Here is a 108,312-nt window from a genome sequence, read left to right as displayed (position 1 = left end):
TCCAGCTCCGAGGTTCGGGGCTCGTAGAGCAGGCTGAGCCGATCCAGCAGGTGCGGGAGCGTCGAGAGGTGTTCGGGCGTCGGCTCGACGTACGTCGCTAGGTGCCAGTCGGGCAGCCGGTGCTGGATCGCGTCGTGGGCGACCGTCATGTACGTCCCGAGGCGCTCGGCCGGCTCGGCGTCGTACAGCGCGCCGGCGTCCAGCCCGAGCGTGTCGAGCAGGCTCGCCTCGGCGAGCTCCGTCCCGTAGGGCCCGGCGTTTCGCACCAGGCAGTCGAGAAAGAACACCTGCCGGAGCAGCCGCGTCACCTCGCGTTCGAGGTCGGGCAGCCCCGACAGCTCCCACTCGGCGTCGAGCGACGGCAACCGGAGGACCGGCCGCGGGCGATCGGCGACGTCGACCGACGCCTGCAGGTAGTACGCGAGCGGCGCGAGCACGTACAGCGAGGCCAGATCGTCGGGCGCGACGATCTCGATCCCCGTCGACTGCGTCGCGGCGACGACGGCGTCGGGCACGTCGATCGCTTCGCCGGCCTCGAGGCGGGGCGGATGGCCCCGGAGCGAGGGGTACGAGCGGTCGACGCCGGTCGTCCGATGCGAGGCGTGGAGATGCGAGAGCGCCGTCGCGACGCCCTCCGGCGTCGGCGGGACGGTCATCGAGTGGGTCGGCGCCTCGCTGCGGCTCCGAAACCCGACGGCGACGTCCGTGCGCTCGGGGAACGAGACGACCGTTCGATCGTACGTCTCCGATCTGCGGATCGAGCACTCGCCGTCGACCCTGAGGTAGGTCTTGATCTCGGCGTCGACGTCGATCACGTACTCGTCGTCGGGGAGCGCGATCGGGTCGGTCTTTGGACCGAGCTCGCGGGTCCGTCCGCCGGAAAGCGGCGTCGCGTACACGACCGCCGAGGGGAAGGTGAACTCCGAGGTCGAACAGACCAGCGTCGCGTCGACCGGTCGGGGGAGGTCGGCCTCGCTCCGTGCGAGATCGAGGCCCGGGCTCTCGACGCCCATCTCGGCGCTGTCGGCGTCGAGGACACGGAGCCCGTCCTCCGTCACCTCCCACTCGATCATTCGAGTCGAACGAAAACGCTAGTGGCAGTTATCTTTATCGACTGGGACGACTTCGCCCGTCGTTCCGCCCGATTCCGCCCGTTCGAGCGTTCGGCGTCGGTCGGTCGGCGTGTTTGTTTCTGCACGATCGTCGTCGGTGCCGCCCGCTGCGCCCGATCGAACGGTCGAACGATGCTACAGGATCACACCCGAAAATCGGCGAAAGGGTACAATTATACGCGACCGCCCCCCGACGTACGAACATGAAGTACGACACCGTCAGGGAGGTCGATCCCGAGATCGCCGACGCCCTGAGCGGCGAGGTAGAGCGCCAGCGAAGCACTCTCCAGATGATCGCCAGCGAGAACCACGCGAGCGATGCGGTTCTCGAAGCCCAGAGCTCGGCGCTCACGAACGTGTACGCCGAGGGCTACCCCGGCGCCCGCTACTACGCGGGCTGCGAGTACGCCGACGAGGTCGAGAACCTGGCCATCGAGCGCGCGAAGGAACTCTGGGGCGGCGACCACGTCAACGTACAGCCCCACTCGGGCACGCAGGCCAACATGGGCGTCTACCTGGCGGTGCTCGACCCCGGCGACAAGATCCTCTCGCTGGACCTGACCCACGGCGGCCACCTCTCCCACGGCCACCCCGCGAACTTCACGGGCCAACTGTTCGAGGTCGAGCAGTACGAGGTCGACCCGGAGACGGGCTACATCGACTACGAAGAGGTCAAGGCCCAGGCCGAAGAGTTCGATCCCGACATCGTCGTCTCGGGCTACTCGGCGTACCCCCGCACGGTCGAGTGGGAGAAGATCCAGGAGGCCGCCGACGCCGCCGACGCGTACCACCTCGCGGACATGGCCCACATCACGGGTCTGGTCGCGGCGGGCGTCCACCCCTCGCCGGTCGGCGTCGCCGACTTCGTCACCGGCTCGACCCACAAGACGATCCGCGCGGGCCGCGGCGGCATCATCATCTGCGACGAGGAGTACGCCGACGACGTCGACGCGGCCGTGTTCCCCGGCGCGCAGGGCGGCCCCCTCATGCACAACATCGCCGGCAAGGCGGTCGGCTTCGAGGAGGCGCTCGATCCCGAGTTCGAGGAGTACGCCCAGCAGACGATCGACAACGCGAAGGCGCTCGGCGAGACGCTCGCCGACCACGGCTTCAGCCTCGTCTCCGAGGGTACCGACAACCACCTCGTGCTCGTCGACCTCCGCGAGTCCCACCCGGACGTCACCGGTAACGACGCCGAGGAGGCCCTCGAAGAAGTCGGCATCGTCCTGAACGCCAACACGGTGCCCGGCGAGACTCGCAGCTCGTTCAACCCGAGCGGCATCCGCGCCGGCACGCCGCCGCTGACGACGCGCGGCTTCGACGAGGAGGCCACGCGCACCGTCGGCGACCTCATCGCGCGGGTCGTCGACGCCGTCGCCGAGGACAACTTCGAGGAAGTTCGGGACGACGTCGAAGCCGAGATCGACCGGCTCGCGGCCGAGCACCCGCTGTACGAGTAAGCACCGGTCGCTCGCGGAACCGCGATCCGAAAGCGGAACCCGGATCGCAACCTTTAGTGTCGCTTGTTCTACAGCATCGCTCGATGAGCGTCGACGGAATCTACGTCCTCGCTTCGCTTCTCGTGCTCCCGGTCGGCATACTGCTGTTTCTCCTGTCCGGGGCCGCCGGACTGCTGCTCGGTGGAGTGTTACTCGTCGTGCTCGGCGTGTTCTGGAACGCCGTACAGAAGGCAGAGCGCCGGATCCAGGATCTGGAGCGGCGCGTGGAAACGCTCGAAGCCGACCGCGAAGACAGTATCGTCGACGACGGGAAATGAAGACCCGCGTTCGACGCCGCAGCGACTCGCCGCGATCGCTCAGGGCCGAAAGTCGAACCGCGGCGCGTCCTCCAGCGACGGCCCGTCGTCGCGCTCGCGACCGTTCTCGTAGGCGATATAGTTGAGATAGAACGTCCGGCCGCAGCCGTCCGTTTCGTCGTCCGGATCGCCGATGCAGACGAACTGGATGCCGTCGGCGTCCTCGCGGTCGTCGTCCGTCGTCGACGCGTACTCGTACCCCTCCAGGGGTTCGCGCGTCACGGACTTGTCTGCAAGGTAGGCGTCCCGCTCGATCTCGACGACAGCGTCGCAGTAGGGGCAGGTGTAGCTCACCGAGACCATCGCGCGAACGTTCGGGATCCGGGCGCATGACGGTTCCGGCGGCGGCATCACCGCGGGGGCGAGTGGCGATCCCACTCGCCAGCTACGCGACGCCGTTCCCCGACAGCGTTGCCCTCCCCGCAAGGACTTTGCCCGGCTGCCGCGATTGTGGTGACATGATCAACGAGGCTGTCGAGGAGATCGAGGAGATGCAGACCTCCAGTTCCTCGTCGGTGGCGATCAAGGCGACCCGGGCGCTGGAATCGCTGCTCGACAGGGAGTTCGCCACGGTCGACGAGTTCGAGCGCGACCTCGAGCGGAACGTCAGCGCGCTCCGCCGGGCCAACCCCTCTCACGCGTCGCTACAGAACGCGATGCTGGAGGTGAAAGACGCGGTGACGACCCGGGAGTTCGACGACATCGAGGACGCCAAGCGCGGGACTCAGGAGGTGATCGACGGCGTCGTCGAGGGGATCGAGAAGGGCAAGCGCCGGGCCGCCGCGAACGCCGTCGAGCTGTTCGAAGACGGGATGACGATCATGACCCACGACTACTCGACGACGGTGCTCGAAGCGATCGAGCAGGCGATCGCGGAGGGGATGTACCTCGACGTGTACGTCACCGAAGGGCGGCCGCGCTACCTGGGTCGGCGCACCGCGCGGACGCTCGCGGGCTACGACCCGATCGACGTGACGCTGATCACCGAGGGCGCCTGCGGGCACTACCTCGACGAGTGCGACCGGGTGGTGACGGGGATGACCTGCATCGTCGACGACGTGCTGTACAACCGCGTCGGCACGTTCCCGATCGCCGCGACCGCCGACAACGTCGGGACGCCGATGACCGTCGTCGGCTCCGGAACGAAGATCGTCGAGGAGGGGTTCGTGTTCGAGAACGACTTCCGACCGGCCAGCGAGGTGATGCTCGAACCGGCAGAGGGGTTCGAGGTCGGCAATCCGGCGTACGACGCGACGCCGGTCGAACTCGTCGACTCGGTCGTCACCGACGAGAAGAACCGGGAGTTCTGAGGCGGCCGTATCGGACGAATGTCAAACGGACGTTTGACCCTCCGTCGTGCTTTTGCTCGTCGTCGTCCGATGTCCCGTATGGCTACGCGCGACGCTCGGAACGAACTCCCGACCTGGGCTGCCGGACTGATCCTCGCTCTCCTCGCAGTGATCGCAGCGTACGTGATCGTCTTCGGCGGCCATCTCGCCGCGCCGATAGCGGCGCTGTTCTGGGTGATCGGCGTCGTGCTATCGCTCTTTACGTTGTACCTGCTCTATCGGTTCGTCGTCGCGGTCGAAACGATCGCCGAGAAGCTCTGATCGACCGGACAATCGCGAACAAACCGCCGACCGGCGGCGTCGAGACGCGCTTACGCGTTTTCTACGTCGACCCACTCGCCTCGACAAACCCCCGACCGGTGCCGTCGAGACGCGCTTACGCGTTTTCTACGTCGACCCACTCGCCTCGACAAACCCCCGACCGGTGCCGTCGAGACGCGCTCACGCGCGCTCGACGTCGACCCACTCGCCGGTTTGGTCGCTCCGCTCGACGGCGTCGAGCACCCGCTGTGCGGCCAGCCCGTCCTCGAAGTTCGGCGACGCCTCGCCGCTCTCCGCAACCGCAGTCAGGAACTCGTAGTTCTCGTGGACGAACGTGTGCTCCCAGCCGATGACGTGGCCCGGCGGCCACCAGTGCTCGATGTAGGGATCGGATTCGTCGGTGACGAGCACGGTCTCGTAGCCCCGGTTGTGCTCGCGGAGCACCTCCAGCTCGTTCAGGCGTTCGAGCGAGAACTTCAGGCTGCCTTTCGAGCCCTGAATCTCGATCGTGTGGTCGTTCTTGTGGCCGTTGGCGAACCGCGAGGCCTCGAAGGTCGCCATCGCGCCGCCCTCGAACTCCGCCTGCGCGGAGTAGGCGTCGTCGACGGTCACAGGTTGAGTCTCGTCTTCGCCCTCGACGGGCCGCTCGTCGACGAACGTCTGGAGGTGGCCCGAGAGCCGGTCGATCTCGCCTTGCTGGTCGCCCACCAGGAAGCGCGCGAGGTCCACGGTGTGGGAGCCGAGGTCGCCCAGCGCGCCCGAGCCGGCCATCTCCTCGTCGTTGCGCCACGACCACGGCGCCTCGGGGTCGACCAGCCAGTCCTGGAGGTACCGGCCCCGGACGTGGTGGATCTCGCCGAGCTCGCCGTCGTCGATCAGGTTCTTCGCGTACCGGATCGCCGGAACGAAGCGGTAGTTGAACGCCGCGCCAGCCGGCACGTCGGCGTCGCGCGCCGCGGCGGCCATCTCCTCGGCGCCCTCCAGCGTGGGCGCGAGCGGCTTCTCGCAGAAAACGGGCGTCCCCGCTTCGAGCGCCGCTATCGACGGTTCGGCGTGGACGTGGTTCGGGCCGAGATTGTAGAAGACGTCGACGTCGTCGATGGCGTCGCGCCAGTCGGTCGCCGTCCGGGAGAAGCCGAGCTGGTCGGCGGCGTCCGCGAGCGCTTCCTCGTCGCGGCCGATCAGAACGTCCCGCTCGACGTCGGGCGCGTCCGGGAAGAACATCGGCAAGCGAGCCAGCGCGTTCGCGTGGGCCTGTCCCATGAACCGGTAGCCGAGTACGCCGACCTGTAGGGTCATGGACGGTGATTCGTGAGAGTTGAAGTTAGTTGTTCCCGTCTGAGCCGACCGCCGGAGCCGAGCGGCTCAGAACACGTCGACGTTGACCCCGCCGTCGTCGTCCTCGCCGCCCTGAACTGAGCCGGCGATCGCCGACGTGAACGCGTCGAGCCCGCGCGTCTGGTACCACACCGTCCCGGGACCCGAAAAGTCCATCACGAGCCCCTCGCCGCTGAGCAGCGTCGATTTGAGGCCGCCGACGCGCCGGGCGTCGAAGTCGACCGACTCCTCCCAGGCGACGACGTGCTCGTTGTCGACGGTGTAGGTCTCGCCGCTCCCGAGTTCGACCGACTCCAGGCCGCCGAAGGCCTCGATGAACACGTTTCCGGTCCCTTTCAGCGCCAGGGGCGTGATGCTCGCGCCCGCGAGCATCGACTGCAGCCCGCCGAACTCGGAGTCGATGTCGATCTCCGGGTCGGACGCCAGGTACGCGCCGTCGACGGCGTACAGCGTCTCGCCGCGGAGTTCGTGGTGGTGGACGTCGCCGGGCTTGGGCGGCGCGAGCGTCACCGTGCCGCGCCCGCCCTCGGCGGTGAACTCGTTTGCGACCAGCGACTCGCCGCCGAGCATCGACTTCGCCGAGCTGAGCAGGCCGTCGCGGCTCGACGTCGTCTCGATCCCGATGCTCTCGGAGTGGCCGACCAAAGCGCCGGGCTCGGCGAGGATCGACTCGCCCTGTTCGAGGTCGACGTTCAGGTGCGCGTACGCGGGGCGGTGAGTGATATCGATCTCCATCGTGGGATAAAATTGTCGGCCGGGAGCTTAAAAATATACGCGTCGCTCAGACCCAGTGGGTGTCGCCGGGCTGGGTGTCGAAGACTGCGCGATCCAGCATATCGACGGCCTTCTCCAGCCCTTCGAGCGAGGAGGTCAGCGAGTCCTCGTGTTCGATCGACAGCGCGCCCTCGTAGCCGACCATCCGGAGCGTCGAGACGACGTCCTTCCAGTGGGACTCGCCGTGGCCGTAGCCGATCGAGCGGAAGATCCACGACCGGTCGGCCTCCTCCGTGTAGGCGGTCGTGTCCAGCACGCCCTTCTCGCGGGCCTGTTCCTCGTACACTTTGGTGTCCTTGGCGTGGAAGTGGTGGATGGCGTCTTCCTCGCCGAGCAGGCGAATCGCGTCGGTGATCTCGATACCCTGCCAGTACAGGTGCGAGGGGTCGAAGTTCGCGCCGATGCGCTCGCCGGTCGCCTCGCGCAGGCGGAGCATCCCGTGGGGCTCGTAGACGAGCATGTTGGGGTGCATCTCGATGGCGACGTCGACGCCGCGCTCGTCGGCGACCTCGGCGATCTCCGACCAGTAGGGGATCGCCACGTCCTCCCACTGGTACTCGTGGGCGTCGGCGTGGTCCTGGGGCCACGGCGCGGTGATCCAGTTCGGCGTCTCGTCGTTCGGTCCGCCCGCCGGTAACCCCGAAAAACAGGTGACCGTGTTCACGTCGAGCTGGTCTGCGAGCTCGATCGCCTCCCGAAGTTCGGTGTCGGCCGTCTCGGCCTGGTCGTCGTCGGGATGGAGCGGGTTGTTGTGGGTCGCCAGCGCGGAGATGCGCATGTCGTGCTCGTCGAGCGCGTCCTGCAGCTCGGCCTGGGCGTCCTCGTCGTCGAGGTACTCCGATCGGGAGAGGTGCTCGTCGCCGGGGTAGCCGCCGACGCCGGGCTCGACGGCGTCGACGCCCATCTCCGAGAGAGTCGAGAGCGCTTCTTCGAACGACCGGTCGTAGAGCGGCGGTGTGTGTACGCCGATGTCCATACTGCTCGCAACGACCGACTGGAGAATAAAACTTCGGAGAGATCGGGGCGGTGTCCGGCGCGGACGCCGAGACGGCTCAGTCGTTCGCGACCGGCGCGTCGGGCTCGGTTTCGGCTTCATCGTCGAGGCGAACGGCGCGACCGGTCTCGCCGGACTCGTAGATGGCCTCGATGACGCGCTGGACCGTGAGCGCCTCGTCGACGGTGTTGCGGTCGGGGGCCTGCCCGGACGCGACGGCGTCGAGGAACGCGACCTGCTCCTGTCGGTGCGGGTCGTGGGAGCGCGTCTCGACGTCGGTCGTCGCGAGGTGGTGGGCGCCGCCCTGACCGGCCTCGTAGAGTTCGAGGTCGCCGCTGGACTTGTCGAAGCGCGCGCCGGCCTCGGTGCCGCGGACGAAGAACTCTTGGGTCGGCGGGCGGTTGGTCGCCCACGCGACCTCAAGCGAGATGGTCTGCCCGCCGGCACAGCGGATCAGCGCCGTCGCGGAGTCGTCGACGTCGAAGTGCTCGGCGCCCTGGTCGTCGCCCCACATGTCGACGTAGGCGTAATCGTCGTTCGTCCCGAACTCCGAACGCGCGGTGCCCGAGACCTCGACGACCTCGGGGTAGTCGAGGAAGTGCAGCGCGAGGTCGATCGCGTGGACGCCGATGTCGATCAGCGAGCCGCCGCCGGCGACGTTCTCCGCGGTGAACCACGAGCCCCGGCCGGGGATGCCGCGGCGTCGCACGTAGTTGGCCTCGACGTGCGTGACGTCGCCGAACCGGCCGGTGGTCTGCTGGTCCTTGATGATCTCGGCCTGGTGGTGGTACCGGCTGTGGAACCCGACCATGCAGAAGCTGTCGGCCTCGCGAGCCGCCTCGACGATCCGCTCGGCGCTCTCGACGGTGTCGGCCAGCGGCTTTTCGAGTAGCACGTCGATGCCGGCGTCGAGCGCGTCGACGGCGTACTGCTCGTGGAACTTGTTCGGCGTCGTGACGACGACGGCGTCGACCTGCCCGAACAGCTCCCCGTGGTCCTCGTACGTCGGCACGTCGAACTTCTCGGAGAAGTCGTTTCGCGCGTCAGGGTCGATGTCCATCCCGCCCACGAGATTGGCGCCGAGCTCGGTCAGTCGGTCCGCGTGGTAGTGCCCGATGTTACCGAGTCCGACGACCCCCAGTTTCACGTCGTTTCTAGTCATACCCGTACTCTGGGTATTGTGGGGTTTAACTCTTTCAGATCCGCGGCCCGAACACTCGCTTCTTGCTACCCTTTTCGGCGTGAGAGGAACGGATCGAGAGCCTGTGAAGCGGCGACCCTTAGATCCGTTTAGTTACGTGCGCGGCGAAGCGGCGAGTAAGCCCGGCGTACTCGATTCGTCGAGCCCGTCGCGGGCCGAACGAGCCGCGGTCGCTCGCCCGCTCGGGATATAGTTTTAACATTCGCGGCGCGAATAGGCGGGTATGGAGCAGTTCGACAAGTTCGTCTCCTCGACGACGCTGCGCGAGGAGAACGACTCGATCAAGCTGTATCAAAACACCGTCGCGCTCGCCTGTCCGGCCTGCGAGGAACCGTTCGACGACATGGTCGTCTGCAAGGACGAGTACACCAGTCTGAACCAGACGATGCCGCTGGATCTGTGCACGACGGTCCACGACGGCAAGCCCGTGCTGTTCACGCACAAACCCTGAGGTTCCTTTTCGCGGAACCGTTTAGTCGTCCGCGCCGGCCCAGCGATCCCAGAACGACTCGAACTCGTCGTCGTCCTCGGTGAGCCGGTCCCACGCGGCGAGGCCGCGCTCCTCGCGGCTGCCGGGGATCGTGTTGTCGAGCACCAGCGCCGACAGCCCGCCGACGGCCATCCCCGTGGAACCGATCACGTAGATCGTGTCGGCGATCAGCCGCTCGCTGAGGATCGAGCCGACGACGGGGACGCCGGAGACGCCCGCCCGAAACGCCGCTATGCCTCCAACGTTGCCCATGTACGCCGGGATCGCCAGGCCAGCGAACAGCGCGAAGCCGACGATGAACGTGTTGCGCGAGGAGTCGAGATCGACGTGCCTGAGATTCGAGACGCCGACCGCGACGATCTGTGCGAACATCGCGACGAACAGGCCGCCGACGATCGGGTCGGGGATCGTCGCGATGGCCTGCCCGAAGTAGCCGACGAAGCCGACGACGATCATCACCGCGGCGCCGATCTGGACGACGTAGCGCGAGGCCACGCCCGTGAGCCCGATGGCGCCGATGTTCTCGGAGTACGACGTCGAGCCGCCTGTGCCCATGATGCCGGAGAACAGGTTCATCAGCCCCTCCATGCCGATACCCTGGTTGATCCGCTTCTCGCTGGGCGCGCCCGAGCCGGTGATGTTCGCGACGGCGTAGTAGTCGCCGATGCTCTCGACGACCGACGCCAGCACGCCCGCGGTCATCCCGGCGATGAAGGCGCCGGTGAACTGCGGCGTTCCCCACTGGAACGGGTAGATCGGCAGGACGGGCGAGGTGTCGGTGATGTCGCTCAGCGCGACGTAGCCCGGCTGGCCGCTCTCGATGATGCCGCCGACAGACAGCCCGGCGGCGAGGAGCCAGGCGATCGCGAGACCGAGAACCACCGGATAGAGACGGAACGCCCGGTGACGAACGTCGAGATACTGCGAGAACAGCACGATCAGCCCGAGGGTCAACCCGAGCAGCCACCAGTTCTGTCCGGCCGCCGTAATCTGTCCCGCCCCGAACAGCGACAGCCCGATCAGCGCGATCGTCGGCGCGATCACGACCGGCGAGAGATAGCGCCGCAGTTTGCCGATCAGCCCGAAGTAGCCGATCGCCACCTCGACGAGCGAGGCCACGATGATCGCACCCTGCAACTGCAACAGCGCCGCCCCCCAGTCGCCGGCGCCGACGCCGGTCGTCGTGACGACCGTGACGACCGCCAGCGCCGGCGTCAGCATGGAGAACGGCGCGCCCTGAACGATCGGGTAGCGGTTCCCGAACGTCGTCTGGGCGAGCGTCGCGATTCCCGAGACGACGAAGAACGTGCCGATGAATCGGGCGGTCACGTCTCCCGGCATCCCCATCGTTTGTGCCAGCAGCAGCGGGACGGCGATGTTCGCGCCGATCATCGTCAGATAGTGCTGGACGCCCAGAACGGCCGACTCCGCGACCGGTGGTTTGTCGTCGATGCCGTACTCGAGGTCGTCGGACGCCGATCGATCCGACGCCGCCTTTTCGCGTTCGATGCCGCCGGGCTCCTCGCCCCCGGGCGGTGCCTCCTCGGTACCCGTCATATGTTCGTATCGTCGGACCAACGCCGCGGCGAGAAGATAGTGCTGTTGATCCGATTCGATGATTCGCCGAACTGATCGCGGAATAATCTCCGAAACGGTCGTAGCGGCTAGGTTTTTGGCCGTGGCTGCTAACGTCTAGCGTGGACTATGGAAGCCGCGAGACTCCACGAGTACACAGAGAAGATGGGAGAGGCGCTGTCGATCGACGAGATCGACCGACCCGAGCCGACGCGGTCCGACCACGTCGTCGTCGAGGTCGAAGGGGCGGGCTGGTGCCAGACGGACAACCACATCATCGAGGGGATGTGGACGCCGTACGTCGAACAGGAGCTGCCGATGACGCTTGGCCACGAGAACGCCGGGACGGTCGTCGAGACGGGCGACGAAGTGACGACCGTCGCGGAGGGCGATCAGGTGATCTGCCACCCGGTGATGACCTGCGGGAAGTGTCGCGCCTGCCGGGTCGGCGAGGACATGTACTGCGAGAACCTGGAGTTCCCGGGGCTCAACACCGACGGCGGTTTCGCCGAGTACCTGCTGACCTCCGAGCGCTCGGTGATTCCCCTCGACACGGTCGATCCCGTCGAGATCGCGCCCCACGCCGACGCGGGCATCACGGCGTACCACGCCGCGAAGAAGGCCGTCGACGAGCTGTATCCGGGCAGCTACGCGGTCGCGATCGGCATCGGCGGGCTGGGCCACATCGGCGTCCAGGCGCTCGACGCGATGAGCGCCGCGGAGATCGTCGCGGTCGATCTCAAAGACGAGGCGCTCGACCTCGCCGAAGAGTGCGGCGCGGACTACACCGTCAACTCGGGCGACGAGGACGTCGCCGAAGCCGTCGAGTCGATCACCGAGGGCGACGGCGCGAGGCAGGTGCTGGACTTCGTGGGCGCCGACAGCACGACCGCGCTGGGGCCGGAAATCGTCGCGCCGGGCGGCGACCACCACATCATCGGCTACGGCGGCGACATCCACCAGCCCGCGCAGGATCTGGTCGACGCCGAGATGTCCTACCGCGGGACGCTCGTCGGTCAGTACTCCGAACTGGAGGAACTGGTCGCCCTCGTCGAGCAGGGGATCATGGACCTGCGCACGACCGAGTACGACCTCGGCGAGATCAACGAGGTCGCCGAGAAGCTCGAACATCGCGAGATCGAGGGGCGGGCCGTGATCCGACCCTGAGAGTATCAGGGGACGCCGGTGGGGCGCCGCGTCGCGCCACCGTCACACTTTGGACGGTCCGACGCGACACTACAGCCATGAGCGACGTTTTGCCCGACGAGAGCGCGCGGTTCGTCCGCGTCGCAGGACCGCAACCCGACGAGATCCTCGAAGAGATGGACGAGTACGCCGAGGAGAACGGCTTCCCCCACGTCGGCCCGGAGGTCGGCGGCTGGCTCGCGCTGCTGGCCCGAACGGTCGACGCCCGGCGCGTGTTCGAGTTCGGATCGGGGTACGGCTACTCGGCGTACTGGTTTGCGCGCGAGCTGCCCGCCGACGGCGAGGTGGTGCTGACCGAGCACGATCCGGACGAGCTCGACATGGCCCGCGTGTACATGGACCGCGGCGGCTTTTCCGACCTGGCGACCTACGAGGCGGGCGACGCGCTAGAAGCGATCGAGCGCCACGACGGGCCGTTCGACGTCGTGCTCGTCGACCTCCGGAAGGACCAGTACCCCGACGCGTTCGACGCCGTGCGCGAGAAGGTCGCACCCGGCGGCGTGATCGTCGCCGACAACGCGATGACTGCAGGGCCGATCCAGTTCGAGAAGCTGCTCGAACTGCAGGAGGGCGGCGACCCTGACGACGTCAACGAGCACACCCGCGGCATCGCTGCGTACCTCGACGCCGTGCGCGCCGCGCCGGAGTTCGAGACAGCTGTGATGCCCATCGGCGAGGGCATCTCGGTGAGTCACAAGGAGCGGCGGTAATTTCGGCGTCGAGCGGCGGTACATTCGGGGCTGGAACGCGTGCAACTGACCGATTGCGTGCGGCTTAACCGAGTGGGAACCCAGTTTTCGGTAGATGCCGCCAGCTATCGAGACGGAGGGGCTCGTCAAGGAGTACGGCGAGCTCAGGGCGCTAGACGAGCTGTCGCTGCGCGTCGAGGAGGGCGAGTTCTTCGGCCTGCTCGGCCCGAACGGCGCGGGCAAGACGACGTTCATCAACATCCTCGTCGGCCTGGCGCGCAAGTCCGGCGGCGAGGCCCGGGTGTTCGGTCACGACGTCGTCGACGACTACCAGGAGGCGCGGGACGCCATCGGGCTGGCGCCCCAGGAGTTCAACGTCGACCGATTCTTCCCCATCGTGGAAGTTCTCGAGCACAAGGCGGGCTACCACGGAATTCAGCCGGAAGAAGCCACCAGACGCGCCGAGGAGGCCCTGAAGCGAGTCGGAATTCACCACAAGCGCGACGAGCGCTTCGACTGGCTTTCCGGCGGGATGAAGCGACGATTTCTGCTCGCTCGCGCGCTGGTGACCGATCCCGACCTGCTGATCCTCGACGAACCGACCGCGGGCGTCGACGTCCAGCTCCGCCACGACATCTGGGAGGTGATTCAGGAGCTCAACGACGAGGGGACGACGATTCTGCTGACGACTCACTACATCGAAGAGGCCGAACGGCTCTGCGACCGCGTCGCGATCCTCAACGAGGGGACGAAGCTCGACGTCTCGACGCCGGAAGAGCTGATGGGACGGGGGACCGACACGATCTACGTTCGCGTGCGCGAGGGCGGGGATGCGCAGGCGGCCGAACCCGAGCGCGTCGCCGCCGCGGCGACAGGTGCCGGAAGCGAGTCAGTCGCCGACGCCGAAGGCGAACCGGTCGCGGACGCCGACGCGTCGGCGGCGTCCGTCCCGGCCGGCGACCGGCTGACGGCGATCGACGGCGTCGAGTCGGCGACCGTCCAGGACGGTCGGCTGGCGGTCAAAGCGCGGAACGGCGGGAGTACCGCGCCGGACGTCCTGAACGCGCTCGAAGCCGAGGGGTACGAGATCGCCGACCTGGAGATTTCGCGCACGAGCCTGGAGGAGATCTTCGTGGAGATGACCAACAGAGAACGGAGTGATCGCTGATGAGTTTCGGATTACCGGTCGGCGCGCGAGCGCTGCTGAAGCGGGAGATCCAGCGGTACCTGCGCCGGTACACCAACACGTTCGCGCCGCCGCTGATCACGAACGTGCTGTACTTCTCGGTGTTCGGCGTCATTCTCGGCGGCCGGATCGACCAGATCCAGGGGTTCGACTACATCGTCTTCCTCCTGCCGGGGCTGGTCGTGCTGGGGATGATCTCGAACGCGTTCGAGAACGCCTCGTTCTCGATCTTCCACGGCAGGTGGAACGAGTACATCCACGAGACGCTGACCTCGCCGCTGTCGTACAGCCAGATGGTCGCGGCGTACGTCGTCGCGAGCGCGCTGCGCGGCGTTCTCGTCGGCGTGCTGATCGCCGCGATCGGGGTCGCGTTCACCGTCGTCAACGGGCAGGTGTCGACCGTCACGATCGCCCAGCCGCTGTACCTCGCGGCGTTCGGGCTGATCGTCCCGACGCTGTTCTCGGGGTTCGGCGTGATCGGCGGCCTGCTCGCCGAGGACTTCGATCACCTGACGGTGATGAACCAGTTCATCCTGCGCCCGCTGGTCTTTTTCGGCGCGGTGTTCTACTCGCTGGAGACGCTGCCCGGCGTCTGGCGCGACCTCTCGCTGCTGAACCCGATGGTGTATATGGTCGACGGCGTGCGCTACGGCTTCCTGGGCTACTCCGACGTCGACCCGCGCGTCTCGCTGGTCGTGCTGTCGGCGCTGACGGTCGCCGTGCTGTTCGTCGACGTGCAGCTGTTCAAGCGCGGGTACGGGCTGACGGACTGAACTGGGGGTCGACGCCGCTGTTCGGCCGGTGACTCTTCCGGTTCATCGACCGTAGTAACCGTATACCATCGATAAACGAACTCGTAACTAACTGGGAGGTGCGCGATCGTTCGGCACACAGTGACCGACACAGCTCACGCCGACGACCAGCATCGCCCGCTCGGACGAACCGATCGGACGCCGCGCGGACGCCGATGAGCCGCCAGTTCAGGACCGGGATCGACCTGCTGGACCGCCAGCTCGGCGGCGGCATCCCCGCCGGCAGCGTCGTGGCGCTGACGGCGCCGCCCGCGAGCCAGTCGGAACTGCTGCTGTACGAGCTGGTCGGCCGGCGCCGGACGCTGTACCTGTCGGCCGAGCGCACGGCCGACGACGTTCGATCCGTGCTCGACGAGCAGGCGAGCGACGCCGCCGACCGGGCCAGCGACGCTGACGGACCCGCCGCCGAGTGGCACGTCCGGGAGACGCGGGGCGACGACCAGATCGATCGGGCGACGCGGCTCCTCCGATCGATCGCCGACGGCGCGCTCGTGATCGTCGACCCGGTCGACGCGCTGGAGCGGTCGGATCGACGCCGCTATCGCCGCTTTCTCGCGGAGCTGCGCGACGAGATGGAGTCGACCGGCGGCGTCGCCGTGTTGCACTGTCTGGACGGACGCGAGTCGCCGCCGCTCCGGGACGTCACCGAGTACATGGCCGACGTCGTCCTCGATCTCTCTACGGAAGTCCAGCAGGAGACGGTGCGGACGCGGCTGCGCGTCCCGAAGTTCCGCAACGGCGCCGCGCCGACCGACGTGATCCGGCTGCGGCTGACCGACGAGGTCGCGGTCGATCACAGCCGCGAGATCGCCTGATTCGGGGCTGACGGGGCACGAATCGGCGTCGCTCAGACGTGGGGCTTCGCGGTCAGGTCCTCGAAGCGCTGGTCGTCGAGCCACTCCAGCAACGCGACGAGTTCCTCGGTCGCAGCCTCGAACAGCTGCTCACCCTTCTCCGCCGTGGCGTCGCGCTGATCCCCGAGGACGCCGTTGTCGGTGTTGTCGATCGCGTCGTAGAAGGTTCGGGCGCCGTGACGCCGTAGCTCGTCGTCCGAGACCGTCCGGAGTCCGCCCTCCGCCGCCGCCTCCAGTTTCTCCTCGCGGACGAGGTCGGGCGCGAGGTGCTGGATCATCGCCGTCTCCTTCGGACCGCCGTGGGGACCGTTGTGCTCGAACAGCTCGTCGACGAGCCCGGGGACGCTCTCGTTCCACATCCACTCGATCGCGTAGGCCGTTTCGTCGGATCGGAGCCGTCGCCCGACCTCGCGGAGGTGCTGGACGTTGCCGCCGTGGGCGTTGACGTAGACGATCCGGTCGATTCCGTGGTACGCGAGGTTTCGCGAGAAGCTCTCGACGTAGTCCCGAAACGTCTCGGGGTCGACCCACATCGTCCCGTGGAACTGGCGGTGGTGCTCGGAGACGCCGATCCGCACCGGCGGCGTACAGAGGTAGCCCGTCCGCTCGGCCGCCTCGCGGGCGAACCCTTCGGCGATGATGTGGTCGGTGCCCTCCGGGAGGTGCGGTCCGTGCTGCTCGGTCGATCCGAGCGGGACGATCGCCAGCGACTCCGTCTCGAAGTACGACCCGAGTTCCGGCCACGTTCGATCGGCGAGTTGCATCCGGTTTCAAGGGTGTCGCGGGGCCGGTTAAGCGTTGCTGCCGAAATCGACCGCTGCCCGGCTGGTCCGGCCCCCGTCGCGTTCCCCAGTTTCCGCGATCAATCGAAGTCCAGCGTCATATCGAGTTTATTGGGGGTGATCCTCTCTGACACCCTCGTTATACGAAACCGCCCGTTACCCCTCTGGGGACGTAGCTATCAACACGACAGTTCGAGTTGCGGGGATGACATCGTCGCACACGCCGAGCCACGAAGACGGGGCAGAATCGGCGAAATATCGTCCGCAGCTCGATTCCCGACCGGCAGGAACCGCCCGAGCCGCGACGCTCTCGGCCCGTCGTTCAACCGGCCGCGCGAAAGTGTGGCTTTCTCCACTGATCGCCGCCGGTGATCTGCCGGCGCAGTTTAACATTTTAAGATCTTATATTTATTTTCAGTAGAATACAATAGTATATGAACGATAATGACGTAATTCTAAATCGTCATGCCACAACGGGGGGACGACAGAAGTCGACGGGGAGGCGACGAACGGCGTCGACAGTACGCCCGAACGATCGGCACCGATCGCGGCCCGACGTCGGTGTCGCGGCGGCGGTTCGTCGAGGCGGCCGGCGCGGCGGGGATCGTCGCGGGCCTGGGCGGCTGCATCACGGCGAACGACGGGGGCGACGGCACCCAGGAAGGGGAGATCGACGTCGGGGAAGTCCCCGACGAGGACATCACACTGGAGTGGGCCGCGAGCGAGGAGGAGGCCGGCGCCTCGGACGAGATCGTACAGGCGCTCCACCAGGCCGGGATGCCCGAGAACATCGACATCAACTTCCTCTCGGGCGGCAACGTCACGTCGGACCGGCAGAACCAGTACGAACAGTGGCTGGCCGCCGGGCGAACTCGCCCGGACCTGCTCCGGATGGACAACGGGTGGACGATTCCCTTCATCGTGCGCAATCGGATCCTCAATCTCGAGCGCGTACTCGACGACGAGACGGTCAACCGGGTGAAGGAGAACTACTTCTCGATGACCGCTCAGACGGCGATGCATCCCCAGAACGAGACGCTCCACGCGATCCCGCTGTGGATGGGGCTGCCGACGATCCAGTACCGGAAGGACCTCGTCGAGCAGGCCGGCTACGACCCCGAGGGGAACAACTGGGCGACGGAGTCGATGACCTGGCAGCGGTTCTCCGAGGTCACCGCCGACGTCATGCAGCAGTCCAACGTGAACTACGGCTACACGTTCCAGGCCGACGTGTACGAGGGGCTGTCGTGCTGCAACTTCAACGAGTTCATGAGCGGCTGGGGCGGGGCGTACTTCGGCGGCGTCGACAACCTGTTCGGGCCGGTCGGCGAGCGCCCGATCACCGTCAACGAGCCGCCCGTCCACGACTCGATCCGGATGATCCGGTCGTTCATCCACGGGAACGACGCCCCGGAGACGCTCGACTCGATGACGGGCAACATCTCGCCGACGGCCGTGCTGAACTGGACCGAGCAGTCCTCGATGCGGGTGTTCTCGAACGGGAACGCGGTGATGCACCGCAACTGGCCCCACTCGATCCGCATCCACGGCGCCGAGGACGCGATGGGCCAGAACCTCGGCGTCATGCCGATTCCCTACTCCGTCACCGAGGAGGAAGCCGAGTACGCGGGCGTCGGCGGTCCGGTCGCCGCGCTGGGCGGCTGGCACGTCGCGATCAACCCCAACACCGAGCGCATGGCCTCGGCCGTCGCCGCAATCGAGGCCGCGACGACCGACGAGTTCAACCTCGCGCTGTTCGAGATCCTCGGCCAGATCCCGCCGAAGCCGGAGCTGCTTGAAACCCAGCGCGCTCGCGACATCCCGATCATGGGTCGCTACATGGACCAGCTGCAGGTCGCCGGCGAGAACGCCGTGGCGCGCCCGGTCACCGTCGTCTGGCCCGACGAGTCGACCCAGATCTCCCAGGCGGTCCACTCCGCGTACACGGGAGACAAGAGCCCGCAGCAGGCGATGTCCGACCTCGAAAGCACGCTCGAACAGATCGAACAGAGCGCCTGACGATCCACACATGCACCCAACGCCGGAGCAACCGACCGCGCCCGCGACGTACCGCGCCGAGGGACGCCGAAACCGAACTGAACGACGCCGACGCCGGGCCGCGGGACGCCGACGCGAGGCGTCGAGGTGGCGGCCGGGCGAAAGTGCGGTGGCTGGGGTGTTGGCCCGATGAGCAGTGCGACGAGCAGCATCCTCTCGCGGCCGGCGAGCTGGACCGAGCGCCTCAGCGAGACGCAGTTCGCGTACCTGATGCTGATACCGGTGTTCCTGTTGCTGGGCGTCATCGCCATCTGGCCGCTTCTGAGCACGTTCCGGCTGTCGCTGTTCGCCGACAGCCTCACCGGTGCGACCGTCGGCGAGTTCGTCGGCCTCGAGAACTACGTCGAGCTGATCACCGGGCAGCGCGAAGCGCTGCTCCCACGGCCCTTCATCGACCTGGAGACCCCGTTCCGGAGCGCGCTGCCCGTGACGCTGATCTTCGCGGTCGTCAGCGTGTTCTTCGAGACGATCCTCGGGTTCGGCGCCGCGCTCGTGCTCGACCGGGACTTCCGGGGGCGGCGCTGGTTCCGCGTGGCGCTGATCCTGCCCTGGGCGGTCCCGATCGTGATTCAGGGGATGATCTTCTACCTGATGTTCGCGCCCGGGATCGGCTTCGCGACGGACCCGCTGAGCGCCTGGGGGATCATCGGCAACACGCCGCTGACCAACAGCTTCGACTCGCTGCTGATCATCATCATCGCCGACGTCTGGAAGACCACGGCGTTCATGACGCTGCTGATCCTCGCCGGGCTCCAGAGCATCGACAGGAGCCTCTACAACGTCGGCAAGGTCGCCGGAGCGAGCCGCTGGCAGCAGTTCAAGATGATCACGCTGCCGCTGGTGCTGCCGGCGGTGCTGGTCGCGATGCTGTTCCGGTCGATCAACGCGATGCGCGTGTTCGGACTGATCGAGACGGTCTCGGACTGCGGGACGGTGCCGTCGCTGTCCTGCATGGTCGTCCAGACGTTCAGCTCCGGGCGGTACGGGACCTCGGCGGCCATCGCGTTCCTGACGGCCGCGATCATCGCCGGCGCGGTGATGATCTACATCGTCCAGTTCGCCCGCGGCCAGGCGGAGGTGATCTAGATGGCCGGTGAACCCGAGACGACCGGCGGCGCGGGACCGGGCGGCTCGCCCGGCGAGCAGGACGAGGACGCCGGGCTCTACGAGCGCTGGGTCCAGGAGTCGATCCGGAACCCCCAGCGGGTCTACCGGGGCCTGTTCTACGTCGTCACGCTGTTTTTCCTCGTGACGATGATGTTCCCGTTCTACTGGCTGCTGGTGCTGGCGCTGACGCCGAACGACCAGATCGTCGACATGGGCCTGCTGCCGCGGGGGTTCAACGTCGAGGCGTTTGTCCGGATCTTCGAGCTGCTGCCCTTCGGCAGGTACATGTTCAACAGCATCTTCCTCGCGCTGGTGACGACCGCGATCGTCCTGCTGCTTGCCAGCATCGCGGGGTACGTGTTCGGGCGCCTGGAGTTCCCCGGCCGCCAGCCGCTGATGCTGTTGATCCTCGCGATCTCCTATTTCCCGCCGGCGGCGTTCCTGCTGCCGCTGTTCGACCTCTTTACGGGGAACGTCTCGATCGGGCTCGGGCCGATCGCGATCCAGAGCCCGGTGCTGTTCAACACGCCCGGAGCGATGATCCTGCCCTTCAGCTCGCTGTTCTTGCCGCTGGCGATCTTCATACTGACGACGTTCTACGGGCAGATACCGGACGGACTGGAGGACGCGGCGCGCGTCGAGGGAACGACGCGGATCGGCGCGCTATTCCGGGTGATCATGCCCCTGTCGGCGCCCGGCGTCGCGACGGCGGGCATCCTGACGTTCATCGCCGTCTACAACGAGTTCTTCTTCTCGTTCCTGATGAACGACGGGCAGGCCCAGAACTGGGCGCCGATCGTCTGGGGGATCCTCGGGTTCCAGGGGCAGTACACCCAGTTCTACAACCTCATGGCGGCCGCGAGCATCGTCGGCGTGCTGCCGGTGGTGATTCTGGTCGTCATCGCGCAGGAAAAGATCGTCAGCGGACTGACCGCGGGCGCACTCAAGGAGTAAAATCATGGGAGACGTCATACTAGAACACGTCACGAAACGGTACGCGGACGTAACGGCAGTCGAAGACATGAACTTGGACATTCGGGACGGCGAGTTCGTCACGCTCGTCGGCCCGTCGGGCTGTGGCAAGTCTACCACCCTAGAGACGATCGCCGGCCTGACGATCCCCAGCGAGGGGACGATCACGATCGCCGACCGGGAGGTGACGAAGTTGCCGCCCAAGGATCGGGGGATCGCGATGGTGTTCCAGAACATCGCGCTGTTCCCCCACATGGACGTCTACGACAACATCAGCTTCGGGCTGCGGCTTCGCGACTTCGACAAGGAGGAGATCGACCGGCGCGTCAATCGGGCGACGGAAATTCTTCAGATCCAGGGGATGACCGACCGGATGCCCGACGAGCTCTCCGGCGGCCAGCGCCAGCGCGTGGCGATCGGGCGCGCGATCGTGCGAGAGCCGGAGGTGTTCCTGATGGACGAGCCGCTGGCGAATCTCGACGCCAAGCTCCGGGTCCACATGCGAACCGAACTCCAGCGCCTCCACAAGGAACTGGAGACGACGATCATCTACGTCACCCACGACCAGGCCGAGGCGATGACGATGTCCGATCGCATCGCCGTGCTCAACGAGGGCAAGCTCCAGCAGATCGCGGCGCCGCTGACCTGCTACAACGAGCCGGCCAACCGGTTCGTCGCGGGCTTCATCGGCTCGCCCAGCATGAACTTCCTCGAGGGCGAGTTGACGGCCGACGGCATCGTCACCGACGACTTCGCGGTCGAGTTCGACGTCGCTGCGCTCGACGGGTACGGCCCCGGCGACGCCGTGACGCTCGGCGTCCGGCCTGAGGACGTCCACCTCGAGGAGAACGCCGGCGAACTCGCTCACCCGACCGCCGCGTTCCCCGCCCAGAACGACGTGATCGAGCCGATGGGCGACGAGATCTTCGTCTACCTGATCGTCCACGACCTCGAAGGCGGCGGGCAGGAGGGCGCCGTCACCGAGCGTGATCCCGACGAGCAGGTGCTGATGAGCGTCGATCCCGACACCGACGTCGGGATGGACGAGCGCGTCAGCATCGTGTTCGACAGGAGCCGCCTGCACCTGTTCGACACCGGGACGGGCGACGCGATCACGCACGGGCTCGTTCAGCCCGCCAGAGACGTCGATCGACGAGCGCGGGGCGCCGAGTCGGAGGGCGACGACTGATGGTTTCGACCGTCGGCGCCGTCTACGTCGTCGGCGTCACCGTCCTGTTTTTCTTCTGGGTCTACGGCATCTACGCGTTCGCGCGCGATCTTCGGGGACGGTATCTGCCGGCGGTGCGGGCGTATTTCGAGCAGCGACAGGACGACGCCGAAGCGGCGCGCGCCGAAGAAGAGCGGGAGGAGCGAGAGCAACAGTTGTACTGACGCGCTCCCCGGATCAGTTCACCGCGCTTCGCAACCGCTTTTGCCGCGAGCGCACACGTCCACCCAATGACAGCGCCGCTCGTACTCGACATCGACGGGACGCTGACGAGAGCCGACGGGGAGCCGGGGATCGACCCGCGCGTGTTCGAGCCGCTCCGCGAGTGGCCCGAGCCGGTCGTGATCGCGACGGGGAAGGCGTTCCCGTTCCCGGTCGCGCTCTCGCAGTTCGTGGGGCTGCCCGAGCGCGTGATCGCGGAGAACGGCGGGATCGTCTACGCCGAGGGCGAGGCCAGCGTCGTCGGCGACCGCGCGGCCGCCGAGACCGCCGTGGCGTCGCTCCGCGACCGGGGATACGACCTCGGCTGGGGCCAGCCCGATCTCGTGAATCGCTGGCGCGAAACCGAGATCGCCGCCAACCTCGACGTGCCAGAGCAACCGCTGCGCGAGGTCGCCGCCGAGCACGGCCTGGAGGTCGTCGACACCGGCTACGCCTACCACATCAAGGACCCCGAGATCGCGAAGGGCGACGGGCTCGACGCCGTCGCCGAGCTGCTCGGACTCGATCCGTCGGCGTTCGTCGCGGTCGGCGACTCGGAGAACGACGTCTCGACGTTCGGCGTCGCCGGCGAGAGCTACGCGGTCGCGAACGCCGACGACGCCGCGCTGGCGGCCGCCGACCACGTTACGGAGGGCGTCCACGCCGCGGGGACACTCGAAGTGCTCGATCTGCTGCGATAGCTCAGTTCGTCGCCCTGCCGATACCGTCGGACAGACGCCGGCTGACGCCGACGAGAAGTTCTCGGAGCACCGGCGCGCCGTCGTAGAGCCACAGCAGCGCCGTCAGGCCGATAACGCCGGCCTGGACGAGCACGAGCGTCGGCGGATCCTGCGCGGTGAGCACGTCGACGTACTCGAAGAACAGGTCGATCGTCACGCCGACGACTGGCTGGTCGGCGCTCGGCGGCGCTGTTTCGACGGGCCAGAGAACGACCGCCAGCGGGAGGTAGCCGTGCTGAAGATACGTCGGCACGACGTCGCCGGGCAAGTGCAGCAAGTAGCCGACCGCGAACGCCGCACCGACGCGGGCGCGGCCGTAGGCCCGGGCGAGCAGTCCGGCGGCGACGGCCAGCGGCACCGCGAGGAAGACCGAGTGGCCCAGCGCGTACCCCGACTCGAACACGCCGTACTGCCACGACAGCGGCTTGTCGATCAGGTCGGGCCCCTGCGAGCCGACGAGCGCGGCGAGGGCTTCGAGCGCGCCCGGCGATCGCCGTGCGAGGAGGTGGCTCAGCAGCGAGTAGGCGAGATACCCGACCGCCGCGTGTTCCCAGGGTAGCATGGGCGGTCGGAGAGCCCTCGCGGGATTAGTTATACGGTCGCTGCGAACGACGGCGCGAGGTACTCGCCGCTTACTGGCTGTTTTAGCCCGTCTAACGCCGCCCGCTCACGGCAGCCTGACGCCGTGTTTCGTGAGAAATTCGCCGGCTTCCTTGATCTCGACCGGGCTGCCGATGATCCGGAGCTGTTCTCCCTCGGGGACGATCGTCACGACGAACCGCGACTCGATCTCCTCGCGCAACCCGTCCAGATCCTCCGTCGGCAGCACGATCTGCGTGCTGTCGCGGAGCCGTGACGGGTCGGTCATACACGTTGGCGATACGGTGGGGTCGGCATGAAAATGTCGAAACGTCGCGAGCGGGCCGCTGCGTTGCCGGTCGAGGGGTTGGATCCGCGACGATCGACATCAGCGGGCCGGGTGCGAAAGGAAGGGTTTTCGGGCGTCGTCACCCTAGCGACCGCTAATGGGGCTCGAAGAGGAGATCAGGGAACTCGAAGACGAAATTGCTGAGACGCCCTACAACAAGTCGACCGAGGGGCACATCGGGCGGCTGAAGTCGAAGCTCGCGGAGAAAAAGGAGAAGCTGGAACAGCAGTCCTCGGCCGGCGGAGGCGGGGGCTACCACGTCGAGAAGCACGGCGACGCGACCGTCGCGCTCGTCGGGTTCCCCAGCGTCGGCAAGTCGACGCTGCTCAACGCGATGACCAACGCCGACAGCGAGGTCGGATCCTACGAGTTCACGACCCTCGACGTCAACCCCGGCATGCTGGATCTCAACGGGGCCCACATCCAGATGCTCGACGTCCCCGGGCTGATCGAGGGCGCCGCCAGCGGTCGCGGCGGCGGCCAGGAGGTGCTGTCGGTCGTTCGGGCGGCCGATCTCGTGATATTCATGCTCTCTGCGTTCGAGATCGACCAGTACGAGCGGCTCAACGAGGAGCTGTACAAAAACAAGATCCGCGTCGACAGAGAGCCCCCGCGAGTGTCGGTCCGGCGGAAAGGGAAAGACGGCATTCGAGTGACCTCGAGCGTCGATCTCGACCTCGACGACCACACGATCGGCGAGATCCTCCGCGAGCACGGCTACGTCAACGCCGACGTGACGATCAACGAGCACGTCGACATCGACCGGCTGATCGACGGCATCATGGACAACCGGGTGTACATCCCCTCGATCACGGCGGTCAACAAGACCGACCTGATCGATCCGAGCTACGTCGACACCGTCAAGGAGAACCTCCGCGAGCACGATCTCGACCCCGACGAGGTGACGTTCATCAGCGCCGAGAAGGAGAAAGGGCTCGACGCGCTGAAAGAGCGCATCTGGGAGGAGCTGGGGCTGATGCGGATCTACATGGACAAGCCCGGACGGGGCATCGACTACGAGGAGCCGCTGGTCATCGAGAAAGGCAGCACCGTCGAGGACGCCGCGCACAAGCTCGGCGGCGAGTTCGAGGAGCGGTTCCGGTTCGCACGGGTGTCGGGCGACAGCGTCAAGCACGACGAACAGCAGGTCGGCCTCGACCACGAGCTCGCCGACGAGGACGTCCTGCGGATGATCACCCGCAAGTGAGTCCGACGCCGTGACCGACGCCGACGTCGAAGCGTACGACGACGAAGCGTACGACGGCGCCGACGAGGCGCACGATATCGACACCGGCGACGCCGATCCGCGTCGCCGCCGCCGATTTCTGGCCTTGCTCCTCGCGGGATTGGCTCCCTGGGTAGTCCTGATCGCTCCGAGCGGACGCGACGTCTTCTTCGCGTGGGGCTGGATCAACGTCGAGGGATGGCACGTCTTTCACCTGTACGAGTACCTCTTCGAGTTCACGCGGGGGCCGCGCGCGCTGCCGCGGCGCCTCCAGGCGTGGCCGATCGCGACGGCGCTGTACGCCGGCGCGCTCGTCAGCGCGCTCGGGGGCCTCGTGTTCGGTCGCGAGGACCGGCGCGTCACCGGTGGGTTGGCCGTCTTCGCGATGCTCTCGTTGCTCCAGTTCGCCGCCGGGTTTACGCGTCCCGGCATCGCGCGCCCCGGCGTCACGCCGCTGCCGGTCGGCGTCGTCGCCGTGCTGGTCGTCCTGTGGTGGTTCGACGGCGACCTGCTCGGTCTGTAAGAACTGTTAGTCGCGAAAATCCGGGCGCTGTCGCTCGAAGTACGTGAAAACAAAGTCCAAAAGCCGACCCGGGCCGACGGTGGTTACCGTTCGGACCGACGCCGGGCACCGCGTTTCGGGGTCCCGGCGTCAGTCTCAGGCGAACTGCGCCTGGCCGTCGGCTTCGAGCAGCTCCTTGTAGCGGTTGCGGATGGTGACTTCGGAGATGTCGGTGACCTCCGAGACTTCCGACTGGGTGATCTCCTCGTTGCACAGCAGCGGCGCCGCGTACACCGCGGCGGCCGCCAGCCCGACGGGGCTCTTGCCGCTGTGGATCCCCTTGTCCGTCGCCGTCCGGAGCAGCTGGCGGGCGCGCTGTTCGGACTCGTCGGAGAGATCGAGTTCCGACGCGAAGCGGCCGACGTACTGCTCGGGGTTCGCGGGCTGGATTTCGAGGTTCAGCTCGCGGACGATGTAGCGGTAGGTGCGCTTGAACTCCATCTCGTCGATGCGGCTGACCTGAGCGACCTCGTCGATCGATCGAGGCGTCCCGGTCTGGCGCGCCGCGGCGTACAGCGCGGCGCTGGCGACGCCTTCGATCGAGCGGCCCGGCAGGAGGTCTTCACTGAGCGCGCGGCGATAGATCACGCTGGCAGTTTCGCGGACGTCCTCGGGGAGGCCGAGCGCGGAGGCCATCCGATCGATCTCGCCGAGCGCCTGCTTGAGGTTGCGCTCTTTGGAGTCACGGGTGCGGAAGCGCTCGTTCCAGGTGCGCAGGCGCTGCATCTTCTCACGCTGGCTGGAGCTGAGGGTGTTGCCGTAGGCGTCCTTGTCCTGCCAGCCGATGTTCGTCGAGAGCCCGTCGTCGTGCATCATCTTCGTGGTGGGGGCGCCGACGCGGCTCTTCGAGTCCTTCTCGGCGGCGTCGAACGCGCGCCACTCGGGGCCGCGGTCGATCTCGTCTTCCTCGACGACCAGCCCGCAGTCCGCACAGACGGTCTCGCCGTGCTCGCTGTCGGCCTCCAGCCGGCCGCCGCACTCGGGACACAGTTGCTGGTCTTCGCTCTCCTCGGTCCGCTCTGTCGTTCGTTCCCGCGTCGATACGTCGTCGTTCGTTCGGATGCTCGTTTCTGTCATTGGTAACTCACCGTGGGTGGGAGGGCAAGGGCTGACCGGTCGGGAAAATCCCAAAATACGGCCGGGTACCGCGCTCCTACTACTACATATGAGGGAAAGCCTTATAAGTGTTTCGTAGTGAAGGTTAGTGATATATAAATACTTGTCGGATGGCGAGGTGCCGGCGGACGATCCGCAGGACGGCGCTACCGATCGAGGTAACGCCTCGCTTCGGCGTCGGAAACCTGACCGAAATCGTGGTAGTACTGACCAACCGCACGAAATCCGGCGGGTTCCTCGACGGCGTAGACGTCGTCGGCGAACGACTCCAGTGCGGCCAGCGAGTCCGGCGAGCCGACCGGGACCGCCAGAACGATCCGCTCGGCCCCGCCGTCCCGAACCTGGCGGAGGCACGCCCGGGCCGTCGCGCCCGTGGCGACGCCGTCGTCGACCACGACGACCTTGCGGCCGCGTACACCGGGCGGATCAGTCGTCCCGCGATAGGTCTCCAGCTTCTCGCGGGCGCTCTCGGCCGTCCGCTCGGCCTCGCGCTCGACGTGCGCGTCGTCGACGCCGAGCCGCTCGATCAGATCGTCGTTGCGCCAGACGCTCCCGTCGCTGGCGACGGCGCCGATCGCGAGCTCCTCGTTGTGCGGCGCGCCCATCTTCCGGGCGACGATCACGTCGAGATCGGCGTCCAGGCGGTCCGCGACGGGGCGAGCCACGGGGAGCGCGCCCCGCGGGATCCCGAGCACGACGTCGGCCTCGACGCCACGGTCGGCGAGCAGTTCGGCCAGCCGTTCCCCCGCGTCTTCCCTGTTTTCGAACATGGCGTCTCTCTCGTTTTCGCTACGGCAGCCGCTCACTAACGTCTTGCATCGTCCCGACGCAACGAGTGTTCTCGATCAGTCGTCTGGCTCGGGAGTCGGGCCGTCGTCGTCGGGCGGTTCGGGATCGCTGCCGGCGTACGCGCCGCCGTCGCCGCCCGCAGCACGAGCGACGGCCGCCGCCGCGGCCTCCGGCGAGCGGTCCGGCGACACCGCCGACGCGCCGGCCGAGTCGGCGGCCGCCGGCGCGACCGAAATCCGCGCGGGCGCGGCGGCGGCCGCGGCGGTCAGCGCCTCGTTCGGACCGTCGGACCGCGTTCGTACGAGTGCGGCGACGTCCGCGGTGCGAGCGCGTTCGCGCGCCGCGTCGAGTTCGGCGTCGTCGGGCGGCGACAGCGGCGCCGTCTCCACCATATCGGCGCCGAGGCTTCTCGCCGTCGCCGCCGCGACGTCGCCCTCGGGCAGCGGGCCGATCGAAAGGTCGAAACCGGCGTCGTCGAGGGCGACGAGCGTCTCGGCGGCCGCCTCGCCCGCGCCGGCCACGTGGACGCGCGCTCCCCTGGGCGGCGCGCGATCGGGCAGCGCGGTGACGGAGACGGCTCCGGTCGCGGGATTGCGGTCGACGACCGACCGGACGTCGAACGCCGCGGCGACCGCCGACTCGGTGAGCACGTCCTCTGGCGGGCCGACTGCGAGAAACTCGCCGCCAGCGAGGATCGCCAGCCGATCGCAGTAGCGCGCCGCGAGATCGAGATCGTGAATCGCGGCGACGGCCGCCGTGCCGTCGTCGACGAGCGAGCGGACCATCTCCAGGGTCTCGACCTGGTGGTTCACGTCGAGGCTCGCGGTCGGCTCGTCGAGCAACAGCGCGGGCGTCTCCTGGGCGACCGCGCGGGCGAGCAGCGCGCGCTGGCGCTCGCCGCCGCTGACCTCGTCGATCGACCGGTCGGCGAGCTCGGCGACGCCGGTGCGCTCCAGCGCGGACTCGACGGCTCGCCGGTCCTCGGCCGAGGCGGGACTAAAGCGCGAACGGTGGGGGTGGCGCGCCATCGCGACGATCTCGCGCACGTCGAAGGAAAACGAGACCGCGGTGTCCTGCGGGACGACTGCGACCCGCCGGCTCGCGGCGCCCGAGGAGAGCTCGTGGACCTCGTCGCCGTCGACGAGCACGCGACCCTCGTCCGGCGCGAGGACGCCGCTGATCGCCCGCAACAGCGTCGTCTTGCCGGCGCCGTTCGGCCCGACGACGCCGACGAGCTCGCCCGGCGCGACGTCGAGCGAGACGCCCGAGAGCACCGGGACGTCGCCCAGCGACAGCGAGACGTCCTCGACGCCGATCGTCGGGTCGGCGCTCTCCGCGGCGTCGGTCGCGGGGTCGGCGTCCACCGCGGCGTCGGTCGCGGGGTCGGCGTCGTCCGTCACAGTCCGTGCACCTCCCTCGATTTGAGCAGGAACAGGAAGAACGGCGCCCCGACGGCCGCGGTGACGATGCCGACCGGCATCTCGGCGGCCCCCGAGCGGGCGATCGTGTCGGCGACGACGAGGAACGAGCCGCCCGCGAGGGCGCTCGTCGGGAGCAGGACGCGGTGGTCCGGTCCGACGAGCAGGCGCATCGCGTGGGGGACGATCAGGCCGACGAAGCCGATGACGCCCGTGACGGCGACGCCCGCGGCCGTGACGACGCTGGCGACCGCGAGCAGGAGGAGTTTCGCGCGCTCGACCTCGACGCCGAGGTGGTGGGCCTCCTCCTCGCCGAGCAGCAGGACGTTCAGCTCGCGAGCGTACGCGCTTAGCACCCCCAGCGCGAGCAGCGTCACCGGGAGCACGAACGCCACCTCCTCCCAGGTGCTGTGCTGGAGGTGGCCCATCAGCCAGTAGACGGCCTGCTCCAAGCTTTCGCCGCTCTGCAGCAGGAGGTAGGAGATCACCGCCCCCAGAAACGTCTGGACGGCGACGCCGGCGAGCAGCAGCGTCGCGACCGGCGTCCGGCCGCCCTCCGTCGCGATGGCGTAGACGCCGAAGGCGGTGAGGACGGCGCCGACGAACGCCGCCAGCCGCAGGTCCACCGGAACGAGCGCGGGCATCGCGATCGTCGCGACGGCGCCGACCGCCGCGCCCGACGAGACGCCGACGATGGAGGGGTCGGCCAGCGGGTTGCGGAAAAAGCCCTGCATCACGGTGCCCGCGCCGGCCAGCCCGACGCCGACGGTCGCCGCGAGCGCGATGCGGGGCAGCCGGATGTTGACGACGATCGTCCGCGTCGTCGCGGGGACGGACGCGGAAAACGGCGCGGTCCAGTGCACGTCCGGCAAGACGTACGGGATCCCCACGCCGGGCGCGAGCCGCCAGACGCCGGCGTCGAGGCCGACGCCCGCCGGGATGACGAATGCGTCGTAGGCAGCTTTCGCGACCGCCAGCGGCGTGATATCGACCGGTCCGATCGTGGCGCTAACGAGGATCACGGCGACGAGCAACGCTGACAGCGGCACCGACCAGACGGCCGCCCGCACCGCCGGTCGCGCGTGCGCGGCGGCCGCGAGGCTCCCCAGTTGCGACAGCCGACTCTCCGCGGATTCCGATGCGGTCGTCACGGTACGTCTGCAACCCCGGTTGCAGTAGACAAATATTTATTGGACACGGGCCAGCGTTCGGACGATGACACGAACACGGACAGCGGTACTCGTCGCGTTCGTCGCGTGCGCCGCGCTAATCGCGGGCGCCGCCGCGCCCGCCGCAGCGGCCGCGGGCGGGCCGTCGAACGGTGGTCCCGGACACGGCGCCGGAGCCGCCGACGCGACGACCGCGACGCCGACGATCGCCGACGCCGCACAGAGCGACGAACTGAACTGCTCGTACCCGCGGACGTTCACCGACGCCGGCGGGGCCGACGTGCAGCTCGACGAGGAACCCCAGGCGATCGTGACGCTGAACCCGTCGGCCGCCCAGACGCTCTGGGAGATCGGCGCCAAGGACAAGGTCGTCGGCGTCTCGGCGTACGCGTCCTACCTCGACGGCGCGGACGAGCGGACGAACGTCACGGGAGCGAGCGGCATGACGTCGGCGGAGAAAGTCGTCGACCTCGATCCCGACCTCGTGCTCGCGCCCAACACGATCTCGAACGACACGGTCGACCAGTTGCGGAACAACGACCTGGCAGTCTACCAGTTCGCGTCGGCCGCGTCGATCGACGACGTGTACGACAAGACCGAGCGGATCGGCGAGCTCGCGGGCGCCTGCGAGGGCGCGACCGAGACCGTCGAGTGGATGCAGACCGAAATCGACGCCGTTCAGGAGAACGTCAGCGAGTCCGACCGCCCGAGCGTCTACTTCGAGTTCTTCGGGACGACGCCCGGCGCCGGGACGTTCCAGCACGACGTGATCACCACCGCGGGCGGCGAGAACGTCGCGGCGGAGGCCGGCCTGGAGAGCTGGGCGCAGCTCAGCGACGAGAAGCTGATCGAGCAGAACCCCGACTACCTGCTGCTGCTGGAGGGTTCGGCGGTCCCGGATCGCGAGGCGGTCCAGTCGACCAGCGCGGTGCAGAACGACCGGATCATCCGTGTCGACACGAACTACATGCAACAGCCCGCGCCCCGGGTCGTGTACGCGATCCAGGAGATCAACGAGCAGCTTCAGCAGTACGAGGGCGAGAGTTCCGAGAACGAGAGTAGCGAGAACGGGAGCGGCGCCGACGAGAGCGACGGCGGCGACAGCGTCCCCGGCTTCGGCGTCGCCCCCGCGGTCGCCGCGCTGCTGACCGCCGGCGTGCTGGCGCGCCGTCGGAACTGACCCGTACCGGCAGCCCGGACGCCGACTCGTCGCGGAAACCGACCTTTTTACGTCGCCGACACCGATCGGACGAGTATGGTCGAAAACGTCATCTGGCCCGCGTACTTCGACGCGGACCTCACGCGCTCGAAGGGGCGCCGCGTCCCGGAGGAGCTGGCGGTGCCGAGCCCCGAGGTCGAGGAGATCGCACAGGCCGTCCAGCAGGTGGGCTACGACGCCGTCGTCGAGCGAGACGTCGCCTACCCGCGCGAGCACTACCAGCAGCGCGGGCGCGTGCTCGTCAAGGACGCCGACGACGCCAAGAACGACGTCGTCCAGGCGGTGGCCGCCTACGTCGCGACGATGCGCGAGTGATGCAGCGACTCGGCGAGGCCGACCGGACGGCCCAGGGGCTGGCGATCGTCCGACTCGACGACCCCGACGACCCGCCGCCGATCGGCCGCGAGGTCGTCGACGAGTCGCTCTCGACGGCGGGCCGCATCGTCGACGTGTTCGGGCCGGTCGAGGGCCCCTACGTCGCGATCACGCCGGCGGACGACCGGCGACTGGCGACGCTGCTTGGCGAGAAGCTGTACGTGCAGTGAGAACGCGCCGGCTGCGGATCGGAGATTCGACGACGGCGATCAGTCCGCCTGTCCTTCGGCGATGAGACACTCGCAGCGGTCGGCCTCCGGATCGAAACAGTCCGGACACTCCGACCGGCGGTCGATGATCGTGTCGAGGCGCTCGGCGACCGTGTCGTCGATGACGCTCTCCAGGGCGCGGGCCTCCTCGCGGTAGCTCTCGACCTCCAGGACGTTCGCGAGAAACCGCTCGATGATGCAGTACGTCTGGAGCGCGTCCCGGGCCCGGCCGATCCCGTCGTCGGTGAGTTCGACGCCCTTGTACTTCTCGTGGTCCGCGAGACCCCGATCCTCCAGTTTTCCGATCATCTCGTTGACGCTGGCGGGGCTGACGTCGAGCATATCGGCGAGCTGTCCGGTCGACGCCGGACCGTCCTCCATCATCTGTGCGAGGTATATCGCTTTGAGGTACTGGTCAGCTGTGTTCATTCCCGATCCTCCATGATCGCGGTCACTTCCTCGACGCCCTCTTTTTCCTCCTCGCGGATCGCGTACAGCGTGTCGAGCACCAGCTCCTCGTCGACGGTGTAGTCGGCGTCGCTGGCCTCGATCGCCTCGATGAGGTCGTCGTAGAACTTGTAGGCGGTCTCCTCGTTGCAGAGCTGGTCGTACAGCAGCCCGTCGAAGTCCTCGGGCTGGTTGCTCGCGTAGTGCTCGCGGACCAGCAGCTCGATCTCGTCGTAGCCGACCGTCTCGGCGTCCATTTCGTCGACCAACGATTCGAGGCGGGCGCGGTGCTCGGCGGACTCCTCGGCCGCGTGATCGAGCAGTTCGGCGATCTCCTCGTCTAATTCGGCCCGCTCGTCGGGCGAGAGCGACTCCAGGTGCGAATAGGCACGCGCCTCGACGACCTCCTCCAGCACGACTCCGATCTGGAGGAGCCGGGCGAGCTGGCGGTCCGTCGAGACGCGTTGACCCAGGCTCATAGCTCCCACTCGGAGAGCCGGTCACTTAACGCTCCCTACTTTCGGCGTCCCGACGGGGCGGCGACGGCGCCACGCGTCAGGGGACCGCCGCGATACCGACCTCGTCTGCGCGATCGGCGTCGTACACTGAAGTACCGAGCGTGCGAAAGTATCAGCATGGGAGACCGCGACGAACGCGCCCCGGAGCCCCGCGGGAGGAACGTCGCGGGCGAAACGCCGACGGGCGAACCGGTGGCGACCGACGAGGACGTCACGGTCCACGAGGAGGGGACGGAACTGGAGCGCACGATCGGGCTGGTCGGCGGGCTGGCCATCGGCATCGGGACGATGATCGGCGCCGGCATCTTCGTGTTCCCGGGTATCGCGGCCGGCGAAGCCGGACCCGCGGCGGCGGCCTCGTTCGCGATCGGCGGCGTCGTCGCGCTGCTGGTCGCGCTCCCGTCCGCCGAACTCGCGACGGCCATGCCCCGCAGCGGCGGCGGCTACTACTTCGTCTCCCGCGCGCTGGGCGCCGCGTACGGGACGGTCGTCGGCATCAGCCTCTGGCTCGGGCTGGTGTTCGCCTCGGCGTTCTACCTCGTCGGCTTCGGCCACTACGCGGCGGCCGTGCTCGCCGAGGTCGGCGTCGCCGCGCCGATCGACCCCGTGATCCCGCTTGGCGTGCTGTTCGGCGTCCTCCTGACCGTCCTGAGCGCGACGGGGACCGAGAACGCCGCGAAGCTCCAGAACGCCATCGTCGGCGTGCTGCTCGTGATCCTCACCTCGTTTCTCGCGTACGGCGCGGGGGACGCGCTCGGCGTCTTCGGTACCAGTGCGGTTCCGGAGCAGTTCGCACCGTTCGGCGTCGGGCCCATCTTCTCGACGGCTGCGCTTGTGTTCACCTCCTACCTCGGATTCGCTCAGGTCGCGACGGTCGCCGGCGAGATCAAGAACCCCGACAGGAACCTGCCGCTCGCGATGGTCGGCTCGGTCGTCATCGTCGCCACGTTCTACGTCGTGACGATCTTCGTGGCGACGAGCGCGGTCGGCAGCGAGGCGCTCCGCGGGTTCGGCGAGACCGCGATGGTCGAGGTGAGCCGCGAGTTCTTCGGCGTCGCCGGCGCGGTCGCGATCCTGTTCGCCGGGCTGCTCGCGACGTTTTCGAGCGCCAACGCCTCGATCCTCAGCTCCTCGCGGTCGATCTACGCGCTGAGCAGCGACGCGCTGCTGCCCCGGCGCGCCAGCGAGATCAACCTGCGCTACGGGACGCCACACGTCGCGCTCGCGATGGCCGGGGGGCCGATCGTCGTGCTGACCGCGACCGGACAGGTCGAACTGCTGGCCGAGGTCGCCTCCTTTCTCCACCTGATCATGTACGGGCTGATCTGCGCGGCGCTGATCGCCCTCCGACGGAACCCGCCGGAGTGGTACGACCCGGACTTCCGGATGCCCGGCTCCCCGTACCTGCCGGCGATCGGCGGGCTCGCCAGTTTCGGGCTGATCGCGTTCATGGCACCCGCCTCGATCGTCGTCGGCGTCCTCGTGATGGCCGGCGCGTACGGCTGGCACAGCTATTACGCTCGCGGCGTAACGCTCAAGGGACAGCTATGACCGACCGTCCGTCGATCCTCGTCCCGCTCCGGGTGCTCGAAGGCGAGCCCCTCGAGCCCGGCGTCGTCGATCTGCTCTCGGGCGCCCGCGTCGTGCTGCTGGGCTACTACGAGATCCCTGACCAGACGGCGCCCGGCCAGGCTCGCATGCAGTTCGAGGATCGGGCGCGGAACCGGCTGAACGATCTGGAAGCCCAGTTCGAGGACGCCGACGCGGTCGTCGAGTCGACGCTGGTGTTCACCCGCGACGGCGACGAGACGATCGAGCGCGTCGCCCGCGAGGAAGGCTGCGTCGCGACGCTGCTGCTCAACCCGGCGGCGGCGATGGACGACGTGCTCGTGGCCGTCCGCGGGGACCGGGTCATCGACCGGATCGCCGCGGTCGCCGGCGGCCTGTTCGACGACGGGACGACCTCGGTGACGCTGCTGAACGTCGCGCGCGGCGACGAACGAGTGCCGGAGGGCGAGGCGTTCTTAGAGCGCGTCCGATCGGAACTGGTCGACGCCGGCGTCGACCCGGCGCGGATCGAGGTGCGCGTCGAGACCGCGCGGCGACCGATCCGAAAGATCGTCGAAGTGTCGGCGGCGTTCGACGCGGTGATCCTCGGCGAGTCCGACCCGTCGGTGATGACCGTCCTGTTCGGCGAGAAATCGGAGCAGGTCGCCGAGCGGTTCATCGGGCCGGTGCTGGTGGTCCGCCAGCCGCGGGAGCCAGAGGAGGAAAACAGGCCGGACGGATCGACGCAGTAGAGCGTCGTCACAGACGGATCGGTCGGCGGTCCGGCGTCCGGCCGCGAGAGCGGCTACCGGCGTCGCTCCCCGGGCGTGCGACAGTTGACAAAAAACGACCCGAAATCGGAGTTATTCGCGCAGTCGCTGCGCCACGAGGGTCTCGAGATCCTCGCGGAGTTCGTCGACCGCGACTTCCTCGAGGACGGGGACGAAGAAGCCCTCGACGAGCATGTTCGTCGCGCGCTCCTCGTCGACGCCGCGGCTCGTCATGTAGAACAGCTCCTCCTGGTCGACCTGGCCGACGGTCGCGGAGTGGCTGGCCTCGGTGTCGTGGTTGTTGATGATCAGCTTCGGGGAGGCGTCGGCCTCGCTCTCGTCGCTGAGCATCAGGGTGTTCTCGCGCTGGTAGGAGTTGGTGTCCCACGCGCCCGAGCCGACGTCCTGGACGCCCTCGTACACCGAGCGCGCCACGTCGTCGATGACGCCGCGGGTCACCAGGTCAGCCGTGGTGTGCTCGGCGCGGTGCCAGACGCGGGCGTCGAGATCGAAGTGCTGGTCCTCGTGACCGAAGAACGCGCCGACGATCTGGGTCTCGGAGCCGTCGCCGTTGAGCTCGGTCTCGACGCTGGATTTAGTCAGGCGGGAGCCGACGTTGCCCTCGATCCAGTCGATCGTGGCGTACGTGTCGGCGTCGCCGCGCTTGTGGGTGAAGTTGTACGTCTCCTCGTCGACGTTCTGGAGCGAGCCGTACTGGACGTTCGAGTTCTCGCCGGCGGCGATCTCGACGACGCCGCTGTAGTAGCGCGCGCCGTCGACCTCGGTGTCGCCGGAGCTCTGGCGCTCCAGCAGCGTGACCGACGAGGATTTCTCGGAGACGACGAGCGTGTAGTTGAACAGCGACTGGCTGTTCATCTCGGTCCGGACCTTCACGTCCTCGGCCTCGACGCCCTCGGGGACGTGGACGACCGTGCCGGTCGAGAACAGCGCCGTCGACAGCGCGGTGAGGTAGTTCGACTGCGGGTCGACGACGCTGCCGAAGTGCTCGGAGAGGAGGTCGCCGAACTCGTCGACGGCCTCGCTCCAGGGGAGCACCTCGACGCCCTCGGCGTCGACGAGCTCCTTCTGTTCGGCGGCGTTCAGCGGATCGACCAGCGACTCGTAGTCGAGATCCTCGAGGTTGGTCCACTTGCGGCCCGGCGTCTGGATGACCGACGGCATGTCGAGGTCGTCCAGCGCGTCGAGCGCGTCGAGACGCGTCTCGAGGAGCCACTCGGGCTCCCCGAGCTCCTCGGAGATCTGGCGAACGGTGCTCTCGTCGATCGTGGCGTGTACCTGCGTGCTCATGTTATCCGAGGCTCCCCTCCATCTCGAGCTCGATGAGGCGATTGAGCTCGACCGCGTACTCGATCGGCAGTTCCTCCGTGATCGGCTCGATGAAGCCCGAGACGATCATCTGCTTGGCGTCGTCGTCGTCGAGACCGCGCGACTGGAGGTAGAAGATGTCCTCGTCGCCGATCTTGCCGACGGTGGCCTCGTGGGCGACGTTGACCTTCGACTCCTCGATCTCCATGTACGGCATCGTGTCGCTGGTCGACTCGTTGTCGAACATCAGCGCGTCGCACTCGACGGCCGTCGAGGAGTTCTCGGCGCCGTCGGCGATCTGGACGAGCCCGCGGTAGTTGGTGCGGCCGCCGTCCTTGGCGATCGACTTGGACTCGACGGTGGACTTCGTGTCGGGCGCGTTGTGGTACACCTTTGCGCCGGTGTCGATGTCCTGCCCCTCGCCCGCGAAGGCGATGGTGATGTGGTTGTCCGTCGCGCCGCGACCCTTCAGGATCGTCGAGGGGTACAGCATCGTGGCCTTCGAGCCCATCGAGCCCGAGACCCACTCCATCGTGCCGCCCTTCTCGGCGATGGCGCGCTTGGTGTTGAGGTTGTACGTGTTCTTCGACCAGTTCTGCACGGTCGAGTACTGGACGTGAGCGTCCTCGCCGACGAACACTTCGACGCCGCCGGAGTGGAGGTTGTGGGTGCCGTACTTCGGCGCCGAACAGCCCTCGATGTAGTGGACTTCCGAGCCTTCCTCGGCGATGATCAGCGTGTGCTCGAACTGGCCCATCCCCTCGGAGTTCATCCGGAAGTACGCTTGGACGGGCATCTCGACGGTGACGCCCTCGGGGACGTACACGAACGAGCCGCCCGACCAGACCGCGCCGTGGAGCGCCGCGAACTTGTTGTCGCTCGGGGGGACGCAGTTCGTCATGAAGTGCTCCTTGACGAGCTCGGGATGCTCCCGGACGGCCTCGTCCATGTTGCAGAAGATGACGCCCTTCTCCTCCCACTGCTCCTGCATGTTCTGGTAGACGACCTCGGACTCGTACTGGGCGCCGACGCCCGAGAGCGCCTTGCGCTCGGCCTCGGGGATGCCCAGCTTCTCGAAGGTGTCCTGGATCTCGTCCGGGAGGTCCTCCCAGTTGTCGGCGCCCTCGCGCTTGTCGACGTCGGGGCGGATGTACGGGACGATCTGCTCGACGTCCAGCCCGGAGAGGTCCGGCATGCCGGGCCAGCCGCTCGGCATCGGCATCTCCTTGTACTGTTCGAGCGCGCGGAGGCGCCGCTCGAGCATCCAGTCGGGCTCGTCCTTGTCCTCGCTGATGAGGCGGACGACTTCTTCGGTCAGGCCCTTGTCGGATCGAACGGCCGAGTTCTCCTCTTTCTTGAACTCGAACCGTTCCTCGGTGTCGGTCTCTTGTAGGTGGTCTTGATCTGAACTCATGGTTTAGTGTTGTATGGTAATCGCTGGAGCCGTATCAGGCTGTCTCGTAGACCTGCTCTCGGACCCAGTCGTAGCCCTCGTCCTCGAGCTTCTCGGCCAGCTCCGCGCCGCCGCTCTCGGCGATCTCGCCGTCGAGCATCACGTGGACGTGGTCGGGCTCGACGTAGTCGAGGATCCGCTGGTAGTGGGTGATCTGGAGGATTCCGGTGCCCTGCTCGTCGCGCAGCGCGTTGATGCCGTCGGAGACGTCCTGCAGTCGGTCGATGTCGAGCCCGGAGTCGATCTCGTCGAGCACGGCGATCTCGGGCTCGAGGATCGCGGCCTGGAGCACCTCGTTCTGTTTCTTCTCGCCGCCGGAGAAGCCGGCGTTGAGGTAGCGACGGGCGAACTTCTCGTCCATGTCGAGCTGCTCCATCTTCTCGGAGAGGATCTGCTGGAACTCCGCGACGTCGACCTCGCCCTCGTCGGCGGGGCCCTCCATCGGGGAGTTCTCGTAGCCCGCTTCCTCCTCTTCCTCGTCCTCGTCCGCCTCCTCTTCGTCCTCGAAGAGCTCCTCGCGCTCCTCGATCTTGGCGTTGAGCGCCGTGCGGAGGAAGTTCGACATCGTGACGCCCTCGATCTCGGCGGGGTACTGGAAGCCGAGGAACACGCCGAGCGCGGCGCGCTCGTTGGGCTCGAGCTCGAGCAGGTTCCAGGTCTTCTGGTCCTCGTCGAACTCGACGCCCTCGAACTCGTCGCCCTCGAACTGGAGCAGCACCTCGCCCTCCGTTACTTCGTAGGCGGGGTGGCCGGCGATGACCTTCGCCGTCGTCGACTTGCCGCTGCCGTTCGGTCCCATCAGGGCGTGGATCTCGCCGGGCTCGACCTCGAGATCGACCCCGTTGAGGATCTGTTCGCCGCCCTCTTCTGCGACCTTCGCGTGGAGATTATTGAGTTGTAGCGTAGCCATTGCTGAAAGTCCTCTGTCACTCGAACGGTGGGGTCGCCCGCCCATAATGGTTTCGCATTTCTCGTAATCAGTTGGCGTTCCGCGAAAATACTTTTCCCGTTCCGGAATACCCGTCACGCCGACAGCCGAGCGCGGAGAGTCGTCGAGGACGCTCCGAGCGCCCCCGAAACCGGAGTAGGAACACGGAAACCGATCGCGCGAGATCGATCGGTATGGACGACGCGGGAAAGATCGATCGGGAGTTCTTCGAGAGCCGCATCGAGCCGCGACTGGGCGCCGCGCGGGACGACGTGGCGATCGGCCCGACCTACGGCGTCGACTTCGGCCTCATAGAGATCGACGACAGCGTCCTCGCGGTCGCGACCGACCCGATCTCGATCCTGCCCGACCTGGGCTTCGAGCGGGCGGGCCGCTTCGGCATCCGGATCGTGCTCTCGGACGTCGCCGTCTCCGGGCTGGCGCCGTCCCACGTCGCCGTCTCCTTCGCCCTGCCGCCCGAGACGACCGACGAGGAGTTCGCGCGGTTCTGGGGCGCCGTCGACGAGGAGTGTCGTGACCTCGGCGTCAGCATCGTCACCGGGCACACCGCGCGCTACGACGAGAGCCGCTACCCCTGGGTCGGCAGCGGGACGGCGTTCGCGGTCGGCGACGCCGAGGACGTCGTCCGGCCGGATGGCGCGCGTCCGGGCGACGACCTGCTGGTGACGAAAGGCCCCGGCGTCGAGACCGTTGGTCTATTATCCTCGCTGTTCCCCGAGCGGATCGACCTGCCCGCCGAGACGCTGGCAGTTGCGCAAGAACGACTCGACGACGTCGAGACGGTGCGGGACTGCGCGGCGGCGGTCGACGCGGGTCGCGTGACGGCGATGCACGACGCGACCGAGGGCGGCCTGATCGGCGCGCTCCACGAGGTGGCGGGCAGCGCCGGCGTCCGCATCGACGTCGACGCCGACGCCGTGCCGGTGCTGCCCGGCGTCGAAGCCGTGAGCGAGGCGCTGTCGATGGATCACTGGCGCGCGAGCACGGCGGGAACGCTCCTGATCGCAGTCCACCCGGAAGACACCGACGCCGTCGTCGCGGCGCTCGAAGCCCGCGGGACGCCGGTCGGCGTCGCTGGCAAGGTAACGGACGGATCGGGCGTCGTCGTGGACGGTGAGCGGGTCGCGGCGCCGAGCGGCGACGCCGCCTGGCCGGTCTACGAGCGACTGCTCTCGGAATGAGCGACGGAGAGAAATTTCACATGAAGCTACCGAGCCCGGTCTGCTCCTGGCCGCTCTTGACCTCCTCCCAGGAGATGTCGAGCGCTTCGAGGACGCGCTCGATCGGGCCCTGCAGCGTCTTGTCGAGCATCTTCTCGTAGTCGACCTCGAACGCCTCGGGGAGCTGGTCTTCGTACTCGAAGCATATCACGTCCGGATCGCGCTTGAACTCGCCGTAGAGGGGATCGGTCTGGGGATCGAATCCCTCCTCGTTCTCCATGCGCCGGAAGAACTCGGGGTGGACCTTCTCGAGGTAGAGTCGCTTCGGCTTCGAGCCGCTGGCGAAGTTGGTCCCGAGCAGCATGTTAGCGTACTTCGCGCCCCGGACCTGCGCGGTGTCGGTGTCGTAGTTGTCGAGTTTCTTCCCGATGCCGCCGGGGATGCCGATCTCGTCGAGTGAGACGTCGCCGCGCTGGACGCGCTGGATCACCTCGTGGACGTAGTCTTTGACCGCCTCGATGTCCTCCCCGCGGACGATCCGGGTGATGACCTCCAGCTGGACCTCCTTGGTGATCGGCGCGATGTCCGAGCGCTGGTACTCGAATCCGGTGATGTCGATGTCGTCGACGTCCTTGCCCTCCTTCCAGACGATGTGGCCGGCGTAGCGCTTTTTCGTGCCCGCCTGGAAGAATCGCCGATAGAGCTTCTCGAACTCGATCTGGAAGCGGTGCTCCTCGGCGTTGAGTTCACTGCTGGCGAATTCGTCGTAGGCGTCGTTGATGTGCTCCTCGATCTCGAAGGACTGCTCGATGGCGTCTTCCTTCGAGACGTCGTCGCCGAGCTCCAGCATGACCGAGTCCGTGTCGCCGTAGATGACTTCCTTGCCGAGATCGTTCGCCGCGGTCTCGGTGAACTCGATAACGTCCCGACCTGTCGCGGTCACCGCGGCGCCCATCTCCTTGTCGTAGAGGCGGAACCGATCCCAGCCCAGGACGCCGTACAGCGAGTTCATGATGACCTTCACCGCCGCCTGCTGCCGGTCGAACCGCTCGTAGTCCTGGCTGTCGGGGTCGTTCTCGTTTCGGAGCGACTTCTTCTCCTCGCGCTCGCTGAGGAGTTCGTCGACCATCTCCCGGATGATGCCGTCCGGCTCCTTCCGGAAGTGAGTCCCGTTGGGCGCGCGGTACGTCTCGCCGTCGTACGCTTCGGGGTCGACCTTCGTCTCGGGCGAGGCGTTGGTCGTCACCATGCACATCGGGTACAGCGACTTGAGGTCGAGCACGGTGACGTTCTCGCGGACGCCGGTGATCGGGTCGAACACGGCGCCGCCCTCGTAGTCCTCGCCCTCGTGGCGGCCCTTCGAGGGGAGCGCGAACTCGCCGTGGACCTTGTGGAGCACGTACATGTCGACCGCGTCGCCCGGCGTCGGCGCGTCTTCGAGCTTGCAGCCGACGAACGATCGCACCTCGTCCCAGAACGCGACGATGTCCTGCTTGCGGTCGAGTTCGACGCAGAGCTCGACGTCCCGGAGGTTGTACTCCAGCAGGCGCTCGGGGTCCTGCTCCCAGAGGTCGCCGATGTCGCCGGTGTAGCGCTCCTTGCCGACGCCGAGCTCCTGCTCGCCGACGGCGTCGAGGCGGTAGGACTCGAGTTCGGTGAACTGCGTGCGCTTGTAGGCGTACAGCAGGTCGAACACGACCCGGCCCTTGATGTCCGGGCCGCCCCAGCCGCCAGCCCAGACCTCGTTCACGCGAGAGAGCCGGTCGTAGGAGAGGCCGAGGTTCTCCAATCGGTTCACGAGGTACGGCGCGTCGAAGTCCTCGAAGTTCCAGCCCGTCAGCACGTCCGGATCGGTCTTGTCGACGTAATCCAGAAACGCCCGGAGCATCTCCTCCTCGGAGTCGAACGTCCGGACCTCGTAGTCGGCCTGCTCGGCCATCGGATCGTACCCCTCCAGGGCTTCGGGCGCGTCGACGCCGCCGACCGGCGCGTCGTAGAGCCAGACGACGTACTCGTCGTCGTAGGAGTCGTGGCTCGTCAGGCAGACGATCGGCTGCTCGGCGTCCTCGGGCTCGGGGAACCCGTGGCGGTCGTCGACCTCGATGTCGAACGTGTTCACGCGCGGGCGTGCGGTCGACTCGACGGCCTCGACCTCGTCGTGGACGACGACGAGCGCGCCCTCCTCGTCGCGACGCAGGGGCACCTCGATCCCGCTCTCTATGTCCTTGTCGATGAGAAAGCGGTTGGGAAACAGGATGTCGGCCTCGAAGTGGTCGAACTCGTCCCGGACGTTCCCGACGTCTCGCGGGGTTCGGCCGAAGATCTTGGTCAGCTTCTCGCCCCGGATGCTCTCGAACGGGTCGCCGTCCTCGTCTGTCTCGGACGAGCCCGTCAGGACGTCGTACTCGTCCTCGGGCGGGCGCTCCAGCGAGTCGGTTGGCGCGTAGAAGTACGGCCTGAATCCGATCACCTTCACGTGCTCGGGCTCGTCGTCCGCGTCGCGACCGAACACGTGCATGATCGGACGTTCACTCTGGCCGTTGCCCTCGATCGTGTAATCGACCTGCATCACGGCGAGCGTCTTGGTCTCGGCGGGCTCGCCGTACTGCGCGTCGACGCCCTCGCGGGTCGGGTCGATCGTCTCGATGCCGTCGCCGGTGCCGTCGCCCGCGACGGCGCGCGCCTCCGCGGCCGCGTGGGCCTCCCGGCCGTCCTCGGCGTCGTCGGCCCCCGAGCCGATGTCGCCGAACGTCATCTGCTCCGGGGTCCCCGAATCGGTCATGTCGTTCGAGTTTGCCGCCACCGGGTAAAAACTGTCGTGATTGCGGGGACCGGCGGTGACGCACCGCCCGCGCGGTTCGGTACTCGGTACCGTCACCCGTTTCGGGAATCGTCACCGCGTCTCGTTACGGATTTATTATGGTTGATAGTGTGTCACTGAGTATGACGGGACACGACCCGTACGGTCGCGCGATCCGCGACCACCACGAGGGCGAGCGCGAGGAACCGCTGCTCGACGTCGACGGCGCCGAAACGCGCGAGCATCCGATCGAGTTGTTTTACTTCGACGAGTTCGACCCGGCCGAAGACTCCGACGCCAAGTGGATCGCCGAATGGCTCGACGGCCCGCTACTCGATATCGGCGCCGGCGCGGGCCAACACGCGCTGTACCTCCAGGAGCGGTTCGAGACCGTGGCGATCGACGTCAGCGAGCACCTGGTGGCAGTGATGCGCGACCGCGGCGTCGCGGACGCGCGCGTCGCCGACATGTTCTCGCTACGCGAGTCGTTCGAGCGTGATCGGTTCGGATCGGCGCTCGCGAACGGCACCCAACTCGGACTCGCGGGCTCGATGCGAGGGCTGAGCGAGTTTCTCGGCGACCTCGCGCACGTGACGACCCCGGACGGGACTGCAGTCGTCGACGCCCACGATCCAATCCGGGACGGCGTGACCGATATCCTCGGCTACCGCTCGGATCCGACGCCCGGCCTCGCCCACCGGACGTATCACTTCGAGTACGAGGACGACGTGGGACCGACGCTGCAGTTCCGCCTGTTCAGTCCCGACCGGCTGCGGGAAGCCGCTGTCGGGACGGGCTGGGAGGTCGCCGAGATTCGAAGGGGCGAGGACGACGCCGATGCGTACTACCGCGCGGCGCTCGTGAAGCCCTGACGGGAACGACCCCTCGTACGGGCCCCCAGAAATTATCACGTAGTGTGAACAAGGGACCGACATGGTCCACTGCCCCGAGTGCGAGTCGACCCTCGCCGAGGCGTCGGACGTGGAGTTCGTCGAAACTGAGGCGACGACGGGGATCATCGCCGCATCGAAGCGGTTCTACGCCGTCGAGTGCGCCGAGTGCGGGACGACGCTCGGCAGCGGCGTCGCCGGCGCGAAGGCGGGCGGCAACGCTGCGTGACGACGGCTTGCGACCGAGTGTGAGGGAACAAGAATTATAGTATCGCCGTCAAAACGGCCGAGCATGGTCCACTGCCCAGAGTGCGACGCGACCCTCGAAGAGCCCTCCGACGTCGAGTTCGTCGAGATGGACGCCACGACCGGCTTCTTCGCCGCCTCGAAGCGATTCTACCTGACCGCCTGCGGCCACTGCGGCGCCGCGATCGGTGGCGGCGTCGCCGGCGCCAAAGCCTGATCGGTGCGCTCGATAGCGGTGGGGAACGGCCCCACCAAGCGCTTTTTATGCCTGCGCGCGACCTCGCACCCATGACGGGTCGTTACTTCGAGGAGTTCGAGGTCGGCGAGCGGATCGCCCACGAGAAGCGCCGCACGATCTCCGAGAGCGACAACCAGCGCTTCTGCGACATGACGATGAACCAGCAGCCGCTGCACCTCGATCGGGAGTTCGCCGCCGAGACGCAGTTCGGCGAGCGCGTGGTCAACGGGCTACTCACGATGAGCCTCGCGGTCGGGCTGACGATCCCCGAGACGACCGACGGGACGATCGTCGCGAACCTGTCGTACGACGACGTCGAGCATCCCGCGCCGGTGTTCCACGGCGACACGATCCGCGCGGAGACCGAGGTTCTGGACAAGCGCGAGACCAGCGACGGCGAGCGCGGCGTCGTGACGATGAATGTCGAGGCGTTCAACCAGGACGACGATCTAGTCTGCGAGTTCGAGCGGACGGTGCTGGCGAAGAAGCGCCCGGACTGAGCCTACTCGTCGGCAGCCGGATCGACAGCCGGGTCCGGGGAGCCGTCGGCGGACGCCGAGAACGGGTTTTCGACTGCGTACGTCGCCGCGACGATCGCGGGCATCGCGGCCGCCATGACCGCGAGGCCGTCGGTCGGCGAGAGCGCGCCGGCGAGCGCGCCGCCGACGAACCGGCCGATCACGATGAAGACGCCGTAGACGAGCGACGCCGTGCTGAGCACCGTCGCCCGACCGAGCGAGGGGAGCCGGTCGTTGAGGTACTGCCCGCGCAGGGCGTAGGAAATGCTCTTGCCCGCGCGGGCGACGAAGAATGCCGGGATCGCCGCCGCGGGCGCGACGACCGTCGCGAGCAGCGGGACGGCGACGAGGAGCGGCGCGATCGCGAACCAGCCGCCGATCCCGATCCGGTCGCGTAGCGCGCCGGTGTAGTACGTCGCCGCCGCCGAGACGAGCATGAATCCGGCGTACAGCCAGCCGAGCCGCGCCTCGGGGACGCCCAGATCGACGCTGATCGGCTGGACGAACAGGTCGACCGTCTCGGGGACCGCCAGCAGCACGGCCGTCACGACGATGAAGGATCTGAGCGGCGGCCGGAGAAACTGGGTCCGGACGATCTCGACTGCGTCGCCCGCGGTGAACCGCTCCTCGTCGGCCCCGCCGCTCGTCGTCGGAAACCTCAGCAGAATCAGGACGCCGCTGGCGGTCACCGCCGCGGCGCCGTAGAACGGCGCGACCCGATCGATCGAGTAGACGTAGCCGCCGGCCAGCGACGTGACTGCCGAGGTCAGCAGGAACGCCGCGCTCGCCCGGCCCTTGATCCGGGCGTACGCCTCGGTGGTGTGGCGCTCGTCGAGCGTGTCGTAGAGCCAGGCGTCGCCCGCGCCCGAGCGGAAGGTGACGCCGACGCCCCAGACGACGTACAGCAGGCTGAACTCCGCGACAGTCTCGGCGATCGTAAACCAGAGCATCACCCCCGTGACCGCCGCGCTGGAGACGATCAGGCTGTTCCGGCGGCCGAGCCGGTCGGCGACGTAGCCCGTCGGGATCTCGCCCGCGACCGTCCCCGCGAAAAAGAGCCCGTTGACCAGTCCGACCTCGGCGTAGCTCAGTTCGCGGTGGAGCAGAAACAGCGTGACGATCGGGTAGATGAACCCCTCGGATCGGGAGGCGACGTACAGGTAGTACTTGGCGACGACGCGAGTTACGGACTCCGCGGCGTCCGGATCGTCCGCCACGTCGGGGTCGCCCGCGCGATCGTCATCCGCGGCGTCGGAACTGCCCGCGCGTTCGTCGGCCTCGTCGCCGGCATCCTCGACCACTCGTCAGGGTTGGACGAGCGATCGGGTAACGATTTGGCCATCCGGCAAGCCTGCGCCGGCGGCGCCGAGACGGCCGTGCTGTCGGGACGCCGATGCCGCCGCGGTGCCGAAGCGGGGATCGCGATCCCGAACGTGAGTCAGACACCGGCGCGGTACTCGACCGCCGGCGCGTCGACGTCGACGCCGAGATCGGACAGCGCGGCCGCGACGGCGTCGAGCGGCGGCGGACTCGGCGTCGCGAAGGGATCGGCCTGCCACGCGTGGCGCACCGTCCAGTCGGGCGAGACGACGGCGAACCCGCGGCCCGGGATGTCCCGGTGGCCGTGCCAGTCCTCGAGTCGGACGTCGTAGGAGTCGGCGACGCCGGCGTGGAAGTCGCTGATCACCGGGAAACCCAGGCCCAGATCCTCGGCGGCGCTCGCGTTCGCGAAGATGCTGTCGCCGGTGATCGCCCAGACCAGCAGGTCCTCGCGACCGCCCCACCCGGCGGCGCCGAGCGCCCGCAGATCGTCCTCGCACACCGGCGCGTGGGCCGACGGGACGAACGCGAGCACGGTGGCCTCGACGCCGTCGAGGAACCGGTGGAGGTCGTACATCGCGGGGTCGCGTCCCTCGACGCCCGGCAGCGAGAAGTCCGGCGCCTTCTGTCCGACGGAGAGCATGCGTTCTCGTTCGTTACCGGCCGGAAAGAAGGTGCCGGAGCGTCGCGGTGCTCGGGGTCGGCCGGTCGGTCGTCCGGATCTCGGTGCCACAGACCGGACAGCACGTCGCCGTGCTTACGAGTACCGCGTCCTCTCGCCGGACCGGTCGTCGGTGGTGTCGCAACTCGTGGTCAGAACCGCGCCGACTGGTCTTCGAGCACTTCGCCGACGTCCGCGAACTCGTTCGCGAGCAGGACCAGCAGGTCGTCGAGCGAGACGATGCCCACCAGATCGCCGTCGCCGTCGACGACGGGCAGACGCCGAACGCCCGCGCCGCTGAACGTCTGGACGAGTTCGAACAGGCCGGCGTCGGTCCCGACTGTGATCGGATCCTCGGTCATCAGATCGACTGCGTCGAGGCGCTCGATTCCTCCGTTGGTCCCGACGCTCGTCGCGATCTGGCGGTCGGTGACGATCCCCGCCGGTTCGCCGTCGCGGGTGATCACGACCGCGCCCACGTCGGCCTCGGCCATCCGCTCGGCGACCGCCGTGGCGTCCTCGTTTCTCGGCGCCGTTACCACGTCCTCGCGAGCGATCTGGTCGACGGTCATCCCATCCCCGGGCGGCGCTACCACGGCGACGTCCGTAAATGGCGGGGAGGCGTCAGGCGCTCGCGTTCCCCTGCTCGTCCTCCCAGTCGGCGTGCTGTTGCTCGATCTCGTCGACGCAGCCCTCGTAGTTCGGGTTCGACGCCTGGGTGAGAATCCCGAAGTCCTCGTCGAGCACGAGCACCGTCTCGACGACGACGTCGGTCGTCCGCGCGTCCCCGATCAGTTCGTCTCCCTCGATCGTCGTCGGCGTCGAGATCTCGCTCTCGTCGATCGTGCTGGTGTCGAGGCCGTCCGAGACGTAGTAGCGCAGCCCCGCCTCGTAGGCGTAGGCGTCGCCCTCGACGGTCGCCGTCGAGCAGCCGTCGAACGTCACCGTCGGGCTCTCGTCGATAGATTCGTCGGTCTCGGACGCGTCGCTGTCGCCCGTCTCTCCCTCCGATGCGTCGGCGTCGCTCGTATCCCCATCGGAAGTTCCGCCGTCAGTCTGGAGCGGCTCGGCGTCGGTCGCCTCGTCGTCGGATGTCTCGCCGTTGTCGGATGTCTCGCCGTTGTCGGATGCCTCGCCGTCGTCGGACACCGACGCGGAATCGTCGGCGTCGGTCGTCTCATCGCCGCCCGACTCCATGTCTGCCACCACGGAGTCGTTCGTCGCGTCCGTTCCGTTCGGTGCGGTGACGTTGTACGCGCCGAGGCCGAGCCCCTCGATCGCGTCGCCCTCCAGCGTCCCGGTGACGTTCGCGGTGTACCCGCTCTCTGGGCTCGCGCTCGTCACGACGCCTCCGAGTTCGTAGCGCGGCAGCTCCTCGTCCGTCGCGTTACCGGCGAGCGTCCCGTCGACGACGCAGAGTTCGCCGTTACAGTCGACGGTGCCGTTCGCCGCGTCGTTCGCCGCTTCGACCTCGCCGACGACGACGAGTTCGTACTGCAGTTCCTCCGACTCTAGCTCGTCGTTCGGTTCGAGGCGGACCGACACGTTCACGCGGTCCGTGTCGACCGTCCGGTTCTCCTGGGAGATCGTCGCGTTGTCCGGCGCTCCGTCGGCGTCGCCGTCGTCCTGCAGCAGCGCGCCGCCGGCGAGCACCACGCCCGCTCCGACGACCGCGACGAGCAGTACCAGCGCGATCAGTCCGCGTCGAACTCCGTTGCCTGCCATACACTGTGCTGTCTCGTGAGCGAATAAAGGCGAACGTACCACCCGGCGTCGGGATGGCTGAAGTTGGTTGCGGACGCTCGCGCCGGCGCCACTGGAGGATGCCGACCACAGGTTTACGTCGGAAGCCGGGGCGAGCACGGCCCGATGGAGGCCATGGGCGTTCGGGCGGTCGTCGACCCGCAGCTGACAGCGCTGGCGCTGGCGTGGGTCGCCGGCGGCGCGGCGCTGGGCACCGTCACCGGACTGGTGCCCGGGATTCACGCGAACAACGTCGCGCTCGTGCTGGCGTCGGTCGCACCCGGACTTCCCGGCCTGCCGCTCGGCGTCGGCGTCGGCATCCTGTCGGCCGGCGTCGTCCACACGTTCGTCAACGTCGTCCCGGCGCTGGCGCTCGGCGTGCCCGACGCCGAGACCGCCGCGACGACGCTGCCGGGACACCGGATGGTGCTCGCCGGCCGGGGCGAGGAGGCGATTCGCCTCTCCGCGCTGGGTAGTGGCCTCGCCGTGGTCGCCGCGGTGCCGCTGGCAGTGCCGCTCACGCGAGGGATGACTGCGGCGTACCCGACGCTCTCCGCGAACATCGCGATCGTGCTGGGCGCCGTACTCGCCGGACTGATCGCCGCCGAAAACGGATTCCGATCCCGCGCGGGCGGCGCGCTCGCGCAGGCGTCCAGCGGCGCGCTGGGCGTCGTCGCGCTCGACGCCGATCCCGCCGCGCCGCTGGAGGCCGGCGGGATGCTCGCGCCGCTGTTCGCCGGACTGTTCGGCGCGCCGGTCCTCCTGGAGGCGATCGACGGCGGCGGCGTCCCGCGACAGACCGGCGCCGCCGTCCGATCCTCGCGCCTGCGCGTCGCGCTGACCGCGCTGGCGGGCGCGATCTCTGGCGCGGTCGTCGGCTACCTCCCCGGAATCTCGGCGGCGATCGCCGCGGTCGCGGTGTTGGCTTGCGTCCCCGGCGGCGAGGACGACCGCGCGTACGTCGTCGCGACCAGCGGCGTCGACACCGCGAACGCGATCTTCGCGCTCGTGGCGCTGGTCGCGCTCGGGCGACCGCGGTCGGGCGTGATCGTCGCGTTCGAGCAAACACAGGCGCCGCTGACGCTCGCGGTGTTGGTTCCGTGCGTTCTTCTGGCCGGCGTCGTCGGGTTCCTGGTCACCCTCTACGTCGGCGATCGGTATTTGGGGCTGGTCGGTCGGCTGGATCAGCGACGGCTGTCGATAGGAGTGCTGGGGCTGCTCGGCGTCCTCTCCGTGCTGTTCGCCGGGAGGATCGGCCTCGTCGCGTTCGTCGTCGCCGCGGCGATCGGGCTGGTACCGGCTCGCGCGGGCGCTCGACGCGTCCACCTGATGGGCGTGTTGCTCGTTCCCTTGCTCCTCTCGTCCGCGTGAGCCTCGTTGCGGTGGATCCGACGCCGTGAGATAGATGGGTGTGAACGGGCCTCACGCGTCGTATGCGGAAAGACAACCGTTAAAAGCGGGCGGGCGATAAGCACTCGTATGAGTCAGTCCCAGCAGAAGCGAGCGCAAAAGTGCGTCTCGTGCGGGATCAACATCGCCGGCACGAGCGCCGCCTCGTTCAAGTGTCCCGACTGCGGAACGCAGATCGTCCGGTGTGCGAAGTGTCGCAAGCAGAGCAACCTCTACAAGTGCCCCGACTGCGGGTTCATGGGTCCCTAACGATGGGGAAGGTAGCCGCGTCCGTCAAGGTCATGCCGCAGAGCCCGGACGTCGACCTGGACGATCTCCAGGAGCGTCTCGAACAGTCCCTCCCCGAGGGCGCGAAGATCAACGGCGTCGAGCGCGACGACGTCGCCTTCGGGCTGGTCGCGCTGCTCCCGACCGTGATCGTTCCCGACGACGCCGGCGGCACCGAGGCCGTCGAGGAGTCGTTCGCGAACGTCGACGGCGTCGAGAGCGTCGAAGTCGAGAACGTCGGCCGCATCTAAGGGAGCTCGTTTTTCCCGTTCACCAGTTGTCGTAGCGGCGCCGCCGATCGCTTTTCGACCTGACCGTCGCGACTTTCTCCGGACCGTCTCTGTCCGCGAAAAGAAGCGTCAATATGCGCTGTGATAACAATAACTAAGTTGGTGGTTCTCAAGAGCATATAAATCTGGCGGTGGCTATATACGTAAGGCCTCCTTACCCTGTGTAACCGAGATTACACCATCGGCCACCTCCAGCCATGAGCGACACAGACACGCGAACGAGCGTCCGAGAGACGGAAACCGAGACCGCGACCGAGTCGGCCGGCGAGTGCCCCGAATGCGAGGGCAGCGTCGTTCACGACGAAGAACACGGGGAGACCGCCTGCGAAGACTGCGGGCTGATCGTCGAGGAAGACGAGATCGACCGCGGCCCCGAATGGCGGGCCTACGACGCGCGGGAACGCGCCGAGAAGTCCCGCGTCGGCGCGCCGTCGACGAAACTGATCCACGACGAAGGGCTCTCGACGAACATCGGCTGGCAGGACCGGGACGGGTACGGTCGGACGCTTTCGGCGGATCAGCGTCGACGCGCCCAGCGACTCCGGAAGTGGAACGAACGGTACCGGACGCGGGATTCGAAAGACCGGAACCTCCGGCAGGCACTCGGCGAGATCGACCGCATGGCCAGCGCGCTCGGGTTGCCCAAGGACATCCGCGAGACCGCCAGCGTGATCTACCGCCGCGCGCTCGACGAGAATCTGCTGCCCGGCCGCTCGATCGAGGGCGTCGCGACGGCGTCGCTGTACGCCGCCGCCCGGCAAGCGGGCACGCCCCGAAGTCTCGACGAGCTCGAAGGGGTGAGTCGCGTCGGTCGACGGGAGTTAACCCGAACGTACCGGTACGTCTGCCGCGAACTGGGGTTGGAAGTCGAGCCGACGAAGCCCGAACAGTACCTGCCGCGGTTCACGTCGGCGCTCGAACTCGACGAGGACGTCGAGCGGCGCGCGCGGTCGCTGCTGGAAACCGCTCGTCGGGAAGGACTCCACAGCGGACGCAGCCCCGTCGGGCTGGCGGCCGCCGCGGTGTACGCGTCGTCGCTGCTGACCAACCGCAAGGTGACCCAGGAGGAAGTCGGCGAAGCGGCGTCGGTCAGCGAGGTCACCATCCGGAACCGGTACACGGAACTGCTCGACGTCGTCGAGGAGTGAAACTCGCCGGCAACCTTTTTGCCGTGCGGTTGCGTACCACACGTTCATGGACGAGGCGACTGTGAAGCTGTTGTGTCCCGAGTGCGACAAAAACTGGCAGACGACGGTTAACGACCTCCCCGCCTCTCAGAAGAACTTCCACTGCCCGAACTGTCACGCCACCCGACGGCTCGCGGAGTTCATGCAGACCGACCGTGATCTCGAGACGCTCCAGCAGTTCGAGTAAGCACTGGCAAAAAGGCCCGAGTAATTACTCGCCCACCGGAGAGCGCGCGCCGCAGGCCTCACAGCGAAGCAGTAACGCTCCCTGATCGCGCTCCAGTTGCGTGTCCGGCAGTCCGCACTCCGGGCAGAGCACGTACTCCTCCGCGTAGGCGTCGAGGGCGTCGTCGATGCGGGACTCCCGGAACTCGCCGGTGAGGCGCGCCCGGCCGCTCTCGTCGATGTGGCCGCTGGTGCCGAGCTCGTTCTGGAGGAACTTGACGACCCGTTCCTCGTCGCGGCCGAGCCGGTCGACCGTCGTCTGGAAGTTCTCGTACACCGTGGCGTTGCCCTCCTGTCGAACGTCCGGATCCGGGACCGAGAATCGCTCGCCGCTTCCCTCGATGTCCGGCGTCTCCGAGAGTGCCCGATCGAGTTGCTCCTCGTAGTCCATGTGGGAGGGAAACCGACGCGACAGTAAAAATCTTCAGCTATCCGTCGCCGGACAGATCGCCCGACGTCTCGCTCCCTCTGTTGTCAGGGACCGGACCGTTAGCAACCGTTTGCGCGCCGCGGTAAATTGCCCGTAACGAACCCCACGAAAATGGTTAACACAGCCGTATGGTAACGGGACTCAAGATAATAATATAACCCTGCAGTCGTTAGGTGTTCTTGCCTATGAAGAAGCAGGAGCTCATCCACCTTCACGGTCTGCTCGCAGAGGTATCGAACAATTACGAGGAGTACAACGACACCGAGCTCGACTTCGAGCCCTACGACGATCTCGGCGTACGACCGACATCGATCCACAAGTCCAAGACCGACCACAAGGCGGCCGTTTTCGCGCTCGCGAAATGTATCACGAGCGACGTCGACCACGAGGAGACCGAAACCGTCGCCGCGACCGCCGACTGAATTCGTTCCTGCACGCGCAGACGCTTCTCCGACGCTCCTGGCCCGACTGGGCCGCTGCGAACTTCTCTCTCGAAACGCCCCGACAGTGAGATCCTTCTACGCGCTATTCGAAAGTAGTGAACCGAGAACTGCCGCCGATGTGCCGATACGCTGACGAGCCGCCGCGGTGATTATTCGATCAGGTCCTCGAACTCGGGGAGAACCTCGTCGTCGTCGGCCCGTTCGGCCGCCTCGTCGGACTCGCCTCCCTCGGTATCGGATCGGTCGGCGTCGTTCGACTCCTCGGATTCCTCCTCGTCTTCGACGACCTCGACTTCGAGCACCTCCAGGGGGATGTTCTCGAGACGCTGGCCGATCTCCTTCCGAGCGATCCGGGAGGCGTGTTCCTCGCGCTCGACGTTGAAGACGGTCATCTCCAGTTCGAGCGCGACGAGGCTCTCGTCGGCCGCGATAAAGGCCGGCTCCTGAGACTCCCCGCAGTGGGGACAGGACCGCTCGCCCATGTTGATCTCGACGTAGTTGAGATCCGGGTTGAGCATCTCGCCAGTCTTCGAGATCGCGATCCGAACCGCCTCGTCCGGCGACTCGACGTCGTACACTGGCACCGCGGCCTCGACGACAACTCTGCAGTTCATGGTCATCTTGTTCTTCGGAGCCCGACAGTATGAAGGTTAGCCCTGCACCGGTATCTTGTCGTTCGCGCACCGCCGCGTAACGCCGTTTCTCGGCCCTCTCGATGCCGACCGACGCGAAGTGGCGCCCGCGTCGGCGAAGTCGCTGTGACGCGGACCGTCGCGATTCGCCGGCGTCGATCGACTACGATCCCGCGGCAACGACCGACGGCGGGCGATCCTACCGACCCTCGAACTCGGGTTCGCGTCCCTCGAAGAATGCTTCGACGCCCTCGACGTGATCAGCAGTGTCGAACGCGGACGCCTGCGCGGCGGCCTCGTCGGCGAGCGCGGCGGAGAGAGATTGCTCGAGCCCCCGACCGAGCAGCCGCTTGGCGTGCCGGAGCGCGACCGTCGGGCCCGAAGCGACCTCGTCGACCAGCTCGGCGGCGCGCTCGTCGAACTCCTCGGCCGGGTAGACGTGGTTGACCAGACCCAACTCGGCCGCGCGCTCGGCGTCGACGATCTCGCCGGTGAACACGAGTTCCTTCGCGACGTTCTCGCCGACGAGCCTGGGGAGCAGATACGAGGTTCCCGAGTCGACCGAGAGGCCGACCGCCCGGAACGAAAACCCGATCGACGCCCGCTCGCTCGCGAGCTGGAGGTCGCAGGCGATCGCGAGCGACGCTCCGGCGCCGATCGCGGGGCCGTCGACCAGCGCGACCGTCGGCAGCGGAAACTCGGCGAGACGCTGGATCGTCCGGTTGTACGCGCGCTCGACGACGCGGACCCGCTCCTCGACGGGCATGTCGCCCTTGATCCCCTCGACCATCGCCTCGATGTCCCCGCCCGCGGAGAACGTGCCGCCCGCCCCTTCGAGCACGACGCAACGCGCGTCGGAGCCGTCGACCTCGTCCAACGCGTCCCGGAGGCCGTCTGCGACCGCGCGAGACAGGGCGTTGCGCTCGTCGGGACGATCGAGCGTGATCGTCGCGACGCCGTCGTCGATTTCGAGTAGTACCGCCTCGTCGTCGTTCATCGAGAATCACCCGGAGGAACATCGGATGTGGCAGGCGCAGGGCGCGGCGCCGATGCACCGGGACTGCCGAGCCTTTGCACGGTACACGAGTTTCGAGTTGTCATACGCACGTCCACCGCATCGTCGGCCCGCGGCAAAAGTGTATGGTAATGGTAGACAAGGCGACAGTCGCGTTCAGTCCTCGACCGGCGGCGTCGGGACGGCCTCGACCGCCGCCTCGACGAGTCGCAGCGCGTCGGCGGCGTCGCCCCCGTCGACGACCACGGTGAGCCTGCCGTCGACCGCGGCGGCCGCCTCGACCCCGATCCCCGCCGCGGCGAGCCGCCGGCTGACCGAACCCAGATCGTCGGCCCCGACCTCGCCGTCGGCCGCGATCGCGGTGAATCGCCCGTCCGGCCCGACGCCGACGTCGCCCAGTCGGAGCAAAGCGTCGGGACTCGGCGCGTCCACGATGCCGACGCGGCGCTCCATCGTCACGCGGGCGTCCCGCTCGGTCCGCTCGAATGCGGGCAGGTCGTCGGCGAACCGCCGGAGCGCCGTCGCGACCGCCTCCTGCTCCCCCTCGACGTCGAGGAAGCGCGCGGCCGCCGAGTAGTTCACGACGCCAGCGCGCAACGCGTCGATCAGGAACGGGTGCTCGCGCGCGGCCTCCCGGGTCCGTTCGGCAAGTGACATAGCTGCGTGGTACGGCGGAGAGCGCAAAAACGGCTCGGATATCGCGGTGGCGTAGTACGGTCGACGCGCCGCGACTGCGCGTCGGCGTCGACGCGAGCGCGCCGGTCGCCGATCGCGGAACGGGCAACCGGACAGCGCGCGAAATCGCCGCTGGGGCGGCCGCCGCGAGGGATATGCTGCCCCAGACGAAGCCCCTATGAGAGTCGAGTCCTGAGCGACGAGCATGCAAGCGCTGGTCATCGTGGCCCACGGCTCCCACCTGAACCCCGACTCCAGTACGCCCACCTTCGACCACGCGGACACGATCCGCGAGACGGGCGCGTTCGACGAGGTCCGGGAGGCGTTCTGGAAGGAAGAGCCACACTTCCGGGAGGTCCTCCGGACCGTGGAGAGCGACGAAGTGTACGTCGTTCCCCTCTTTATCAGCGAGGGGTACTTCACCGAGCAGGTGATCCCTCGCGAGCTGCGCCTGGACGGCTGGGACGTCTCCGAGTGGGACTCCGAGGACGGCGTCAGCGCGACCCACGCCAGCCTCGAAGCGGGCGACGTCGAGAAGACGATCCACTACTGCGGGCCGGTCGGCACCCACGACGCGATGTCCGACGTGATCGCCGAGCGCGCCGAGTCGGTCACCGCCGGGCGCGACGTCGACCTCTCGGAGGACTTCGGCCTCGCGGTCGTCGGCCACGGCACCGAGCGCAACGAAAACAGCGCAAAGGCGATCTACTACCACGCCGACCGGATCCGCGAGCGCGGCCGCTTCGACGAGGTCCAGGCCGTGTTCATGGACGAGGACCCCGAGGTCGACGACGTCACGGAGTTCTTCGAGACCGAGGACATCGTCGTCGTCCCGCTCTTTATCGCGGACGGGTTCCACACCCAGGAGGACATCCCCGAGGACATGGGGCTGACCGACGACTACCGGACGGGCTACGACATCCCCGCCGAGGTCGACGGCCACCGCATCTGGTACTCGGGCGCGGTCGGCACGGAGGCGCTGATGGCCGACGTGGTGCTGGAGCGGGCGGTCGACGCCGGCGCCGAGGTCGGGGACGCGGTCGAGCGCGTCCGCAAGGCGACCCGCGCCGACCGCGCCGACAGCAGTGCGGCGGGTGACTGACCGTGAACGCGACGCAGTTCGACGCCCTGCTGTCGGCGATCGAGAGCGACGGCGAGGTCGCCCACGACGGGCTTCGCGCGGGGATCGACAACGACGCCGACGGGAGCGACTACTACATCGAGACGCCCGACGAGCACCGCGAGGGGCTTTCGGAGAGCGAGCTCCGCGACGCCGCGGCGTCCGCGAGCGCGCACGTCACCAACTGGTACTACTGGGAGCGCGTGATCGACGCCGGCGACGAGGCCCGCGAGGAGTTCCTCCACTGGGTCGAGCGCGCCGACGAGCACCCGGTCGCGGAGCGCTACGACGCCCTCGACGACGGCGTCGAGCGCACTTGGGGCGAGCTCTCGATCCGCACGACGATCGACGAGGACGGGCTGCGTCGGTACACGGTTACGCACGTCGACGACGCTCACGCCGACCCGTCGACGCTCGACGTTCACCGCGATCCGCTCGACGCCCGCGAGCTGTTCAAAACCGACGACGACGGGCGGTATCGGCCGCTCCGGACGGCGCCGACGCTGCCGACCGGCTGGGCGTTCCCCGACCTCGACGGCCACGACCTCGTTCGGATGGTGGACTTCACCTACCCCGCGACGGTCCAGAACTGGCAGCGCGAGCGCGAGGGACGGCTCGACGTGACCCACTGGCGCGAGACAGCCGAGCGCCAGACCGGCATCTACGACGTCCTCGACGAGCTCGACGCCGACGCGGTCGACTGGATCGCCGAGGCCTGCTGCGACGACTCCCAGTGTCTTCGCCGGCGCGAGTGGGAGTTCGACGAGGATCACGAGCTGGCCGCCGACGGCGGGACGGGCACGTTCCCCTGCCGGGAGCCGTGCTCGTTAGTGGTCGCCGCCGCCCGCAAGTGGACGACGCTCGAAGACGAGACCGAGCGGACCTACCAGCTCGACCTGACGCTGAGCGAGCTCCGCCAGATCGAGGAGATAATCGACGCCGTCGCGGAGGGCCGAACCGACGAGATTCGCGAAGCCGACGTGTACGACGGCGCGAACCGCTATCGGGCGCGGTATCTGCGCGCGAAGCGGTTCGACGAGGAGGGGCAGTTCGACGTCACCGAGGTCGACCACCACGACGGCCACGACGACCACGAGGACTGACGGAATCGTCGCGGCACGGTCGGCAATCCTGTTTTCCGTAATCGCTCGTCCGATTCAGCTGATCGAGTGGTAGACCGCCGGTTCACGCGCGCTTAACCGTCGATACGCCGATTACTGCAGCCGGACGAACGTCACGATCGGAGAAGCAGCAACGAAAGCGCGCCGGCGACGGCAGCCACGACGACGAGGACGCCGGCGAACACGACGCCGCTGTCGACCAGCGACGCGACGAGCGCGGCGACCAGTAGCGCCCCGCCCGCAAGCGCGATCAGGCCGAGCGTCGCAGGGTCGGTGGCGTCGACGCCGTCGACCGTCGACAGACGGTCGACCAGCGGTTCGACGAACGACGGGAGCGACGTCGAAGCGGCGGTTCGCTCCGGCGCGGCGTCGACGTCGGGCCCGGCGTCGGGGTCGATCCGAACGGGCACCTCGATCGAGGACTTTCCGTAGCCCGCCGAGAGCGTCAGCGCACCGCCGACGGGTCCCCGGGCGTTCACGCGGACGGCCACCCGCTCCGTGGTGTCGGCGTCCAGAAACGGCGCGGACGCCTCGACCTCGCCCGCGGCGGCGAGGTCGCCGTCCAGGCCGAGATGAACGTGGGCGCCTTCGCCGTGGTTCACGAGGACGACGTCGAACGAACCGGCCGTCACGAAGGGATCGTCGGCGACCGCGATGGCGTGCCGGCGCGTCCGGTTGACGTGAACCGTTACCTCGTCTGTCACGACAGTTCGGTCGCGCCGCGGCGACAAAAGCTTTGATACCGACCGGTCAGGCGGGCGACTCCTCGCGCATGTCCGGCGGGAGCAGGTTGGGGATCCCGTCCTCGATCGGGTAGGTCTCGCCGCACTCGGTGCAGGTCAGCGTCCCGGCGAGCACTTCGCCGTCCTCGCGCTCGTCGACCTCCAGGTCCAGCTCCTCCTTGTCCAGCGGACAGCAGACGATGTCGAGCAGCGACTCCTTCACTGGGATTCACCCGCGTTCATGTTCGGACGGTAGCAGGCGAGCGAGAAAAACATGGGGGTTTCGGCCGGTCAGAGCCGTTCGCCGCAGCGACGGCAGTAGCGGTAGGTCGGGTCGTTCGCGGCGCCGCAGTGTCGGCACTCGCGGTCGGGCCTCGAGGAAGCGACCGCCGACTCCTCGGTGCTCGACGGCTCCGTGGATGCCTCCACGTCAGATCTCGGGTCGACGGAGTCGTCGCCGCGCGTGCGCATCTGACGGTGGTGCTCGATCCCGTCCACGGCGACGTCGCGGAGCACCGGCAGCGCGACGAGCAACGCGAAGACGGCGGCGACGACCCAGGCGATACCGACCAGTTCCGGATACACGAGGTTACGCGTAGACGTTGGCCGGCGAGCCACTTAGCTCTGCGAGGAGAAAAGCGGCCTACACGCGGGCGCGGAGCACAGACCGAAAAACCGCTGCCGATCGGCGACCGATCGTCGACGTTACTCGAAGGGGTTCTCCCGGACGACCGTGTCCTCGCGGTCCGGGCCGACGCCGACGGCGTACACCGGCGTGTCGAGTTCGTCTTCGAGGAATTCGAGGTACGCGCGGGCCTCGGGAGGCAGCGCGTCGTACCCCTCCTCGGCGACGGCCGACCAGTCGACGTCCGCCCAGCCCTCGAACGTGCGGTAGTTGGGCTCGCAGCGGGCCCAGCGCTCGGTCGTCGACGGAACGGTGTCGATCTCCTCGCCGTCCAGCTCGTAGGAGGTGGCGACCTTCAGCTCGTCGAGCCCGCCGAGCGTGTCGACGTGGTTGACCGCGAGGCCGGTGAAGCCGCTCGCGCGCGTCGAGTGGCGCAGCATCGGCAGGTCGAGCCAGCCGACCCGTCGCGGACGGCCGGTGACGGTGCCGTACTCGCCGCCCTCGTCGCGGATGTACGTCGCGATCTCGTCGGCCTCCGTGTCGCCCGCACCCTCCTCCTGCTCGTCGATGTCGCCGAGTTCGGTCGGGAGCGGCCCCGAGCCGACCCGCGAGAGGTACGCCTTGACGACGCCGACGACCTCGCCGCGACCGACGGTCGTCGGGCCGAGGCCGGTGCCGACCGCGGCGCCGCCGGCCGTCGGGTTCGAGGACGTGACGTAGGGGTAGTTGCCGTGGTCGATGTCGATGAGCGTCCCCTGGGCGCCCTCGAACATGACCTCGCCGCCGTCGTCGATCGTGTCGGCGAGGAACTCGCCGGCGTTGACGGTCATCCCCTCCTCGGCGAACCGCTCGCCGAAGCGCTCGTACTGCTCGTAGACGGCGTCGACGTCGAACGCGTCCTCGACGTCGACCCCCTCGATCACGTCGTCGACCTCCTCGAGATCGATCCCGTAGACGTCCTCGACGAGCGCGCGCTTCTGGGGGATCACGTACTCCAGGCGCTCGCGCAGCACGTCGGGATCGAGCAGGTCGCCGATCCGGACGCCGCGGCGGCCCATCTTGTCCTCGTAGGTCGGGCCGATGCCGCGGCCGGTCGTGCCGACCTTCAGGTCGGTGTCGCTCTTGACGTCCTCCTCGATGTTGTCGAGCACTCGGTGGAAGGGCAGAATAACGTGGGCGCGGCGCGCGACGCGAACGTCGGGGTCCAGCCCCTGCTCGCGCAGGTCGTCGATCTCGGCGAACAGCGTCTTGGGGTTGACGACGCAGCCGTTGCCGAGCACGCCGACTTTCCCGCGCACGGCGCCGCTGGGCACGAGCGAGAGCTTGTACTCGGTGCCGCCCTCGACCACGGTGTGACCCGCGTTGTCGCCGCCCTGGTATCGGGCGATCACGTCGGCGGCTTCGCCGAAAAGATCGACGACGCCGCCCTTCCCCTCGTCGCCGAGTTGCGACCCGACGATGGTAACGGTCATAACAGGGACCGATTCCGAGCGCCCGGATAAACCGATTACGATTTGCCCGGTAAGGACCGATCCGACGACGCGGCGTCGGCGCGGACGCGTCCGCCAGCCGGGGGCGAGACGGTGCGCATCGTCGAAGTCGCTCGGATCGACCGCCAAAACCGAACGTGTTAACTCCCACCACGTCAAACGTCCTACTCGACGGGGCGGGGAGAGGGTAACATTTAAACCCCGCAAAGACAAGTTAACAAATGCCATGATAGACAGACTTGAGAAGGAAGTGGACATGCTGGAGCGCCATCTGCAGGTTCTCAAGATGGTCATCGAGAACGAGCCGATCGGAATCGTCAAGATGTCCAACGAGACGGGCTACCCGCACCACAAGGTTCGCTACTCCCTGCGCGTGCTCGAGGAGGAGAACCTCATCGAGCCGTCGAGCCAGGGCGCCATCACGACCGAGCGCACCGCCGAGTTCGTCGACGAACTCGACGAGAAGCTCGACGACATCGTCGGCAAGCTCGACGAGATGAAGATCGACGACGCGGTCGAAGTCGAAAGCTAACGTTCGAACCCCCGGCACGCCACCTTAGAGTTCGGGCACGTTGATGTGGAACTCGTCGTCGCGAGCCTCCACGAGACAGAGATGATACCCCTGTTTTCGCGATAGCTTCACGAAGCTCTCCCGGGAGTCACGACTCAGCAGGCTGCCGCTGGTGGCCTCCGCGACCGCCTCCAGCGCGCCGGGCTCGAAGAACGACGAGGTCACCAGGAACGCCGCCGAGAGCTCCTCGTTCGCCTGCTTGATCCGGCTCGCGGCCGATTCCAGTTCGACCAGCATCGACTCGGTGGCGGGGTCCCGCGAGTCGTTCAGATCGGCGACGACGAGCGGGTTGCCCATCCGGTCGCGCAGCACGACGTCGAACGTCGCTTGCTCGGTGATCTGCTCGCCGTCCTCCTCGTAGACGATGTCGACCTCGCCGCCCAGCTCCGCGCGGTCGACGTCGGGCAACGCGTCGTAGAGATCCTTGAGTCCCCCGGCGTGGCCGGTGTCGCGGATCTCGTACAGCAGCTGTTCGACCGTCCAGCGGACGAACTGGTACTCCAGGGTCGATTCGAGGAACTCGCCGTACGGCTGGCCGTTCACCGCGGCGTCGTCGGCGTCGAACTGGGTGTGTCGTTCGAGGCGAACGTTCCCGTTGACGGCGCTGGCGTCGGCGTCGCCGGCGTGGGCCGACTCGAGCGTCGCCTCACCCTTCGACCGGTACCGGACGAACAGGTTGGTCCCCGCGATCGCCTCGGAGGGGTGCAGTTGCGTCGGGGCGTCGTGAGCGGTCACACCGGCGTCCTCCAGCGCGGTTTCGAGGCGCTTTACTTCGGACTCCAGGCGCTCGATCTCGCCCTCTAACTGCGCGATCTCGTCTTGCAGCGACTCGTTCTTCCCTTCGAGCCGATCGCGCTCGCTCTTCAGATCGTCCCGCTCCTCGCGGACGCGTTCGACGACGGCTTCGAGCTCCTCGATCCGCTCCTCGCGCTCCTCGAGATCGGCCTGCGACGGCCCGGCGTTCGCTTCGGCGGAACGAGCGGGCGCGGACTGCCGGCGGTCGCTCTCTGCCGCTCGACCGGCGGACGGCTGCGAGGATCGTCCGTCGGCGTCCCGTCGCGACCGTCGGTCGGCGTCCTGGGTGGATTGTCGGCGAGACGACTGTCGGTCGGCATCGTTCGCGCGCCCGCTGGTTCCGCCGTTTCGCCCGGCGCGGCCGCCGGGCTCGTCGGAACGCGACGAACTCGATCCGGACGCCGCTGCGCTCGGCGACGACGGTCCGCCGGCCGATCCTGACGCCGTCGACGCCGCGGTGCCGCCGGCGTCTGCCGGCTCCGGCGTCGAACTGTGGTCGGGGTCGAGCGAGGGGATCGTACTCACGTTCTCCCAGTCGATCTCCGAGTCGTCCCCAGCGTCGTCCTCGGGCGTGGCACCCGCCGAAGCGGTCGCATGGTCAGGAGCCGAGCGGCCGCGACCCGCCGACGCGTCGGCGGACTGGGATGACGACGGATCGGCATCGGCTGCCGCATCTCTACCGTCTGACGCTGGAGACCGATCCCTCACGGCGCCGTCGGCGACCTCCTCGCGGTCGCGGCGCTGGGACGATCGGCTCGAACTTTCACCGGTCCCAGCGCGATCGGTGCGCCCGTCGCCTTCGGTCGGGGTGGTCCGCGTGTCGGAACCGCGATCGGGATCGGCCGGAGATCCACTGCGTTCGGGCTCGCTCGAACTGCCGCCGCGGTCGTCGGGGCGCGTGGCGTCACGGACGGCGGATCGTTCGTCGGCCTGCGACTGCTCGTCAACTCGGTTCTCGGCGTCGTCGTCCGATGCCGCATCGTCGGCCGACACCCGGCCTTCGCTCGACGACGCCGTCCGGGAGGGGTCCGACGACGGCGCCGGTTCGACGTCGTCGACCAGTTCGTCCGGAAGTCCGTCCGGATCGCCGCCGGGAATCGCGTCGTCCGCGTCGTCGGCCGGCGCTCCGGGTTCGCCGTCGAACTCGACGTCCTCGTAGCCCGCGATGCGCTCCTCGGCGTCGGTGGCGGAATCGTCCGGGTCTAGTGTGCGAGCGTCCGCGTCGGCCGTGCGATCGTCTGCGACCGACTCCCGACCGGCCGGATCGTCGTCGTTCACGGTCGGATCCGGGGCCGAAGTTTCGGCGTGTCCGGTGGCCTCGGTCGCATCCGGGGCCGTGTCGTCCGACGCGCTCGCAGCCACGGACGCGTCGTTCGGTGCGGACGCGTCGTTCGCTGCGGGCGCGTCCGCCCCGGCCGCCGAGGCGTCCTCGCGGTCGGGGGCGGGTGCCGGCCCGCCGGCGACGGCGGCGTCGTCGCTCGTCGCCGATTCGTCGGTCGTGTCGGCGCCCTCGGGCTCGGGAATCTCGATCACGTCGACGTCGACGTCGATCACCTCGTAGATGCCCACCTCGTCGTCGGCGCGCTCGAACGCCTCGTCGCCGCCGAGCAGCTCCTCCTTGTTGCCGACGAAGGCGGCGCTCATCGAGCGGCCGCCGTAGTAGACGACGTAGTAGTCGCCCGAAAGCACGTTCTCGCTCAGTTCGAGGTAGCCGGTGAACGAACCGGAGGTCAACGTGTCGTCGACCTCCGAGACCGAGGTGTCCTCCGTGTAGTACTTGCCCTGGGTCTCGCCGCCGGTCTCCCACATCGAGAACAGCAGCGGGAGCGCCGGGTCCGGCGCGACGTGTGCGGTCCCGCTGGCGTCCTCGAAGTCCTCGATGCTACCCTCGTGGATGCCGACGACGCGGCCGTTCAGCATGAACAGCCACGCGCCCGCCGCCTCGACCGCGCCGGAGAAGTCGGAGTCCGAGAGGTCGCGTAGCCCCCCGTAACCGCCAGAGAACGACCGGGACTCCCACCGCTCGACGCGCTCCTGCGTGCGCGTATTCATATACGGCTACAAGCCACATGCGCACCAAATACTTTCCGGCGTGGGCGCCGGCCGGACCCGCCGACGATGATCCGGTACCGATGCGGCGCCGAGCGAAATGGACGTAGAGAAAAGCGCGTCACCGAGCGGGCGGCCCTATATCTTGGACTCGGCGTCGTCGGCGAGCTCCTGCATCCGCTTGCCGATGCGGCCGGCGCTGGAGAACTCGTCGTCGCTCATCGCGTTCGCGAGCGCGTTGCCGAGCACGAACACGGCGTGCTTGTGCTCGCTCTTGGACTTGTGGACGTGCGAGGGGTCGACGTCGAGGTTGTAGTAGGGCTCGAACAGTTCGGGATCGACGTGGTCGCGCTCGGCGAAGTTCTCCATGATGATGACCATCTGCTCGTGGAGTTCCAGAAGCTCGTCTTTGTGCATGAGCGAACGTAAGGGGGTCCCGGAGTTAAGAATTACTACTGTTCCGGTAACATCGTCCCGGATCGATTACCGTCGGCACCGGCGCCGAGAACGACGTTCACAGCCCCAGTTCGCGGGTCAGACGAGTGCACGGCGGCGTCACAGCCGATCGGCGGTCCCGTCGATCGACCGAGTCGGCTGCCACCAGCCGAGTTCTTCGAGCGCCGTCGCGACGACCCAGCCGCCGAAGATCGCCGCGCCGACCGTCTCGGGAATCGCCAGTCCGGGAACGGGTCCCGAACTGAGGACCGCCGCCCAGACGAGCCAGAACAGCAGGTGCCCGATCCCGAGCCAGATCGTCGCCAGCCCGCGTCGGACGTCGCCGGCCAGCGCGGAGCCGGTGCCGAACGTCCAGAGCGCGACTGTCGCCGCGAGGTAGTGGGTGATCGCAACCGCGCCGTGGGGCGGCCGCGGCAGGTGGAACACGCCCACGAGTCCGAGCGCGACGATCGCTACCAGGAACGCGGCGACGCCGATCCGGTGGGGCACGTTCTCCGCGCGCGACCACAGCGTCGCGGCGAACGGAAGCCCGACGATCCCGGTGAGGATCAGCCCGCCGTTGAACACCGGAAACTGCGGGTTCGATCTCACGAACGACCACGTCACCGACCGGCCGTCGGGGAGCGCACCGGTATCCGAGAGCGCGCTCGTCGTCCACGCGAACGACGGGTCGAGGATCGTCGCACCGAAGATTCCGAGGGCCGCGACGACCGGGGCGATCAGCCCGGACGCCGCCGCTGCGCGGCGCACGTTCATACAACCTCGAACCCGTTGACCGTTCAAATAAGTTCGGTCGCGCTGCAGAATGAAGGTTCGGCGTCCGCGCTCGGCGGCTCGCGGTGTCCGCGCTTACCGGCTCGCGGTGTCCGCGCTTACCGGCTCGCGGCGTCCGCGCTTACCGGCTCGCGGCGTCCGCGGGGAACCACGCGAGTTCGTGGTCCGCGGTGAGCGTGACCGAGACGCGCTCGTCGAGATCGAGCGTCTCGCTGTGGTTGTGCATGCACTCGATCGTGCCGCCGGCGTCGAGCTCCACGCGGTACAGCACCGACGGCCCCAGATACCGCCGGTAGGTGATCCGGCCGTCGGCGTCGTCATCGTCGGCCGACACGGCGAGCAGGTCGTCGGGCCGCACGAGCACGTCGATCTCGGCGTCGTCGTACTCGGGTGCGAACCCGTAGATCCGGTCGCGGTCGATCGTCGCGATCGGCGTCTCGACGTCCTCGCCGTCGACCGACGCCGACAGGAAGCTCGCGTGGCCGAGGAAGCCGGCGACGAACCGCGAGGTCGGGCGCTGGAACACCGCTTCCGGACGGCCGACCTGCTCGATTCGGCCGTCGTTCATCACGGCGACCCGGTCGCTGATCGACAGCGCCTCCTCCTGGTCGTGCGTGACCGAGACGGCTGTGACGCCGGCCTCCTTGAGAATTCGGCGGACCTCCTCGCGCATTTCGACGCGCAGATCGACGTCGAGATTCGAGAACGGTTCGTCGAGCAGCAGGATCTCGGGCTCGGGCGCCAGCGAGCGCGCCAGCGCGATCCGCTGTTGCTGGCCGCCCGAGAGCTCGTTGGGGTAGGCGTCGCCCTGATCGGCGAGCCCCACCAGTTCGAGCAGCTCCTCGACGCGGGCGTCCTTCGCGTCGGCGTCGTAGTCGTCCAGCCCGAACGCGACGTTCTCCGCGGCGGTGAGATGGGGAAACAGCGCGAACCCCTGGAACACGACGCCGACGTCGCGGTCCTCGGGCGCGACGAACGTCTCGTCGCTCGAGACCTCGCGGTCGCCCAGCGCGATCTGCCCCTCGTCGGGCTGTTCGAGCCCGGCGATCAGGCGCAGCGTCGTCGTCTTCCCGCAGCCCGAGGGGCCCAGCAGCGTCAGCAGTTCGCCCCGTCGGACCGACAGCGACAGCTCCTCGACGGCGAGTTCGGTGCCGAACGATTTCGTGACCTGCTCGATCGAGAGGGCGGCCTCGCCTCGCGACGCCGCTCGTTCCCGTTCGTCTGCATCCCGTTTCTCCGCGGTCGTCCGCGAACTGTGTGTGCCCTGAGTTGCCATCCTTTGCCTCCGACGGACGAGCCGCCTGCCTCCCGGTCGAAACCGTCGGCGCCCGACGGGACCGACTGCTGAGAGGCGTTGCTCCCGTAGATATATCTTTAGGTTTTCCTAAAACATTTCGGTCGCCCGCCGCGCCGGATCGCGGGGGCCGTTCGCTGGTCGGACGAGCCGGCCCCTACACGGGTAGTTCGTCGATCAGTACGACGGCCTCGCCGTCGATCACGGTCGTCCCCGACTCGGCGTTCTCGATCGTCGTCGCGAGCCGGAACTGGCCGTCGCCCAGATCCTCGACGATCTCGACGACCGCGCTGACTCGGTCGTCGAGCTCGACCGGACCGCGGAACTCCAGATCCTGCGAGAGGTAGATCGTGAGCCCGGGGAGGCGCGCGAGCGCGGCGCTGATCAGTCCCGAGACGAGCGTCCCGTGGGCGATGCGGCCGCCGAAGCGCGAGTCCTCGGCGAACTCGTCGTCGAGGTGCAGGCGATTCGTGTCGCCGCTGACCGCGGCGAACCGCTCGACGTCTTCGGCGGTGATCCGCTTCGTGAACGTGACGCTGTCGCCGACCGCGAGCGCGGTGGCATCCTCGGCTGAACGATCGAACGACCACTCGGCGTCCTCGAACGCGAGCGAGGGGAGCTCGCTCGGCTCCGTGCCCGGCGCCGACTCGGCTTTGGCGCCCCCGTCGCTCACGGCGTCGTTCGGGCGGTCGTCGCCGTTACTGTCCTGGTAGGTGCCGAGGGCGGCGCGATTCACGGCGGTCGCGCTCTCGATCGCCGTCTGCGTCATCTGCACCCACGCGTCGGTCATCGCCGACAGCGGATTTGCGGGCGTCGTGTTGTCGGACATAGACGCCCGAAGCAACCCAGGGGTTATCAGTCCTCTGGCCGCGGCAGCGCTCGGGTTCGTCGGCCCGACATCGGCGTCGCGCCGACGTCGGATCGACGCCGAATCGCAATCGGCCGAATCACCGCCGCGCGGAACGGCCGGAAATCGGCGCCGAGCGACCTCGTTCCAGCCGATACCATCTGATACCATTGAGAACCATCTGAGGGCAAGGCTTATTAGCGCCCGCCGAGTACACAGTAGTGATGACGGACGATTCCAGCGGGATGCAGTGGCCGCCGGCGCTGTTCGCAGAGCAGATGCAGGAGGCCGGCGAGCAGGCCGTCGAGAGTCAGCAGGAGCTGATGAAGCAGTTCCTCTCCGCCAACGCCGGCGCGGGAGGGAACCTCTCGCAGTTCCCCGCGATGACGATGGGAACCGCGACGTTCAAGACCCGCGTGCAGAGCGGCGGGCGGATCAGCATCCCCGACGCGGAACGCGAGGCCCTCGACATCGACGAGGGCGACATCGTCCAGACGATCGTCATCCCCCTAGGTGATACCAATGAGTAACGCAAACCCCATCCAGACCGCATTCGACCTCCAGCGCACCGCCCTCGAACAGACCCAGAACGTCACCCACGAGGCCGTCGAGGCCCAGAAGGCCGCCGTCAACGCGATGGTCGACGGCGCCGAAACCGCCGAGTCGCTCGCCGACCAGAACGCCCGCCTGACCAAGGAGGCCCTCCACGCCTACTTCGACGCCGTCGAGCAGGCGACGCCCGCCGACGCCGAGGTCGACTTCGACCAGGCCCGCGAGCTCGTCGACGAGCAGTTCGAGGCCTACGACGAGGCCCAGGCCGAGTCCTGGTCGGCCGTCCACGAGGCGCTCGCCGAGAGCGCCGACGGCTTCGAGCAGTTCGCCGACGAGTACGTCGACGCCGTCGACGAGTCCTTCGACACCTTCCTCGACGCCCACGAAGAGGTCGAATCCAGCGCCGTCGACGCCGCCGAGGAGATCGACGTCTCCGCCGCGTAAATCGGCGAATCGCTTTTCCGACAGCAGCCGCAATTTTTGGACAATGAACGACTCATCCACCACAGACGCCGCACAGCACGATTGGACTTCCTTCATGGAAGAGATGAACGAGCAGTTCGTCGACGCCCTCGAACAGAACGTCGAGGCCCAGGCCGAGTTCGTCGAGTCCTGGTCCGAGACACTCGAATCGTCGGCCGACGACGAGCGACTCGGCGAGGGCGTCCAGGGGTACGCCAAGGCCTACCAGGTCTGGATGGACGCCGCCCAGGAGATGGTCGAGCGCACCGCCGACGCCGCCGAGGGCGAGGAGGTCGACGTCGAGGAGTTCCGCGACGTCTGGCTCAACAGCGCCAACCAGGCGTTCAAGGAGGTCATGTCCACGAGCGCGTTCGCCGCAGCGACGGGCGAGACCGTCCAGGACGCCATGGAAGTGCGGCAGATGGCCGACGACAGCGCCGAGGCGACGCTCCGCCAGCTCCGGATCCCGACCCAGAGCGACGTCGAGGAGATCGGCGACCGCCTGGTCGAACTCGAACGCCGCCAGCACGAGGTCGAACGGAAGCTCGACCGCGTGCTCGAGCACCTCGAAGAGTGAGCTCCCACGGAAATTCCCACACATGATGAACCCATTCACCGCGACGCTCGACCTCCAGCGCCAGACCTGGGAGTCCGCCGCCGAGGTCGTCAAGAAATCGGGTGCGGCGCCCGACGCCAACGAGACCATCTCGGAGGTCGACGTCGGCGAGACGCCCCACGAGGTCGTCTACGAGGAGAACAAGCTCCAGCTCTACCACTACGAGTCCCAGACCGAGGAGCAACACGACGTCCCGATCCTCATCGTCTACGCGCTGATCAACCGACCGTACATCCTCGATCTGCAGCCCGACCGCTCGGTCGTGCGCACGCTCTTGGAGAACGGCTTCGACGTCTACCTGATCGACTGGGACGAGCCCTCCCAGCTCGATCGGTCCCTGCAGCTCCACGACTACGTCGACCGCTACGTCGACAACTGCGTCGACGTCGTCCGCGAGCGCTCGGGGCAGGACAGCATCAACCTGCTGGGCTACTGCATGGGCGGGACGATGAGCGTGATGTACGCCGCGCTCCACCCCGAGAAAGTCCGCAACCTCGGGCTGATGGCCGCCGGACTCTGTTTCTCCGGTAGCGGCGGCCTGCTGGAGATGTGGGGCGACGAGGAGTACTTCGACCCCGAGGCCGTCACCGACACGTTCGGCAACGTTCCTTCGGACTTCCTCGACGTCGGCTTCGCGCTGATGGACCCCGTCGAGAACTACCTCACCAAGTACGTCCGGTTCTACGACAACGTCGAGGACGAGGACTTCGTCGAGAACTTCGCCCGGATGGAGGAGTGGCTCGGCGACGGCATCGACGTCGCCGGCGAGACGTTCGAGGAGTTCATCGAGGACATCTACCAGGAGAACAAGCTGTACAACAACGAGCTCTACCTCGACGGCAAGCACGTCGACCTCGACGAGATCGAGATGCCGGTGCTCAACATCGTCGCCGAGTACGACCACCTGATCCCGCCGGAGGCCTCCAAGCCGTTCAACGAGGTCGTCCCGAGCGACGACACCGAGATCAAGGAGTTCCGCACCGGCCACATCGGGATGAGCGTCTCCTCGCGCTCGCACGCCGAGCTGTGGCCCGACGTCTGCGAGTGGTTCGAGGAGCGCTCGCAGGTCGAGGAGGACCTCCCCGGCGAGGATCGCTTCGACGAGGAGATCGAGGAGCGCGGCGAGGCCGAGGTCGACGACGAGCCCGCCGAGCCGGGGGAGATGAACGTCGACGAGGAGATCGTCGACGACGTCACCGAGGACGACGCCGAAGCAGAATCGGACGGCAGCGCCACGACGGAGGACGACGCCGACGCCGCGCTCGCCGAGGACGTGGCGGGCGACGAGGCCGGTGTCGACGAGGAGAGCGACGCCGAGAACGGCGAGACGGACGGCGGCGAACTCGCCGGCACGGACCTGCAGGAGCTCGACGGCATCGGCCCGACCTACGCCGACGAACTCCGCGAGGCCGGGATCGATTCCGTCGAGGAGCTGGCCGACGCCGACGTCGTCGCGATCGCCGAGTCGACGGACGTCCCGGTCGGTCGCCTGGAGGACTGGGTCGACCAGGCCCAGGCGTACCGCGACGAGAACTGAACGACGCGGGCCCGATTCGCCGCGGCCCCAGTTTCGAACGCTGATTTTTCGCCGCCTGCTCTCCCGCACCGATGCTTCGAGGCGCCCACCTTTATCACAACGACTAGCGAAGCGCTAGATAATGCGGGCGGGGCGCGACCCCGGCCACCTACGGTGATTCCCATGGACCAGCGAACTTGCCTCGTGACGGGCGCATCGCGCGGGATCGGACGCGGCATCGCAGAGCACCTCGCCTCGGAGGGGGCGAACGTGGTCGTGAACTTCCGGGCCTCCGAGAAGGAGGCGGCCGACGCCGTCGAGGAGATTCGCTCGAACGGCGGCAGCGCGATCAAAGCGCAGGCCGACGTGACCGGCCGCCGCGAGGTCGAGGCGATGCGGGACCTGATCCACGACGAGTTCGGCGAGATCGACGTGCTCGTCAACAACGCCGGGATCACGCAGGACACGCGCTTCGAGGAGATGACCCGCGAGGAGTGGGACCAGGTGATGGACGTCAACCTCGGCGGCGTGTTCAACGTGACACAGACGTTCTTCGAGGACATCAAATCGGCCGACGAGGGGCGACTGATCAACATCTCCAGCATCGTCGGCAAGCAGGGGAACTTCGGGCAGGCCAACTACGCGACCGCCAAGAGCGGACTGTTCGGGTTCACCCGGACGATCGCGCTCGAACTCGCCCGCTCGGGGTCGACGGCGAACTGCCTGGCCCCCGGCTTCACGCAGACCGACATGCTCGACGAGGTCGACGACGAGATTCAGGAGAAGATCCGCTCGGAGATCCCGCTCGACCGGTTCGCGCAGATCGACGACATCGCCGCCGCCGTGCGCTTCCTGGCGAGCGAGGAGTCGTCCTATATCACCGGCGAGGTCATCGACGTCAACGGCGGGATGGACCTCTAACGGCGTCGCTCAGTCAAGGCGGTACTCCCGCAGCTCCTCGCCGCCGGACCGGAGCGTCGGCAGCAGCGGCTCGATGTCGCCGACCAGTTCGACCGCGCCGCTCGCGCCCGGGTCGTAGTCGACGAGGCCCGCACTACTGAGCCGCGGGATGTGGTTGTGATGGAGTTCGACCAGCACGGCGTCCCGGTCGTCCTCGTCGATCTCGGCCACCGGCTCGTCCCGGCACCGCGCTGCGACTTGGGTCGCCAGCTCGTCGAGGTCGACGGCGCCGGCCCGCGAGTGGAGCACGCACAGCGTATGTCGGCGGTAGGCGTGCCCGAGGATCTCGTAGATCTGGTCGGGCGAGAGGTCTACCTGATCCTCCGTGACCTGACTCATGGGTTCCCTCCGCGGCGCTCCCCGTCGGCGAGTCCCAGTTTCGAGAACATGGATCTACGAAGGCGACCGAGCCGTAAAACGGTGTTTACGAAGTACTAACGGGTAGTTACCGCACCGATCGAAAGAGAGACCGGCCCGTCAGATGCCGCTCTCGAAGTCGTCGAGAGCGTAGGCGGGCTCGGCGCCGCGGCGGTCGAGCGTCTCGTTGGCCAGCAGCCAGTAGACGACCGACAGCGCCTTGCGGCCCTTGTTGTTCGTGGGGACCACGAGGTCGACGTTGCTCGTCGAGTTGTTCGAGTCGCACATCGCGATCACGGGGATGCCGACCGTGATCGCTTCCTTGACAGCCTGGGAGTCACCGATCGGGTCCGTGACGACCAGCACGTCCGGCTCGATGTAGCCGTCGTACTTCGGGTTCGTCAGCGTGCCCGGGATGAAGCGACCGGTGCGGGCGCGCGCGCCGACCGCTTCCGCGAACTTCTCGGCGGGGAAGCGACCGTACTGGCGCGACGACGTGACGAGAATCTGCTCGGGCTCGTAGTTCGCCAGGAAGTCCGCGGCCGTGCGGATCCGCTGGTCGGTCGTCCCGACGTCGAGCACGTACAGACCGTCGGTGCGGACGCGGTGAATGAACCGCTCCATGTCGGCGGTCTTCTGCTGGGTGCCGATGTGGACGCCGGCGCCCAGGTAGTCCTCGACGGGAATGAGGAGGTCGGCCTCCTCGTCGGACATGACGTCCTCGTCGAGCTGCGGTTCGGCCTCGGCCTCCTCGGCGTCGGCGGTCGATTCATCGTCGCCCTCTACGGGCTCGGCCTCGTCGGGCTCGGCGGCCGGACCGGCGCCGGGTTCCGGCTCCTGGTCGACCTCCTCTTGCGCCGCGTCGAGGCCCTCCTGTTCTGCGTCGTTGTCTGTCATGCTGCGTCGTCCGCGATGCGGATGAGTTCGTTGAGTTTTGCGGTGCGCTCGCCGCCGACGGCGCCGGTCTTGATGAACTCGGCGTCGGTCGCGACGGCAAGGTGTGCGATGGTCGTGTCCTCGGTCTCGCCCGAGCGGTGGGAGACGATCGTCCCGTACTCGTTCCGGGCGGCGAGCTCGATCGCGTCGAACGCGTCGCTGAGGGTGCCGATCTGGTTGGGCTTGATCAGGATGCTGTTGGCGGCGTCCTGCTCGATGCCCCGCTCCAGCCGCTCGACGTTGGTGACGAACAGGTCGTCGCCGCAGATCAGCGTCTGGTCGCCGACGCGGTCGGTGAGCTCGGTAAAGGCGTCGAAGTCGTTCTCGTCGAGGGGATCCTCGACGTACGCGAGGTCGTACTCCTCGACGAGCTCGGCGATGTAGTCGATCTGCTCCTCGGTGTCGCGGACCTGATCGCCGTAGACGTAGCCGCCTTCGTCCTCGTCGTACATCTCCGCGGCGGCGACGTCGAGCCCGAACGTGATCTCGAAGCCGAGTTCGTCGGCGACGGCGTCGGTCGCCTCCTCGACGATCTCGAACGCCTCGGCGTCGTCGATCGACGGCGCCCAGGCGCCCTCGTCGCCCTTGCCCGACGGAACGTCCCGGTCGAGCAGGATGTCGTGGATCTCCTGGTGGACCTGCGCGTTGGCGAACACGGCGTCGGCGACGCTCGGTGCGCCGACCGGCGCCGAGAGGAACTCCTGGATGTCCGTGGCGTCGGCGGCGTGCTCGCCGCCGCCGATCACGTTACCCAGCGGGATCGGGAAGTTGTCGCCGCGGAAGGCGCCGCCCAGATGCTGGAACAGCGGCGCGCCCAGCACGTCGGCGCCGGCCTTCGCGGCGGCCATGCTGATCGCGACGGCGCTGTTGGCGCCGATCTCCGAGAAGTCCTCGGTGCCGTCGGCGGCCCGCAGCGCGGCGTCGACCGAGCGCTGGTCGCCGGCGTACACCTCGTCGACGAGGCGCGGGACGGCGTGCTCGCGGGCGGCGGCGATGGCCTCGTTGGCCGGCAGTTCGATCGCCTCGAACTCGCCGGTGCTGGCGCCGCTCGGTGCGGCGCCGCGGCCGAAGCCGCCGCTCTCGGTCAGTACGTCTGCCTCGACCGTGGGGTTGCCCCGCGAGTCGAGGACGCGCCGGAGTCGGATGTCGGTGATCAGTGTCATGTGTCGCCTCTGTTGACCGTGAAGGGGAGCGCCCCCGCGTCGTACTCCTCGGCGGCGACCAGGATCGGCTCGGTCTGGTCCGTGTCGATCAGCACCGGTGCCCCGTAGGAGACCTGGAGCGCTCGCGCGCCCAGGATCCGCGCTTTCTCGTACCGTGTGAATCGCTGTGATTGGGACATGGGTTACTGGTAGGGGGCCACGATGTCGACGAGGTCCTTGTGCGAGACGAGCATCCGGCGACAGCAGTGTCGCTCGACGCCGAGCTCGTTCAGCACCTGCTCGGGGTCCTCGTCGCCCTCGCGGGCTCGCGCCTTGAACTCTTCCCAGTGTTCACCGACGACGTTGCCGCACGTGAAACACCGGACTGGTACCATCATACTTGAATCACCTTAGCGGTAGGACTTCTGGTAGCGGGCCCGGGCGCCGGGACCGCCCCACTTCTTGGGCTCGGACTGCCGGACGTCGTTGACCAGCAGCGACCGGTCGAACTCCATGTAGGCGTCCCGGAGCTCGGCGTCGCCCGTGTGCTGGACGAGGCCGCGGGCGATCGCGGTGCGGACCGCGTCGGCCTGCCCGGAGATGCCGCCGCCCTGCACGCTGACCTCGATGTCGACGCCGTCGCGCACGTCGTCCGCGATGCGGAACGGTTCGAGCATCTTCAGTCGGGCGAGCTCGGGCTCGACCAGTTCGACGGGTCGGGAATCGATTCGCACGCGACCGTCACCGTCCCGCACCGTGGCGCGGGCGATGGCGGTCTTCTTCTTGCCGCTCGTGTTGGTTACCATGTGACGTTAGCACCCAGGTTCTCGCTGACCTCCCCGAGGTGGAGGAACTTGATGTTCGACAGCCGGTCCAGCGACGTGCCCTCGAGCACCTCGCCGTCCTCGTCGTAGGGGTTGCCCACGTAGACGCGGACGCTCTCTAAGGCCTCGCGGCCCGCGGTGGTCTTGTAGGGGACCATCCCGCGGATCGAGCGCTTGAAGATCCGGTCGGGCCGCTTGGGGTAGTAGGGGCCCCGGTCGGATCCCATCTCGGCGCGCGTCTCGAAGGTATCGAGGATGTCGTCCTCGCTGCCCGTGATGACGGCGTCTTCGGCGTTGACGACGGCGACCCGCTCGCCGTCGATCGCGCGCTGTGCGACCTCGCTGGCGACGCGACCGAGAATGCAGTCGCGCGCGTCCACGACCGCGTCGGCCTCGAACTCCGCGTAACTCATCGGATCACCCGCACGTTCGTGCCGTCGGGATTCTGTTCGATCGCCTGTTCTAGCTCTTGGGTCTCGCCGACCTGTTCGATCTTCGTCTCGGCGGTGCCCGAGAAGTCGACCGCCGCGACGGTGACCGACTTCTGCAGGGCGCCGCTCCCGAGCACCTTGCCCGGGACAACGACGAGTTCGTCTTCCTGCGCGTACCGCTCGATCCGCCCCAGATTGACTTCCGCGTGCGTGCGGCGGGGTTTCTCGAGCCGGTCCGCGACGTCGCTCCAGACGTCGGCGTCCCCGTTGCGGGACACCGACTTCAGCTCGGCGATGAGACTGTTCAGTCTCGGATTCGTCTTGCTCATAACTTTCCTCCTGTTAGGACCGCGTGAGAAGTGTGATGCAGGGAGCAGGATTTGAACCTGCGGACTCCTACGAGACAGCGCCCTGAACGCTGCGCCGTTGGCCAAACTTGGCTATCCCTGCTCGCACTTCCGGTTACTCGACGCCCCGTAAAACCACTTTCGATCTGGACCGGTTCGACCTCGCATCGAACGGCGTCGAATCGGCTGCCGGCGGCGGACTCGGCCGCGGGCGTCGTCGCCCGGCCGGCGCTCTCGCTGCCGGACCGGGCGGACGTCAGGGTGTGGTTCGTGGGGGCGATCATGCTATAGCTGTACTGCCGTTTCGAGCTCGCTCGCTCGCTCTTCGATGGTGTCGGCCGCCTGCGTGACGAGTTCGTCGACCGTGAACGAGCCGTCGGTCTCGACGTGGAACACGAACGCGTTCTCGACGTCGTGGACCTCGAGCTCCTTGCCCTCGAACGGCTCGTACTGCGTGAGGTCGTTGTCGAACTCCTCGGCGGGGATCAGCTCCCCGTCGTGCTCGATCACGCCGCGGACGATCTGCGGTTCGGCGTCCTCGAACTCGCCGCGGTCGCCGACGACCTCGACGCGCTGGAGGTTGCGGTAGCCGACCGCGACCCCGCCCTGGTGTTTGGCGTGGTCCTTGCCGGACATCGCGACCGCTTCCGCCTCCGCTTCCAGTCGCTGATCGTCCTTCAGGTCGATGATCGGGACGTTCTCGTCGGCGGGCTGGACAAGGTCGTCGCTGCTGACCAGGTCGCCCGAGTAGGCCGTCGCGGGCCCCTCGACGTCGATCGAGAGGGTGACGGTGTCGCCGAGCTCGAACTCGCCGAGCGGGGTCGTCAGGGGGATCATTCCCATCCGCAGGCCGAGCTGCTCGTCGAACATCACCGACGAGTTCTCGACGAAGCGGACGGTGTCGATCGCCAGCGTCGGCACGTCGGCGATCATCGCCCGGCGGACGCCGTTCGCGAACGCGGGGGTGACCCCGCGGACGAGGAACCGTGCGTTCCGGTCCTCGCGTTCGACGAACTCGACGTCGTAGTCCACTGCCATCGTTAGTATCCGCTCTTTCCTTTGGGTGCGCGAGAGCCGTCGTGGGGGATCGGCGTCACGTCCTCGATGCGACCGATCTCGAGGCCGGCGCGGGCCAGCGCGCGGATCGTCGCCTGTGCGCCGGGGCCGGGGCTCTTCTGGAGGTTCCCGCCCGGTCCGCGAACGCGGACGTGGACGCCCTCGATGCCGGCCGCCAGCACTTCCTCGGCGACGGTCTCGGCCATCTGCATCGCCGCGTACGGCGATGCCTCGTCACGGTTCTGCTTGACCACGGCGCCGCCGGACGACTTGGCGATCGTCTCGGCGCCGGTCTGGTCGGTGACCGTGATGAGCGTGTTGTTGAACGATGCGTGCACGTGGGCTACGCCCCACTTGTCTCCCTCGTTTTCTGCCATGTTATTGCTCCTCCGCTCGTTCGGGGTGGAGTTCGTCAGCCAGCGGGCTGGTCTCGTCGAACTCGACGGTCTCCTCCTCGTCGACCTCGACCTTGTAGGAGGGGACCGACACGCGTCGGTCGCCGACGACGACGTGCCCGTGGACGATGAACTGGCGCGCCTGCTGCGGCGTGTTCGCCAGTCCGCGTCGGTAGGCGACCGTCTGGAGGCGACGCTCGAGCACGTCGTTGATCTCCAGGGACAGGATGTCGTCGAGCCCGTCGGTGTCGTTCAGGATGCCGTAGCGCTTGAGGCGCGCGAGGAACTCCTCGCCCTCGCGGCCGGCGGCCTCGGCGTCGCCCTGCGCGCGACCGAGCAGTTTCCGGGCCTCGCGGCGGTAGCTGCGAAGCTCGGACTGGGCGCGCCAGAGCTCTTCCTTGTTCCGGAGGCCGTAGCGGCCGACCAGATCGTGTTCGGACGAAATGCGCTCGCCCTGGAAGGGATGGTTCGGCGTCTCGTAGGCCTTCGTCTTGCTACCGAGCGGCATTATTCTTCACCTCCCTCGTCCTCGTCGCCGCCCGCCGCTGCCTCTTCCTCGGCCTGCTCTTCGCGGATCTCCTCGACGTTGACGCCGATGGTGCCCTCCGTACGACCGGTGGACTTGGTCCGCTGACCGCGCACCTTCTGGCCGCGCTTGTGGCGCGTGCCCTTGTAGGAGTCGATCATCTTCATCCGGTTGATGTCGTGACGCCGCTTCATCTGCAGGTCGTTGCCGACCTTGTGGGACGTCTCGCCGGAGAAGAAGTCCTTCTGGCGGTTGGTGAGCCACTCGGGAACCTCGTCGGCGTACTCCTCGACCTTGGAGACGACGCGATCGATCTCGTCCTCCTCAAGGCGACCGAGGGTCGCGGTGCGGTCGACGTCCGCCTTCTCCGCGATAATTCGGGCCGTTCGCCGGCCGATGCCTTTCATCTCGATGAGCGACCGCTCGACGGCTTTCGTCCCATCGAGGTCGGTCTGCCCGATGCGGACGAAGTACCGAAGGTCCTCGTCGTCTTCGGGTTCGTCTGGTTGTTCTGCACTCATGTGTGGGTTGGATCTGCACTCGCGCCTTGCGACGCGTGCGTTGGGGTCCGCCGGCGACGAATCGTGCTCGTACACGTCTCGACCGACGGTCTTCACGTCGTGGCGGGGATTCGAACCCCGGAGGCTTTACGCCACATGGTTAGCAACCATGCGCCTTGGGCCGCTTGGCTACCACGACTCGCTTGTACTGTCGCCCTTGCGGACTCGGGACCCGATCGCCCCTACATCTGATTGCAGCCCTACCTTCCCCGGTGCCGTACTTAAACGCAACGAATCGCGCCGCCCTCTTTCGCGTGATTTCCGTCGGTAGCGTGTTTGGGATTAGTTGGCTCGGATGACGTTGTAACGGTGACCGACTCGAAGGCCTTCGGCTCGCTCTCAGGGATGATTGCGGCAGCACCGACTGGGACCACCTCGAAAGCCCTCGGCCCGCTCGGCGGCGCTCTGGCGGATATCCTCGCTACGCTCGGATAGTGCCGCCGGACCGCCGCCGACCGAACCTCGCCCTTTCAGTCCGCCGAGGACACCGCTACCGCATTGCGCGGGTCGCCACGGGCGACCACGCGCGGCCCGGCCCTTCCCCGTCGGCGCGCCACGAGGCCGCGCCCGGCCGCGGGGCTGCGGTGGCGCGTGCTGTCGAGCCTTTCATGGCGAGACAGTAGCGCGCGAGGGATGAGCGAGCAGAGCGAGCGAATCGGTTGGGGAGGACGAGGTTGCGGTGGGTGGGAATGAAAGGGGCCGGTGCGCTCGGCCGGTGAGGCGAAGCAAGCACTGGAGCGACCGGAGGGAGCGAAGCGCGCAGCGAGCCGCAACCGGTCGAGCGCGGCGGGGGCTTTCAGGGCGTTGTCGGCCGGGTCGGATCGAAAAATCTCACCGAGAGCGATTGCAAACGTTCTCGTCACAACCCTCGTCCGACGTATCGCCCGATTACGATCACAACTGCTAGATCCCGAAGCGCTTACCGGTGCGCGAGCGTAGCCAGAGACATGGACGAGAGCGCCGAGCGGACCCGCGTCGAGTGGCACGAGTGGGGTCCAGAGCCGTTCGAGATCGCAGATCGAGCCGGAAAGCCAGTGTTGCTGTCGCTGTCGGCGACGTGGTGCTCGTGGTGCCACGAGATGGACGAGGAGACGTACAGCGAGCCTCGAATCGCCGCTAACGTCAACGACGGGTTCGTCCCGGTGCGCGTCGACGTCGACCGCCACCCCCGCGTGCGCGAGCGCTACAACATGGGCGGGTTCCCCTCGACGGTGTTCCTGACGCCGGAGGGCGAGCAGCTCACCGGCGCGGGCTATCTGGGCCCCGACGGGATGCGCCAAGTGATCACGAGCGTGCGGAAGATGTGGGACGGCAAGGGCGCGGAAGCCGGACGCGTCCCCAGGAGCCTCCAGGGCGAGGCCACGCCGGCGGGCGAGCTCACCCCGAGGATCGAGGAGCAGCTCCTGGGTGCGCTTCACGAAACGTACGACGAGCAGGCCGGCGGCTGGGGCGCCGACGCCAAGTTCCCGATGCCCCGGACGATCGAGTTCGCGCTCAAGCGCGAGCGCGAGCAGGCGCTGCGGACGCTCGACGCCGTCGGCGCGAACCTGCTCGACGACTACGCGGGCGGGTTCTACCGCTACGCCGCCGGCGGGGACTGGAGCGAGCCCCACTACGAGAAGATGCTCGACACGAACGCCGCACTCGTGCGAGCGTTCGCCAACGCTTACCTCTACACCGGGCGCGAGGAGTACCGCCAGCCAGCCGCGGACACGATCGAGTACCTCACCACGACGCTGTGGACCGGCGACGCGTTCGCCGGGAGCCAGTCCGCCGGCCCCGGCGCCGAGTTCTACGCGCGCGAGCCGACCGACCGCGAGGCCGCCGACGAGCCGCCGGTCGACCCGACGCCCTTCGCCGACCGAAACGCGCTGGCGGTCGACGCCTTGCTGACGTATCACGCCTACACCGACGACGACGCCGCCCGTCAGTACGCCGAGCGAGCGCTCGACTACCTCGCGGAGACCCTGATCGACGACGGCGAAGTCGTCCACTTCCGCGACCCCGAGGACGCCGACGAGGTCGGCGAGGCGCTCCTCCTCGCGGATCACGCTCGCACGGTCGCCGCGCTGACGACCGCCCGCGAGGTGCTGGGTGCCGACGCGCTGGACGGCCGAGCGATCGAACTCGCCGAGCGCGTCGCCGACGCCGCGATCGACGAGCTCCACGACGAGGGCTCGTTCCGCGACGGCCCCGCGAACGGCGAGGGGCTGCTCGACCGGCCGCTCCGACCGCTCGACGGCAACGTCGAAATGACCGACGCGCTGCTGGACCTCGCAGTTCTCACTGGCGAGGACCGCTACCGCGACGTCGCCCGCGAGACGATCGAGGCGTTCGCGGGCGCGTGGGACCGCTTCGGCCCGCAGGTCGCCGGCTACGGCTCGGCGGCCTCGCGGCTGCTCAACGGAACCTTGGTGATCCGCGTCGGCGACGACGCCGGCTCGGATCTCCACCGCGCCGCGCTCCGGATGGGCGACCACGAGAAGGTCGTCGTTCCCGAGGCCGAGGGCGTCGAGGACGGTACCGCCGCGGCGTCGATCGTGACGGGTGACGAACGGAGTTCGTCGAGCCCTCGCTCGCAGGCTCGCGAGGACGCCGCGGCGACAGCCGAACCGGCCGAGACGCCCGAGCAGCTCGAAGCGCGAGTCAGCGATCTGATCGACGAGCGGTCCGAAGCAAACTGACCGTCGGCGTCCCGTCAACTTCCCGGCGGCGTCCGATCTACTTGTCGACGTCCGGACGACGAACCCGACGTCCAGCGCCGCGTCGACGCCGACGAGCGGTTCCGAACCAGCACCGGCACCCCCGAAAACCTCCGGTGCGTTTATAACCCTTCGAGAGTGACAGGACGGTATGGCAAGTCTGCGGGACCTCGGGCTGTCCGAGTACGAAGCGCGCGCGTATCGCGCGCTACTGAACACCGGTCCCACAACCGCCAAAGAGTTGTCCCGGGCCAGCGACGTGCCCATGGGGCGGATCTACGACGTTCTCAATAGCATCGAGCAGTACAACCTCGTCCGCAGCCAGACCGCGAGCCGGCCCAAGAAGTACGTCGCGGTCGAGCCCGCGACCGCGCTGGATCGGCTGCTCGACGACAAGAAACGGGAGCTCGAGGAGAAGGCCGACCAGTACGAGGAGATCGTCGACGATCTCTCGGACGAACTGGACGCCGCTGACCCGGTCGAGGAGCAGTTCTGGACCGCGGCGGTCGGCGCCGAGGAGACCGCCGACCTGCTCGTCGAGCGACTCTCGGCGGCCGACGAGCGGATCGTCTTCGTCGCCTCGGACCAGACCTCGCTGTTCGAACTCGACGAGATCGGCGACCTCGTCGCCGAGCAGTTCGAGGAGGCGATCGACCGCGGCGTCGACGTCAAGGTACTGCTGACGCCCGGACTGGTCGACTCGCTGCCCGAGAGCGTCGGTCGACGCCACCGGCAGACGCTCTCGCCCTCCGAGAACTACGAGGTTCGGGTCAGCCCCGACGTGACGGGGACGTTCAACCTGTTAGACGGCGTCGAAGTCTGCGTTCAGGTGCCCCACCCGCTGGCGGCCGACGAGGCGTTCGCGATGATCGATCTCAAAGATCCCGAGTTCGCCGCCGACGTCCACGACGAGTTCGTCCCGCGCTGGCGGGCGGCCGAGACGCTGTCGTTTTAGGCCGATTCGGCGGCCGAGAGCTACGCGATCGCCTCGTCGACGGCGTCTTCGAGTACCCGGACGCATTCGTCGACGTCCGCGAACGTGGCGTCCCCGCCGTTCCGGGCGACGGAGACCAGCACGCCCGACTTGCGTCGGTTCGGCGCCGGACAACCGACGAGCCAGGCGTCCTCGTAGGTCCTGACGAGGGCGTCGAGGTCGCCGGTCTTCAGGCTCGACGGGTGGTCCCTGACGCCGAGCTGGATGACGATCGACCGGTTGACGATCCGCCTGATCTCCGACTCGGAGTACTGCTCCGCCAGATCGTCGCGGAGCGTGCAGTCGTACTCGCGACCGTCGTACGCGATGATCGCGCGGAGGTCCGATCCGACCCGCTCCCGGATCGGTTCCTCGACCACGTCGACAGAAGGCATACGTGATCAACGCATTCTTGACAATTTAAAGCCAGCTTCAGTTATCGTTCCTGACGGGATGAAAACTAGTGAGAATCAGCGGACTGCGACCCGACGCCCTGACGATCTCGGTGTCGGCTCGCAGAGAGCCACCCCAAGCGCTCAGCTCTGTACTTCCTCCCGCAGCTGCTCCATCTCGACGCGTCGCTCGGCGTGAGCGTTGTGCTGGTGGATGGACTCGTCGTTGGACTGTTTCATCGTGACGACGGCATCGTCGGGCAGCTGGTCGAACTGGTCGACGACGCCGTCGGCCATCGCGCGGACGCAGTCCTCGACGAACTTGGCGTCGGCGTGGGACTGGTAGGTCATGTGGTCCTCGTCGGGACGCTTGGCGAGGTTGTAGATCCGGGCGCTCATCGAGTCGCGGGCGACGTCGATCAGATTGGTGAGATCGACGTCGGGTGCGCCGTCGCTCTCGACGGTCAGCGTGGCGTGGCCTCGCTGGGAGTGGCCGGGCTGGGGAACCTCGTCGAGGAACTCCTCGATCGTCTCGTCCTCGATGCCGAGCTGTTCGAGCTTCTGGCGCGCCCGGGCTTCCGACATCCCCTGTGAGCACGGACAGACGGTCATGCCGGTCACGGTGGCGCCGATCTCCTCGCGGGTGCCTTCGTCCGTCGCCGTCGCCTTGGCCTGGATGTCGACGGTGCTCTGGGTTTCCCGGTCGGAGGCGGGCGTCTGCTCGCGCTGGACGAGTTCGGCCTCCATCGAGACGATCGCCTCGCTGGTGTAGTCGTGCTTGTCGAGCAGCCGTTCGGCGGCCTCGCCGCAGACGTCCTCGACGCGGTGGACCTCCTCGCGCGTGGCGGCTTCGAGGGTTTCGTCGATGACCTCCATGTTGCGGCTCATGTCGGCGCCCTTGCGCCAGGAGGGCAGGTCGACGAACACCTCGAACTCGGCCATCAGCACGATCGGACGCTTCTCGGGCCGGGCGATCTTCACGAGCTTCTCGACGCCGGTGACTCCCACGCGGTTCAGCCCCACCGCCACGTCGGGGCTGGTCGCCTGTACGTCCGGCAGTTGCTCACTCATTGAATCGCCGTTACGACGGTACGCGATTAGGCCTTTCGATAGCGCGAATATCGACGCGCGCGACCGCCAGCGCTCCCCGTCACGACACCGGTCGGATCACTGCAGCTTCGCGAGCGCCTCGAAGAAGTTCGCCCGCGGGCCGGCGATCCGCACCGGCTCCTCGGCGGCCGTGACCGCGACGGTCGTCCCGGAGTCGATCTCCCGCCTGGTGCGTCCGTCGCTGATGACGTACCCGCTCGGCGCGTCGGTTAGTTCGATCTCGACGTCGGCGTCGACGTCGACCGCGAGCGACGGCATCGACTCGGCGCCGCACATCTCGGTGACGACGATCGCCGGCACTTCGGGATGGACCAGCGGCCCGTCCTCGCTGAGATTGTAGGCCGTCGAGCCGGTCGGCGTCGCGACGAGCACGCCGTCGGCGTGGCCCGTCGAGTAGGTCGACCCGTCGACGCGCACCGTGAGCTCGGCGCCGTTGCCGTGGCCGCGCTGGGGGCCCTGCACGACGACCTCGTTGATCGCCGGCTCCAGGGTCCAGTCGTCGTTGCTCGCCCGCAGGCGGGGGAGTTCCCGGAAGCGCACCTCGCCGGTCTCGCGGACGTGATCCACCTCGGCGGTGACGGCGTCGACGGCGTCGACCGGCGCGACCGCGTTGAGAAAGCCGACCTCGCCGAGGTTGACGCCCATGATCGGCGTCGTCCCGGCGCCCCGCGCGGCGTACAGGAAAGTCCCGTCGCCGCCGATCGACACCACGAGATCGCAGTCGGCCATCGCAGACACGTCGACGCCCGGCCGATCGAGCGCCGCCGCCGTGGCCTCGTCGAGGCGCACTTCGACGCCGTCGTCCCCGATCGTGGCCGCGATCTCGCCGGCCAGCGAGGCGGCCTGCTCGTTGCCTTTCTGCCCGACGATCCCGACGTTCATGTGTTCGACGTTGCGCCGGGGGCTGAAAAACTCCGCGTTGGCGTCGCGACGGCGCTGATCGGCGCCGCAGACCGAACTGCGACGTCCCGGAGCGGCGGCTCGTCCGACCACCCCGGCAGCAACCTTAATTTGACTGGGGCGAATGGCTACTGAGTAGCACACGGCTCGACCGGAGTAGTACGCCGGGCGGGTCCTGCGTCCACCGAACCATGGATAGCCAACACTCCCGCCCGAGGGTCGGCGCGCATCCAGCCGCCGCTCCGAGTCGGTGCGAGAGTCCCACTCCGAAATCGAGACGGTCCGACACCCTCCCCGGAGGTGGGCAGAGTGAGTGACGACCGGGCGGACGATCCGGAGGGGCGGGACGACGAGACTCCCGAAGAAGGCGACGCCGAAGCGCCCGCGAACGGGGGGCGCGACGCCGAAGAGGACTGGTTCGAGCAGGCGCTCCGCGACGCCGGAGAGGACGGGGAAGACCTTTTCTCCGGCGAATGGGCGCCGGACGACCTCGACGACGAGCTACCGGATCCCGACGCGGCGGCGCGGAGCGAGTCGGCCGATCGGGGCGCCGACGACCTGGAGGCGGCGTTCGAGGATATCGCCGACGACGAGCGAAGCGAGTTCGACGCCGCGTTCGACGATCTCCCGGAGCCGGACGACGACGCGACGTTCGACGACCTGCCGGAACCCGGCGAGGACGACGAGTTCGATGGAGGCCGGACGACGGACGCGGACTCGGCGGACGCCGATGCCGAGCCGGCGGACGCCGACGCGCAGAGCGCTTCGAGCCCCGACTCGCAGGCTCGTCGGGACGCAGACGCGGGGCGTCCAGATTCCGAGGCCCCGGACGCCGACGCGGGGCGGCCGGCTTCCGAGGTCTCGGGCGCCGACACGCCCACGGACGAGCGTGAACCGAGCGACGATCAGGGAGACGACGGCGGCCTCTTCGACACCGACTTCGCGTCGGCGCTCGGCGACGCGCCGGATCTGCCCGGCGAGTCCGACAAGGGATCACCCGGGGGCGGACCATCAGGTAGCGGACAGTCCGGCGGCTTCGGGAGCGGTAGTAGCGGCTTCGGCGGCGGCGGTAGTGGCGAGTTCGGCGGCGGTGGCGGCGAGTTCGACATGGCGACCGACGACGCTGGCGCGCTGGGCGACCTCGACGACGTGGGGGCGCCCGGCGCCGGCTCGGACTTCGAGCAGCAGGACGAGGCCCACGAGTCGGAGATCCCGCGGATCGAACTCGGCGTCGAGGGGCTCGACGCGATGATTCAGGGGGGCGTCCCCGAGCGGTCGCTGATGGTCGCGATCGGCAGCGCCGGCACCGGGAAGACGACGCTCGGGCTCCAGTTCCTCGAGCGGGGCCTCGAACAGGGCGAGCGAGCGGTGTACATCACCTTAGAGGAGTCCCGCAGTCGGGTGATCCGCAGCGCGACCGAGAAGGGGTTCGCCTACGACGAGTACGCCGCGGACGGCCAGCTCGCCGTCGTCGACATCGATCCCGTCGAGATGGCAAACAGCCTCCAGAGCATCCGCAGCGAGCTGCCGCGGCTGATCCGCGACTTCGGCGCCTCGCGGCTGGTGCTGGACTCGGTGTCGCTCCTGGAGATGATGTACGACGACCGCGCGGTGCGGCGCAACGAGATCTACGACTTCACGCGGAGCCTCAAGGACGCCGGCGTCACGACGCTGCTGACCAGCGAGGCCAGCGAGGACTCGGCGTTCGCGTCCCGGCACGGCATCGTCGAGTACCTGACCGACGCCGTGTTCGTCCTCCAGTACGTCCGACCCTCGGATTTCAGGGAGACGCGGCTGGCCATCGAGATCCAGAAGATCCGCGACGCGAACCACTCCCGCGAGACCAAGCCCTACGAGATCACCAACGAGGGGATCAACGTCTACCGGCAGGCGAACATTTTCTAACCGTCGACCAGCGCGATCCCCGCGAGCCGGTCGCCCGCCGTCACGGTCGCCTCGCGCGTGAGCGCGTACAGGATACCGTCCTGGCCGGCCCGGACAGTCTGGAGCGACTCGTAGGTCGCCGGGTCGTACACCGTCCCGATCGTCGTCCCCTCGGAGATCCGATCGCCGACGGCGAACTCGCCGGTCACCCGGAACAGCCCCGAGGCCTCGGCGTCGACGCTCCCGAGGTGGTTGCGCGCCCGGCGAGGCGTCCCGTTGTCCTCGACGTCGCCCGGGAGCACGTTCAGGTGCCGGAGCGCGTTCAGCAGGCCGGTCACCCCGGTTTCGATGGCGGGATCGACGAGCTGCTTGTTGTGGGCCAGTTCCGGCGTGATCGCGGTGATCCCCTCGCGGGCCGCCGCGACGCGGAGCTTGCCGTCGAAGCCGCGAGCACGCCACTCGTCGGGCGCGTCGTCGCCCGCCGGTTCCGCGAGCAGCAGGTCGGTCCCGAACGCGGCGGCGAGCGAGCGCGCGTCGGCGTCGCCCTCGGCGTAGACGACGTGCGGAAGCATGTCCGGGCTGCCGGTGTGCAGATCGACGATCGCGTCGGCGTCGCCGGCGTACTCCCAGAGCCGGGCGGCCATCCGCTGGTGGAGCGATCCCGAGGGGTCGCCCGGCCAGACGCGGTTCATGTTCGGGTTGACGCTGTCGAGCGCCGCCGGAGCGGTGTAGGAGACGCGATCGAACGTCAGCGGGTTCGCGACGGGTACCGCGATCACCGTCCCCGCGAGCGCGTCGCGACGGAGTCGATCGTGGATTCGACGGAGTACCTCCGAGCCGTTGATCTCCCGGCCGTGCTGGGCCGCCTGCACGTACACCGTCGGTCCCGCTTCGGCGCCGTCGTAGCGGTGGACGGTCGTCGCGACCTCGACGCCCGAGGGCAAACGTGCGAGGGTGACGCGCTCGGCGTGGTGACGAGTCTGCGAACGAGGGCTTTGCTCCGCGGCATCCTGCTGAGCTTGTGAGTTAGGGCTCGATGAGCCCCGCTCACCGGTGTCCTGACGAGTTTGCGAGTCAGGGCTCGCGGAGTCGTCCGAACGATCGCTCTGCGATCGTTCGTGATCACGAGAGAGGGCATCGCCCTCTCTCGAACGACTTTGCTCCGCGGCGTCGTGCCCGCTCGTCTCCTCCATATGTGTCTCCTTGGAAGGGGCGATAATAGTCCTTCGTCACGAATTGTTTCGTCGTACGGATAATTATATGAGTGTCCGTCACGTGGCTCCGTTATGGCCGGACGCGAACCGAAGACGCCCCGCGAGGACGTCGTTCCCGGAGCGCTCGACCCCGGAGCGAGCGTTCTGGTCCACGACGCGGGCGACGACACGCCGTCGGGACTCTGCGGAGACCTCGCCGCGAGCGCGGACCCGACCGGTGACGTGCTCGTCGTCGAGTTCTCCCCCGATCCCGCCGACTGTCTGGACAAGCTCGCGAACCACCCCTCGACGGGACGAAAACGCCTCCTCGCGGTCGGCGACCACGGCGACGTTCGCTCGTCGCGGGGCGACGTCGACGTCGTCTCGATCGACGATCCCGCGGACCTCTCCTCGCTGGGCATCGAGATCAGCGGCTTTCTGTCGGACGGCGGCGAGACGATCCTGTGTTTTCACTCGCTGACCGACCTGTTAGACCACTCGGATCTCGAACGCGCGTTCCGCTTTCTCCACGTGCTCGCGGGCCGCGTCCGCGCGGCCGACGCCGTCGCGCACTTCCACATCGATCCCACCGCCCACGAGCCGCGGGACCTCAACACGCTCGCGGCGCTGTTCGACGGCGTCGTCGAGCGGTTCGACGGGGAGTGGATCGTCCGGACGACCGAATAGCAACGCGCTATTGCTAGTAGCACCACATCCGCGAGTCGCAACTATCCCGTAGCTATCTCGAAACTACGGGCTCCAATCCCCGTAAACGCCCGCTCGCGCCCCTAGCGAGATATTTTCTAAAATAGTATACAAAATCCACTTTGTTTAATGTACTTATTATTTAAATATTTTTATATTCTCTCGCCATTTTTGTAGCGATGTACCATGTCCAACGGCAATGGAAGTCAGATGGCGTCGTTCCTCAAGAACCACCCGCGGCTGGCCGGCGTGCTGTTCGCTGCGCTGGTGGCGCTAACGCAAGTCGGGAGTGCTTCGGCGGCGATCGCGATGACGATCGATTAAGAATTCAGCGTTTCAGCGTCGACTTCGTCGCTCCAGTGTAGTCCGCCCGAGATTCTGACGGGCAATGTTTCAAGCTCAAGAGACTGAAGTAGCTCTTGCTCTGAAACCGTTACGGACGCGTTGTCCCCCGAGTTGAGATAGAAGTTCTCGTTCGACTCGATGATCGGCATGAACATCCCGCCCATCCCGCCGGACGTCGTCGCGTACGCCTCGAACGTCAGCTCGTAGCGATCCCCGTCCGCCGGTTCGATGCGAGCGAGCAGCGGCGTCCCGCTCTCCGCCTGCGCGATGGTGAGCCCGCCGTCGCCGATCACCAAATACTGGCTGCCGACGATGCTCTCGCCCTTCGCGACTTCGAGGGCGGCCCGGAGCGGGAAGCCGCAGTTCAGCAGGCGTGCTACCGTCGAGCCGATGCGGACGGCGCCGCTGTTGATCACGTCGCTGAGCGTGGCGATGCCGCCGATCGCGCCGGCCTCGATCAGCTTCGCGCCCTGGTCGTACGACTGGCAGGCGTTCAACAGGAACGCGTCGACGCCGATCTCGTCGAGCGACCCGGCGTCGAGCGTGCCGTCGGCACAGCGGAACCCGTCGTCGTCGATGTGGCCGACGTAGTGGAGGAACTCCGCCGGCTCGGCGAACACGTCGGCCAGCTCGTCCGTTCGCAGGTCGCGCTCGACGGCCACCTCGAAGGGCAGGTCCGCGCGGGAGCCGTACACCTCGTCGACGATGTCGCGTTCCTCGTCCATGCGATCGTCGTTACAGACGACCGTGATCGCGATGTCGCCGGTCGAGGGCTCCCGGTCGAAGCGGTTGCGGTAGGCCTCCGGCGTCGCCTTGCTGACGCCGATCGGCGTCTCGTCGCCGACCCACGCCTGCTCGATGGCGTCGTCGGATTCGACCTGGACGTAGGTGTTGTCGCCGGCGTCGCCGCCCGACGTCTCGGCCGCTCCGCGGGTGTACGCCCCCATTCCCGTCTCTTCGACCGACGACGCCGACACCTGCTGGGGCTCCGCCGTTCGGATGACCGCCAGATCGTTGACCAGGTACGGCAGCGTCTCGATGCTCTCCGGCGTCGGCGAGACGTGGGTCGTCAGCTTCCACTGCGGGAGCAGTTCCTCGACAGCCTCGTAGGGGACGTCGAGATACGCTTCGAGCTGCCGGGACAGCGGCGCCTCGTACAGCTCGGGGAAGGAGAGGTCGACCTCGTGCTCCAGCAGCTGGCGCTCGTGGAGGTCGATCGGGTACAGCCCCTCGGTGCGCGTGACGCAGTCGAGGAAGAACACCTGTTTGAGCGCCCGGACGACCTCCCGCTCGAATCCGCCCGGCCCGTCGAGATCGCGCTCGAATCCGTCGTCGGTGACGATTCGGGCCGTCTCGCCCGGCACTAGCTCTGCGCCGAGGTAGTACGCCAGCGTCGCGGCGGGGTAGATGTGGCGGTAGGTCGGCGGGAGCTCGATCGCGACGCCGGTGTCGGCCGGCTCGATTTCCTCGGGGATCGAGAGTTCGTCGCCGAGTTCGATCGCGGGCGGATGCCCGCGCAGCGTCGGCAGCGAGCGCTCGGCGGTCGTCGTCTTGAGCGACGAGCTCAGCGCCGTCACCGCGCGCATGATGTCCTCCGGATCGTCGGTCGTCGTCAGCGTCGCCGCGGGCTGTTCGTGCTTCGACCGCCCGCCGACGGCGACCCGAGTGGGCTCGCCGAACTCGATCGAGGTCCGCTCGGTCTCCGAGGAGATCGTGACGTCGCTCTCTACCTGGAGGTAGATCCGAAGCTGGACGGACACCTCAATGCTGTACGTTCCCTGCGGGAGTTCCTCGTGGGAGAAGTGTTCCGCGCTCGCGACGACCTCGCCAGCCTCGTTCCTGACGATGACGGGCGCGACCGTCGGGAGCGTGATAGCCGAGCACTCGATTTCGACCGCGTCGTCGACCGGGAACCGGAAGGCGCCGGGGTCGGTCGACGAGGGCGTCACTGGCGCGTCCGTCAGCAGCGAGTACCGAACCCGTTCGATCGGGTCGATCAACTCGAGGCCGGGGGCCGACAGCGGCTCGAACGCGACGTTCACTGCAGTGACACCCCCCACAGGGAACCGGCGGTACCGTCCATTCGAGGTGTAGCTAACGGGTAGCGCGAGAATAAAGGTACCGACCAGTTACGACCGGGGCGGCCCGGAATCCCCGCGCCGTCTGCGGAAACACGGAATCGTCGGCTGCAAAGCGGGAGCGTCAGCGGGTGACCTCGGCGGGGGGCCGATCGGCCGGACGGGGGCCCGACGGCAGGGACAGCGTCACCGCGGTCCCGTTCGGTTCCCGGTCGGCGACGGCGATCTCGCCGCCCAGACTGGTGACGATCCAGTTGACGATCCACAGGCCCAGCCCGCTCCCGTGCTCGAGCGGCGTCTCGTCGTCGCCCCGAAGCACCGCCCGCTCGGCTTCCGGGAGCCCCGGACCGCGGTCGCAAACGGTGATCTCCGTCCAAGCGCTCCGCCGGTCGACACGAACGACGACTGGAGCGTCCTCTCCCGCGTAGCGAAGCGCGTTTTCGCAGAGTTCGCGGACGGCCGTCTCCAGGTGCGCGTCCGCGAGCACCGGACAGCTCTCGGGCGCCTCGACGCGGATTCCGGACGTCGACGAGTCGGAGCGAAGGTTCGTTCGGACGCGCTCGACGAGTCGGACGGCGTCGAGGACGCCGCGCTCCGTTCCGTCCCAGGCCGTCTGGAGAGAGCCGGCGGTCTCGCCGAGTTCGACGAGATCCTCGGCCGCGTCTTCGATCGAGCGCACCGCTTCGAGCGTCGTCGGGTCGTCGACCCGCCCGGCCAGCAGCTCTGCGTTACCGAGGATCACGTTCATCCCGTTGCGGATGTTGTGCCGCAGGACGCGGTTGAGGACCGTCACCTGCTGTTTTCGGCACCGCTCGTCGGTGACGTCGTCGTAACAGACGAACGCGTCGACAGGGCCGCCGGCCGCCGGGAGCATCTTGAGCGCCACGTCGCGACGACCGGTCGCCGTCCGACGCGTGACGATCCGCTCGACCGGGGTACCGCGATCGACCTGCTCGACCAGCTCCGCGGCGGCCGACCGGTCGTCGACCGGAACGACCCACTCCGAGAGCCGCTCTCCGACGACGGCGTCGGCGTCGTAACCGAACAGCTCCTCGAAGGCGGGGTTGACCCCGCAGACGAGGCGCTCGCCGTCCTCGATGCGCGCCGTCACGACGGGCTGGGAGACGCAGTCGATCCCGACCCGCTCGGTCGCGGGAGCGGTCGACGCCGCGGCGTCCGGGCCCGGAACGCCGAGCACGTTTTCGATGCGCCGGCGAACCACCGACGGTCGGAGCGGCCGCCGGACCACGTCGTCGATCGTCGACCAGCAGTCGTCGGGGAGCTGTTCGTCGTCGACGACGAACAGGATCGACGGGTCGACGCCGTCCCCGCTCGGGGGCAAGTCTTCGAGCGATTCGAGCGCGGAGTCGTCCGCGATCCACAGATCGACGCCGTCGATACAGCCGGGCGATCCCAGCGAAACCGCACACTCGTCGGGCGCCATCGCGGCGATCCGATCGGCGTCGTCGATGCCGCTGGCGACGGCGATACGCCTCGGTTCGCCCCGGGATCCGCCGTCGCGCGCCGCCGACCGTCTGTTCGTCGAGACGTTTTCAGTCACAGTATAGCCTCTCGCACCGCAACCCGCTCGTCCGGCGCTCTGACATGACCGCTCCATGGCCCGCTACAGCCGTTATCGCCGCCGGTTCAGCGCTCCGATTGCGGCTGGCTTCGGCATCGCCGGCCATGAACAGTTCATACGGCGATTTCCACTTATAATTACCGATGGCAATCGCGTTCGGTTTTGTATTTGCCCGTTTTTGCCGGGACTAAAGGGGAGCTTACTTATCAGGTGGGGAACGTACTCTATTCCAGGGAGCGACACCGTGAAACTCCGTCAACCAACAGATTTCCTGATTCTCGAAGCGCTGCACGCGTACGGGCGAAACGTCGCACCGAACCTCGCCCAGATCACCGGAAAGAGCCGGAAGAACGTCAACAATCGTCTCCCGGTGCTCGACGACTACGGACTGGTCCGCAAGATCGGGCCGGCCGAGCGCTCGGGACTGTACGAGGTCACCGACCGCGGGCGCGTCGCGCTGCGCTGTCGGGACGAGTACGACACGTCGCCGGACTTCGAGGCCCTGATCGAACGGCGTCTCGAAACGCAGAGTGGAGCCCAGACGGGCGAGGCGCTGGCCCGCGGCGGCGAGGATGCCGCCGACGCCGACGCAGCCGACGAGAACTCCGAGTAATCCCTCGAAAACGATCGTAGCGCGCCGCCGTCCCGCGGCAAACCCAAAGGATCGGGGACCAAACGCACTTACGCGGCTGGTCCCGAGTGATCCCTGATGGGATGGAGAGAGCGGCTGGAATCGGCCGATATCGACGCCGATCCGGGTGCAGTCGCCGACGGTGACGTTCTCGATCTGCTCGAACCGTCGGTCCAGGAGTGGTGGATCGACCAGTTCGGCGAGTACGTGGCGGAGAACGGCGGCTTCTTCACGCCGCCACAGGAACGGGCCGTCCCGCTGATCCACGAGGGCGAGAACGCGCTGATCTGCGCGCCGACGGGGTCCGGAAAGACGCTCGCGAGCTTTACGTCTATTATCGACGAGCTGTTCCGCCGCGAGCGCGAGGACGGGCTCGACAACTCCGTCTACTGCCTGTACGTCTCGCCGCTGAAGTCGCTAGCCAACGACATCCACCGAAATCTGACCGAGCCCTTGGAAGGGATCCGCGAAATTGCAAAGCGGCGTCGCACCGGTGTCGGTGACGACGCGGAAAGCGGCACCGACGACGACGTCACCGCCGACGCCGCCGCGGTCGACCGCATCCGCCACGCGATCCGTCACGGAGACACCTCCGACAGCGACCGTCAGAGGATGCTCGAGGAGACGCCGCACATCCTCAACACGACGCCGGAGACGCTCGCTATCCTGCTCAACTCGCCGAAGTTCCGCGAGAAGCTTCGCACGGTCGAGTACGTCGTCGTCGACGAGATCCACTCGCTGGCGGCGGGCAAGCGCGGCACGCACCTCTCGGTGAGCCTCGAACGCCTGGAGGCGCTCGCGGAGGGTTCGCCGACGCGGATCGGCTGCTCGGCGACGATCGAGCCCCTGGAGGACGTCGCGGAGTTTCTGGTCGGCCGCGAGGAACCGAACGGCTCGCCTCGGGAGTACGAGATCGTCGACGCGCGGTTCGCCCGCGAGTTCGACGTCGAACTCCAGTGCCCGACCGACGACCTGATCCACACGCCCCGCGACGTGATTCAGGAGCGGTTCTACGAGCGCCTCCACGAGCAGATCCGGGACCACACGAACACGCTCGTGTTCGCGAACACCCGCTCGGGCGCCGAGCGCATCCTCCACAACCTGCGCGAGCGCTTCGACGACTACGACGAGGACAACTCGGGCTGTCACCACGGCAGCCTCTCGAAGGAGGTCCGCGAGGACGTCGAGGAGCGGCTCAAGGACGGCTCGCTCGACGTGGTGACGTCCTCAACGAGCCTGGAGTTGGGCATCGACATGCCCCACGTCGACCTGGTGGTGCAGGTCGGCAGCCCGAAGTCCGTCGCCGCCCTGCTCCAGCGGGTCGGCCGCGCGGGCCACCGCGTCGGCGAGACGGTGACCGGCCGGGTGATCGCGCTCGATCGCGACGAACTGGTCGAGTGCGCCGTGATGCTCAAGAAGGCCGACGAGGGGTTCGTCGACGGCGTCTCGATCCCCGAGAACGCCCAGGACGTCGCCGCCCAGCAGGTGTACGGCATGGCGATCGCCGAGATCCGACCGGAGAGCGAAGTCGTGGGGATTCTCCGGCGGGCCTACCCCTACCGGAACTACGACGACGCCGACTGGGAGCAGCTCGCCCGGTATCTCACCGCCGACTACGAGGGGATGGAGGACCGGAACGTGTACGCGAAGATCTGGCGGGACACGAACGACCCGCCCGGCGGCGAGCACCACTACGAGGAGTTCCCGGTCGGCGAGCCGCTGATCGGCAAGCGCGGCCGCCTCGCGCGCGTCATCTACATGACCAACATCGGGACGATCCCCGATTCCTTCAGCTGCGACGTGTTCACCCGCGCGGGCGACGAGTGGGTCGGCCAACTGGACGAGGAGTACCTCGACACGCTCGAAGCGGGCGACGTGTTCGTACTGGGCGGCGACCACTTCGAGTACCGCTATCGGCGCGGCTCGAAGGTGTACGTCGACCGGACGTCGGCGGCGCCGACGGTCCCCTCGTGGTACTCCGAGCGGCTTCCGCTGGCGTACGATCTGGGCCGGGAGATTCTCGACTTTCAGGGCGAACTGCTCGATCGCTACGACGCGGGCGGCGCGGCGTCGGTCCGGCGCTGGCTCCGGAACTTCCCGCTGGACGACGACAGCGTCCGCGCGCTCGCCCGGATGTTCGACCAGCAGATCAGATATGCGGGCGTCGAGAGCGTCAGCACGACCGATCGGCTCGCCATCGAGGTCGAGCGCGACCGCGACGAGTACGAGCGCAACTACTACGTCCATTCGAACTACGGCCGCCGGTTCAACGAGGGGCTCTCGCGCCTGCTGGCCTACCGGTGCGCGCAGGCGGCCAACGCCAACGTCTCGGTCGCGGTCGCGGACAACGGCTTCACGCTCTCGATGCCGCTGAACAGGAAGATCGACATCAAAGGGATCATCGAGGACCTGGACGCCGACGACGCGCGCGAACTGCTGCGAAAGAGCCTCGACGGCACGGATCTGCTCCAGCGGTACTTCCGCATCAACGCCACCCGCTCGCTGATGATCCTCAAGCGCTACAAGGGGACCGAGAAGTCCGCCAGCCAACAGCAGGTGTCCAGCGAGATGCTGCTGGGGTTCGCACAGGAGCTAGAGGAGTTCGCGGTGATCGAGGAGACGTACCGCGAGATTCTCGAAGACAAGCTGAACCTCGCGGGGATCGAAACCGTGCTGGACGCGATCGGCGCCGGCGAGATCGAGGTCGTCCGACGGCCGGTCGACTCGCCGTCGCCCCGCGCGTTCGGCCTCGCGACGCTGATGGCCAGCGACGTCGTGCTCGCGGAAGACGAGAGCGCCGTCCTCCGGAACTTCCACGAGCGCGTCGTCGACGAGATCGGCGACGGTCACCGCGAATCGGACGACAGGGCGTCGAGCGACGCGGACCGCGACCTCGGCGCCGTCGAGACCGACGAGTAACGTCGCCCGGACGTTTTTGTACGATGCCGCGCCAGACCCGGCGTGATCGCGATCGCCGGCGGCAAGGGCGGCTGTGGCAAGACGACGACGACGGTAGCGCTGGCTCGCGCGCTCGCCCGGCGCCGCGACGCGACGCCGCTGGCCGCGGACGCCGACTGGGACATGCCGAACCTCCACGCGCTTGCGGGCGCGACATCGACGCCGTCGCTCGCGGCGCTCGGGGACGCCGCGTCGCCGCGCGCCGTCGCACAGTTCGTGGGCGACCCGCCGATCGGCGTTCTCCCGGCGCCGACTGGCGAGGCGGAGGCGCGACAGGCTCGGACGATCGAATCACTGCGCGATCGGACGAGGCGGGCGCCGGTGCTGGTCGACTGCCCGGCGGGTGCGGGGCGCGACGCCGCTCGTCCGCTGCGCGTCGCCGACGGCGTCGTGCTGGTCTCGACGGCCGCGCCCGCCAGCCTGCGCGACGCCGCCAAGACCGCGGCGATGGCCGAGACGCTGGGGACGCCGATCCTCGCCGCAGCCGTCACCCGCACGCGGACGGTTCCGGGGGGAGCGAGCCGACTGCTCGGCACCGACAGGCTCGTCCCGGTTCCGGAAGCCGATGCGCCGCTCGACGATCAGGGCGTCCGGCGGGCCAGCGCCGAGCTGGCCGACCTCGTAGATCGCTCCGCCAACCGCACGCCAGTTGATTGAATCTCGGCGACGCTGGAACGATCCGGAGCCGGGGCAAACAATTATGTAGCAATCCGACATAGATGGCTCGAACGCATGGAAGGTCGGCTGGACACGGGGATCGACGTCCTCGACCGGAAGCTGGACGGGGGGATCCCGCCGGGGAGCATCATCGCCTTCACGGCGTCGCCCGCGAGCCAGTCCGAACTTCTGCTGTACCAGTTGACCGCGGCCCGCGGGTCGCTGTACCTGACGACCCAGCGCTCGGATCAGGCGGTACGGGACGCCATCGAGTCGACGGCGGCTCCGACGGGGAGCCCCACAGTCAGGGACATCAGCGGGAGCGAGCCGCTCGACCAGGCCAACCGCCTCATCCGCGCGCTCCCGGAGGGCGCGAACCTGATCATCGACCCGGTCGACGTGCTCGAACAGCGCGAGCAGAGCCGCTACCGGAACTTCATCAACGATCTGCAGAACCACATGGTCAACACCGGCTCGCTCGCGATCCTGCACTGTCTGGACGGCACCGCACCCCCGGACAACAGGGACACCACCCAGCACATGGCCGACATCATCTTCGACCTGACGACGACCGTCCGCGGCACCGACCTCGAGAACCGGCTGTCGGTGCCGAAGTTCCGCGGCGGGCAGGCCCTCACCGAGACGATCAAGCTGGAGATGCAGGACCAGGTCGACATCGACACGAGCCGCGACATCGCCTGATCACCTGCGCTGGACGCCGCTTTCCGACTAACTCTCGTTGTTCCCGTTCCCGCCGCCGATCGGACAGCCCTCGGGGTCCTCGGTCGTCCAGACGTTGAAGTCGCCGTTCCGGGTCACTTCGAGTTCGATCCCCCAGCAGTTCGGATCGCCCGAAAGCTCCGACAGGTCGACGGTCCGTCCCTCGGAGCGCTGGTCCAGTCGGGCGTTGATGACGAACTCCCCGGTGTCGTCGGACCAGGTGCGCTCGACCGTCGTCTCCGCCGGCGCCGCGTCGGCGCCGCCGTTCTGCGGGCCCAGCCGCTGCGTCGACCAGTGGACGAAGTCGTCGTTTCGCTCGACGACGAGATGCACCGTCAGCGCCTGATCCGTCGAGTTCGCGAGCCGCAGCGTCGACAGCAGCGGTGCGTCGTCGCCACCGCCGCCGTTTCCCCCGTTGCCGCCCTGTCCCCCGCAGCCGGCGAGCGCACTCGCGCCCGCGGCGCTCGCCGCGAGGACCGCCCGTCGAGAAATCGAATCCCCCATGGGATGCAGTAGGACCCCGTGACACGTTTAGGGCGGGGGTGCCTGTCGATCAATTTCATCAACGCACGTAGCGGTCCGACGCTTCGCGCTCTCCCGCGATCGGTGGCGGCAAAATAGGCGGTCTTCGTCGGCCGATCGGAGTCGGAAGAAAACGCGGCACAGCCGGCGAAACCGCCGAGAAATGTCGTCGCGGACGGCGCGAACGCTCGGCGCGTCCGCCTCGGCATCGAGTTACTCTTCGACGTCTTCGAGCTCGTCGACGATCTCGTCGGCGTCGACGTCGGCGTCCTCGAGGGCGTCCTCGATGTCGCCGCCGCCCATGCCGCCGCCCATCATGCCGCCCATGCCGCCCATCATGCCGGCGCCCTCGCCCAGCGTCTCCTGAACGATGATGCGGTCGAGGCCGAGCTTCTCGGTGACGTCCTGCGCGATCTGCTGCTTGGAGAACATCCACTGCTGGTTCATCGAGAGCTGGGGCGTCGCCTCGATGTACAGCGTCTCCTTCTCGACGGTCTCGGTTTCGGTCTCGGGCTCGGCGTCCTCGTCGTCATCGTCGGGCTCGACGACGACCTCCTCCTCTTCCTCGTCGGTCTCGATCCACATCTCGAGGTCCTCGTCGACGTACATGCCGATCAGGCCCTTGGCCTGCTCGACCTCGTCCTCGACCTCGTCGAGGATCTCGTACTCGTACTCGATGTCCTGACCGGCCAGCGGGTGGTTGAAGTCGACGCGCGCGCGGCCGCCGATGATCGCCTCGACGTGGCCGTGCTCGCCGTCGACGTCGACGTGAGCGCCGGGGTAGCGGTCGTCCTCGGGGATCTTCTCGGCGCTGATGGTGCGGACCTCGTCGGGGTCGCGCTCGCCGAACGCCTCCTCGCCGGGCACGGTGACCGAGCCGGAGTCGCCGGCTTCCTTGCCGGTGAGGTCGTCCTCGACGGCGCCGAAGATGTGGCCCTCGCCGATGACGATCACGCGCGGCTCGAACGTCTGCTGCTGGTCGTCGACGCCCTCCTCCTCGGCGATCTCGGGGTCGGTCGTGTCGACGAGCTGGTCGTCGTCGACGGTGCGAGCGGTGTAGTCCAGTCGGACGAAGTCTCCGTCCTGAAGCCCCTCCTGCTGTTCTTCTGTCTCGGCTTCCTGCTCGTCGGCCGCCTCGGCCTCCTGATTGTCGCTCATACCTCGAACGTCGCCCGTTCGGCTTAAAACAATCACGTTTTGGACCCGGACGGGCGCAGGGGCGGCCACCGAAACCGAGACGACGCCACTTTTGGATCCCCGCGCCGACGTCTCTGGCATGTACGAGGTCGAGATCAAGGTTCGGGCCGACCACGAGGCGGTCCGCGAGCGACTGGCCGAACTGGACGCCGACCGCCAGGAGCGGGTCCGGCAGGTCGACACCTACTTCGACGCGCCCCACCGCGAGTTCGCCGAGACCGACGAGGCGCTGCGAGTTCGGCGCGTCCGCGCACCCGATGACGGGGCGGGCGAGGAGGACGCCCGGATTACCTACAAGGGACCGCTGCTCGACGCCGAGTCGAAATCGCGCGAGGAGTTCGAGACCGGCGTCGACGAGGGCGCGACGGCGACCGAAATCTTCGAGCGTCTGGGGTTCGAGGCCGCCGCGACGGTCGAGAAGGATCGCGAGCGCTACGAGCTGGCGGGGTACGACGTCACGCTCGACGCCGTCGACGGGCTGGGCGAGTTCGTCGAGGTCGAGACCGAACGGGAGACCGACGATATCGCCGAGGCACGCGACGGAGCCCGCGACCTGCTCGGCGACCTCGGGCTGGACGCCGACGAGCAGATCCGGACGTCGTATCTCGGACTGTTGCTGGCCGAGAAGGACGTGTGATCTGATAACCGAAGCCGTCGTCGGCCGACGCAGATTTATGAACGATGACGCACAACTGGACGGTATGGCCGCCGACCTATCGGATCGGGTCCGCGAGATCGCCGAGGAACGGGACGTTCCCGAGTCCGCGGTCTTCGAGCGGGCTCTCGAGCGTGGGCTTGACGAACTCTGGGACGACGTCGTGCTCTCGCGGTACTTCCGGGACGACATCTCTCGCGAGGAAGCGGTCAAGCTCGTCGGCAGGGCCAAACTCGAGCGCGCCGAACGCGAGCGGGAAGTCGTCGAGGAGGACGTCGACTGGGGCCTCAACGCGTGACCGTCGTCGCGGTGACGGACACTGGGCCGCTGATCCATCTCTCCGAAGCCGGCGCGCTCGAACTGCTATCTCTCCCGGATCGTCTCTTCGTCCCCCAAACGGTAATCGAGGAACTGGAAGCCGGCGGCGTACCGGCGGAGTTCGACGACCTGGAGTTCAACGTCGTGACCGCAGACTTCGACTCGCTGCCCGAGGTCGATCTCGATCCCGGCGAAACTGCTGCACTGGCGATCGCACGGGAGCGTGACTGTGTACTGTTGACCGACGATCTCGACGCCCGAGAGCAAGCCACCGAGCGCGGAGTCGAGGTCCACGGCTCCATCGGTGTCGTCGCGCTCGGGAATGTTCGGGGCGATCTCGACTGCGACGAGGCGGCGACGATCATGCGAACCCTACAGCGCGAAACCAGCCTCTTCGTCACGGATGCCGTCGTCGAACGCGGCATCGAATTGCTACGCGAGCAGTAGACGGACGGCGTCCATTAACCGGGCGAATCTTTGCGACCCCGGATAACTACCAGGCATGATTGCGTCCGTACTGGTTTCCGCAAGTTATAGAACGGGGCGAAGATAATTACTCGGTAATGACAGAGCGGAACATCAGGGTCGAGCCGATCGACCGGCGGGCAGTCGAGGACCAGGAAGTCGAGATCGTCGAGCGAAAGGGGATCGGTCACCCCGACTCGATCTGCGACGGCGTCGCCGAGGCGGTCTGTGGCGCGCTGGCCCGCGAGTACATCGACCGCGTCGGCAAGGTGCTGCACTTCAACACCGACGAAACCCAGCTGGTCGCGGGCAACGCGGCGCCCGCGTTCGGCGGCGGCGAGGTCCAGGAGCCGATCTACCTCTTGATCGTCGGCCGCGCGACCAAGCGCTACGACGGCACCCGGATCCCCGCCGAGACGATCGCGCTGGAGGCCGCCCGCGAGTACCTCCAGGAGAACATCCCGCAGCTCGACGTCGGCACGGACGTCGTCATCGACGTCAAGCTCGGCGAGGGCAGCGGCGACCTGCAGGAAGTGTTCGGCGAGGAGGGTACCACCGTGCCGATGGCCAACGACACGAGCTTCGGCGTCGGCCACGCACCCCTGACCGAGACCGAGCAGATCGTCCTCGAAGCCGAGCGCAGCCTCAACGGCCCCTACGCCGAGGAACACCCCGAGCTCGGCCCCGACGTGAAGCTGATGGGCAAGCGCGAGGGCGACCGGATCGACATCACCGTCGCCGCCGCCATCGTCGACCGGTACGTCGAGGATCTCGACGAGTACGACGAGGCCGTCACGGCCGTCCACGACCACGTCGAGGCGCTGGCGACCGAGCGCACCGACCGCGAGGTGTCGGTCCACGTCAACACCGCCGACGACTACGAGGAGGGCTCGATCTACCTCACCACCACGGGCACGAGCGCCGAACAGGGCGACGACGGCTCCGTGGGTCGGGGCAACCGCGCCAACGGGCTGATCACGCCCAACCGCTCGATGTCGATGGAGGCGACCAGCGGCAAGAACCCCGTCAACCACATCGGGAAAATCTACAATCTGCTGTCGACCGAGATCGCCGAGGAGGTCGTCGCCGACGTCGACGGCATCCGCGACCTGCGGATCCGCCTGCTCAGCCAGATCGGCCGCCCGATCGACGAACCGCACGTCGCCGACGTCCACGTCGTCACCGACGACGGCGTCGAGCTGGGCGACGTCGAAGGGGAGATCACCGAGATCGTCGACCGCGAGCTCGCCGACGTAACTGGCATCACCCAGCGCGTGATCGAGGGCGAGCTGACGACGTTCTAAACCGGGACGCCAGCTAGCGGTTCACGAACCGGCGTCCGACCGCGTAGATTCCGGCGTACAGCGCCACCAGCGCGACCGTCGCGCCGACGAGTACGCCACGTCTGATTTGTGCGGTCGCGAACTCCGGGCTGTACAGCCCCGTGACGACGATCGCCGACAGAACCACGAGAGCGAGGATCACCGCTCCGACGCCGAGGTAGACGACTGCGGTTCGCAGTTTCGGATCCGAAGGTAGCTCCATCGGTTTCGTGCAGACCTCCAATTTCAGGATACAAGTATCTCACGGGCTCCGGGATACCTGAGTAGTCGTCGACCCGGTCGAGCCGAAATCCCCAATACCACGGGGACCGCAATCGGTACCGTGACACGCGTCTGTCTCGTCGGCTCGCCCGATGTCGTGCTGCGCTACGAGCTGCTCTCCCGCGAGACCGCCCGGGAGGCCCTTTCCACGTACGACCTCTCGGAGCCGTTCGAGAACGCGATCGCCCTGGAGACGGTCAGCGTCGGCGCCGCCGTCTCGCTTCTGAACGACCTCAACTGGTATCTCACCCGGTTCGTCGACGCCGCGTTCGTCCGCGAGCCGTCGATCGACGCCGACGAGTGGCTCTCCCGGGAGCTCGCCGAGGCGGTCCGGAACGACGGCGTCGATCCCGCCGACACCGGCACGTTCCTCAAGATCTACGGCGTCACTCGCGAGGACGATGGAGCTGCCGACCCCGAACGCCCCGACGCCGCTACCGCGCCGGGCGAGACTGGCGGAACCGGCGGTTCCAGCCCCGTAGCGGCGTCGAGCGCGGACGCCGCCGACGCGGCGTCAGAGCCGGACGCCGGCGCCGCCCGGACGGAACCGGGCAAGCTCGTCGAGCCGCTGTACGTCCGCCGGACCGACGGCTCTGTTCCCGAGTACGACCTGCGCGACGTCGACGAAACGGTCGTCGTCAGGGTGACCGAGTCGGAGTTCGAGACGTGATCCGCAGCGAGCGCGTCCCGACAGCGAACTCCCGGTACGTCACGGTCGACGACCGGCGAGTCCATTATCTGGAGGCCGGCGTCGATATGCTCCGTAGCGGCGAGGAGGACGACGAAGACAGCGAGCGTTCGGACGCCGACGACCGGCCGCCGATCGTCCTGTTGCACGGCAGCGGCATCGACGACGCCGCGCTCTCCTGGAAGCACGCGATCGAATATCTCGCCGAGGAACGGGGCCGCCGCGTCTACGCGCTCGACTGGCCGGGCTACGGCGAGAGCGACGCTCCCGACGGCGCGATGACGACCGAGTACTACGTCGGCGTGCTCTCGGAGTTTCTGGACGCGCTCGCGCTCGACCGCGCGGCGCTGGTCGGCATCTCGATGGGCGGCGCCGCGGCGCTGGGCGTCGCGCTCGTTCGGCCCGACCTGGTCGAACGGCTCGTCCTCGTCGACAGCTACGGCCTGCGCGACGCGGTGCCCGGCGGCGTCGGCTCGTACCTGCTGGCGAACACCCCGTTCGCCAACGTGTTCGGCCGCCAGTTCGCCGGCTCGTCGGCCGACGCGACCCGGATGGCCGTCGGCGAGTTCGTCCACGATCCGGCCGGCCTCTCGGACGAGTTCGTCGCGGAGGTCAACGAGCGGCTCGGCCGCTCGGGCGCCGGCGACGCGTTCTTCGCGTTCATGCGCGACGAGTTCCGGCCGAACGGCGTCCGGACGGACTACTCGGACAGGCTGGGCGAGCTGTCGATGCCGACGCTGTTGCTCCACGGCGCGCAGGACTCGCTCGTTCCGCCCGAGTGGTCCGAGGTCGCAGCCGACGCGATCCCGGGCGCTCGCCTCGAACTGATCGACGACTGCGGCCACTGGGTCCCGCGAGAGCGTCCCGATCGGTTCAACGAGATCCTCGGCGAGTTTCTGAGCGAGTAAGAGAGTTCCGCCAGTCGCCGCTCAGGCTCCTTCGCCGTCGCTGTCGTCGTCGGTCCCGTTACGTGCGAGCCGCGCCGCCGCACCCGCAGCGCCGGCCGCGCCCGCCGCCCCGGCCGCGACGCCGAAGCCGGGGATCGAATTGCCGCCCTCGGACGCCTCGGGCGGCGCGTCGAGAGAGTCGTCGGCGAGTTCGTCGGCCTGGAGCACCGCCGCGTGGTCGACGGTCACGTCGACATGGCCGTCGCCGGACGCGACGTCCGCACCGTCGCCGGTGATCAGGTCCGTTTCTCCGATGGTGCCGCTCAGACGGACGTTCCGCGCGCTCGTCCCGAAGTTCAGCGCGACGACGACGCGTTCGCCCGACTCGGGGTCGTGACGGGCGTAGGCCACGACGTCGTCGGCGTTGGCGCCGTACTCGATGCGCTCCAGTTCGGCGTCGGTCTGCAGCGCGGCGTGGCTCTTGCGGAGCTCGACGAGGTTCTTGTAGTGCTCGACGAGCTCCTGGTCGAAGTCGCCCCAGTTCATCGGCGTCCTGGCCTCGTCCATGCCGGTCTCCTGGCCGGCGTAGATCACCGGGACGCCCGGCAGCGTGAACGTCGCGGCGCCCGCGGCCATCTGCGCCGACCTGCTCGTTCGCTCCTTGTACCGGTCGGTGTCGTGGTTCTCGGCCCACTGCATGAACACCGAGTCGGGGTGTGCACCCCGATACTGGCGCTCGTGGACGGCGTCGAGGATGCCCTCCGCGTTCTCGGGGGCGTTCACGAGTGCCTCGATCAGCTCGCTGTCGTAGTGGACGTCGAACTGCCCCTCGCCCATGTCCATGTCGTAGGGCCAGGTCTCGTCGAGCAGGAAGAACTCCGAATCGTGGGACTTGACGCGGTCGTAGATCTCCTTCCAGAAGCTCATCGGGACGCCCCACGCGACGTCGCAGCGGAACCCGTCGACTTTCTCGACCCAGAAGTCGATGACGTCGAGCAGGAACTCCCGAACTTCCGGATTCTCGTGGTTCAGGTTCGGAATATCGCTCCAGCCGAAGTAGACGTCCTGCTGTCGCCGCTCGAAGTCGCGCCACCGGTACCAGTCCTTGTACTTCTCGTGGTTCTCCGCGTTGGCGTTTCTCGCGGCCCGGAAGAACGGATGCAGGTGCGAGGTGTGGTTGATCACGAGGTCGAACACGACCTTGATGTCGCGCTCGTGGGCGGCGTCGACCATCGCCTCGAAGTCCTCCATCGTCCCGAGGTCGGGATCGACCTCGAAGTAGTCCGTCGTGTGGTAGCCGTGGGGACCGCCGAGGTTCTCGGGCGTCCCGTAGCCGCGATCCGTCGCGACGAACGGCGTCATCCAGAGCACGTCGGCGCCCATCTCCTCGACGTGGTCGAGCCGCTCGGCGATCGTGTCGAACGTGTGGTCGTCCTGGTCGGGGAACCGGCGCGTGAAGATCTCGTAGATGACGGCGTTTTTCGCCCACTCGGGCGGTTCGTAGGGGTGCTCGATCCGGACGCCGTCGTCCCCCGGCACGACGTCGATCGCGTCGGCGACGGAGTGGCGCTCGCCGACCGCGACGGCGTGGATCCGGACCGTCTCGGAGATGTCGGCGGGGACCGACGGTCCCTCGCCGAGCGCGACCTGGTCGCGGTCGTCGACGTAGAACTCCACGTCGAGCTCCTCGGGGCTCGCGTCGGCCTCCTCGACGATCTCGGTCGTCGCCGAGAGCATCACTTCTTCGCCCTCCACCGACGCGTCGAGGTCGATCCGGGGTCTCGGATCGGTGTCGGCGTCGCCGGGTTCCATCCCCTCGCCGCCGATGAAGTCGTTCTCCTCGTCGAACACCCGCACGGTGAGGTTGTGAGTGCCGTCCGGCGCGTCGAGCGCGAGCGTGTACTCGCCGGGGACGTCGGGTTCGAACTCGGCGACCGGCGCGTCGGTCGGCTCGGCGGTGGCGCCCTCGGGCGCCTCGACGACCGACCACGAGTACTCGGCGTCGCCGTCGGGATTCCACGGCGCGAGGTCGTTGCGCGTCTGCTCCTGCTGGCCGTCGGGGTTGACGAACCCCTGGCCGACGTAGGTGAACCGCGGCGGGCCGGGATGGCTGGAGCCGTCACCGCTCACTAGATCGAGTTCCGATTTGTTGGCGTCGTGCTCCGCGCTCGCCGGGACGCCGACGCTCGCGGCGCCGGCGACGGCGGACAGGCTCGCCAGAAACGTACGTCGTTGCACTGTGATGGTAACTGCCACCACGGTAATTAAAAATTTTGATGAAGGATTACGTCACACTGCATCTCCGCGGGAGCGATCCGGAATCACCTCGAAAGCGACACTATCGAGGCGGGGATCAGCGACGGCGCCGTCACTCGGCGTCGAACATACCCGTCGACATGTAGCGCTCGCCGCTGTCCCAGAACACGGTGACGACCAGCGGGCAGTCGTCGTACGCGCCGTCGGTCGGATCGAGGTCGCCGCCGTCGGCGCGCTGGTCGTCGACACCGCTCGCACGCTCGTCGCCGGCGTCTGCCGCCGGCGTCAGCTCCGAGGGCGACGGCGGGCACTCCCGCTCCGGTTCGGCGATGCGCTCGGCGACGCGCCGGGCGACGATGCTGGTCGCGCCCGAGGACTGGCCCACGAGGATCCCCTCCTCGCGGGCGAGACGCCGACACTCGTCTTCGGCGTCCTCCAGCCGGACCGTCTCGATCTCGTCGATCAGGTCGACGTCGAGGTTCTCCGAGACGAAGCCCGGCCCCATCCCCTGGAAGTCGTCGTCGCCCGACTCGCCGGTCGAGAGCACGGCGTTGCTCTCGGGTTCGACCGCGATCACGTCCATCTCGGGGAATTCCTCCTTCAGCCGGCGGCCGGTGCCGCTGATCGTTCCGCCCGTTCCCACGCCGGCGACGAAGGCGTCGACCTCGCGGTCGCCGACCTGCTCGAGTATCTCCTCGCCGGTCGTCCGGTAGTGGGCTTCGGGGTTCGCGGCGTTGGTGAACTGGCCGAGCTGGACGGCGCCCTCGGCGGCGATCTCGTCGGCCCGGTCGCGGGCGTCGGTCATGTCGCCGTCGATCAGTTCGAGGTCGGCGCCGTAGGCGCGCATGATCTGCTGGCGCTCCTCGGATTTGCCCGCCGGCATCACGATCGTCAGGTCGTAGTCCCGCGCGGCGGCGACCAGCGCGAGGCCGATGCCGGTGTTCCCGCTGGTCGGCTCGACGAGCTCGTCGCCCGGTTCGATGACGCCCTCGCGCTCGGCGGCCAGCACCATCTGGCGGGCCGGCCGGTCCTTGGCCGAACCGCCGGGGTTGAACGACTCCACCTTCGCGGCGACGGTGGCGCCCTCCGGCGACTCGACCTGTACCAGCGGCGACCCGATGGTGTCCAGAATGCTACGCTTCATTGGCGCGTCGTACGCGCCAGATACGTAAACGACTGATGGATCCGTGCGCGCGTCGCTCACTCGCGCAGCCCCCGCTCGCGGACCACCTACCGCCCGCGAATCGATACCGGGAGCGAGGCGGTTAAGCCCCCTCGAACCCAACGGGCGGGTATGAGTCTCGAAACGATGGAGCCCACGCCGACGTGGGACGAGGATGCCCACGAGGACACGGTCGACGTGTTCGCGGAGCTCGCCGAGGACGAATCGGTTACGATCAAAGTGTGGGGCGGCGACTGGTGCAAGGACTGCCGCGCCGAGCTGCCCGACTTCGGCGCCGCGCTCGACGCTGCGGGCTTCCCGGCGGATCGCGTCGAGGAGATCCCGGTCGACGAGGACAAGAACGGCCCGCTGACCGACGAGTACGACGTCGAGCTGATCGCCACGATCGTCGTCGAGCGCGACGGCGAGGAGATCGTCCGCTTCGAGGAGGAAGAGCAGGTACCGGCGGCGGTCTACCTCGCCGACGAACTCCGCGAATCCGAACTGTCCGCCTGACGGCGCTCGTTTTCTCTATTCGGCCGGCGCCGCGTCGGCGTCCGGTTCGTCTTCGCGCTCGTCAGCGGCGTCTACGTCCGACGCGTTCTCGCGTTCGTCAGCGGCGTCGCCGCTCGACTCGTCCTCGCGTTTCTCGGCGTCACCGCCGTCGACGGTCAGCCACCGACGTAACCGGAGACCGACGTACAGCGAACCGATCGCGATCGACGCCGTCGCCGAGATCGGATCGAACGCCGCCGAGAGCACGTTGTAGGCGATCGACGTCCCCAGCCAGACCGTCACGACGATGATCGCGAGCTGGGGGAGCCCGTCGCGGACCCGCTCGCCGGTCGTCTCGCCTTCGATCGACCACCAGGACGCAGCGTCAGTGTCGCTGTCGGCTGTGTCTGCGGCGCTCTCGGTCGCATCGTCTGCCGCGCGGTCGGCCTCGTCCGTCACGCAGTCGTCACCTGCATCACTCGATCGAAGCGAGGAGTTCGGGCCGGGTAAGCGTGCCGCACCGCCGCTCGACGCCGACGCTCATCGGTCGACACGTGGACAGATACACAGACGCACAGGTAACCAAATCATACAGTATACGCTCTCTAAACCTGGTTAGCGCCAGATTTATCCCCGGTAGTCTGCTCTAGCGACACGACAGGATGCCCTCGCCGATCGACCGCCTCCCCGACGATCCCCGCCTCGACGCAGAGCACGTCCGCCGCGTCCCCGGCGCGCGCGACGTGTTCGTCGTCGGCGTCGTCCACGACCACCCCGCCAGCGTCCACCGCGTGCGCTCGCTCGTCGACGCCGTCGCGCCCGACGTCGTCGCGCTCGAACTGCCCGAACTCGCCGTCCCGCTGTACCGAGCGTACGTCGAGAACCCCGACCAGTCGGTCGACCGCGGCGGCGAGATGAGCGCCGCGATCGACGCCGCCGACGGGGCGGAGATAGCCGGAATCGACGCCCCCAGCGGCCGGTTCCTGCGAGCACTCGTCCGCGAGAGCCGATCCGAGGACGTCGGTCGCGAAGAGGTCGAACGCGTGGTCCGCGGCCTCGCGACGGTGACCAAACGCGCGCTCGCGTCCCGGCTCGCCGCGCCGGTCGCCCACCGGACCGACGTCGAGTTCGAGCTCGACGCGCCGACCGACCACGGCTGTACGGACGCCGACGCGCCCGAGGCGCAGGCGACCGACGAGCGCCGGCAGATCCGCCGCAGCGTCGCGCTGCTGGGCGCGCTCGACGGCGGCGGCGCCACGGCGCTGCGCGACCGCGCTCGCGAGGCCGCCATGGCCGAAGCGATCGCCGACCGGAGCGACGAGGAGAGCGTCGTCGCCGTCGTCGGCCGCGATCACCTCGATCCCGTCGTCGAGCGGCTGGCCGACGAGTAAGCCGGGCTTTCTCCGCTGTTTTCGGCGTGCCCGCTGGGCAACTCCTGCAGTTCATTCAAGTATCCGGTACTCACAGTTGCAGACGACTCGTGCCAACAGCAGCCGACGGCCCCTGGCCAGAGAACGCCGACACCGTCGACCGGCCGCGCGAGCTGACGGTGTTCGGCGTCGAGCCGGCCGACGACGGCGTCCCGGCGACGCTCCGTTCGGAACTCCCCGACGACGCGGATCTGCTGGTGCTGGATCGGCCGGCCGAGAAGCTTTCGCTCGACGAGCGCACGATCGGCTACCTGCGCAATCCGGCGTTGCTATTCTGGGGCCTCGTCGTCGCGCTCGGCGCCCTCCGAGATCGAGCGTTCTACGGAACCGCGGGGAGAAGGTT

General features: G+C 67.9%; 122 protein-coding genes and 2 tRNA genes (2 of these 124 only partly in view). 61 read left to right on the top strand and 63 right to left on the bottom strand.

Annotated features, from left to right (window positions below):
- On the bottom strand, window positions 1-1,073 hold the 5' portion of the coding sequence (locus tag ABDZ81_RS11895) for a hypothetical protein (RefSeq protein ID WP_343774198.1). It extends 1,003 nt beyond the left edge of the window; only the first 1,073 of its 2,076 coding nucleotides appear in the window; its start codon is at window positions 1,071-1,073; the stop codon falls past the left edge of the window.
- Between the two features lie 242 nt (window positions 1,074-1,315).
- Between ABDZ81_RS11895 and glyA the strand changes: the two genes are divergently transcribed.
- Together glyA and ABDZ81_RS11885 are read left to right on the top strand one after the other, a co-directional pair.
- The gene (glyA, locus tag ABDZ81_RS11890; protein ID WP_343774197.1) at window positions 1,316-2,572 is read left to right on the top strand and encodes a serine hydroxymethyltransferase; all 1,257 of its coding nucleotides are present in this window, start codon (window positions 1,316-1,318) and stop codon (window positions 2,570-2,572) included.
- A gap of 83 nt (window positions 2,573-2,655) precedes the next feature.
- A complete protein-coding gene (locus ABDZ81_RS11885; RefSeq protein ID WP_343774196.1) occupies window positions 2,656-2,889 on the top strand; it encodes a hypothetical protein in 234 nt (77 codons plus the stop codon).
- 39 nt (window positions 2,890-2,928) lie between these two features.
- Here the strand turns inward: ABDZ81_RS11885 and ABDZ81_RS11880 are convergent, their stop codons facing one another.
- Window positions 2,929-3,231, bottom strand: a complete 303-nt coding sequence (locus tag ABDZ81_RS11880; RefSeq protein ID WP_343774195.1) for a DUF7969 family protein — start codon at window positions 3,229-3,231, stop codon at window positions 2,929-2,931.
- A gap of 155 nt (window positions 3,232-3,386) precedes the next feature.
- Here ABDZ81_RS11880 and ABDZ81_RS11875 point away from each other — a divergent pair, with 155 nt between their 5' ends.
- The gene (locus tag ABDZ81_RS11875) at window positions 3,387-4,238 is read left to right on the top strand and encodes an eIF2B alpha/beta/delta subunit family protein (RefSeq protein WP_343774194.1); all 852 of its coding nucleotides are present in this window, start codon (window positions 3,387-3,389) and stop codon (window positions 4,236-4,238) included.
- A 78-nt stretch (window positions 4,239-4,316) separates the two neighbouring features.
- Window positions 4,317-4,538, top strand: a complete 222-nt coding sequence (locus ABDZ81_RS11870) for a hypothetical protein (protein ID WP_343774193.1) — start codon at window positions 4,317-4,319, stop codon at window positions 4,536-4,538.
- Between the two features lie 180 nt (window positions 4,539-4,718).
- On the opposite strand, the gene ABDZ81_RS11865 is transcribed toward ABDZ81_RS11870, so the two are convergent.
- The 4 genes from ABDZ81_RS11865 to ABDZ81_RS11850 all read right to left on the bottom strand — a co-directional run bounded on the left by ABDZ81_RS11865 (window position 4,719) and on the right by ABDZ81_RS11850 (window position 8,806).
- Window positions 4,719-5,837, bottom strand: a complete 1,119-nt coding sequence (locus ABDZ81_RS11865) for a Gfo/Idh/MocA family protein (protein WP_343774192.1) — start codon at window positions 5,835-5,837, stop codon at window positions 4,719-4,721.
- Window positions 5,838-5,903: 66 nt separating this feature from the next.
- Entirely contained in the window at window positions 5,904-6,611 is a 708-nt protein-coding gene (locus ABDZ81_RS11860) for a TIGR00266 family protein (RefSeq protein ID WP_343774191.1), read from the bottom strand.
- Window positions 6,612-6,657: 46 nt separating this feature from the next.
- On the bottom strand, window positions 6,658-7,626 hold the full coding sequence (locus tag ABDZ81_RS11855) for a sugar phosphate isomerase/epimerase family protein (protein ID WP_343774190.1): 969 nt from the start codon (window positions 7,624-7,626) through the stop codon (window positions 6,658-6,660).
- Window positions 7,627-7,702: 76 nt separating this feature from the next.
- A complete protein-coding gene (locus ABDZ81_RS11850; protein WP_377073897.1) occupies window positions 7,703-8,806 on the bottom strand; it encodes a Gfo/Idh/MocA family protein in 1,104 nt (367 codons plus the stop codon).
- 262 nt (window positions 8,807-9,068) lie between these two features.
- On the opposite strand from ABDZ81_RS11850, the gene ABDZ81_RS11845 reads away from it, so the two are divergent.
- Window positions 9,069-9,296, top strand: coding sequence for a DUF7385 family protein (locus ABDZ81_RS11845; RefSeq protein WP_343774189.1), 228 nt, complete (start codon window positions 9,069-9,071; stop codon window positions 9,294-9,296).
- Window positions 9,297-9,317: 21 nt separating this feature from the next.
- Here ABDZ81_RS11845 and ABDZ81_RS11840 read toward each other — a convergent pair whose 3' ends face one another.
- On the bottom strand, window positions 9,318-10,892 hold the full coding sequence (locus tag ABDZ81_RS11840) for a uracil-xanthine permease family protein (protein WP_343774188.1): 1,575 nt from the start codon (window positions 10,890-10,892) through the stop codon (window positions 9,318-9,320).
- A 147-nt stretch (window positions 10,893-11,039) separates the two neighbouring features.
- On the opposite strand from ABDZ81_RS11840, the gene ABDZ81_RS11835 reads away from it, so the two are divergent.
- The 5 genes from ABDZ81_RS11835 to ABDZ81_RS11815 all read left to right on the top strand — a co-directional run bounded on the left by ABDZ81_RS11835 (window position 11,040) and on the right by ABDZ81_RS11815 (window position 15,618).
- Window positions 11,040-12,077 carry an NAD(P)-dependent alcohol dehydrogenase gene (locus tag ABDZ81_RS11835; protein WP_343774187.1) on the top strand — a complete coding sequence of 346 codons (1,038 nt, stop codon included), beginning with the start codon at window positions 11,040-11,042 and terminating at the stop codon, window positions 12,075-12,077.
- A gap of 77 nt (window positions 12,078-12,154) precedes the next feature.
- Complete coding sequence (locus ABDZ81_RS11830; RefSeq protein WP_343774186.1) at window positions 12,155-12,826, top strand: O-methyltransferase; 672 nt, start codon at window positions 12,155-12,157, stop codon at window positions 12,824-12,826.
- Between the two features lie 94 nt (window positions 12,827-12,920).
- Entirely contained in the window at window positions 12,921-13,973 is a 1,053-nt protein-coding gene (locus ABDZ81_RS11825) for an ABC transporter ATP-binding protein (RefSeq protein WP_343774185.1), read from the top strand.
- The gene (locus ABDZ81_RS11820) at window positions 13,973-14,764 is read left to right on the top strand and encodes an ABC transporter permease (protein WP_343774184.1); all 792 of its coding nucleotides are present in this window, start codon (window positions 13,973-13,975) and stop codon (window positions 14,762-14,764) included. Before ABDZ81_RS11825 ends, ABDZ81_RS11820 begins: the two co-directional genes overlap by 1 nt.
- A gap of 194 nt (window positions 14,765-14,958) precedes the next feature.
- Window positions 14,959-15,618 carry an RAD55 family ATPase gene (locus ABDZ81_RS11815; protein ID WP_343774183.1) on the top strand — a complete coding sequence of 220 codons (660 nt, stop codon included), beginning with the start codon at window positions 14,959-14,961 and terminating at the stop codon, window positions 15,616-15,618.
- 32 nt (window positions 15,619-15,650) lie between these two features.
- Here ABDZ81_RS11815 and ABDZ81_RS11810 read toward each other — a convergent pair whose 3' ends face one another.
- Window positions 15,651-16,421: a creatininase family protein gene (locus tag ABDZ81_RS11810; RefSeq protein ID WP_343774182.1), complete on the bottom strand. Its 771-nt coding sequence runs from the start codon at window positions 16,419-16,421 to the stop codon at window positions 15,651-15,653.
- Window positions 16,422-16,644: 223 nt separating this feature from the next.
- Here ABDZ81_RS11810 and ABDZ81_RS11805 point away from each other — a divergent pair, with 223 nt between their 5' ends.
- From ABDZ81_RS11805 to ABDZ81_RS11775, 7 genes are all read left to right on the top strand, one after another.
- Window positions 16,645-16,860: a hypothetical protein gene (locus ABDZ81_RS11805; RefSeq protein WP_343774181.1), complete on the top strand. Its 216-nt coding sequence runs from the start codon at window positions 16,645-16,647 to the stop codon at window positions 16,858-16,860.
- Between the two features lie 44 nt (window positions 16,861-16,904).
- Window positions 16,905-18,458 (top strand): extracellular solute-binding protein, encoded by a 1,554-nt coding sequence (locus ABDZ81_RS11800; protein ID WP_343774180.1) that lies wholly within the window; start codon window positions 16,905-16,907, stop codon window positions 18,456-18,458.
- A 168-nt stretch (window positions 18,459-18,626) separates the two neighbouring features.
- A complete protein-coding gene (locus ABDZ81_RS11795) occupies window positions 18,627-19,583 on the top strand; it encodes a carbohydrate ABC transporter permease (protein WP_343774179.1) in 957 nt (318 codons plus the stop codon).
- A complete protein-coding gene (locus ABDZ81_RS11790; protein ID WP_343774178.1) occupies window positions 19,584-20,558 on the top strand; it encodes a carbohydrate ABC transporter permease in 975 nt (324 codons plus the stop codon).
- Window positions 20,559-20,562: 4 nt separating this feature from the next.
- Window positions 20,563-21,765 carry an ABC transporter ATP-binding protein gene (locus tag ABDZ81_RS11785; RefSeq protein ID WP_343774177.1) on the top strand — a complete coding sequence of 401 codons (1,203 nt, stop codon included), beginning with the start codon at window positions 20,563-20,565 and terminating at the stop codon, window positions 21,763-21,765.
- On the top strand, window positions 21,765-21,968 hold the full coding sequence (locus ABDZ81_RS11780) for a DUF8005 family protein (RefSeq protein WP_343774176.1): 204 nt from the start codon (window positions 21,765-21,767) through the stop codon (window positions 21,966-21,968). The genes ABDZ81_RS11785 and ABDZ81_RS11780 overlap by 1 nt, the downstream gene beginning before the upstream one ends.
- Before the next feature lie 66 nt (window positions 21,969-22,034).
- Window positions 22,035-22,706, top strand: coding sequence for a phosphoglycolate phosphatase (locus ABDZ81_RS11775; RefSeq protein ID WP_343774175.1), 672 nt, complete (start codon window positions 22,035-22,037; stop codon window positions 22,704-22,706).
- A 1-nt stretch (window position 22,707) separates the two neighbouring features.
- Here ABDZ81_RS11775 and ABDZ81_RS11770 read toward each other — a convergent pair whose 3' ends face one another.
- Window positions 22,708-23,307: a metal-dependent hydrolase gene (locus ABDZ81_RS11770; RefSeq protein ID WP_343774174.1), complete on the bottom strand. Its 600-nt coding sequence runs from the start codon at window positions 23,305-23,307 to the stop codon at window positions 22,708-22,710.
- 105 nt (window positions 23,308-23,412) lie between these two features.
- Window positions 23,413-23,613: a VNG_1110C family protein gene (locus tag ABDZ81_RS11765; RefSeq protein WP_343774173.1), complete on the bottom strand. Its 201-nt coding sequence runs from the start codon at window positions 23,611-23,613 to the stop codon at window positions 23,413-23,415.
- A 157-nt stretch (window positions 23,614-23,770) separates the two neighbouring features.
- Here ABDZ81_RS11765 and ABDZ81_RS11760 point away from each other — a divergent pair, with 157 nt between their 5' ends.
- Complete coding sequence (locus tag ABDZ81_RS11760) at window positions 23,771-24,880, top strand: OBG GTPase family GTP-binding protein (protein WP_343774172.1); 1,110 nt, start codon at window positions 23,771-23,773, stop codon at window positions 24,878-24,880.
- A 10-nt stretch (window positions 24,881-24,890) separates the two neighbouring features.
- Complete coding sequence (locus tag ABDZ81_RS11755; protein WP_343774170.1) at window positions 24,891-25,421, top strand: TIGR04206 family protein; 531 nt, start codon at window positions 24,891-24,893, stop codon at window positions 25,419-25,421.
- 135 nt (window positions 25,422-25,556) lie between these two features.
- Here ABDZ81_RS11755 and ABDZ81_RS11750 read toward each other — a convergent pair whose 3' ends face one another.
- The 4 genes from ABDZ81_RS11750 to btuC all read right to left on the bottom strand — a co-directional run bounded on the left by ABDZ81_RS11750 (window position 25,557) and on the right by btuC (window position 29,901).
- Window positions 25,557-26,537, bottom strand: coding sequence for a transcription initiation factor IIB (locus ABDZ81_RS11750; RefSeq protein ID WP_343774169.1), 981 nt, complete (start codon window positions 26,535-26,537; stop codon window positions 25,557-25,559).
- A 185-nt stretch (window positions 26,538-26,722) separates the two neighbouring features.
- Window positions 26,723-27,346: a phosphoribosyltransferase gene (locus ABDZ81_RS11745; RefSeq protein WP_343774168.1), complete on the bottom strand. Its 624-nt coding sequence runs from the start codon at window positions 27,344-27,346 to the stop codon at window positions 26,723-26,725.
- Between the two features lie 75 nt (window positions 27,347-27,421).
- On the bottom strand, window positions 27,422-28,765 hold the full coding sequence (locus ABDZ81_RS11740; protein WP_425541909.1) for an ATP-binding cassette domain-containing protein: 1,344 nt from the start codon (window positions 28,763-28,765) through the stop codon (window positions 27,422-27,424).
- Complete coding sequence (gene btuC, locus ABDZ81_RS11735; RefSeq protein WP_425541911.1) at window positions 28,762-29,901, bottom strand: vitamin B12 ABC transporter permease BtuC; 1,140 nt, start codon at window positions 29,899-29,901, stop codon at window positions 28,762-28,764. The genes ABDZ81_RS11740 and btuC overlap by 4 nt, the downstream gene beginning before the upstream one ends.
- Before the next feature lie 97 nt (window positions 29,902-29,998).
- Between btuC and ABDZ81_RS11730 the strand changes: the two genes are divergently transcribed.
- From ABDZ81_RS11730 to ABDZ81_RS11720, 3 genes are all read left to right on the top strand, one after another.
- Window positions 29,999-31,132 carry a PGF-CTERM-anchored ABC transporter substrate-binding protein gene (locus ABDZ81_RS11730; RefSeq protein ID WP_343774167.1) on the top strand — a complete coding sequence of 378 codons (1,134 nt, stop codon included), beginning with the start codon at window positions 29,999-30,001 and terminating at the stop codon, window positions 31,130-31,132.
- 75 nt (window positions 31,133-31,207) lie between these two features.
- On the top strand, window positions 31,208-31,486 hold the full coding sequence (gene srp19, locus ABDZ81_RS11725) for a signal recognition particle subunit SRP19 (protein WP_343774166.1): 279 nt from the start codon (window positions 31,208-31,210) through the stop codon (window positions 31,484-31,486).
- A complete protein-coding gene (locus ABDZ81_RS11720) occupies window positions 31,486-31,716 on the top strand; it encodes an H/ACA ribonucleoprotein complex subunit GAR1 (RefSeq protein ID WP_343774165.1) in 231 nt (76 codons plus the stop codon). The genes srp19 and ABDZ81_RS11720 overlap by 1 nt, the downstream gene beginning before the upstream one ends.
- 39 nt (window positions 31,717-31,755) lie before the next feature.
- On the opposite strand, the gene ABDZ81_RS11715 is transcribed toward ABDZ81_RS11720, so the two are convergent.
- Window positions 31,756-32,184, bottom strand: a complete 429-nt coding sequence (locus ABDZ81_RS11715) for a metal-dependent transcriptional regulator (RefSeq protein WP_343774164.1) — start codon at window positions 32,182-32,184, stop codon at window positions 31,756-31,758.
- Window positions 32,181-32,681: a ferritin-like domain-containing protein gene (locus ABDZ81_RS11710; protein WP_343774163.1), complete on the bottom strand. Its 501-nt coding sequence runs from the start codon at window positions 32,679-32,681 to the stop codon at window positions 32,181-32,183. The genes ABDZ81_RS11715 and ABDZ81_RS11710 overlap by 4 nt, the downstream gene beginning before the upstream one ends.
- Before the next feature lie 156 nt (window positions 32,682-32,837).
- On the opposite strand from ABDZ81_RS11710, the gene ABDZ81_RS11705 reads away from it, so the two are divergent.
- The gene (locus tag ABDZ81_RS11705; protein ID WP_343774162.1) at window positions 32,838-34,271 is read left to right on the top strand and encodes an APC family permease; all 1,434 of its coding nucleotides are present in this window, start codon (window positions 32,838-32,840) and stop codon (window positions 34,269-34,271) included.
- Complete coding sequence (locus ABDZ81_RS11700) at window positions 34,268-35,020, top strand: universal stress protein (protein WP_343774161.1); 753 nt, start codon at window positions 34,268-34,270, stop codon at window positions 35,018-35,020. Before ABDZ81_RS11705 ends, ABDZ81_RS11700 begins: the two co-directional genes overlap by 4 nt.
- A 111-nt stretch (window positions 35,021-35,131) precedes the next feature.
- On the opposite strand, the gene sufD is transcribed toward ABDZ81_RS11700, so the two are convergent.
- The 3 genes from sufD to ABDZ81_RS11685 are packed head-to-tail and all read right to left on the bottom strand — an operon-like array spanning window position 35,132 to window position 38,727.
- A complete protein-coding gene (gene sufD, locus ABDZ81_RS11695; RefSeq protein ID WP_343774160.1) occupies window positions 35,132-36,346 on the bottom strand; it encodes a Fe-S cluster assembly protein SufD in 1,215 nt (404 codons plus the stop codon).
- A 1-nt stretch (window position 36,347) separates the two neighbouring features.
- Window positions 36,348-37,778, bottom strand: coding sequence for a Fe-S cluster assembly protein SufB (sufB, locus tag ABDZ81_RS11690; RefSeq protein ID WP_343774159.1), 1,431 nt, complete (start codon window positions 37,776-37,778; stop codon window positions 36,348-36,350).
- Window positions 37,779-37,812: 34 nt separating this feature from the next.
- A complete protein-coding gene (locus tag ABDZ81_RS11685) occupies window positions 37,813-38,727 on the bottom strand; it encodes an ABC transporter ATP-binding protein (protein ID WP_343774158.1) in 915 nt (304 codons plus the stop codon).
- A gap of 212 nt (window positions 38,728-38,939) precedes the next feature.
- On the opposite strand from ABDZ81_RS11685, the gene ABDZ81_RS11680 reads away from it, so the two are divergent.
- Complete coding sequence (locus ABDZ81_RS11680) at window positions 38,940-39,947, top strand: AIR synthase family protein (RefSeq protein ID WP_343774157.1); 1,008 nt, start codon at window positions 38,940-38,942, stop codon at window positions 39,945-39,947.
- A gap of 16 nt (window positions 39,948-39,963) precedes the next feature.
- Here the strand turns inward: ABDZ81_RS11680 and ABDZ81_RS11675 are convergent, their stop codons facing one another.
- Window positions 39,964-42,708 (bottom strand): DNA-directed DNA polymerase, encoded by a 2,745-nt coding sequence (locus tag ABDZ81_RS11675; protein WP_343774156.1) that lies wholly within the window; start codon window positions 42,706-42,708, stop codon window positions 39,964-39,966.
- A gap of 161 nt (window positions 42,709-42,869) precedes the next feature.
- Here ABDZ81_RS11675 and ABDZ81_RS11670 point away from each other — a divergent pair, with 161 nt between their 5' ends.
- The 4 genes from ABDZ81_RS11670 (at window position 42,870) to ABDZ81_RS11655 (ending at window position 44,600) form a co-directional block, all read left to right on the top strand.
- The gene (locus tag ABDZ81_RS11670; RefSeq protein ID WP_343774155.1) at window positions 42,870-43,598 is read left to right on the top strand and encodes a class I SAM-dependent methyltransferase; all 729 of its coding nucleotides are present in this window, start codon (window positions 42,870-42,872) and stop codon (window positions 43,596-43,598) included.
- Window positions 43,599-43,659: 61 nt separating this feature from the next.
- On the top strand, window positions 43,660-43,845 hold the full coding sequence (locus ABDZ81_RS11665) for a hypothetical protein (RefSeq protein WP_343774154.1): 186 nt from the start codon (window positions 43,660-43,662) through the stop codon (window positions 43,843-43,845).
- Window positions 43,846-43,908: 63 nt separating this feature from the next.
- Window positions 43,909-44,079, top strand: a complete 171-nt coding sequence (locus ABDZ81_RS11660; RefSeq protein ID WP_256392076.1) for a hypothetical protein — start codon at window positions 43,909-43,911, stop codon at window positions 44,077-44,079.
- A 71-nt stretch (window positions 44,080-44,150) separates the two neighbouring features.
- Window positions 44,151-44,600, top strand: coding sequence for a MaoC family dehydratase (locus ABDZ81_RS11655; protein WP_343774153.1), 450 nt, complete (start codon window positions 44,151-44,153; stop codon window positions 44,598-44,600).
- Window positions 44,601-44,602: 2 nt separating this feature from the next.
- Here ABDZ81_RS11655 and ABDZ81_RS11650 read toward each other — a convergent pair whose 3' ends face one another.
- The 4 genes from ABDZ81_RS11650 to ABDZ81_RS11635 all read right to left on the bottom strand — a co-directional run bounded on the left by ABDZ81_RS11650 (window position 44,603) and on the right by ABDZ81_RS11635 (window position 48,324).
- A complete protein-coding gene (locus ABDZ81_RS11650; RefSeq protein ID WP_343774152.1) occupies window positions 44,603-45,919 on the bottom strand; it encodes an MFS transporter in 1,317 nt (438 codons plus the stop codon).
- A 137-nt stretch (window positions 45,920-46,056) separates the two neighbouring features.
- Window positions 46,057-46,581, bottom strand: a complete 525-nt coding sequence (locus tag ABDZ81_RS11645) for a redoxin domain-containing protein (RefSeq protein ID WP_343774151.1) — start codon at window positions 46,579-46,581, stop codon at window positions 46,057-46,059.
- Window positions 46,582-46,751: 170 nt separating this feature from the next.
- On the bottom strand, window positions 46,752-47,195 hold the full coding sequence (locus tag ABDZ81_RS11640; protein ID WP_343774150.1) for a CBS domain-containing protein: 444 nt from the start codon (window positions 47,193-47,195) through the stop codon (window positions 46,752-46,754).
- A 28-nt stretch (window positions 47,196-47,223) separates the two neighbouring features.
- Window positions 47,224-48,324 (bottom strand): hypothetical protein, encoded by a 1,101-nt coding sequence (locus ABDZ81_RS11635; protein WP_343774149.1) that lies wholly within the window; start codon window positions 48,322-48,324, stop codon window positions 47,224-47,226.
- Between the two features lie 144 nt (window positions 48,325-48,468).
- On the opposite strand from ABDZ81_RS11635, the gene ABDZ81_RS11630 reads away from it, so the two are divergent.
- From ABDZ81_RS11630 to ABDZ81_RS11610, 5 genes are all read left to right on the top strand, one after another.
- On the top strand, window positions 48,469-49,713 hold the full coding sequence (locus ABDZ81_RS11630; protein ID WP_343774148.1) for a tripartite tricarboxylate transporter permease: 1,245 nt from the start codon (window positions 48,469-48,471) through the stop codon (window positions 49,711-49,713).
- Between the two features lie 108 nt (window positions 49,714-49,821).
- Entirely contained in the window at window positions 49,822-50,001 is a 180-nt protein-coding gene (locus ABDZ81_RS11625) for an HVO_2753 family zinc finger protein (RefSeq protein WP_256392084.1), read from the top strand.
- 2 nt (window positions 50,002-50,003) lie between these two features.
- Window positions 50,004-50,270 (top strand): elongation factor 1-beta, encoded by a 267-nt coding sequence (locus ABDZ81_RS11620; RefSeq protein WP_343774147.1) that lies wholly within the window; start codon window positions 50,004-50,006, stop codon window positions 50,268-50,270.
- A gap of 236 nt (window positions 50,271-50,506) precedes the next feature.
- A complete protein-coding gene (locus tag ABDZ81_RS11615) occupies window positions 50,507-51,457 on the top strand; it encodes a transcription initiation factor IIB (RefSeq protein WP_343774146.1) in 951 nt (316 codons plus the stop codon).
- A 46-nt stretch (window positions 51,458-51,503) separates the two neighbouring features.
- Entirely contained in the window at window positions 51,504-51,683 is a 180-nt protein-coding gene (locus tag ABDZ81_RS11610) for a DUF7836 family putative zinc-binding protein (RefSeq protein WP_343774145.1), read from the top strand.
- 24 nt (window positions 51,684-51,707) lie between these two features.
- Here ABDZ81_RS11610 and ABDZ81_RS11605 read toward each other — a convergent pair whose 3' ends face one another.
- The gene (locus tag ABDZ81_RS11605; protein WP_343774144.1) at window positions 51,708-52,112 is read right to left on the bottom strand and encodes a translation initiation factor IF-2 subunit beta; all 405 of its coding nucleotides are present in this window, start codon (window positions 52,110-52,112) and stop codon (window positions 51,708-51,710) included.
- 224 nt (window positions 52,113-52,336) lie between these two features.
- Between ABDZ81_RS11605 and ABDZ81_RS11600 the strand changes: the two genes are divergently transcribed.
- On the top strand, window positions 52,337-52,573 hold the full coding sequence (locus ABDZ81_RS11600; RefSeq protein WP_343774143.1) for a UPF0058 family protein: 237 nt from the start codon (window positions 52,337-52,339) through the stop codon (window positions 52,571-52,573).
- Between the two features lie 170 nt (window positions 52,574-52,743).
- Here the strand turns inward: ABDZ81_RS11600 and ABDZ81_RS11595 are convergent, their stop codons facing one another.
- From ABDZ81_RS11595 to ABDZ81_RS11585, 3 genes are all read right to left on the bottom strand, one after another.
- Entirely contained in the window at window positions 52,744-53,208 is a 465-nt protein-coding gene (locus tag ABDZ81_RS11595; RefSeq protein WP_343774142.1) for a DUF555 domain-containing protein, read from the bottom strand.
- Between the two features lie 217 nt (window positions 53,209-53,425).
- Window positions 53,426-54,223: an enoyl-CoA hydratase/isomerase family protein gene (locus ABDZ81_RS11590; protein WP_343774140.1), complete on the bottom strand. Its 798-nt coding sequence runs from the start codon at window positions 54,221-54,223 to the stop codon at window positions 53,426-53,428.
- 174 nt (window positions 54,224-54,397) lie between these two features.
- Window positions 54,398-54,898: a DUF7523 family protein gene (locus ABDZ81_RS11585; protein ID WP_343774139.1), complete on the bottom strand. Its 501-nt coding sequence runs from the start codon at window positions 54,896-54,898 to the stop codon at window positions 54,398-54,400.
- A 223-nt stretch (window positions 54,899-55,121) separates the two neighbouring features.
- Here ABDZ81_RS11585 and ABDZ81_RS11580 point away from each other — a divergent pair, with 223 nt between their 5' ends.
- Together ABDZ81_RS11580 and ABDZ81_RS11575 are read left to right on the top strand one after the other, a co-directional pair.
- Window positions 55,122-56,018, top strand: coding sequence for a CbiX/SirB N-terminal domain-containing protein (locus ABDZ81_RS11580; protein ID WP_343774138.1), 897 nt, complete (start codon window positions 55,122-55,124; stop codon window positions 56,016-56,018).
- The gene (locus ABDZ81_RS11575; protein ID WP_377074517.1) at window positions 56,015-57,139 is read left to right on the top strand and encodes a DR2241 family protein; all 1,125 of its coding nucleotides are present in this window, start codon (window positions 56,015-56,017) and stop codon (window positions 57,137-57,139) included. The genes ABDZ81_RS11580 and ABDZ81_RS11575 overlap by 4 nt, the downstream gene beginning before the upstream one ends.
- Window positions 57,140-57,270: 131 nt before the next feature.
- On the opposite strand, the gene ABDZ81_RS11570 is transcribed toward ABDZ81_RS11575, so the two are convergent.
- The 4 genes from ABDZ81_RS11570 to ABDZ81_RS11555 all read right to left on the bottom strand — a co-directional run bounded on the left by ABDZ81_RS11570 (window position 57,271) and on the right by ABDZ81_RS11555 (window position 59,976).
- Window positions 57,271-57,861 (bottom strand): DUF7524 family protein, encoded by a 591-nt coding sequence (locus ABDZ81_RS11570; RefSeq protein ID WP_343774135.1) that lies wholly within the window; start codon window positions 57,859-57,861, stop codon window positions 57,271-57,273.
- Between the two features lie 46 nt (window positions 57,862-57,907).
- Window positions 57,908-58,102 (bottom strand): methytransferase partner Trm112, encoded by a 195-nt coding sequence (locus tag ABDZ81_RS11565; RefSeq protein ID WP_343774134.1) that lies wholly within the window; start codon window positions 58,100-58,102, stop codon window positions 57,908-57,910.
- Window positions 58,103-58,170: 68 nt separating this feature from the next.
- Complete coding sequence (locus ABDZ81_RS11560; protein ID WP_343774133.1) at window positions 58,171-58,464, bottom strand: DUF7577 domain-containing protein; 294 nt, start codon at window positions 58,462-58,464, stop codon at window positions 58,171-58,173.
- A gap of 120 nt (window positions 58,465-58,584) precedes the next feature.
- Window positions 58,585-59,976, bottom strand: a complete 1,392-nt coding sequence (locus tag ABDZ81_RS11555) for an adenylosuccinate synthase (RefSeq protein WP_343774132.1) — start codon at window positions 59,974-59,976, stop codon at window positions 58,585-58,587.
- A gap of 244 nt (window positions 59,977-60,220) precedes the next feature.
- Between ABDZ81_RS11555 and ABDZ81_RS11550 the strand changes: the two genes are divergently transcribed.
- Complete coding sequence (locus tag ABDZ81_RS11550) at window positions 60,221-60,526, top strand: hypothetical protein (protein ID WP_343774131.1); 306 nt, start codon at window positions 60,221-60,223, stop codon at window positions 60,524-60,526.
- A gap of 24 nt (window positions 60,527-60,550) precedes the next feature.
- Here the strand turns inward: ABDZ81_RS11550 and ABDZ81_RS11545 are convergent, their stop codons facing one another.
- The 5 genes from ABDZ81_RS11545 to ABDZ81_RS11525 form a co-directional block, all read right to left on the bottom strand.
- Window positions 60,551-63,412 carry a DUF7527 domain-containing protein gene (locus ABDZ81_RS11545; RefSeq protein WP_343774130.1) on the bottom strand — a complete coding sequence of 954 codons (2,862 nt, stop codon included), beginning with the start codon at window positions 63,410-63,412 and terminating at the stop codon, window positions 60,551-60,553.
- 135 nt (window positions 63,413-63,547) lie between these two features.
- Window positions 63,548-63,826, bottom strand: coding sequence for a UPF0058 family protein (locus tag ABDZ81_RS11540; protein ID WP_256392100.1), 279 nt, complete (start codon window positions 63,824-63,826; stop codon window positions 63,548-63,550).
- 138 nt (window positions 63,827-63,964) lie between these two features.
- On the bottom strand, window positions 63,965-64,621 hold the full coding sequence (locus ABDZ81_RS11535; protein WP_343774129.1) for a DUF998 domain-containing protein: 657 nt from the start codon (window positions 64,619-64,621) through the stop codon (window positions 63,965-63,967).
- Between the two features lie 139 nt (window positions 64,622-64,760).
- Window positions 64,761-65,915, bottom strand: a complete 1,155-nt coding sequence (locus ABDZ81_RS11530) for an ABC transporter ATP-binding protein (RefSeq protein ID WP_343774128.1) — start codon at window positions 65,913-65,915, stop codon at window positions 64,761-64,763.
- Between the two features lie 175 nt (window positions 65,916-66,090).
- On the bottom strand, window positions 66,091-66,762 hold the full coding sequence (locus ABDZ81_RS11525; RefSeq protein WP_343774127.1) for a MaoC family dehydratase: 672 nt from the start codon (window positions 66,760-66,762) through the stop codon (window positions 66,091-66,093).
- Between the two features lie 242 nt (window positions 66,763-67,004).
- On the opposite strand from ABDZ81_RS11525, the gene ABDZ81_RS11520 reads away from it, so the two are divergent.
- The 5 genes from ABDZ81_RS11520 (at window position 67,005) to ABDZ81_RS11500 (ending at window position 70,847) form a co-directional block, all read left to right on the top strand.
- Window positions 67,005-67,310, top strand: a complete 306-nt coding sequence (locus ABDZ81_RS11520; protein ID WP_256392104.1) for an AbrB/MazE/SpoVT family DNA-binding domain-containing protein — start codon at window positions 67,005-67,007, stop codon at window positions 67,308-67,310.
- A complete protein-coding gene (locus ABDZ81_RS11515; RefSeq protein WP_343774126.1) occupies window positions 67,303-67,776 on the top strand; it encodes a hypothetical protein in 474 nt (157 codons plus the stop codon). Before ABDZ81_RS11520 ends, ABDZ81_RS11515 begins: the two co-directional genes overlap by 8 nt.
- A 43-nt stretch (window positions 67,777-67,819) precedes the next feature.
- Window positions 67,820-68,371, top strand: a complete 552-nt coding sequence (locus ABDZ81_RS11510; RefSeq protein ID WP_343774125.1) for a poly(R)-hydroxyalkanoic acid synthase subunit PhaE — start codon at window positions 67,820-67,822, stop codon at window positions 68,369-68,371.
- Between the two features lie 22 nt (window positions 68,372-68,393).
- Entirely contained in the window at window positions 68,394-69,947 is a 1,554-nt protein-coding gene (gene phaC / locus ABDZ81_RS11505) for a class III poly(R)-hydroxyalkanoic acid synthase subunit PhaC (protein WP_343774124.1), read from the top strand.
- A gap of 156 nt (window positions 69,948-70,103) precedes the next feature.
- Entirely contained in the window at window positions 70,104-70,847 is a 744-nt protein-coding gene (locus ABDZ81_RS11500) for a beta-ketoacyl-ACP reductase (protein WP_343774328.1), read from the top strand.
- Between the two features lie 9 nt (window positions 70,848-70,856).
- Here the strand turns inward: ABDZ81_RS11500 and ABDZ81_RS11495 are convergent, their stop codons facing one another.
- The 14 genes from ABDZ81_RS11495 to ABDZ81_RS11430 form a co-directional block, all read right to left on the bottom strand.
- A complete protein-coding gene (locus tag ABDZ81_RS11495; RefSeq protein WP_343774123.1) occupies window positions 70,857-71,225 on the bottom strand; it encodes a DUF7344 domain-containing protein in 369 nt (122 codons plus the stop codon).
- Window positions 71,226-71,363: 138 nt separating this feature from the next.
- Window positions 71,364-72,140 (bottom strand): 30S ribosomal protein S2, encoded by a 777-nt coding sequence (gene rpsB, locus ABDZ81_RS11490; protein ID WP_343774122.1) that lies wholly within the window; start codon window positions 72,138-72,140, stop codon window positions 71,364-71,366.
- On the bottom strand, window positions 72,137-73,342 hold the full coding sequence (gene eno, locus ABDZ81_RS11485) for a phosphopyruvate hydratase (protein WP_343774121.1): 1,206 nt from the start codon (window positions 73,340-73,342) through the stop codon (window positions 72,137-72,139). Before eno ends, rpsB begins: the two co-directional genes overlap by 4 nt.
- The gene (locus ABDZ81_RS11480) at window positions 73,339-73,521 is read right to left on the bottom strand and encodes a DNA-directed RNA polymerase subunit K (protein WP_343774119.1); all 183 of its coding nucleotides are present in this window, start codon (window positions 73,519-73,521) and stop codon (window positions 73,339-73,341) included. The genes eno and ABDZ81_RS11480 overlap by 4 nt, the downstream gene beginning before the upstream one ends.
- A 3-nt stretch (window positions 73,522-73,524) precedes the next feature.
- On the bottom strand, window positions 73,525-73,719 hold the full coding sequence (locus ABDZ81_RS11475) for a DNA-directed RNA polymerase subunit N (RefSeq protein ID WP_343774117.1): 195 nt from the start codon (window positions 73,717-73,719) through the stop codon (window positions 73,525-73,527).
- Between the two features lie 12 nt (window positions 73,720-73,731).
- Window positions 73,732-74,127, bottom strand: a complete 396-nt coding sequence (locus ABDZ81_RS11470) for a 30S ribosomal protein S9 (protein ID WP_097007833.1) — start codon at window positions 74,125-74,127, stop codon at window positions 73,732-73,734.
- Window positions 74,121-74,558, bottom strand: coding sequence for a 50S ribosomal protein L13 (locus ABDZ81_RS11465; protein ID WP_343774116.1), 438 nt, complete (start codon window positions 74,556-74,558; stop codon window positions 74,121-74,123). Before ABDZ81_RS11465 ends, ABDZ81_RS11470 begins: the two co-directional genes overlap by 7 nt.
- Window positions 74,555-74,953: a 50S ribosomal protein L18e gene (locus tag ABDZ81_RS11460; RefSeq protein WP_343774327.1), complete on the bottom strand. Its 399-nt coding sequence runs from the start codon at window positions 74,951-74,953 to the stop codon at window positions 74,555-74,557. The genes ABDZ81_RS11465 and ABDZ81_RS11460 overlap by 4 nt, the downstream gene beginning before the upstream one ends.
- A tRNA-Leu gene (locus tag ABDZ81_RS11455) sits at window positions 74,942-75,026 on the bottom strand. Before ABDZ81_RS11455 ends, ABDZ81_RS11460 begins: the two co-directional genes overlap by 12 nt.
- Before the next feature lie 182 nt (window positions 75,027-75,208).
- The gene (locus ABDZ81_RS11450) at window positions 75,209-75,961 is read right to left on the bottom strand and encodes a DNA-directed RNA polymerase subunit D (RefSeq protein ID WP_343774115.1); all 753 of its coding nucleotides are present in this window, start codon (window positions 75,959-75,961) and stop codon (window positions 75,209-75,211) included.
- A gap of 2 nt (window positions 75,962-75,963) precedes the next feature.
- On the bottom strand, window positions 75,964-76,356 hold the full coding sequence (locus tag ABDZ81_RS11445; RefSeq protein ID WP_256392116.1) for a 30S ribosomal protein S11: 393 nt from the start codon (window positions 76,354-76,356) through the stop codon (window positions 75,964-75,966).
- A gap of 1 nt (window position 76,357) precedes the next feature.
- On the bottom strand, window positions 76,358-76,882 hold the full coding sequence (locus ABDZ81_RS11440) for a 30S ribosomal protein S4 (RefSeq protein WP_343774113.1): 525 nt from the start codon (window positions 76,880-76,882) through the stop codon (window positions 76,358-76,360).
- Complete coding sequence (locus ABDZ81_RS11435) at window positions 76,882-77,421, bottom strand: 30S ribosomal protein S13 (protein ID WP_343774112.1); 540 nt, start codon at window positions 77,419-77,421, stop codon at window positions 76,882-76,884. Before ABDZ81_RS11435 ends, ABDZ81_RS11440 begins: the two co-directional genes overlap by 1 nt.
- Window positions 77,422-77,516: 95 nt before the next feature.
- Window positions 77,517-77,599 (bottom strand) — tRNA-Ser (locus ABDZ81_RS11430).
- Window positions 77,600-78,407: 808 nt separating this feature from the next.
- Here ABDZ81_RS11430 and ABDZ81_RS11425 point away from each other — a divergent pair.
- A complete protein-coding gene (locus ABDZ81_RS11425) occupies window positions 78,408-80,144 on the top strand; it encodes a DUF255 domain-containing protein (RefSeq protein WP_343774111.1) in 1,737 nt (578 codons plus the stop codon).
- Between the two features lie 169 nt (window positions 80,145-80,313).
- Window positions 80,314-81,117, top strand: coding sequence for a TrmB family transcriptional regulator (locus ABDZ81_RS11420; RefSeq protein WP_343774110.1), 804 nt, complete (start codon window positions 80,314-80,316; stop codon window positions 81,115-81,117).
- A gap of 20 nt (window positions 81,118-81,137) precedes the next feature.
- On the opposite strand, the gene ABDZ81_RS11415 is transcribed toward ABDZ81_RS11420, so the two are convergent.
- From ABDZ81_RS11415 to ABDZ81_RS11405, 3 genes are all read right to left on the bottom strand, one after another.
- Window positions 81,138-81,530: a DUF7522 family protein gene (locus ABDZ81_RS11415; protein WP_343774109.1), complete on the bottom strand. Its 393-nt coding sequence runs from the start codon at window positions 81,528-81,530 to the stop codon at window positions 81,138-81,140.
- 141 nt (window positions 81,531-81,671) lie between these two features.
- Complete coding sequence (gene mptA / locus ABDZ81_RS11410; RefSeq protein WP_343774108.1) at window positions 81,672-82,598, bottom strand: GTP cyclohydrolase MptA; 927 nt, start codon at window positions 82,596-82,598, stop codon at window positions 81,672-81,674.
- A gap of 96 nt (window positions 82,599-82,694) precedes the next feature.
- Window positions 82,695-83,519 (bottom strand): NAD(+)/NADH kinase, encoded by an 825-nt coding sequence (locus ABDZ81_RS11405; protein WP_343774107.1) that lies wholly within the window; start codon window positions 83,517-83,519, stop codon window positions 82,695-82,697.
- A gap of 597 nt (window positions 83,520-84,116) precedes the next feature.
- Here ABDZ81_RS11405 and ABDZ81_RS11400 point away from each other — a divergent pair.
- Window positions 84,117-85,442: a KaiC domain-containing protein gene (locus ABDZ81_RS11400; protein WP_425541910.1), complete on the top strand. Its 1,326-nt coding sequence runs from the start codon at window positions 84,117-84,119 to the stop codon at window positions 85,440-85,442.
- On the opposite strand, the gene ABDZ81_RS11395 is transcribed toward ABDZ81_RS11400, so the two are convergent.
- A complete protein-coding gene (locus ABDZ81_RS11395) occupies window positions 85,439-86,365 on the bottom strand; it encodes a succinylglutamate desuccinylase/aspartoacylase family protein (protein WP_343774104.1) in 927 nt (308 codons plus the stop codon). The two genes, ABDZ81_RS11400 and ABDZ81_RS11395, sit on opposite strands and share 4 nt — an antisense overlap.
- Before the next feature lie 342 nt (window positions 86,366-86,707).
- Here ABDZ81_RS11395 and ABDZ81_RS11390 point away from each other — a divergent pair, with 342 nt between their 5' ends.
- Both ABDZ81_RS11390 and ABDZ81_RS11385 read left to right on the top strand, forming a co-directional pair.
- The gene (locus ABDZ81_RS11390) at window positions 86,708-87,301 is read left to right on the top strand and encodes a DUF7504 family protein (RefSeq protein WP_343774102.1); all 594 of its coding nucleotides are present in this window, start codon (window positions 86,708-86,710) and stop codon (window positions 87,299-87,301) included.
- Between the two features lie 204 nt (window positions 87,302-87,505).
- On the top strand, window positions 87,506-87,643 hold the full coding sequence (locus ABDZ81_RS11385; protein WP_343774101.1) for a DUF7503 family protein: 138 nt from the start codon (window positions 87,506-87,508) through the stop codon (window positions 87,641-87,643).
- Here ABDZ81_RS11385 and ABDZ81_RS11380 read toward each other — a convergent pair.
- Window positions 87,640-89,706: a hypothetical protein gene (locus ABDZ81_RS11380; RefSeq protein ID WP_343774100.1), complete on the bottom strand. Its 2,067-nt coding sequence runs from the start codon at window positions 89,704-89,706 to the stop codon at window positions 87,640-87,642. The two genes, ABDZ81_RS11385 and ABDZ81_RS11380, sit on opposite strands and share 4 nt — an antisense overlap.
- A gap of 160 nt (window positions 89,707-89,866) precedes the next feature.
- Window positions 89,867-91,303, bottom strand: coding sequence for a sensor histidine kinase (locus tag ABDZ81_RS11375; protein WP_343774099.1), 1,437 nt, complete (start codon window positions 91,301-91,303; stop codon window positions 89,867-89,869).
- Window positions 91,304-91,568: 265 nt separating this feature from the next.
- Between ABDZ81_RS11375 and ABDZ81_RS11370 the strand changes: the two genes are divergently transcribed.
- From ABDZ81_RS11370 to ABDZ81_RS11355, 4 genes are all read left to right on the top strand, one after another.
- Window positions 91,569-91,937, top strand: a complete 369-nt coding sequence (locus tag ABDZ81_RS11370; protein WP_343774098.1) for a winged helix-turn-helix transcriptional regulator — start codon at window positions 91,569-91,571, stop codon at window positions 91,935-91,937.
- Between the two features lie 96 nt (window positions 91,938-92,033).
- Window positions 92,034-94,874, top strand: a complete 2,841-nt coding sequence (locus ABDZ81_RS11365) for an ATP-dependent helicase (RefSeq protein WP_343774097.1) — start codon at window positions 92,034-92,036, stop codon at window positions 94,872-94,874.
- Window positions 94,875-94,916: 42 nt separating this feature from the next.
- Entirely contained in the window at window positions 94,917-95,570 is a 654-nt protein-coding gene (locus ABDZ81_RS11360; protein ID WP_343774096.1) for a MinD/ParA family ATP-binding protein, read from the top strand.
- Between the two features lie 75 nt (window positions 95,571-95,645).
- On the top strand, window positions 95,646-96,272 hold the full coding sequence (locus tag ABDZ81_RS11355) for an RAD55 family ATPase (RefSeq protein ID WP_343774095.1): 627 nt from the start codon (window positions 95,646-95,648) through the stop codon (window positions 96,270-96,272).
- A 27-nt stretch (window positions 96,273-96,299) separates the two neighbouring features.
- Here the strand turns inward: ABDZ81_RS11355 and ABDZ81_RS11350 are convergent, their stop codons facing one another.
- Entirely contained in the window at window positions 96,300-96,794 is a 495-nt protein-coding gene (locus ABDZ81_RS11350; RefSeq protein WP_343774094.1) for a hypothetical protein, read from the bottom strand.
- 231 nt (window positions 96,795-97,025) lie between these two features.
- Complete coding sequence (locus ABDZ81_RS11345) at window positions 97,026-97,970, bottom strand: FKBP-type peptidyl-prolyl cis-trans isomerase (protein WP_343774093.1); 945 nt, start codon at window positions 97,968-97,970, stop codon at window positions 97,026-97,028.
- Between the two features lie 118 nt (window positions 97,971-98,088).
- Between ABDZ81_RS11345 and cyaB the strand changes: the two genes are divergently transcribed.
- From cyaB to ABDZ81_RS11325, 4 genes are all read left to right on the top strand, one after another.
- On the top strand, window positions 98,089-98,646 hold the full coding sequence (gene cyaB, locus ABDZ81_RS11340) for a class IV adenylate cyclase (RefSeq protein WP_343774092.1): 558 nt from the start codon (window positions 98,089-98,091) through the stop codon (window positions 98,644-98,646).
- Window positions 98,647-98,710: 64 nt separating this feature from the next.
- Complete coding sequence (locus ABDZ81_RS11335; RefSeq protein ID WP_343774091.1) at window positions 98,711-98,962, top strand: hypothetical protein; 252 nt, start codon at window positions 98,711-98,713, stop codon at window positions 98,960-98,962.
- Entirely contained in the window at window positions 98,959-99,429 is a 471-nt protein-coding gene (locus ABDZ81_RS11330; protein WP_343774090.1) for a PIN domain-containing protein, read from the top strand. The genes ABDZ81_RS11335 and ABDZ81_RS11330 overlap by 4 nt, the downstream gene beginning before the upstream one ends.
- A 116-nt stretch (window positions 99,430-99,545) precedes the next feature.
- Window positions 99,546-100,751: a methionine adenosyltransferase gene (locus ABDZ81_RS11325; protein WP_343774089.1), complete on the top strand. Its 1,206-nt coding sequence runs from the start codon at window positions 99,546-99,548 to the stop codon at window positions 100,749-100,751.
- A gap of 13 nt (window positions 100,752-100,764) precedes the next feature.
- On the opposite strand, the gene ABDZ81_RS11320 is transcribed toward ABDZ81_RS11325, so the two are convergent.
- On the bottom strand, window positions 100,765-100,992 hold the full coding sequence (locus ABDZ81_RS11320; protein WP_343774088.1) for a hypothetical protein: 228 nt from the start codon (window positions 100,990-100,992) through the stop codon (window positions 100,765-100,767).
- Between the two features lie 120 nt (window positions 100,993-101,112).
- On the opposite strand from ABDZ81_RS11320, the gene ABDZ81_RS11315 reads away from it, so the two are divergent.
- Both ABDZ81_RS11315 and ABDZ81_RS11310 read left to right on the top strand, forming a co-directional pair.
- On the top strand, window positions 101,113-101,721 hold the full coding sequence (locus ABDZ81_RS11315) for a DUF5804 family protein (RefSeq protein ID WP_343774087.1): 609 nt from the start codon (window positions 101,113-101,115) through the stop codon (window positions 101,719-101,721).
- Entirely contained in the window at window positions 101,718-102,647 is a 930-nt protein-coding gene (locus ABDZ81_RS11310) for an alpha/beta fold hydrolase (protein WP_343774086.1), read from the top strand. The genes ABDZ81_RS11315 and ABDZ81_RS11310 overlap by 4 nt, the downstream gene beginning before the upstream one ends.
- A 21-nt stretch (window positions 102,648-102,668) precedes the next feature.
- Here ABDZ81_RS11310 and ABDZ81_RS11305 read toward each other — a convergent pair whose 3' ends face one another.
- Entirely contained in the window at window positions 102,669-104,864 is a 2,196-nt protein-coding gene (locus tag ABDZ81_RS11305) for an alpha-amylase family glycosyl hydrolase (protein WP_343774085.1), read from the bottom strand.
- 130 nt (window positions 104,865-104,994) lie between these two features.
- Window positions 104,995-106,026 (bottom strand): PLP-dependent cysteine synthase family protein, encoded by a 1,032-nt coding sequence (locus ABDZ81_RS11300; RefSeq protein ID WP_343774084.1) that lies wholly within the window; start codon window positions 106,024-106,026, stop codon window positions 104,995-104,997.
- Between the two features lie 150 nt (window positions 106,027-106,176).
- Here ABDZ81_RS11300 and ABDZ81_RS11295 point away from each other — a divergent pair, with 150 nt between their 5' ends.
- Window positions 106,177-106,560, top strand: a complete 384-nt coding sequence (locus tag ABDZ81_RS11295; protein ID WP_343774083.1) for a thioredoxin domain-containing protein — start codon at window positions 106,177-106,179, stop codon at window positions 106,558-106,560.
- A 15-nt stretch (window positions 106,561-106,575) separates the two neighbouring features.
- Here the strand turns inward: ABDZ81_RS11295 and ABDZ81_RS11290 are convergent, their stop codons facing one another.
- Window positions 106,576-106,998: a hypothetical protein gene (locus tag ABDZ81_RS11290; RefSeq protein ID WP_343774082.1), complete on the bottom strand. Its 423-nt coding sequence runs from the start codon at window positions 106,996-106,998 to the stop codon at window positions 106,576-106,578.
- A 203-nt stretch (window positions 106,999-107,201) separates the two neighbouring features.
- On the opposite strand from ABDZ81_RS11290, the gene ABDZ81_RS11285 reads away from it, so the two are divergent.
- Together ABDZ81_RS11285 and ABDZ81_RS11280 are read left to right on the top strand one after the other, a co-directional pair.
- Window positions 107,202-107,930: a TraB/GumN family protein gene (locus ABDZ81_RS11285; protein WP_343774081.1), complete on the top strand. Its 729-nt coding sequence runs from the start codon at window positions 107,202-107,204 to the stop codon at window positions 107,928-107,930.
- Between the two features lie 89 nt (window positions 107,931-108,019).
- Window positions 108,020-108,312, top strand: partial view of a hypothetical protein gene (locus ABDZ81_RS11280; protein WP_343774080.1) — the beginning only. The gene runs 469 nt beyond the window's last position; only the first 293 of its 762 coding nucleotides appear in the window; it begins with the start codon at window positions 108,020-108,022; the stop codon falls past the right edge of the window.

The sequence above is a fragment of the Natronoarchaeum mannanilyticum genome (genome assembly GCF_039522665.1).
Taxonomy (GTDB): Archaea; Halobacteriota; Halobacteria; order Halobacteriales; family Natronoarchaeaceae; genus Natronoarchaeum; species Natronoarchaeum mannanilyticum.
The sequence above is the reverse complement of the archived record's forward strand: the minus strand, read 5'-3'. Positions and strand labels throughout refer to the sequence as shown.

Bases quoted from the DNA above. Each gene is read 5' to 3' on its own strand.
- ABDZ81_RS11535 (WP_343774129.1), bottom strand. From the start codon at position 64,621: ATGAACGTGCGCCGCGCAGCGGCGGCGTCCGGGCTGATCGCCCCGGTC.
- ABDZ81_RS11665 (WP_343774154.1), top strand. From the start codon at position 43,660: ATGGTCCACTGCCCCGAGTGCGAGTCGACCCTCGCCGAGGCGTCGGAC.
- ABDZ81_RS11685 (WP_343774158.1), bottom strand. From the start codon at position 38,727: ATGGCTACGCTACAACTCAATAATCTCCACGCGAAGGTCGCAGAAGAG.
- ABDZ81_RS11635 (WP_343774149.1), bottom strand. From the start codon at position 48,324: ATGGCAGGCAACGGAGTTCGACGCGGACTGATCGCGCTGGTACTGCTC.
- sufB (WP_343774159.1), bottom strand. From the start codon at position 37,778: ATGAGTTCAGATCAAGACCACCTACAAGAGACCGACACCGAGGAACGG.
- phaC (WP_343774124.1), top strand. From the start codon at position 68,394: ATGATGAACCCATTCACCGCGACGCTCGACCTCCAGCGCCAGACCTGG.
- ABDZ81_RS11760 (WP_343774172.1), top strand. From the start codon at position 23,771: ATGGGGCTCGAAGAGGAGATCAGGGAACTCGAAGACGAAATTGCTGAG.
- ABDZ81_RS11595 (WP_343774142.1), bottom strand. From the start codon at position 53,208: ATGAACTGCAGAGTTGTCGTCGAGGCCGCGGTGCCAGTGTACGACGTC.
- ABDZ81_RS11780 (WP_343774176.1), top strand. From the start codon at position 21,765: ATGGTTTCGACCGTCGGCGCCGTCTACGTCGTCGGCGTCACCGTCCTG.
- ABDZ81_RS11530 (WP_343774128.1), bottom strand. From the start codon at position 65,915: ATGGCAACTCAGGGCACACACAGTTCGCGGACGACCGCGGAGAAACGG.
- ABDZ81_RS11765 (WP_343774173.1), bottom strand. From the start codon at position 23,613: ATGACCGACCCGTCACGGCTCCGCGACAGCACGCAGATCGTGCTGCCG.
- ABDZ81_RS11425 (WP_343774111.1), top strand. From the start codon at position 78,408: ATGGACGAGAGCGCCGAGCGGACCCGCGTCGAGTGGCACGAGTGGGGT.
- ABDZ81_RS11625 (WP_256392084.1), top strand. From the start codon at position 49,822: ATGAGTCAGTCCCAGCAGAAGCGAGCGCAAAAGTGCGTCTCGTGCGGG.
- ABDZ81_RS11825 (WP_343774185.1), top strand. From the start codon at position 12,921: ATGCCGCCAGCTATCGAGACGGAGGGGCTCGTCAAGGAGTACGGCGAG.
- ABDZ81_RS11705 (WP_343774162.1), top strand. From the start codon at position 32,838: ATGGGAGACCGCGACGAACGCGCCCCGGAGCCCCGCGGGAGGAACGTC.
- ABDZ81_RS11675 (WP_343774156.1), bottom strand. From the start codon at position 42,708: ATGACCGATTCGGGGACCCCGGAGCAGATGACGTTCGGCGACATCGGC.
- srp19 (WP_343774166.1), top strand. From the start codon at position 31,208: ATGGTCGAAAACGTCATCTGGCCCGCGTACTTCGACGCGGACCTCACG.
- ABDZ81_RS11350 (WP_343774094.1), bottom strand. From the start codon at position 96,794: ATGGGGGATTCGATTTCTCGACGGGCGGTCCTCGCGGCGAGCGCCGCG.
- ABDZ81_RS11620 (WP_343774147.1), top strand. From the start codon at position 50,004: ATGGGGAAGGTAGCCGCGTCCGTCAAGGTCATGCCGCAGAGCCCGGAC.
- ABDZ81_RS11295 (WP_343774083.1), top strand. From the start codon at position 106,177: ATGAGTCTCGAAACGATGGAGCCCACGCCGACGTGGGACGAGGATGCC.
- ABDZ81_RS11435 (WP_343774112.1), bottom strand. From the start codon at position 77,421: ATGAGTGCAGAACAACCAGACGAACCCGAAGACGACGAGGACCTTCGG.
- ABDZ81_RS11320 (WP_343774088.1), bottom strand. From the start codon at position 100,992: ATGGAGCTACCTTCGGATCCGAAACTGCGAACCGCAGTCGTCTACCTC.
- ABDZ81_RS11830 (WP_343774186.1), top strand. From the start codon at position 12,155: ATGAGCGACGTTTTGCCCGACGAGAGCGCGCGGTTCGTCCGCGTCGCA.
- ABDZ81_RS11325 (WP_343774089.1), top strand. From the start codon at position 99,546: ATGACAGAGCGGAACATCAGGGTCGAGCCGATCGACCGGCGGGCAGTC.
- ABDZ81_RS11405 (WP_343774107.1), bottom strand. From the start codon at position 83,519: ATGAACGTCGGGATCGTCGGGCAGAAAGGCAACGAGCAGGCCGCCTCG.
- ABDZ81_RS11555 (WP_343774132.1), bottom strand. From the start codon at position 59,976: ATGACCGTTACCATCGTCGGGTCGCAACTCGGCGACGAGGGGAAGGGC.
- ABDZ81_RS11345 (WP_343774093.1), bottom strand. From the start codon at position 97,970: ATGAGCGACAATCAGGAGGCCGAGGCGGCCGACGAGCAGGAAGCCGAG.
- ABDZ81_RS11515 (WP_343774126.1), top strand. From the start codon at position 67,303: ATGAGTAACGCAAACCCCATCCAGACCGCATTCGACCTCCAGCGCACC.
- ABDZ81_RS11495 (WP_343774123.1), bottom strand. From the start codon at position 71,225: ATGAGTCAGGTCACGGAGGATCAGGTAGACCTCTCGCCCGACCAGATC.
- ABDZ81_RS11300 (WP_343774084.1), bottom strand. From the start codon at position 106,026: ATGAAGCGTAGCATTCTGGACACCATCGGGTCGCCGCTGGTACAGGTC.
- ABDZ81_RS11745 (WP_343774168.1), bottom strand. From the start codon at position 27,346: ATGTTCGAAAACAGGGAAGACGCGGGGGAACGGCTGGCCGAACTGCTC.
- ABDZ81_RS11465 (WP_343774116.1), bottom strand. From the start codon at position 74,558: ATGAGTTACGCGGAGTTCGAGGCCGACGCGGTCGTGGACGCGCGCGAC.
- ABDZ81_RS11875 (WP_343774194.1), top strand. From the start codon at position 3,387: ATGATCAACGAGGCTGTCGAGGAGATCGAGGAGATGCAGACCTCCAGT.
- ABDZ81_RS11880 (WP_343774195.1), bottom strand. From the start codon at position 3,231: ATGGTCTCGGTGAGCTACACCTGCCCCTACTGCGACGCTGTCGTCGAG.
- ABDZ81_RS11855 (WP_343774190.1), bottom strand. From the start codon at position 7,626: ATGGACATCGGCGTACACACACCGCCGCTCTACGACCGGTCGTTCGAA.
- ABDZ81_RS11545 (WP_343774130.1), bottom strand. From the start codon at position 63,412: ATGAATACGCGCACGCAGGAGCGCGTCGAGCGGTGGGAGTCCCGGTCG.
- ABDZ81_RS11540 (WP_256392100.1), bottom strand. From the start codon at position 63,826: ATGCACAAAGACGAGCTTCTGGAACTCCACGAGCAGATGGTCATCATC.
- ABDZ81_RS11615 (WP_343774146.1), top strand. From the start codon at position 50,507: ATGAGCGACACAGACACGCGAACGAGCGTCCGAGAGACGGAAACCGAG.
- ABDZ81_RS11840 (WP_343774188.1), bottom strand. From the start codon at position 10,892: ATGACGGGTACCGAGGAGGCACCGCCCGGGGGCGAGGAGCCCGGCGGC.
- ABDZ81_RS11835 (WP_343774187.1), top strand. From the start codon at position 11,040: ATGGAAGCCGCGAGACTCCACGAGTACACAGAGAAGATGGGAGAGGCG.
- ABDZ81_RS11550 (WP_343774131.1), top strand. From the start codon at position 60,221: ATGATAGACAGACTTGAGAAGGAAGTGGACATGCTGGAGCGCCATCTG.
- ABDZ81_RS11870 (WP_343774193.1), top strand. From the start codon at position 4,317: ATGGCTACGCGCGACGCTCGGAACGAACTCCCGACCTGGGCTGCCGGA.
- ABDZ81_RS11475 (WP_343774117.1), bottom strand. From the start codon at position 73,719: ATGATGGTACCAGTCCGGTGTTTCACGTGCGGCAACGTCGTCGGTGAA.
- ABDZ81_RS11285 (WP_343774081.1), top strand. From the start codon at position 107,202: ATGCCCTCGCCGATCGACCGCCTCCCCGACGATCCCCGCCTCGACGCA.
- ABDZ81_RS11365 (WP_343774097.1), top strand. From the start codon at position 92,034: ATGGGATGGAGAGAGCGGCTGGAATCGGCCGATATCGACGCCGATCCG.
- ABDZ81_RS11770 (WP_343774174.1), bottom strand. From the start codon at position 23,307: ATGCTACCCTGGGAACACGCGGCGGTCGGGTATCTCGCCTACTCGCTG.
- ABDZ81_RS11335 (WP_343774091.1), top strand. From the start codon at position 98,711: ATGGCCGCCGACCTATCGGATCGGGTCCGCGAGATCGCCGAGGAACGG.
- ABDZ81_RS11610 (WP_343774145.1), top strand. From the start codon at position 51,504: ATGGACGAGGCGACTGTGAAGCTGTTGTGTCCCGAGTGCGACAAAAAC.
- ABDZ81_RS11885 (WP_343774196.1), top strand. From the start codon at position 2,656: ATGAGCGTCGACGGAATCTACGTCCTCGCTTCGCTTCTCGTGCTCCCG.
- ABDZ81_RS11720 (WP_343774165.1), top strand. From the start codon at position 31,486: ATGCAGCGACTCGGCGAGGCCGACCGGACGGCCCAGGGGCTGGCGATC.
- ABDZ81_RS11845 (WP_343774189.1), top strand. From the start codon at position 9,069: ATGGAGCAGTTCGACAAGTTCGTCTCCTCGACGACGCTGCGCGAGGAG.
- ABDZ81_RS11810 (WP_343774182.1), bottom strand. From the start codon at position 16,421: ATGCAACTCGCCGATCGAACGTGGCCGGAACTCGGGTCGTACTTCGAG.
- ABDZ81_RS11805 (WP_343774181.1), top strand. From the start codon at position 16,645: ATGACATCGTCGCACACGCCGAGCCACGAAGACGGGGCAGAATCGGCG.
- ABDZ81_RS11585 (WP_343774139.1), bottom strand. From the start codon at position 54,898: ATGTCACTTGCCGAACGGACCCGGGAGGCCGCGCGCGAGCACCCGTTC.
- sufD (WP_343774160.1), bottom strand. From the start codon at position 36,346: ATGAGCACGCAGGTACACGCCACGATCGACGAGAGCACCGTTCGCCAG.
- ABDZ81_RS11520 (WP_256392104.1), top strand. From the start codon at position 67,005: ATGACGGACGATTCCAGCGGGATGCAGTGGCCGCCGGCGCTGTTCGCA.
- rpsB (WP_343774122.1), bottom strand. From the start codon at position 72,140: ATGACAGACAACGACGCAGAACAGGAGGGCCTCGACGCGGCGCAAGAG.
- ABDZ81_RS11670 (WP_343774155.1), top strand. From the start codon at position 42,870: ATGACGGGACACGACCCGTACGGTCGCGCGATCCGCGACCACCACGAG.
- ABDZ81_RS11800 (WP_343774180.1), top strand. From the start codon at position 16,905: ATGCCACAACGGGGGGACGACAGAAGTCGACGGGGAGGCGACGAACGG.
- ABDZ81_RS11865 (WP_343774192.1), bottom strand. From the start codon at position 5,837: ATGACCCTACAGGTCGGCGTACTCGGCTACCGGTTCATGGGACAGGCC.
- ABDZ81_RS11630 (WP_343774148.1), top strand. From the start codon at position 48,469: ATGGAGGCCATGGGCGTTCGGGCGGTCGTCGACCCGCAGCTGACAGCG.
- ABDZ81_RS11655 (WP_343774153.1), top strand. From the start codon at position 44,151: ATGACGGGTCGTTACTTCGAGGAGTTCGAGGTCGGCGAGCGGATCGCC.
- ABDZ81_RS11700 (WP_343774161.1), top strand. From the start codon at position 34,268: ATGACCGACCGTCCGTCGATCCTCGTCCCGCTCCGGGTGCTCGAAGGC.
- ABDZ81_RS11470 (WP_097007833.1), bottom strand. From the start codon at position 74,127: ATGGTAACCAACACGAGCGGCAAGAAGAAGACCGCCATCGCCCGCGCC.
- ABDZ81_RS11860 (WP_343774191.1), bottom strand. From the start codon at position 6,611: ATGGAGATCGATATCACTCACCGCCCCGCGTACGCGCACCTGAACGTC.
- ABDZ81_RS11600 (WP_343774143.1), top strand. From the start codon at position 52,337: ATGAAGAAGCAGGAGCTCATCCACCTTCACGGTCTGCTCGCAGAGGTA.
- ABDZ81_RS11680 (WP_343774157.1), top strand. From the start codon at position 38,940: ATGGACGACGCGGGAAAGATCGATCGGGAGTTCTTCGAGAGCCGCATC.
- ABDZ81_RS11445 (WP_256392116.1), bottom strand. From the start codon at position 76,356: ATGGCAGAAAACGAGGGAGACAAGTGGGGCGTAGCCCACGTGCACGCA.
- ABDZ81_RS11660 (WP_256392076.1), top strand. From the start codon at position 43,909: ATGGTCCACTGCCCAGAGTGCGACGCGACCCTCGAAGAGCCCTCCGAC.
- ABDZ81_RS11605 (WP_343774144.1), bottom strand. From the start codon at position 52,112: ATGGACTACGAGGAGCAACTCGATCGGGCACTCTCGGAGACGCCGGAC.
- ABDZ81_RS11785 (WP_343774177.1), top strand. From the start codon at position 20,563: ATGGGAGACGTCATACTAGAACACGTCACGAAACGGTACGCGGACGTA.
- glyA (WP_343774197.1), top strand. From the start codon at position 1,316: ATGAAGTACGACACCGTCAGGGAGGTCGATCCCGAGATCGCCGACGCC.
- ABDZ81_RS11850 (WP_377073897.1), bottom strand. From the start codon at position 8,806: ATGACTAGAAACGACGTGAAACTGGGGGTCGTCGGACTCGGTAACATC.
- ABDZ81_RS11775 (WP_343774175.1), top strand. From the start codon at position 22,035: ATGACAGCGCCGCTCGTACTCGACATCGACGGGACGCTGACGAGAGCC.
- ABDZ81_RS11790 (WP_343774178.1), top strand. From the start codon at position 19,584: ATGGCCGGTGAACCCGAGACGACCGGCGGCGCGGGACCGGGCGGCTCG.
- ABDZ81_RS11820 (WP_343774184.1), top strand. From the start codon at position 13,973: ATGAGTTTCGGATTACCGGTCGGCGCGCGAGCGCTGCTGAAGCGGGAG.
- ABDZ81_RS11480 (WP_343774119.1), bottom strand. From the start codon at position 73,521: ATGTCCCAATCACAGCGATTCACACGGTACGAGAAAGCGCGGATCCTG.
- ABDZ81_RS11715 (WP_343774164.1), bottom strand. From the start codon at position 32,184: ATGAACACAGCTGACCAGTACCTCAAAGCGATATACCTCGCACAGATG.
- ABDZ81_RS11385 (WP_343774101.1), top strand. From the start codon at position 87,506: ATGTCCAACGGCAATGGAAGTCAGATGGCGTCGTTCCTCAAGAACCAC.
- ABDZ81_RS11450 (WP_343774115.1), bottom strand. From the start codon at position 75,961: ATGGCAGTGGACTACGACGTCGAGTTCGTCGAACGCGAGGACCGGAAC.
- ABDZ81_RS11710 (WP_343774163.1), bottom strand. From the start codon at position 32,681: ATGAGCCTGGGTCAACGCGTCTCGACGGACCGCCAGCTCGCCCGGCTC.
- ABDZ81_RS11415 (WP_343774109.1), bottom strand. From the start codon at position 81,530: ATGCCTTCTGTCGACGTGGTCGAGGAACCGATCCGGGAGCGGGTCGGA.
- ABDZ81_RS11580 (WP_343774138.1), top strand. From the start codon at position 55,122: ATGCAAGCGCTGGTCATCGTGGCCCACGGCTCCCACCTGAACCCCGAC.
- ABDZ81_RS11440 (WP_343774113.1), bottom strand. From the start codon at position 76,882: ATGCCGCTCGGTAGCAAGACGAAGGCCTACGAGACGCCGAACCATCCC.
- ABDZ81_RS11645 (WP_343774151.1), bottom strand. From the start codon at position 46,581: ATGCTCTCCGTCGGACAGAAGGCGCCGGACTTCTCGCTGCCGGGCGTC.
- ABDZ81_RS11795 (WP_343774179.1), top strand. From the start codon at position 18,627: ATGAGCAGTGCGACGAGCAGCATCCTCTCGCGGCCGGCGAGCTGGACC.
- ABDZ81_RS11390 (WP_343774102.1), top strand. From the start codon at position 86,708: ATGGCCGGACGCGAACCGAAGACGCCCCGCGAGGACGTCGTTCCCGGA.
- ABDZ81_RS11525 (WP_343774127.1), bottom strand. From the start codon at position 66,762: ATGTCCGACAACACGACGCCCGCAAATCCGCTGTCGGCGATGACCGAC.
- eno (WP_343774121.1), bottom strand. From the start codon at position 73,342: ATGACACTGATCACCGACATCCGACTCCGGCGCGTCCTCGACTCGCGG.
- ABDZ81_RS11355 (WP_343774095.1), top strand. From the start codon at position 95,646: ATGGAAGGTCGGCTGGACACGGGGATCGACGTCCTCGACCGGAAGCTG.
- ABDZ81_RS11420 (WP_343774110.1), top strand. From the start codon at position 80,314: ATGGCAAGTCTGCGGGACCTCGGGCTGTCCGAGTACGAAGCGCGCGCG.
- cyaB (WP_343774092.1), top strand. From the start codon at position 98,089: ATGTACGAGGTCGAGATCAAGGTTCGGGCCGACCACGAGGCGGTCCGC.
- ABDZ81_RS11510 (WP_343774125.1), top strand. From the start codon at position 67,820: ATGAACGACTCATCCACCACAGACGCCGCACAGCACGATTGGACTTCC.
- ABDZ81_RS11815 (WP_343774183.1), top strand. From the start codon at position 14,959: ATGAGCCGCCAGTTCAGGACCGGGATCGACCTGCTGGACCGCCAGCTC.
- ABDZ81_RS11750 (WP_343774169.1), bottom strand. From the start codon at position 26,537: ATGACAGAAACGAGCATCCGAACGAACGACGACGTATCGACGCGGGAA.
- ABDZ81_RS11590 (WP_343774140.1), bottom strand. From the start codon at position 54,223: ATGAACGACGACGAGGCGGTACTACTCGAAATCGACGACGGCGTCGCG.
- ABDZ81_RS11730 (WP_343774167.1), top strand. From the start codon at position 29,999: ATGACACGAACACGGACAGCGGTACTCGTCGCGTTCGTCGCGTGCGCC.
- mptA (WP_343774108.1), bottom strand. From the start codon at position 82,598: ATGAGTGAGCAACTGCCGGACGTACAGGCGACCAGCCCCGACGTGGCG.